This is a genomic window from Granulosicoccus antarcticus IMCC3135 (assembly GCF_002215215.1).
Taxonomy (GTDB): Bacteria; Pseudomonadota; Gammaproteobacteria; order Granulosicoccales; family Granulosicoccaceae; genus Granulosicoccus; species Granulosicoccus antarcticus.
Genome location: NZ_CP018632.1, coordinates 62,501 through 176,501 on the forward strand (window position 1 = coordinate 62,501; position 114,001 = coordinate 176,501).

The 114,001-nt window shown below is 53.5% G+C and carries 109 protein-coding genes and 2 rRNA genes (1 of these 111 only partly in view); 58 read left to right on the forward strand and 53 right to left on the reverse strand.

The window, feature by feature from the left end; genetic code table 11:
* From IMCC3135_RS00245 to IMCC3135_RS00265, 5 genes are all read left to right on the forward strand, one after another.
* Positions 1–1,340: ribosomal RNA gene (locus tag IMCC3135_RS00245) — 23S ribosomal RNA — on the forward strand (it extends 1,553 nt beyond the left edge of the window).
* Positions 1,341–1,503: 163 nt separating this feature from the next.
* Positions 1,504–1,619: ribosomal RNA gene (rrf, locus tag IMCC3135_RS00250) — 5S ribosomal RNA — on the forward strand.
* A gap of 363 nt (positions 1,620–1,982) precedes the next feature.
* Positions 1,983–2,876, forward strand: coding sequence for an alpha/beta hydrolase (locus IMCC3135_RS00255; RefSeq protein ID WP_088915742.1), 894 nt, complete (start codon positions 1,983–1,985; stop codon positions 2,874–2,876).
* 80 nt (positions 2,877–2,956) lie between these two features.
* The gene (locus IMCC3135_RS00260; RefSeq protein WP_088915743.1) at positions 2,957–4,210 is read left to right on the forward strand and encodes a metallophosphoesterase family protein; all 1,254 of its coding nucleotides are present in this window, start codon (positions 2,957–2,959) and stop codon (positions 4,208–4,210) included.
* Entirely contained in the window at positions 4,207–7,647 is a 3,441-nt protein-coding gene (locus IMCC3135_RS00265; protein WP_088915744.1) for an AAA family ATPase, read from the forward strand. The genes IMCC3135_RS00260 and IMCC3135_RS00265 overlap by 4 nt, the downstream gene beginning before the upstream one ends.
* 158 nt (positions 7,648–7,805) lie before the next feature.
* On the opposite strand, the gene IMCC3135_RS00270 is transcribed toward IMCC3135_RS00265, so the two are convergent.
* Positions 7,806–9,005, reverse strand: coding sequence for an MFS transporter (locus IMCC3135_RS00270; RefSeq protein ID WP_088915745.1), 1,200 nt, complete (start codon positions 9,003–9,005; stop codon positions 7,806–7,808).
* Positions 9,006–9,238: 233 nt separating this feature from the next.
* Between IMCC3135_RS00270 and IMCC3135_RS00275 the strand changes: the two genes are divergently transcribed.
* From IMCC3135_RS00275 to moaA, 6 genes are all read left to right on the forward strand, one after another.
* Positions 9,239–9,712, forward strand: coding sequence for a 4Fe-4S dicluster domain-containing protein (locus IMCC3135_RS00275; protein ID WP_088915746.1), 474 nt, complete (start codon positions 9,239–9,241; stop codon positions 9,710–9,712).
* 11 nt (positions 9,713–9,723) lie between these two features.
* Positions 9,724–11,580, forward strand: coding sequence for an aldehyde ferredoxin oxidoreductase family protein (locus IMCC3135_RS00280; RefSeq protein ID WP_088915747.1), 1,857 nt, complete (start codon positions 9,724–9,726; stop codon positions 11,578–11,580).
* A gap of 251 nt (positions 11,581–11,831) precedes the next feature.
* Positions 11,832–13,103 carry an NAD(P)/FAD-dependent oxidoreductase gene (locus IMCC3135_RS00285; protein ID WP_088915748.1) on the forward strand — a complete coding sequence of 424 codons (1,272 nt, stop codon included), beginning with the start codon at positions 11,832–11,834 and terminating at the stop codon, positions 13,101–13,103.
* Positions 13,104–13,171: 68 nt separating this feature from the next.
* Complete coding sequence (locus IMCC3135_RS00290; protein WP_088915749.1) at positions 13,172–13,426, forward strand: MoaD/ThiS family protein; 255 nt, start codon at positions 13,172–13,174, stop codon at positions 13,424–13,426.
* Positions 13,426–13,743, forward strand: a complete 318-nt coding sequence (locus tag IMCC3135_RS00295) for a hypothetical protein (RefSeq protein ID WP_088915750.1) — start codon at positions 13,426–13,428, stop codon at positions 13,741–13,743. The genes IMCC3135_RS00290 and IMCC3135_RS00295 overlap by 1 nt, the downstream gene beginning before the upstream one ends.
* A 34-nt stretch (positions 13,744–13,777) precedes the next feature.
* Entirely contained in the window at positions 13,778–14,800 is a 1,023-nt protein-coding gene (moaA, locus tag IMCC3135_RS00300; protein ID WP_088915751.1) for a GTP 3',8-cyclase MoaA, read from the forward strand.
* A gap of 171 nt (positions 14,801–14,971) precedes the next feature.
* Here the strand turns inward: moaA and IMCC3135_RS00305 are convergent, their stop codons facing one another.
* Positions 14,972–15,457, reverse strand: a complete 486-nt coding sequence (locus tag IMCC3135_RS00305; RefSeq protein ID WP_205737842.1) for a hypothetical protein — start codon at positions 15,455–15,457, stop codon at positions 14,972–14,974.
* Positions 15,450–15,986 carry a peroxiredoxin-like family protein gene (locus tag IMCC3135_RS00310; RefSeq protein ID WP_088915752.1) on the reverse strand — a complete coding sequence of 179 codons (537 nt, stop codon included), beginning with the start codon at positions 15,984–15,986 and terminating at the stop codon, positions 15,450–15,452. The genes IMCC3135_RS00305 and IMCC3135_RS00310 overlap by 8 nt, the downstream gene beginning before the upstream one ends.
* Positions 15,987–16,075: 89 nt before the next feature.
* Here IMCC3135_RS00310 and IMCC3135_RS00315 point away from each other — a divergent pair, with 89 nt between their 5' ends.
* Positions 16,076–16,825, forward strand: coding sequence for a helix-turn-helix transcriptional regulator (locus IMCC3135_RS00315; RefSeq protein ID WP_088915753.1), 750 nt, complete (start codon positions 16,076–16,078; stop codon positions 16,823–16,825).
* A 44-nt stretch (positions 16,826–16,869) separates the two neighbouring features.
* Here the strand turns inward: IMCC3135_RS00315 and IMCC3135_RS00320 are convergent, their stop codons facing one another.
* Positions 16,870–18,918 carry an NADH:flavin oxidoreductase gene (locus IMCC3135_RS00320; protein ID WP_088915754.1) on the reverse strand — a complete coding sequence of 683 codons (2,049 nt, stop codon included), beginning with the start codon at positions 18,916–18,918 and terminating at the stop codon, positions 16,870–16,872.
* Between the two features lie 120 nt (positions 18,919–19,038).
* Between IMCC3135_RS00320 and IMCC3135_RS00325 the strand changes: the two genes are divergently transcribed.
* The 3 genes from IMCC3135_RS00325 (at position 19,039) to IMCC3135_RS00335 (ending at position 21,854) form a co-directional block, all read left to right on the forward strand.
* Positions 19,039–19,686 carry a TetR/AcrR family transcriptional regulator gene (locus tag IMCC3135_RS00325; RefSeq protein WP_088915755.1) on the forward strand — a complete coding sequence of 216 codons (648 nt, stop codon included), beginning with the start codon at positions 19,039–19,041 and terminating at the stop codon, positions 19,684–19,686.
* Positions 19,687–19,743: 57 nt separating this feature from the next.
* Positions 19,744–20,607: a glutamate racemase gene (gene murI, locus IMCC3135_RS00330; protein WP_088915756.1), complete on the forward strand. Its 864-nt coding sequence runs from the start codon at positions 19,744–19,746 to the stop codon at positions 20,605–20,607.
* A 200-nt stretch (positions 20,608–20,807) separates the two neighbouring features.
* On the forward strand, positions 20,808–21,854 hold the full coding sequence (locus tag IMCC3135_RS00335; RefSeq protein ID WP_236994719.1) for an RNA-guided endonuclease InsQ/TnpB family protein: 1,047 nt from the start codon (positions 20,808–20,810) through the stop codon (positions 21,852–21,854).
* A 33-nt stretch (positions 21,855–21,887) separates the two neighbouring features.
* Here the strand turns inward: IMCC3135_RS00335 and IMCC3135_RS00340 are convergent, their stop codons facing one another.
* Complete coding sequence (locus IMCC3135_RS00340) at positions 21,888–23,297, reverse strand: AmpG family muropeptide MFS transporter (protein WP_088921611.1); 1,410 nt, start codon at positions 23,295–23,297, stop codon at positions 21,888–21,890.
* Between the two features lie 91 nt (positions 23,298–23,388).
* On the opposite strand from IMCC3135_RS00340, the gene IMCC3135_RS00345 reads away from it, so the two are divergent.
* Complete coding sequence (locus IMCC3135_RS00345) at positions 23,389–24,546, forward strand: beta-N-acetylglucosaminidase domain-containing protein (RefSeq protein WP_088915758.1); 1,158 nt, start codon at positions 23,389–23,391, stop codon at positions 24,544–24,546.
* On the opposite strand, the gene IMCC3135_RS00350 is transcribed toward IMCC3135_RS00345, so the two are convergent.
* A complete protein-coding gene (locus IMCC3135_RS00350) occupies positions 24,530–25,303 on the reverse strand; it encodes a C40 family peptidase (protein WP_169727385.1) in 774 nt (257 codons plus the stop codon). The genes IMCC3135_RS00345 and IMCC3135_RS00350 overlap by 17 nt on opposite strands.
* Positions 25,304–25,462: 159 nt before the next feature.
* Here IMCC3135_RS00350 and IMCC3135_RS00355 point away from each other — a divergent pair, with 159 nt between their 5' ends.
* Together IMCC3135_RS00355 and IMCC3135_RS00360 are read left to right on the forward strand one after the other, a co-directional pair.
* Positions 25,463–26,158, forward strand: coding sequence for an SOS response-associated peptidase (locus tag IMCC3135_RS00355; RefSeq protein ID WP_088915760.1), 696 nt, complete (start codon positions 25,463–25,465; stop codon positions 26,156–26,158).
* Between the two features lie 96 nt (positions 26,159–26,254).
* The gene (locus tag IMCC3135_RS00360; protein WP_088915761.1) at positions 26,255–26,836 is read left to right on the forward strand and encodes a TetR/AcrR family transcriptional regulator; all 582 of its coding nucleotides are present in this window, start codon (positions 26,255–26,257) and stop codon (positions 26,834–26,836) included.
* 144 nt (positions 26,837–26,980) lie between these two features.
* Here IMCC3135_RS00360 and IMCC3135_RS00365 read toward each other — a convergent pair whose 3' ends face one another.
* Positions 26,981–29,053, reverse strand: a complete 2,073-nt coding sequence (locus IMCC3135_RS00365; RefSeq protein ID WP_088915762.1) for a DEAD/DEAH box helicase — start codon at positions 29,051–29,053, stop codon at positions 26,981–26,983.
* A 140-nt stretch (positions 29,054–29,193) separates the two neighbouring features.
* Here IMCC3135_RS00365 and IMCC3135_RS00370 point away from each other — a divergent pair, with 140 nt between their 5' ends.
* From IMCC3135_RS00370 to IMCC3135_RS00380, 3 genes are all read left to right on the forward strand, one after another.
* Positions 29,194–29,658, forward strand: a complete 465-nt coding sequence (locus tag IMCC3135_RS00370; RefSeq protein ID WP_088915763.1) for an EVE domain-containing protein — start codon at positions 29,194–29,196, stop codon at positions 29,656–29,658.
* Positions 29,659–29,762: 104 nt separating this feature from the next.
* Positions 29,763–30,503 (forward strand): RedB protein, encoded by a 741-nt coding sequence (locus IMCC3135_RS00375; RefSeq protein WP_157735653.1) that lies wholly within the window; start codon positions 29,763–29,765, stop codon positions 30,501–30,503.
* A gap of 3 nt (positions 30,504–30,506) precedes the next feature.
* Positions 30,507–32,330 (forward strand): methyl-accepting chemotaxis protein, encoded by a 1,824-nt coding sequence (locus IMCC3135_RS00380; RefSeq protein WP_088915765.1) that lies wholly within the window; start codon positions 30,507–30,509, stop codon positions 32,328–32,330.
* 27 nt (positions 32,331–32,357) lie between these two features.
* Here the strand turns inward: IMCC3135_RS00380 and IMCC3135_RS00385 are convergent, their stop codons facing one another.
* From IMCC3135_RS00385 to IMCC3135_RS00450, 14 genes are all read right to left on the reverse strand, one after another.
* Positions 32,358–32,837: a YHS domain-containing (seleno)protein gene (locus tag IMCC3135_RS00385; RefSeq protein ID WP_205737843.1), complete on the reverse strand. Its 480-nt coding sequence runs from the start codon at positions 32,835–32,837 to the stop codon at positions 32,358–32,360.
* Positions 32,838–33,099: 262 nt separating this feature from the next.
* Complete coding sequence (locus tag IMCC3135_RS00390) at positions 33,100–33,684, reverse strand: cytochrome P460 family protein (RefSeq protein ID WP_088915766.1); 585 nt, start codon at positions 33,682–33,684, stop codon at positions 33,100–33,102.
* Between the two features lie 113 nt (positions 33,685–33,797).
* Positions 33,798–34,691, reverse strand: a complete 894-nt coding sequence (locus tag IMCC3135_RS00395) for a vWA domain-containing protein (RefSeq protein ID WP_088915767.1) — start codon at positions 34,689–34,691, stop codon at positions 33,798–33,800.
* Complete coding sequence (locus IMCC3135_RS00400; protein WP_088915768.1) at positions 34,688–35,260, reverse strand: hypothetical protein; 573 nt, start codon at positions 35,258–35,260, stop codon at positions 34,688–34,690. Before IMCC3135_RS00400 ends, IMCC3135_RS00395 begins: the two co-directional genes overlap by 4 nt.
* Positions 35,257–36,264: a vWA domain-containing protein gene (locus tag IMCC3135_RS00405; protein WP_088915769.1), complete on the reverse strand. Its 1,008-nt coding sequence runs from the start codon at positions 36,262–36,264 to the stop codon at positions 35,257–35,259. Before IMCC3135_RS00405 ends, IMCC3135_RS00400 begins: the two co-directional genes overlap by 4 nt.
* Before the next feature lie 5 nt (positions 36,265–36,269).
* Entirely contained in the window at positions 36,270–37,265 is a 996-nt protein-coding gene (locus IMCC3135_RS00410; protein WP_157735654.1) for a hypothetical protein, read from the reverse strand.
* Complete coding sequence (locus IMCC3135_RS00415) at positions 37,262–38,140, reverse strand: DUF58 domain-containing protein (protein ID WP_088915771.1); 879 nt, start codon at positions 38,138–38,140, stop codon at positions 37,262–37,264. Before IMCC3135_RS00415 ends, IMCC3135_RS00410 begins: the two co-directional genes overlap by 4 nt.
* A gap of 2 nt (positions 38,141–38,142) precedes the next feature.
* Positions 38,143–39,162 (reverse strand): AAA family ATPase, encoded by a 1,020-nt coding sequence (locus tag IMCC3135_RS00420; RefSeq protein WP_088915772.1) that lies wholly within the window; start codon positions 39,160–39,162, stop codon positions 38,143–38,145.
* Between the two features lie 52 nt (positions 39,163–39,214).
* Positions 39,215–40,177 (reverse strand): YVTN family beta-propeller repeat protein, encoded by a 963-nt coding sequence (locus tag IMCC3135_RS00425; protein ID WP_169727386.1) that lies wholly within the window; start codon positions 40,175–40,177, stop codon positions 39,215–39,217.
* 42 nt (positions 40,178–40,219) lie between these two features.
* Positions 40,220–40,762 (reverse strand): SRPBCC family protein, encoded by a 543-nt coding sequence (locus IMCC3135_RS00430; protein WP_088915774.1) that lies wholly within the window; start codon positions 40,760–40,762, stop codon positions 40,220–40,222.
* 15 nt (positions 40,763–40,777) lie between these two features.
* The gene (locus tag IMCC3135_RS00435; protein WP_088915775.1) at positions 40,778–41,254 is read right to left on the reverse strand and encodes a hypothetical protein; all 477 of its coding nucleotides are present in this window, start codon (positions 41,252–41,254) and stop codon (positions 40,778–40,780) included.
* 39 nt (positions 41,255–41,293) lie between these two features.
* Positions 41,294–41,905 (reverse strand): hypothetical protein, encoded by a 612-nt coding sequence (locus IMCC3135_RS00440; protein WP_088915776.1) that lies wholly within the window; start codon positions 41,903–41,905, stop codon positions 41,294–41,296.
* Positions 41,902–42,660: a MotA/TolQ/ExbB proton channel family protein gene (locus IMCC3135_RS00445; protein ID WP_157735656.1), complete on the reverse strand. Its 759-nt coding sequence runs from the start codon at positions 42,658–42,660 to the stop codon at positions 41,902–41,904. Before IMCC3135_RS00445 ends, IMCC3135_RS00440 begins: the two co-directional genes overlap by 4 nt.
* The gene (locus IMCC3135_RS00450) at positions 42,657–43,214 is read right to left on the reverse strand and encodes a tetratricopeptide repeat protein (protein ID WP_088915778.1); all 558 of its coding nucleotides are present in this window, start codon (positions 43,212–43,214) and stop codon (positions 42,657–42,659) included. Before IMCC3135_RS00450 ends, IMCC3135_RS00445 begins: the two co-directional genes overlap by 4 nt.
* Positions 43,215–43,367: 153 nt before the next feature.
* On the opposite strand from IMCC3135_RS00450, the gene IMCC3135_RS00455 reads away from it, so the two are divergent.
* A complete protein-coding gene (locus IMCC3135_RS00455; protein WP_088915779.1) occupies positions 43,368–44,195 on the forward strand; it encodes a quinoprotein dehydrogenase-associated SoxYZ-like carrier in 828 nt (275 codons plus the stop codon).
* Here IMCC3135_RS00455 and IMCC3135_RS00460 read toward each other — a convergent pair.
* Both IMCC3135_RS00460 and IMCC3135_RS00465 read right to left on the reverse strand, forming a co-directional pair.
* Positions 44,192–44,563, reverse strand: coding sequence for a hypothetical protein (locus IMCC3135_RS00460; RefSeq protein ID WP_088915780.1), 372 nt, complete (start codon positions 44,561–44,563; stop codon positions 44,192–44,194). The two genes, IMCC3135_RS00455 and IMCC3135_RS00460, sit on opposite strands and share 4 nt — an antisense overlap.
* A 29-nt stretch (positions 44,564–44,592) precedes the next feature.
* On the reverse strand, positions 44,593–45,270 hold the full coding sequence (locus IMCC3135_RS00465; protein WP_157735658.1) for a hypothetical protein: 678 nt from the start codon (positions 45,268–45,270) through the stop codon (positions 44,593–44,595).
* Positions 45,271–45,617: 347 nt separating this feature from the next.
* Here IMCC3135_RS00465 and IMCC3135_RS00470 point away from each other — a divergent pair, with 347 nt between their 5' ends.
* The 15 genes from IMCC3135_RS00470 (at position 45,618) to IMCC3135_RS00540 (ending at position 59,942) form a co-directional block, all read left to right on the forward strand.
* Positions 45,618–46,619 carry a quinoprotein relay system zinc metallohydrolase 2 gene (locus IMCC3135_RS00470; RefSeq protein WP_088915782.1) on the forward strand — a complete coding sequence of 334 codons (1,002 nt, stop codon included), beginning with the start codon at positions 45,618–45,620 and terminating at the stop codon, positions 46,617–46,619.
* A gap of 471 nt (positions 46,620–47,090) precedes the next feature.
* Positions 47,091–48,899 carry a methanol/ethanol family PQQ-dependent dehydrogenase gene (locus IMCC3135_RS00475; RefSeq protein WP_088915783.1) on the forward strand — a complete coding sequence of 603 codons (1,809 nt, stop codon included), beginning with the start codon at positions 47,091–47,093 and terminating at the stop codon, positions 48,897–48,899.
* Positions 48,900–49,080: 181 nt separating this feature from the next.
* Positions 49,081–49,506 (forward strand): c-type cytochrome, encoded by a 426-nt coding sequence (locus IMCC3135_RS00480; RefSeq protein WP_088915784.1) that lies wholly within the window; start codon positions 49,081–49,083, stop codon positions 49,504–49,506.
* 51 nt (positions 49,507–49,557) lie between these two features.
* Complete coding sequence (locus tag IMCC3135_RS00485) at positions 49,558–50,394, forward strand: substrate-binding domain-containing protein (RefSeq protein WP_157735660.1); 837 nt, start codon at positions 49,558–49,560, stop codon at positions 50,392–50,394.
* 13 nt (positions 50,395–50,407) lie between these two features.
* On the forward strand, positions 50,408–50,944 hold the full coding sequence (locus tag IMCC3135_RS00490) for a rhodanese-like domain-containing protein (protein WP_157735661.1): 537 nt from the start codon (positions 50,408–50,410) through the stop codon (positions 50,942–50,944).
* A 114-nt stretch (positions 50,945–51,058) separates the two neighbouring features.
* Positions 51,059–51,487 carry a hypothetical protein gene (locus IMCC3135_RS00495; protein ID WP_088915787.1) on the forward strand — a complete coding sequence of 143 codons (429 nt, stop codon included), beginning with the start codon at positions 51,059–51,061 and terminating at the stop codon, positions 51,485–51,487.
* 12 nt (positions 51,488–51,499) lie between these two features.
* Positions 51,500–52,726: an ABC transporter substrate-binding protein gene (locus IMCC3135_RS00500; RefSeq protein ID WP_205737844.1), complete on the forward strand. Its 1,227-nt coding sequence runs from the start codon at positions 51,500–51,502 to the stop codon at positions 52,724–52,726.
* Positions 52,727–52,791: 65 nt separating this feature from the next.
* Positions 52,792–53,757 (forward strand): YVTN family beta-propeller repeat protein, encoded by a 966-nt coding sequence (locus tag IMCC3135_RS00505; protein WP_236994720.1) that lies wholly within the window; start codon positions 52,792–52,794, stop codon positions 53,755–53,757.
* Entirely contained in the window at positions 53,754–54,407 is a 654-nt protein-coding gene (locus tag IMCC3135_RS00510) for a hypothetical protein (RefSeq protein WP_157735665.1), read from the forward strand. The genes IMCC3135_RS00505 and IMCC3135_RS00510 overlap by 4 nt, the downstream gene beginning before the upstream one ends.
* Positions 54,408–54,511: 104 nt before the next feature.
* Positions 54,512–55,417, forward strand: coding sequence for an alpha/beta fold hydrolase (locus IMCC3135_RS00515; RefSeq protein ID WP_157735666.1), 906 nt, complete (start codon positions 54,512–54,514; stop codon positions 55,415–55,417).
* Between the two features lie 5 nt (positions 55,418–55,422).
* Positions 55,423–56,676, forward strand: coding sequence for a sulfite dehydrogenase (soxC, locus tag IMCC3135_RS00520; protein ID WP_205737845.1), 1,254 nt, complete (start codon positions 55,423–55,425; stop codon positions 56,674–56,676).
* A 20-nt stretch (positions 56,677–56,696) separates the two neighbouring features.
* Positions 56,697–57,290 carry a c-type cytochrome gene (locus IMCC3135_RS00525; protein WP_157735667.1) on the forward strand — a complete coding sequence of 198 codons (594 nt, stop codon included), beginning with the start codon at positions 56,697–56,699 and terminating at the stop codon, positions 57,288–57,290.
* A 128-nt stretch (positions 57,291–57,418) separates the two neighbouring features.
* Positions 57,419–58,399, forward strand: a complete 981-nt coding sequence (locus tag IMCC3135_RS00530; RefSeq protein ID WP_088915793.1) for an ABC transporter substrate-binding protein — start codon at positions 57,419–57,421, stop codon at positions 58,397–58,399.
* Positions 58,400–58,450: 51 nt separating this feature from the next.
* On the forward strand, positions 58,451–59,215 hold the full coding sequence (locus IMCC3135_RS00535) for an ABC transporter permease (RefSeq protein WP_236994721.1): 765 nt from the start codon (positions 58,451–58,453) through the stop codon (positions 59,213–59,215).
* The gene (locus tag IMCC3135_RS00540) at positions 59,184–59,942 is read left to right on the forward strand and encodes an ABC transporter ATP-binding protein (protein ID WP_205737846.1); all 759 of its coding nucleotides are present in this window, start codon (positions 59,184–59,186) and stop codon (positions 59,940–59,942) included. The genes IMCC3135_RS00535 and IMCC3135_RS00540 overlap by 32 nt, the downstream gene beginning before the upstream one ends.
* A gap of 68 nt (positions 59,943–60,010) precedes the next feature.
* Here IMCC3135_RS00540 and IMCC3135_RS00545 read toward each other — a convergent pair whose 3' ends face one another.
* Together IMCC3135_RS00545 and IMCC3135_RS00550 are read right to left on the reverse strand one after the other, a co-directional pair.
* Positions 60,011–60,811 (reverse strand): ABC transporter permease, encoded by an 801-nt coding sequence (locus IMCC3135_RS00545; RefSeq protein WP_088915794.1) that lies wholly within the window; start codon positions 60,809–60,811, stop codon positions 60,011–60,013.
* On the reverse strand, positions 60,808–61,587 hold the full coding sequence (locus IMCC3135_RS00550) for an ATP-binding cassette domain-containing protein (RefSeq protein ID WP_205737847.1): 780 nt from the start codon (positions 61,585–61,587) through the stop codon (positions 60,808–60,810). The genes IMCC3135_RS00545 and IMCC3135_RS00550 overlap by 4 nt, the downstream gene beginning before the upstream one ends.
* A 148-nt stretch (positions 61,588–61,735) precedes the next feature.
* Here IMCC3135_RS00550 and IMCC3135_RS00555 point away from each other — a divergent pair, with 148 nt between their 5' ends.
* On the forward strand, positions 61,736–62,416 hold the full coding sequence (locus IMCC3135_RS00555; RefSeq protein WP_088915795.1) for a response regulator transcription factor: 681 nt from the start codon (positions 61,736–61,738) through the stop codon (positions 62,414–62,416).
* 24 nt (positions 62,417–62,440) lie between these two features.
* On the opposite strand, the gene IMCC3135_RS00560 is transcribed toward IMCC3135_RS00555, so the two are convergent.
* The gene (locus IMCC3135_RS00560; protein WP_088915796.1) at positions 62,441–63,805 is read right to left on the reverse strand and encodes an ATP-binding response regulator; all 1,365 of its coding nucleotides are present in this window, start codon (positions 63,803–63,805) and stop codon (positions 62,441–62,443) included.
* A gap of 11 nt (positions 63,806–63,816) precedes the next feature.
* Positions 63,817–65,001 (reverse strand): FIST N-terminal domain-containing protein, encoded by a 1,185-nt coding sequence (locus IMCC3135_RS00565; RefSeq protein WP_088915797.1) that lies wholly within the window; start codon positions 64,999–65,001, stop codon positions 63,817–63,819.
* Between the two features lie 135 nt (positions 65,002–65,136).
* Between IMCC3135_RS00565 and IMCC3135_RS00570 the strand changes: the two genes are divergently transcribed.
* On the forward strand, positions 65,137–65,493 hold the full coding sequence (locus IMCC3135_RS00570; protein WP_157735668.1) for a hypothetical protein: 357 nt from the start codon (positions 65,137–65,139) through the stop codon (positions 65,491–65,493).
* A gap of 39 nt (positions 65,494–65,532) precedes the next feature.
* Here the strand turns inward: IMCC3135_RS00570 and IMCC3135_RS00575 are convergent, their stop codons facing one another.
* Positions 65,533–66,717 (reverse strand): OmpA family protein, encoded by a 1,185-nt coding sequence (locus tag IMCC3135_RS00575; protein ID WP_157735669.1) that lies wholly within the window; start codon positions 66,715–66,717, stop codon positions 65,533–65,535.
* A gap of 151 nt (positions 66,718–66,868) precedes the next feature.
* On the opposite strand from IMCC3135_RS00575, the gene IMCC3135_RS00580 reads away from it, so the two are divergent.
* Both IMCC3135_RS00580 and IMCC3135_RS00585 read left to right on the forward strand, forming a co-directional pair.
* Complete coding sequence (locus IMCC3135_RS00580) at positions 66,869–67,870, forward strand: tryptophan--tRNA ligase (protein WP_088915799.1); 1,002 nt, start codon at positions 66,869–66,871, stop codon at positions 67,868–67,870.
* Positions 67,867–68,880 (forward strand): asparaginase, encoded by a 1,014-nt coding sequence (locus IMCC3135_RS00585; RefSeq protein WP_088915800.1) that lies wholly within the window; start codon positions 67,867–67,869, stop codon positions 68,878–68,880. The genes IMCC3135_RS00580 and IMCC3135_RS00585 overlap by 4 nt, the downstream gene beginning before the upstream one ends.
* Here the strand turns inward: IMCC3135_RS00585 and IMCC3135_RS00590 are convergent.
* The 5 genes from IMCC3135_RS00590 to pta form a co-directional block, all read right to left on the reverse strand.
* The gene (locus IMCC3135_RS00590; protein ID WP_088915801.1) at positions 68,870–70,357 is read right to left on the reverse strand and encodes a hypothetical protein; all 1,488 of its coding nucleotides are present in this window, start codon (positions 70,355–70,357) and stop codon (positions 68,870–68,872) included. The two genes, IMCC3135_RS00585 and IMCC3135_RS00590, sit on opposite strands and share 11 nt — an antisense overlap.
* A complete protein-coding gene (locus IMCC3135_RS00595) occupies positions 70,354–70,797 on the reverse strand; it encodes a hypothetical protein (RefSeq protein WP_088915802.1) in 444 nt (147 codons plus the stop codon). The genes IMCC3135_RS00590 and IMCC3135_RS00595 overlap by 4 nt, the downstream gene beginning before the upstream one ends.
* The gene (locus IMCC3135_RS00600) at positions 70,794–72,509 is read right to left on the reverse strand and encodes a carbamoyltransferase family protein (protein WP_088915803.1); all 1,716 of its coding nucleotides are present in this window, start codon (positions 72,507–72,509) and stop codon (positions 70,794–70,796) included. Before IMCC3135_RS00600 ends, IMCC3135_RS00595 begins: the two co-directional genes overlap by 4 nt.
* Before the next feature lie 9 nt (positions 72,510–72,518).
* Positions 72,519–73,619, reverse strand: a complete 1,101-nt coding sequence (locus IMCC3135_RS00605) for a GNAT family N-acetyltransferase (protein WP_088915804.1) — start codon at positions 73,617–73,619, stop codon at positions 72,519–72,521.
* Positions 73,620–73,690: 71 nt separating this feature from the next.
* Positions 73,691–74,689, reverse strand: a complete 999-nt coding sequence (pta, locus tag IMCC3135_RS00610; protein ID WP_157735670.1) for a phosphate acetyltransferase — start codon at positions 74,687–74,689, stop codon at positions 73,691–73,693.
* An 89-nt stretch (positions 74,690–74,778) separates the two neighbouring features.
* Here pta and IMCC3135_RS00615 point away from each other — a divergent pair, with 89 nt between their 5' ends.
* The gene (locus tag IMCC3135_RS00615; RefSeq protein WP_088915806.1) at positions 74,779–75,666 is read left to right on the forward strand and encodes a helix-turn-helix transcriptional regulator; all 888 of its coding nucleotides are present in this window, start codon (positions 74,779–74,781) and stop codon (positions 75,664–75,666) included.
* Between the two features lie 31 nt (positions 75,667–75,697).
* Here IMCC3135_RS00615 and IMCC3135_RS00620 read toward each other — a convergent pair whose 3' ends face one another.
* The 5 genes from IMCC3135_RS00620 to IMCC3135_RS00640 are packed head-to-tail and all read right to left on the reverse strand — an operon-like array spanning position 75,698 to position 78,644.
* Positions 75,698–77,059, reverse strand: coding sequence for a DUF3570 domain-containing protein (locus tag IMCC3135_RS00620; RefSeq protein ID WP_205737848.1), 1,362 nt, complete (start codon positions 77,057–77,059; stop codon positions 75,698–75,700).
* A complete protein-coding gene (locus tag IMCC3135_RS00625; RefSeq protein ID WP_088915808.1) occupies positions 77,016–77,258 on the reverse strand; it encodes a DUF4266 domain-containing protein in 243 nt (80 codons plus the stop codon). Before IMCC3135_RS00625 ends, IMCC3135_RS00620 begins: the two co-directional genes overlap by 44 nt.
* A 60-nt stretch (positions 77,259–77,318) precedes the next feature.
* Positions 77,319–77,777, reverse strand: coding sequence for a TlpA family protein disulfide reductase (locus IMCC3135_RS00630; RefSeq protein WP_088915809.1), 459 nt, complete (start codon positions 77,775–77,777; stop codon positions 77,319–77,321).
* 34 nt (positions 77,778–77,811) lie between these two features.
* Positions 77,812–78,357: a cytochrome b/b6 domain-containing protein gene (locus tag IMCC3135_RS00635; RefSeq protein ID WP_088915810.1), complete on the reverse strand. Its 546-nt coding sequence runs from the start codon at positions 78,355–78,357 to the stop codon at positions 77,812–77,814.
* A gap of 11 nt (positions 78,358–78,368) precedes the next feature.
* Positions 78,369–78,644 carry a PepSY domain-containing protein gene (locus tag IMCC3135_RS00640; RefSeq protein ID WP_088915811.1) on the reverse strand — a complete coding sequence of 92 codons (276 nt, stop codon included), beginning with the start codon at positions 78,642–78,644 and terminating at the stop codon, positions 78,369–78,371.
* A 154-nt stretch (positions 78,645–78,798) separates the two neighbouring features.
* On the opposite strand from IMCC3135_RS00640, the gene IMCC3135_RS00645 reads away from it, so the two are divergent.
* Both IMCC3135_RS00645 and IMCC3135_RS00650 read left to right on the forward strand, forming a co-directional pair.
* On the forward strand, positions 78,799–79,467 hold the full coding sequence (locus tag IMCC3135_RS00645) for a response regulator (protein WP_088915812.1): 669 nt from the start codon (positions 78,799–78,801) through the stop codon (positions 79,465–79,467).
* A complete protein-coding gene (locus IMCC3135_RS00650) occupies positions 79,464–80,969 on the forward strand; it encodes a sensor histidine kinase (RefSeq protein WP_088915813.1) in 1,506 nt (501 codons plus the stop codon). Before IMCC3135_RS00645 ends, IMCC3135_RS00650 begins: the two co-directional genes overlap by 4 nt.
* Here IMCC3135_RS00650 and IMCC3135_RS00655 read toward each other — a convergent pair.
* The 3 genes from IMCC3135_RS00655 to IMCC3135_RS00665 all read right to left on the reverse strand — a co-directional run bounded on the left by IMCC3135_RS00655 (position 80,966) and on the right by IMCC3135_RS00665 (position 84,104).
* Positions 80,966–81,799: an ABC transporter substrate-binding protein gene (locus IMCC3135_RS00655; RefSeq protein WP_088915814.1), complete on the reverse strand. Its 834-nt coding sequence runs from the start codon at positions 81,797–81,799 to the stop codon at positions 80,966–80,968. The genes IMCC3135_RS00650 and IMCC3135_RS00655 overlap by 4 nt on opposite strands.
* Positions 81,800–82,038: 239 nt before the next feature.
* The gene (locus tag IMCC3135_RS00660) at positions 82,039–82,590 is read right to left on the reverse strand and encodes an AEC family transporter (RefSeq protein WP_088915815.1); all 552 of its coding nucleotides are present in this window, start codon (positions 82,588–82,590) and stop codon (positions 82,039–82,041) included.
* A gap of 38 nt (positions 82,591–82,628) precedes the next feature.
* Positions 82,629–84,104 (reverse strand): NAD-dependent succinate-semialdehyde dehydrogenase, encoded by a 1,476-nt coding sequence (locus IMCC3135_RS00665; protein WP_088915816.1) that lies wholly within the window; start codon positions 84,102–84,104, stop codon positions 82,629–82,631.
* Positions 84,105–84,456: 352 nt separating this feature from the next.
* Here IMCC3135_RS00665 and IMCC3135_RS00670 point away from each other — a divergent pair, with 352 nt between their 5' ends.
* The 7 genes from IMCC3135_RS00670 (at position 84,457) to IMCC3135_RS00700 (ending at position 91,351) form a co-directional block, all read left to right on the forward strand.
* A complete protein-coding gene (locus tag IMCC3135_RS00670) occupies positions 84,457–85,812 on the forward strand; it encodes a glutamine synthetase family protein (protein ID WP_088915817.1) in 1,356 nt (451 codons plus the stop codon).
* The gene (locus IMCC3135_RS00675) at positions 85,812–87,122 is read left to right on the forward strand and encodes an NAD(P)/FAD-dependent oxidoreductase (RefSeq protein ID WP_088915818.1); all 1,311 of its coding nucleotides are present in this window, start codon (positions 85,812–85,814) and stop codon (positions 87,120–87,122) included. The genes IMCC3135_RS00670 and IMCC3135_RS00675 overlap by 1 nt, the downstream gene beginning before the upstream one ends.
* A gap of 100 nt (positions 87,123–87,222) precedes the next feature.
* Complete coding sequence (locus tag IMCC3135_RS00680; RefSeq protein ID WP_169727388.1) at positions 87,223–87,999, forward strand: IclR family transcriptional regulator; 777 nt, start codon at positions 87,223–87,225, stop codon at positions 87,997–87,999.
* Between the two features lie 46 nt (positions 88,000–88,045).
* Positions 88,046–89,095, forward strand: coding sequence for a histidinol-phosphate transaminase (hisC, locus tag IMCC3135_RS00685; protein ID WP_088915820.1), 1,050 nt, complete (start codon positions 88,046–88,048; stop codon positions 89,093–89,095).
* Positions 89,088–90,095, forward strand: coding sequence for a hypothetical protein (locus IMCC3135_RS00690; RefSeq protein WP_088915821.1), 1,008 nt, complete (start codon positions 89,088–89,090; stop codon positions 90,093–90,095). The genes hisC and IMCC3135_RS00690 overlap by 8 nt, the downstream gene beginning before the upstream one ends.
* A 12-nt stretch (positions 90,096–90,107) precedes the next feature.
* Complete coding sequence (locus IMCC3135_RS00695; RefSeq protein WP_088915822.1) at positions 90,108–90,773, forward strand: metallophosphatase domain-containing protein; 666 nt, start codon at positions 90,108–90,110, stop codon at positions 90,771–90,773.
* Positions 90,770–91,351, forward strand: a complete 582-nt coding sequence (locus IMCC3135_RS00700; RefSeq protein ID WP_088915823.1) for a hypothetical protein — start codon at positions 90,770–90,772, stop codon at positions 91,349–91,351. The genes IMCC3135_RS00695 and IMCC3135_RS00700 overlap by 4 nt, the downstream gene beginning before the upstream one ends.
* A gap of 122 nt (positions 91,352–91,473) precedes the next feature.
* Here the strand turns inward: IMCC3135_RS00700 and IMCC3135_RS00705 are convergent, their stop codons facing one another.
* Together IMCC3135_RS00705 and IMCC3135_RS00710 are read right to left on the reverse strand one after the other, a co-directional pair.
* Complete coding sequence (locus IMCC3135_RS00705; protein ID WP_088915824.1) at positions 91,474–92,136, reverse strand: thiol:disulfide interchange protein DsbA/DsbL; 663 nt, start codon at positions 92,134–92,136, stop codon at positions 91,474–91,476.
* Positions 92,137–92,365: 229 nt separating this feature from the next.
* A complete protein-coding gene (locus tag IMCC3135_RS00710) occupies positions 92,366–92,983 on the reverse strand; it encodes a c-type cytochrome (protein ID WP_088915825.1) in 618 nt (205 codons plus the stop codon).
* A 143-nt stretch (positions 92,984–93,126) separates the two neighbouring features.
* Here IMCC3135_RS00710 and yihA point away from each other — a divergent pair, with 143 nt between their 5' ends.
* The 6 genes from yihA (at position 93,127) to IMCC3135_RS00740 (ending at position 99,528) form a co-directional block, all read left to right on the forward strand.
* Positions 93,127–93,738 (forward strand): ribosome biogenesis GTP-binding protein YihA/YsxC, encoded by a 612-nt coding sequence (gene yihA / locus IMCC3135_RS00715; RefSeq protein WP_088915826.1) that lies wholly within the window; start codon positions 93,127–93,129, stop codon positions 93,736–93,738.
* Positions 93,739–94,177: 439 nt separating this feature from the next.
* The gene (locus IMCC3135_RS00720) at positions 94,178–95,542 is read left to right on the forward strand and encodes a substrate-binding protein (RefSeq protein ID WP_088915827.1); all 1,365 of its coding nucleotides are present in this window, start codon (positions 94,178–94,180) and stop codon (positions 95,540–95,542) included.
* A gap of 286 nt (positions 95,543–95,828) precedes the next feature.
* On the forward strand, positions 95,829–96,845 hold the full coding sequence (locus IMCC3135_RS00725; RefSeq protein ID WP_088915828.1) for a branched-chain amino acid ABC transporter permease: 1,017 nt from the start codon (positions 95,829–95,831) through the stop codon (positions 96,843–96,845).
* Between the two features lie 21 nt (positions 96,846–96,866).
* A complete protein-coding gene (locus tag IMCC3135_RS00730) occupies positions 96,867–98,015 on the forward strand; it encodes a branched-chain amino acid ABC transporter permease (protein WP_205737849.1) in 1,149 nt (382 codons plus the stop codon).
* An 11-nt stretch (positions 98,016–98,026) separates the two neighbouring features.
* Entirely contained in the window at positions 98,027–98,788 is a 762-nt protein-coding gene (locus IMCC3135_RS00735) for an ABC transporter ATP-binding protein (RefSeq protein ID WP_088915830.1), read from the forward strand.
* Positions 98,788–99,528, forward strand: a complete 741-nt coding sequence (locus IMCC3135_RS00740; RefSeq protein WP_088915831.1) for an ABC transporter ATP-binding protein — start codon at positions 98,788–98,790, stop codon at positions 99,526–99,528. Before IMCC3135_RS00735 ends, IMCC3135_RS00740 begins: the two co-directional genes overlap by 1 nt.
* A 186-nt stretch (positions 99,529–99,714) precedes the next feature.
* Here IMCC3135_RS00740 and IMCC3135_RS00745 read toward each other — a convergent pair whose 3' ends face one another.
* The 5 genes from IMCC3135_RS00745 to IMCC3135_RS00765 form a co-directional block, all read right to left on the reverse strand.
* Complete coding sequence (locus IMCC3135_RS00745) at positions 99,715–100,011, reverse strand: hypothetical protein (protein WP_157735671.1); 297 nt, start codon at positions 100,009–100,011, stop codon at positions 99,715–99,717.
* Between the two features lie 28 nt (positions 100,012–100,039).
* Positions 100,040–101,647, reverse strand: a complete 1,608-nt coding sequence (locus tag IMCC3135_RS00750; RefSeq protein WP_088915833.1) for a DUF4331 domain-containing protein — start codon at positions 101,645–101,647, stop codon at positions 100,040–100,042.
* A 338-nt stretch (positions 101,648–101,985) separates the two neighbouring features.
* Positions 101,986–103,419 (reverse strand): PilT/PilU family type 4a pilus ATPase, encoded by a 1,434-nt coding sequence (locus IMCC3135_RS00755; RefSeq protein WP_205737850.1) that lies wholly within the window; start codon positions 103,417–103,419, stop codon positions 101,986–101,988.
* Between the two features lie 111 nt (positions 103,420–103,530).
* The gene (locus tag IMCC3135_RS00760) at positions 103,531–106,686 is read right to left on the reverse strand and encodes a PilC/PilY family type IV pilus protein (protein WP_088915834.1); all 3,156 of its coding nucleotides are present in this window, start codon (positions 106,684–106,686) and stop codon (positions 103,531–103,533) included.
* 263 nt (positions 106,687–106,949) lie between these two features.
* Complete coding sequence (locus tag IMCC3135_RS00765; RefSeq protein WP_088915835.1) at positions 106,950–107,834, reverse strand: DMT family transporter; 885 nt, start codon at positions 107,832–107,834, stop codon at positions 106,950–106,952.
* Positions 107,835–107,910: 76 nt separating this feature from the next.
* Between IMCC3135_RS00765 and IMCC3135_RS00770 the strand changes: the two genes are divergently transcribed.
* A complete protein-coding gene (locus IMCC3135_RS00770) occupies positions 107,911–108,792 on the forward strand; it encodes an AEC family transporter (RefSeq protein ID WP_088915836.1) in 882 nt (293 codons plus the stop codon).
* 101 nt (positions 108,793–108,893) lie between these two features.
* On the opposite strand, the gene gnd is transcribed toward IMCC3135_RS00770, so the two are convergent.
* The 5 genes from gnd to IMCC3135_RS00795 all read right to left on the reverse strand — a co-directional run bounded on the left by gnd (position 108,894) and on the right by IMCC3135_RS00795 (position 113,879).
* Positions 108,894–110,342, reverse strand: a complete 1,449-nt coding sequence (gnd, locus tag IMCC3135_RS00775) for a decarboxylating NADP(+)-dependent phosphogluconate dehydrogenase (protein WP_088915837.1) — start codon at positions 110,340–110,342, stop codon at positions 108,894–108,896.
* A 75-nt stretch (positions 110,343–110,417) separates the two neighbouring features.
* The gene (locus IMCC3135_RS00780) at positions 110,418–111,359 is read right to left on the reverse strand and encodes a 2-hydroxyacid dehydrogenase (RefSeq protein ID WP_088915838.1); all 942 of its coding nucleotides are present in this window, start codon (positions 111,357–111,359) and stop codon (positions 110,418–110,420) included.
* 90 nt (positions 111,360–111,449) lie between these two features.
* On the reverse strand, positions 111,450–112,217 hold the full coding sequence (locus IMCC3135_RS00785) for an SDR family NAD(P)-dependent oxidoreductase (RefSeq protein ID WP_088915839.1): 768 nt from the start codon (positions 112,215–112,217) through the stop codon (positions 111,450–111,452).
* Positions 112,218–112,248: 31 nt separating this feature from the next.
* Positions 112,249–113,295: an L-idonate 5-dehydrogenase gene (locus IMCC3135_RS00790; protein ID WP_088915840.1), complete on the reverse strand. Its 1,047-nt coding sequence runs from the start codon at positions 113,293–113,295 to the stop codon at positions 112,249–112,251.
* Between the two features lie 41 nt (positions 113,296–113,336).
* Positions 113,337–113,879, reverse strand: coding sequence for a gluconokinase (locus tag IMCC3135_RS00795; RefSeq protein ID WP_088921619.1), 543 nt, complete (start codon positions 113,877–113,879; stop codon positions 113,337–113,339).
* Positions 113,880–114,001: the final 122 nt, after the last annotated feature.

Here is a 114,001-nt window from a genome sequence, read left to right on the forward strand (position 1 = left end):
CCAAGAAAATCCTCTAAGCTTCAGGTTATGAGTGTCCGTACCCCAAACCGACACAGGTGGGTAAGTTGAGAATACTAAGGCGCTTGAGAGAACTCGGGTGAAGGAACTAGGCAAAATAGCACCGTAACTTCGGGAGAAGGTGCGCCCTTGTGAGTGAGTGGATTTACTCTACGAAGCTTATGAGGGCCGCAGTGACCAGGTGGCTGCGACTGTTTACTAAAAACATAGCACTCTGCAAACACGCAAGTGGACGTATAGGGTGTGACGCCTGCCCGGTGCCGGAAGGTTAATTGATGGGGTTATCTTCGGAGAAGCTCTTGATCGAAGCCCCGGTAAACGGCGGCCGTAACTATAACGGTCCTAAGGTAGCGAAATTCCTTGTCGGGTAAGTTCCGACCTGCACGAATGGCGTAACGATGGCCACACTGTCTCCACCCGAGACTCAGTGAAATTGAATTCGCGGTTAAGATGCCGTGTACCCGCGGCTAGACGGAAAGACCCCGTGAACCTTTACTACAGCTTTGCACTGAACTTTGAACCTACTTGTGTAGGATAGGTGGGAGGCGTTGAAACGTGATCGCTAGATTGCGTGGAGCCGACCTTGAAATACCACCCTGGTATGTTTGGAGTTCTAACTTAGACCCGTTATCCGGGTTGAGGACAGTGTATGGTGGGTAGTTTGACTGGGGCGGTCTCCTCCCAAAGAGTAACGGAGGAGCGCGAAGGTACCCTAAACACGGTCGGAAATCGTGTGGTTTGTGCAAAGGCATAAGGGTGCTTGACTGCGAGACAGACACGTCGAGCAGGTGCGAAAGCAGGTCTTAGTGATCCGGTGGTTCTGCATGGAAGGGCCATCGCTCAACGGATAAAAGGTACTCCGGGGATAACAGGCTGATTCCTCCCAAGAGTCCATATCGACGGAGGAGTTTGGCACCTCGATGTCGGCTCATCACATCCTGGGGCTGTAGCAGGTCCCAAGGGTATGGCTGTTCGCCATTTAAAGTGGTACGCGAGCTGGGTTTAGAACGTCGTGAGACAGTTCGGTCCCTATCTGCCGTGGGCGTTTGAGAATTGAGGGAAGCTGCTCCTAGTACGAGAGGACCGGAGTGGACGATCCCCTGGTGTTCCGGTTGTCACGCCAGTGGCATTGCCGGGTAGCTACGATCGGACAGGATAACCGCTGAAAGCATCTAAGCGGGAAGCCCCTCCCAAGATGAGTTCTCACTGAATCCTTGAGATTCCTGAAGGGCCCTTGAAGACCACAAGGTTGATAGGCAGGGTGTGGAAGCGCAGTAATGTGTGAAGCTAACCTGTACTAATTGCCCGTGAGGCTTGACCATATAACACCCAAGCAGTTGCTCGTTAATAGCGAAGCTGTTCTTGGACTGTTGTGTGCGACATAAATAGCACGACAACGATTAAACCAAGTACAATCGACTCTCCAAATTTGTTGTTTAGCAGCTAATCCAGCAATGGATGGATGCTCGACGGCACACCAGTTCTCCCGGCGACCACAGCGTTTGGGTACCACCTGATCCCATCTCGAACTCAGAAGTGAAACCATTCCGCGCCAATGATAGTGTGGGGCTTCCCCATGTGAAAGTAGGTCATCGCCGGGTTTTATTTACGTCCATCAAGGCCGTCTCTCAGGAGACGGCCTTTTTGCATTCCGGATTTGAGAAACTTCCAGCGCTGACATCAGCGAGCAGCCGCTCTACACGTGTAGAGTCTGGATTGTCCGCTCTACACGTTGCTGGTAATACAATTACTGTCACTGATGATCGAAGAAATTGCTTCAGACAAGTCGAAATGAAGCGATAGTACTTCGTGCGTAAAATATTTCGACTCCCTCCAGATTAAAAGAGCTGGTATTTCGACACCCATCTTTCAATACAACGATATTTCAACGAAATACTTCGGTGTTTCTGGTTTTTCCGCACTGATTTCTCGTATGAAGCATTTTGGAAGAACATATTTGCTTGATGATGAAATCAATGAGCTTTGGCCAACAATCCATCCTTTGTCATGCGACTACTCAGCTGAGGTGGGTTCTACTGCTTGGTCTTTTGCTGACAACGGGTTGTTCAGCATTTAAACCGGTAAATCTGCTCAATACCCTGATTCCATCCTCCGGATATACGCTCCAGAGCGGAGTTACTTATGGCGCGGATAAACGTCAGAAGCTGGATATCTACTCTCCTACAGAACCTGCGATTCGCTCACGCATCATCGTTTTTGTTTATGGTGGAGCATGGCGAGAAGGAAATCGAGGTGAATACACGTTTGTCGCACAGGCGCTGGCGGATGCTGGTCATACCGTCATTATCCCGGACTATCGACTGTACCCATCAGTGGTATTTCCAGACTTCATCACAGATGTTGCGGATGCCATTGTGGCGGCAAAGCTAACGCTGGGAAAACAATCAGGCAAACCGGTCAGCGAAGTGGTTCTGATGGGACATTCTTCAGGTGCGCATACCGCTGCCATGTTGGCTAGCGATCCAGGCTGGCTGGAAGGCAGCGGTGTCACAGCAAGCGCTTTGATTGCTATTGCAGGTCCATATGATCTGCCATTGGACAATCCCGAGGTCAAACCCGTTTTTCGTAATGTGTCAGGACCTGACCAAGCAAGGCCAATCGCACTGGTAACCCCTGATCACCCGCCCACGCTACTTATTCATGGCGAACAGGACGAACGGGTGCTGCCTTTTCATACGCGCAACTATTCTGCTGCTCTGAAAGCGACAGGTGTAAGAGTGGATGTGCGTTGGCTTGAAGATACCGGGCATGTTGCCTCTATTTCCGGCATAGCAACGCCTCTGGATTCTGACAGTCAAAACCGACAACGCATTACTGAGTTTCTTGACAGTCTTTGAATGCAAACCAGCAAGAAATCAGGTGTGATTTGCCAGGTGTTGTGACTCCCAACTGGCAAAAAAATATGTAAAACTGGGTGATGATTAAACTCATCCATACCGCCGACGTCCACCTGGACTCCCCCCTGCAAACGCTAGCCTTGCGTGATCCGGATCTTCGCGAGAAGGTCCAGTGTGCCTCGCGCGATGCCTTCACGCGAATTGTCGAGCAGGCTATTGAACAGCGAGTAACCGCTGTATTGATTGCGGGAGATCTGTTCGATGGCGCTGCACGTAGCGCCAAGACCGCAGCTTTTCTACTCGCAGAGCTTGATAGGTTGAAGCAGGCGAACATTCGTGTGTTCTATATCAAGGGTAACCACGATGCCGAGAACCCTCTTACCGGAGAGACCAGTCTGCCAGACAATGTATATGTGTTTGATGGGGAGGGCGACAAGGTTCAGCTAGAGGGGTGTGATGTCTGGATACACGGTGTCAGCTTCAGTGAAAGAAAGGCTGAGAAAAGTTTGCTTGGAAAATTTTCCACACCTGTTGCCGATGCCATCAATATCGGGATGTTGCATACCTCGCTGAATGGTTCGGCCTCGCATGATGTGTATGCACCGTGCACCGTACAAGAACTGATCGACACTGGATTTGACTACTGGGCACTGGGTCATATTCATAAACGACAGGTGCACGGCGAAGCTCCGTGGATCGTGATGCCAGGTATTCCTCAGGGACGGGATATCGGAGAACCTGGTCCCCAGTCGGCCACGTTGATCACTATCGATGATGGGACTGTTACGACCAGCGAATTTCCTACATCAAGTATCGAATTCACCACTTTGCTGCTCGATGTTAGTGAGGTAATGGATGCAACTGCCTTGCAGAGCCTTGCAAAGGAAGCATTGCAGCAGCTCGTCGTGTCCTTGAAATCAGATGACGGTATCGTCCGGGTTCGATTGCAGGGACAGAGTGCGCTGCGTTGGCAATGGCTGCGCGATCAAGAGCAATGGTTAGAGTCCTTCAAACTGCTGTGCCGAGAAACCGATCGGTTGTGGATGGAGAAACTGATTTTCGAAATTGATGACATGCCAAAATCTGTGGCTGACAAGTCTGCGCTGGGCGAGCTTTCATCTCTGATGTCGACAATTCGGGGAGAACAGGCTTTCAACGAAGAGGCTGTCGCATTGATCAATGAGGTGTTATCTGCATTACCTGCCAGTGAGCGTGCCAAGTTATTGCCTAACGAGCATTCTCAGCAAGAGCTGGCTGAGAGTCTGAGTGGGCAGGGTGAGGAGCAACTGTTGGCAATCATGAAAGGTGTTGGTGATAAAGGTATTAGCGCATGATTCGCATAGAACAGTTGGATTTGGCCTTTTTCGGGCATTTCACCAATAAGCAATTTGACTTTGGCAAGGGTGACCCTGCGAAGCCGGATTTTCATATTGTTTATGGTGTCAATGAGGCAGGCAAGACGACCTTCATGGAAGCCTATTTACGCTTGTTATATGGGTTTTTGCCTCGCAATGAGCCCTATGCGTTTCGTCACGGGCGCTCCAACCTGCAGGTGTCGGGCTTGTTGCAGCTTGACGGTGAATTGCGCAAATTCCAGCGAAAAGCGACCACCAGAAACAACCTGGTGGATGAGCAAGGTAATGTTCTGCCCGAAGCCTCATTGCAGGCCCATCTTGGGGGCCTGGCGATGGAAGATTATCGCAAATTACTTTGCATTGATGATGACAGTATCGAGAAGGGTGGTGAAGAAATAGTCAACAGTCGTGGTGATATAGGCACCTTGCTGTTCTCGGCTGCAGCGGGTATCAGCGACTTGTGGCAAGTGCTGGAATCGGTGCGTACGAAAGCTGAAGGTATACACAAAGTCCGTTCAACAAGGACACGACTTGGCATATTGAAGAAAGAATATAACGAAGTTGTCAAGCAGATAAAGGCGGTTGATATACCTGCCGGCAAGCTGGGTCAGTTAACAAAAGCCTTGAAAAAGGCTGAAACCGTGGAAGCTAGAACGCAGGACGAGCAACGCTCATTGATGACCGAAGTACGCAAGATTGAACGGGTCTTGATAGCCTTGCCTATGTTGGAGAGGCTCGATATGTCCGAAGAGGCTGCGGGAACTCTGAGCAATTATCCAAAACATCTGGATATCACAACCATGCAGGTTGTCGAGCTGAACAATGAACAGCATCAGGCTAATACCGAGATAGAACGTTTGAAGCTGCGCCAGCAAAAGCTTGCAGAGGAGCTTGAACAACTACCGCAAGAGCCTGCATATGCAGGATTGGAAACTGTCATTGAAGGCTTGAGCGAATTGCACAGCCGTTACCGGCATGCTGAGCTGGAGCTGGACAACAAGCAAGAAGACTTGTCATCAATTACGGCACGGATGACATCCCTGGTCCGAGAACGGTTGCACCATGAGTGTGAGCCGGATGAGCTGGTGGTCGATACCGCCGTCATCAAGTCGTTGAGTGAGTCTCTGGTGCAGCGTGATGAGACGAACAAGCGCATCAGCGTCGAAGAGGCTGGCATCAAGCAATTGGATGTCAGTGTCAAAAGCGAAGAGTCAAAGCTTCAGGATCTTGAAGCAATAAGACCTGAAGGTGAAGGGCTTGGAGATATCCTGGAACAATACAATGCGCAGGCATTGCTGGCCGAGTACAAGGCGGCTACTCAGGGGCTGCGAGAGTCTGAGCAAAAGGTGGATGAAGCACTGGATGTGCTGTCTATCAAAGGCCAGCGATTCACGCAACTGCCCGCATGTTCGTTGATGGTCGAGGAAGCAGAGGCACAGCTTGAACGCTGGCAGACGCTTAACGCCACACTTAAAACTGCCAGAGAGCGCCAGAAGATTGAGCAGCAAGAGCTGAATACGCTGACACTGGAAAGTACTCAGCTTGAATCCTTTGATGGACTGGCAAGTGATCAGGATACCCAGGCCCTGAAAGAGGTGCGCGAGAATGCCTGGCTACAACACAAGGAATCACTGACGCTGGAAACTGCAGAGGCGTTCGAACCTGCATTGCGCGATGTTGATAAAGCAATGGAGGGGCGGCTGGCTCATGCTAGTGATCTGGCTCGACTGCGCGATGTGCATCGTCAGATTCCGCGTATACAAGAGCAGCTCAATAGCCTGGCAGAGTCAATTGCTGCAGAGGAGCAAGAATTGCAGACTATTGAACAGAGTCTGACCGGTGTCATGCAGCAGGCGGGAATCGAGGCCAGCCTGCCGCCCAAGGCCGTACTCAATTGGGTACGCAGTTATCATGAAGCAGAATCATGGGTTAATGCTGCCCAGAGACTGCGCAAGACAAATCAGCCTGTACTGGATAAGGCGCAGAAGCTAAAAGAAGCCTTGTCTGTTTACATCAAGCGTGAACAGGCAACATTGGAAGAGTTGTTGCCGGCTGCAGCTACCATGCTGGAAGTGTACAAACGTCACGATCTGTCCCTACAGACATCCCAGAAGGCATTGGCGGAGCTGCACAGCAAGAAGGCAATTGATCTGGCTCAGCTAGAAGCAACTCAAGCTACGTATACAAAAGCTTGCGATGACTGGGTGTCGCTGGTGAGTGCCAGTTTTACTGTCGCTCTGGAGGCTGACAAACTGGCATTTTCTCTGGAGGCGCTAAGCGAGTTGCGTGAAAGTAATGTAGAGCGTGAATCCTTGCAAAAGCAGTGCAAGCAAATGCAACGAGATAAAGAGCTGTTTACCGAAAAGCTTGAGCAGATTATTCGTGACAACAAACTTGAACAAGGTGCTACACCAGACAGTAACCTGAACAAGCTGCAAGAGCTGGCCGCTCAGGCAAAGAAGCAAGTTGACGAAAAAAACCAGCTTCAGAAAAAACTGGACAAGACATTTACTGATGCCATTGACGCAGAAAAACGACTCGAGGCTGTGACCTCGAAGAGTCAGGTTCTTGCATCCATGTTTGACCCGGGCATACCGACCAGTGATTTGAACGAACTGGCCGAAGCTGTGCAGAAGACGCAAGAAGCGCAACTACTGCGTAAAAAATTCGACGAAGATCTGGATACTTTGAGGCAGACACTGGGAGTTTCATCGGAAGAGAAAGCTCGTGCGATGCTGGCTGAGCTGGATATCCCATTGGTCCAGGAACAGCATGTAGCAAAAGAGAGCGAGTTGGCATTAGCGAGTGAACGCAGCAAGGACGCTACTGAAAAACGTACGCGATGTGAGGAGCAGCTTTCAGCCTTGACCGGTGATGGAGAAGTTGCTCACCTGGTGGAGCGACGAACAACGCTGGAATTGCAGATGACTGAGGCGAGTCTGGATTATCTGCAACTGAGTCTGGGTCATCGACTTGCAGAGCAGGCTATCAACCGCTATCGGGATAAACACCGCAGTGGAATGATGCAAGCGACGGAGACGGCCTTTGCCGAGTTGACTGATGGTAAATACAGTACGTTGCAAACACAAAACAATGGCAAGGAAGAAACCTTGTTGGCACTTGATAAGGATGGCACCGCCAAGCGTGCGGATGAAATGTCAAAAGGGACTCGTTTCCAGTTATATCTGGCGCTACGTGCCGCAGCCTATGATCAATTGGCCGAGCAGGGTACTTGTCTGCCCTTTGTTTGTGATGATATTTTTGAAACCTTTGATGAGGACCGTACTCGAGCGGCTTGTCGTGTCATGGAGCGCATCGGCCAACGCGGGCAGGCCATTTATCTGACTCATCATCGACACGTGGTTGAGTTGGCTCAGGAAGTTTGCGGGGATCGGGTGCAAGTGCACGAGTTGTAAAAACAACGCTCAGATTCGAAGAGTAAGGCTGTGAGCTGAAAGTTGCTTTGCCTTGCTTTGAATGAAGATATTTTCCAAGCTAGCCCAGAGCGGCTTAAGGGCGTGAAATAATTCCAGAGAATTGTTTCACGCCCCTTTTGCTTGGATGCTGGTGAGTTTCAACGGGTTTGTCCAGCCACTGTTCCTGGTGGTGCATCCTTGGATGTCAGGTAGATCAGTAATGCAATAGTGAGCAGCACCGCATAACTACCAAACAGCACCTGGTAGGTCAGTGATGAGCTGCTGTCCGGCTGTGCTGCCACCAGGCTGCCGGTCACGAACTGCATCAGGCCGGCACCAAAAATTGAGCAGAAGTTGATCAGAGTGACGCCTCGACCAACCAGATGTGGTGGCAGAAACGAGCGGCCATGAGCCATGACGACACCATAACTGGTGCCGCACAAACCAATAATGATGAACAGGATGGTGGCCGTGGTAATGCCCGGTACTGGCTGAAAAACGAACATCAGCAAGGCCAGCAGTACGAAGAAATTGCCGAAGAAAACGACCCATTTGCGTGTGTTGAACACCTTGTCCAATGGACCATAGGCGAGACTGCCGGCGACCATTGCCATTGCCATCCACAAGGTAACCTTGCCGATAAGCAGACTATCTGCAGTGTACAGATCTGTCAGGTATGGCCCAGCCCACAGACCACGAATGCCTGCAACGGGGGCATAGCAGAGTAAGGTCATGATCATGATCGCCCATAACACCGGTGACTTCATCAGCGTGATATAGCCTGACAGGCCGGCGCCACTGGGTGCATCTACCTTAGGGTCGCGGACCAGTATGAGTATGGCGGCTGCTACTAATAGCGACAATCCGCCAAGACCTGCCATGACCACTCGCCAACCATAGGCCTCTGCCGCGGCAGCCAGAGGGCTGGTGCCGACGACATTACCCAGATTGCCGAAAGCAACTAATGAGGAGGTCATGACCGCAAACTGTCGTGCATCAAATCGTTGTGCGAAGATGAACAGGGAGGCCATGAGAACGGGGGAGCAACCTGCTCCGATCAAGGCCATGGCAATAACGACAGCGGTGGGCGACTGAGCGGTTGCGAAAACAAAGGCTCCGCCTGCGGCTGCCACGCCAAAGATTAGCGCTGCGGTGCGCCGTGGGCCAAAGCGGTCAAGACCGACACCGACTGCGAATTGCATGATGGCGAAACTGATGAACCAGACACCCGAAGCGAGTGAAAGATCTGCCTTGTCTGCTCCCAGCTCGATTGTCAGCTGTGGCGTGAGTACCGCCAGGAACGAGCGATAGAACTGTGAGAGCACATAGGCGACTGCCAGAGCGATAAGTCCGGACATTGAATCACGCTGTTTTCAGGAAGCTGGACGGGGCCGTAGTGTATGACACTAAGGGATAAGGGGTAAGTAGTGATTTTGTGTCGTAATTTACGGATTGTTTGTATTTTAAGTAAATTACATACATCTCGTTGGTACCCTTAGGCCATGTAAGGACTTTATGCACTCAGCCATTATTAGCTGACGAGTCTGTGCTGATGGCACAAACCTTCATACATCTTAAGGAGTAGAGACGAATGCAGAAATCCCTGCACATTGATCCGGGCAAGTGTACCGGATGCCTGCAATGCGAGGCAGCGTGCTCGTTAGTCAACGAGGGGGAGATCAATCCCTCCAAATCGCGTATCAAAGTCTTCACTTTTCATGATGAAGGACGCTTCGTTCCGTATACCTGTACACAGTGTGATGAAGCCTGGTGTATGCAAGCCTGCCCCGTGGATGCCATCGTACTGAATCCGGTTAACGGATCCAAGGATGTACTGACCGATATCTGTGTTGGCTGTAAGGTCTGCACGATTGCCTGTCCGTTCGGCACCATCAACTACAACACATCGACTGGCAAGGTCGTGAAATGCGATCTGTGCGGTGGCGATCCTGAATGCGTCGCAGCCTGCCCCACACAAGCCATTACCTATGTGGACGCCAATGCAACAGGGCTCGACAAGATGCGTGCCTGGGCTGCAAAGACTGATACGTCAACAGGCGCCTGAGGAGAGATGAGATGAGTTGGACGAGAAAAATACTTCGCATTAATCTGAGTAACGGCAATATCGCTGAAGAGCCTCTCAATATGGAGTGGGCCAATGACTATCTGGGACAGCGAGGCCTGGCGACACGTTATCTGGTAGATGAAATCGATCCCCATTGTGATGCACTGGGACCAGACAATAAGCTGATCATGACCACAGGCCCGCTGACGGGCACGACAGCCTCTACGGGCGGACGATATTCGGTGGTCTGCAAGAGCCCGCTGACGGGCACGGTAGCCTGCTCCAACTCGGGTGGCTTTTTTGGAGCCGAGCTGAAATTTGCAGGCTGGGACATGATTATCTTTGAAGGCAAGGCTGCCAGCCCCGTTTATCTGCATATCGAAAACGAAGCAGTGAAGCTGATGCCTGCTGACGATCTATGGGGACAATCTGTCTGGGCTGCAGATCATCTGCTGCGTCAGAAGCACCTGGACCCACAAATTCGCATTGCCTGCGTCGGTCGCTCAGCCGAACAAGGTTGTCTGTATTCCGCCATTGTCAACGATTTGCACCGTGCCGCGGGTCGTTCAGGCGTCGGTACAGTCATGGCATCCAAGAATCTCAAGGCTGTCGTGGTTCGTGGTACCAACGGTATTTCCAATATCAGTGATCCCAAGCGGTTCATGCAAACGGTCAGAGACGGCAAGAAGGTACTGGCAGAAAACGCGGTCACCGGCCAGGGTTTGCCTGCCTACGGTACGCAAGTGCTCATGAACGTGATCAATGAAGTGGGTGCCCTGCCGACACGCAATATGCGTGAGATTCAGTTCGAAGGTGCCTCCAATGTCGGCGGTGAAGCAATGCATGAGCCTCGCAAATCCGATGGCAAAGCTAATCTGACAACCAACGGTGCCTGCTACGCCTGCACGATTGCCTGTGGACGAATCTCGACAGTGGATCGTACGCACTTCTCGGTCAAGGACAAACCTGAATACTGGATCAATTCTGGTGGGCTTGAATACGAAGCCGCCTGGGCATTGGGACCCGATACCGGTATCGATGATATCGACGCGCTGACCTACGTCAATTTCCTGTGCAACGAAGATGGCATGGATCCGATCTCATTTGGTTCTACCGTCGCGGCTGCCATGGAGATGTTTGAAGATGGGAACATTACCACCGAGCATACCGGCGGTATGGAGCTGAAGTTCGGATCCGCAGAGGCGCTCTGTTGGGCCGCCGAAGTGACTGCCAAGGGTGAAGGATTCGGTGTGGATCTGGGATTGGGTTCCAAACGGTTGTGTGAGAAATACGGCCGGCCGGAGCTATCCATGACCGTCAAGGGGCAGGAATTTCCTGCTTATGACCCTCGTGGCATTCAGGGTATGGGTCTTGCCTACGCCACCTCAAACAGGGGTGCTTGCCACCTGCGTGGATACACGGTTGCCTCAGAGATCCTGGGTATTCCGGAGAAAACCGATCCGCTGGAATCAGAGGGTAAAGCCGGTCTGGTCAAGGCCTTTCAGGATGCCACTGCAGCTGTGGACTCGGCGGGACTGTGTGTATTCACAACCTTCGCATGGACCATGGATGACATTGCTCCGCAAGTGGATGCTGCCTGTGAAGGCGATTGGTCTACCGAACGGATGATGGAAGTGGGTGAACGTATCTGGAATATGGAAAGAGATTTCAACCAGAAGGCGGGTATTACCGGTGCTGACGATACGCTGCCAACTCGACTGCTCAAGGAAGGCGGAGGCACAGGTCCAGCCAAAGGTCGAGTCAGCGAGCTGGACAAGATGCTGCCTGAGTATTATCAGTTACGTGGCTACAGTGCAGATGGCTCCATGACTGAGGAAACTCGTCAGAAATGGTCGCTACCCGCATAGTTGACGGAAGCTCTGCCGGAACATTTGTTATATGTTCCGGATGATGAACCGGGCAATCCGCCGTAGGTAGCGGATTGTCACCGGATTTTCGGGCGCAGCTAGGAGGCTGTCCGAGAATAGCGATCGTAGCGAGGGCGTGAGATTTCGAGTCAGATTTTCGCGTCCGCAGTAGATCAGTCTATTCTCGGACAGCTTCCTGGACTGCGCCCGACTTGTCTCAGGCTTTAAATTGTCAGTACAGGAAAACCAATATGCATTACGTGATTATCGGCGCAGGACCCGCAGGTGTGAATGCCGCAGAGCACCTTCGCCAGTATGACCCGCAGGGACAGATCACAATGCTGGTGGCAGAGCAGGTACCACCGTATTCGCGCATGGCATTGCCCTATTATCTGGCAGACAATATAGCGCCTGAAGGTACTTATTTGCGCAAGGGCTCCAATCATTTTGAATCCCTGAACATCACCCTCAAACAAGGCCGTGCCAGCTCTCTGGATACACAGAACAAGACCTTGACGCTGCAAGACGGCGAGACCTTGGGTTATGACAAATTGCTGATCGCCAGTGGTGCCACCGCCACACGTCCACCTATTCCCGGTATTGATCTGGAGCGGGTCTACAACTGCTGGACCTTGCAAGATGCGCACAAGATTGTGGCAACGACCAAACGTGGTTCCAAGGTCATACTGATGGGCGCAGGCTTCATTGGCTGCATCATTCTGGAAGCTTTGGACGAGCGAGGAGTGGATCTGACGGTTATCGAAATGGAAAACCGGATGGTGTCACGCATGACCAATGAAACGATGGGCACCATGATCAAGGACTGGTGTGTGGCCAAGGGTATCAACGTGCTGACCTCTACCCAGGTCACAGAAATTTCGGAAAATGAAGGAAGTGCGGCACTAAATGTCACGACAAAATCAGGTGAAAGCCTGCAGGCGGATGTGGTCATTTGTGCAACGGGAGTGCGTTCGAATACCGCCTTTCTTCTTGATAGTGGTATCGAGGTTGATATGGGCATCATCGTTGATGATTTTCTGCAAACCAGTGCACCGGATGTTTATGCAGCAGGCGATGTTGCCAGAGGCCGGGATCTGTCGACCGGCGAGTACCAAGTGCAGGCAATTCAGCCGACAGCGGTTGAACATGGCAAGTTGGCTGCCCACAATATGGTATATGGCCACAAGACTCCGCATCCGGGTAATGTGAACATGAACGTACTGGATACTGTGGGTCTGATTTCTACCTCATTCGGACTATGGATGGGAGTTGAAGGGGGCGAGCAGGCAGAAATGTCAGATGTGGACAACTTCAAGTATCTGAATCTGCAATTCAAGGATGATGTTCTGGTAGGTGCCAGTAGTCTTGGTATGACTCAGCATGTGGGTGTCATGCGCGGACTGATTCAAACAGGCTGCCGCTTGGGACCATGGAAAGAAAAGTTGATGAGAGAACCTAATCGGCTCACGGAAGCCTATCTGGCGTGTGCCCAGAGTCAGAATGTCTCAATGAGTGCGTCCTGATAGTCAGAAATCATCCTGGAAGGTGCGTCATGGTCTCCAGCAGAATGCGACAATAATCAAATAGACTGATGAAGATTACTTTCAAGCTTTACGCAACCCTGCAGGATCTCTTGCCTGCCGGGGCTGTAAAGAATGCTATCGAAATCGAGGTTCCCGAAGAGGTATCCCTCAACGATCTTATCGATCGTTTTCAGGTGCCTCGTGAACTTGCACACCTGGTACTGGTCAATGGCATTTTCCATTGTAAGGAAGATAGAGACAAGTCCGGTATGCTGAAAAATAATGATGTGCTGGCTATCTGGCCGCCTGTAGCGGGAGGCTGATGAATATGCAGGCAGATTCAAGCGATGCGTCCGTTATTGCCTACAGTCGGGAAATGGGTCTGACACACGCCGATTTCTGGCGGCTTCTACCAAGGGCCATGGGCAAGCAGCCCTATACGCTCAACGGCGATACGGTGCAGACTACCGTGGACACCGGCACTCTGGAAATTACTCTGGGACCGCCGGAAGAGCGACGCATTGCTCTGTTGAGGTTGCCATATTCGGTGGTCTCTTTCAGGTTTGTCGGGGTAGACGAAGTTCAACAACTGGCTTTCAAGGCACACTTCGACCTGCATTTTCAGCGTGGTGGTGGCTAGTGAGTCTGACAACAGAATACGGTAGGTTCGCAAAGTGAGTACGACACAAACAGGCGATAAATACGGCCGACCTCTGCGAGATCTTCGCGTGTCTGTGACGGACAGGTGTAACTTTCGCTGTGTCTATTGCATGCCCAAAGAGATTTTCAACAAGGACTACCGCTTCTTACCGCGTTCCGAGCTACTGACATTCGAGGAAATCGAACAAGTCGTTCGCGCTTCGGCAGAGCTAGGGGTCAGCAAGATCAGGCTGACCGGCGGCGAACCTCTGGTGCGTCGTGATCTGGAGCGTCTGATATCACAGATACGCGCAGTGCCTGGCATTACCGATATCAGTATGACAACCAATGCCTCTCTGTTAACGCGTGCCCGTGCTCAAAGTTTGCGAGATGCCGGCTTGCAACGACTGAACGTCAGTCTGGATGCCATGGACGATGCGACCTTCATGAAGGTCAACGATGTCGATGTCACTGTACAGGCCGTGCTTGATGGAATCGAGAATGCGGCTCAGGTCAACTTCGAATCCATCAAGATCAATATGGTCGTCAAGAAAGGTCTGAATGACCATTCCATCCTGCCCATGGCGCATTTTTTCCATGGCAGTGGCCAGATTCTGCGCTTTATCGAATTCATGGATGTCGGCAACAGTAATGCCTGGGACCTGTCGCATGTGACTAGCAGCAGCGAGATTGCCGAGATCATCAATGCAGAGCTACCGATCCAGCCTGCAGAGGCAAACTATCGCGGTGAAGTGGCCAAACGCTGGGAATATAGAGATGGTGGGGGTGAGATTGGCATCATTTCATCCGTCTCAGAGCCCTTCTGCGGAGATTGCAGTAGAGCCCGCCTGAGTGCTACCGGCAGCCTGTATACCTGTCTGTTTGCCTCCGGAGGCCACGACCTGCGCCCAGCCTTGCGTGAAGGCACTCCGACGGCTGTACGCGAACAACTCCATAAACTCTGGTCTGTACGTGCCGATCGCTACTCCGAAACCCGCACTCAGACCTCAGTTATCCACATGCGCCCCAAAGTCGAGATGTCCTTCATCGGTGGATAACTTAGGGGATAACTTGGGTCAGACCTCCATAAGTGTTTGAATATAATAAATAAAATGAAAAATAAGGCTGTTGATACATCCTTATTCCCCACTTTTTACAGGCCTGAACCCCTGTTTAACGGCGTTCAGGCCTTATCCTCAAGCTGTGGATAACCAAGAATCAAGTAGTGTTTAAACGCTTCGATCCTGCAGCAGACGTCGCAATATCAGTCCAACGATCACGGTCATGCCGACATGGCCGACAAATGATGATTGTGTATAAGCACCAAATTCCATCATGAATGCTCGTCCGATAAACGGTGCCAGAATGCCCTGGGCGATAAACCACAACAGTACGCCGGTAATGACACCTGCCACCAGGTAGGTCTGTTTGCTGACTCTGTGAATCAGATAGACACTCAGTGCAAAGCCGATCGAACCGATCAGTGCATGAATGACAAAAGCGGCGCCATACGGCAGATCGATACCCAGAGTGATCTTGGTAATGGCCATTACCAGTTTTGAGGGTTGGAGGGACAAGCCGAACAGGATGGGGGAAATCAGCCAGGCGTATAGCTCAAACAGGCTTTCTGCGATGACTCCGGCAATGATGACGGCCTTGATTTCCCGCATGCTCGGAATTGCCAGCAAAGAGAGGGGTTCTGCCGACTCAGACATCGCCGGTGTACTCGCCTCGTGCCGGGTAGTTGTTCGCAATCGCAAAATCGATGGCACCCAGTAATTCGGAGAAGTGTGGTCGAACAAATGGCATGGTCTGTACAGAGCCGTAATACAAAGTCTGGTCAGGATTGACGACAAACAGACCGGGTTCGGAGAACAGCGCTGGCTCTTCGATTCCGATGGATGTCTTGCCGCGAGAGGTGGAGATGTACAGATCCCATTCGCGTGCCTTGCTCAACGAGAGACCGTAGCCAATACGCAATTTGTCGGCTTTGATGTTGGTGCCCATCAAGGCTGCTCGTTCCTCGGTATCAGAGCTGACAGCAACTACACCGACGCCGCGTTCGGCAAATGCATCAACGTTCTTTTGCAGTTCAGTCAGATACTTGGCACAGATCGGGCAATGCAAACCTCGGTAGAAGCAGACGATAGTGCCCCGCTCTGAAGACTCTGCGGAGAGGTCAAACTTTCCGTGAGCTACTGTGTCAAAAGCGAGATCAGGGGTTTTCTGGCGTGGCAATAGCATGTGTCGATTCCGTTGATTGATAACTTGATGTAAAAGATAACAGGCGATAATATCAATTAATCTTCAATTAACCGACTAAAACAACTGCCATGATTGATAGTTCTCGAATTGATCGTTTATCAGCACTGGTTTCGAGATTTGAGATTGATGTTGTTCCCGAGTCGCACGGTATGGCCAATCTGGTCATTTGCCAACGTGCACAGTCAACACTTCCAGGACGCATTCTGTTCGCGCCAGTGGGTGTTCTGTCTGATAATGATTACAACCCTGACAATGCGGTGTTTCTGGCAAAGGCTAATTGGGGCGGTTCGGAAAACCCGCTGTTGATTGCCTTGCCTGATCGTATCGTTGTCGATATAGATGACAACTCGGAACTGCAGAGCTTGTCGAGTCTACTGATAGCCGAGAGCGGGCAGCAACGCTGTGGAGCGGGCTCGGTTATCAACCGTCTGGGTGAGGTTTTGCTGGTGCTCTTGCTCAGAGTGCAACTCTCAGTGGGTACGACCGATTCGGGGCTACTGGGCGGTCTGGCCGATATTCGTCTGAGCCCGGCTATCGTGGCGATGCACGAACGCCCGGGTGAGCCTTGGCGCATCGAACGACTGGCAGAGATATCCGGTTTATCCACCAGTCGCTTTGCTGATCGATTTACAAAAACGGTGGGTCAGACACCAATGTCCTATCTGCGTTGTTGGCGCATGGTTCTGGCCCATCGGGATGTCCAGCACGGGGATCGCATACAAGCGGTCGCCGCACGTTATGGGTACGCCTCGAGTGAAGCCCTGTCACGGGCGTTTCGTAGGCATTTTGGTGCCAACCCCACGGCCTTGCGGCCGTAAGGTTGGTGTGGGTGCTCGCCTTGCAATAATCTGAGCGTCTACTATCAAATATCCTTCACCAATCGCAACGCATCATAAATAGCCGCATGCGTATTGCGCGATGACACCGCATCCCCAATACGAAACAATTGAAATCGACCTTCTGGGTTCCTCACGACAGTCTGCGGCTTGCCTGCTATAAGCGCATCCTGATCAACCGCTCCACCATTCGACGACGACTCTTTCAAATCAAAATACAAGTCTGCCAACGGCTGCGTTCCATAGTTGATCACAACCTGATCGTACAGCGCGGTTGTCGTATGCGAGCTGTAATCCGTGCCAATAGTCGCCTTGAGACGATTACCCTCTCTTTCGACATTCAATAGCCGTCTGGCGACCGTGAAGGCTACATCCTTGTCCTGCAGCGAACGCATATAAGGGGTCAAATTCATCGCCATGACGTTCGGTGCAAAGGTTCTATCAGGCGTCATGATCTCCACGCTTGCACCCGCTTCGGCGGCTATTTCGGCAGCTTGTAGACCGGAATGATCACCGTTCTCGTCATAGATCAGTATCGATTCTTCAGGTTTTACCGTATCGCCTGCAATCAGATCCCAGCTGGTTACAACGTGTTCGAGCTCCACCTTTGTTTCGAATAACTCAGTGCTGGGAAGTCCCCCTGTTGCCACAATGACAACGTCCGGTTCGAGCGCCATGACATCATCAGCCTCTGCAAAAACGTTGAACCGGAACTCTACATTGCGTGCTGCACACTGCTCCATACGCCAGTTGATGATCGACATCATCTCGGCCCGACGTGGACTGCGAGCGGTAAGCCTGATCTGTCCACCGGGCTCCGCCGCGGCTTCAAACACAGTCACCCTATGACCTCGTTCGGCAGCCACTCGGGCGGCCTCCATGCCTGCAGGTCCAGTACCAATGACTACAACCCGCTTTTTGTCAGTCGCCACAGGAATATCGTGAGGCATACTTAGCTCACGACCTGTGGCAGCATTGTGAATGCACAGGGCTTCGCCGCCCTGGTAGATGCGATCAAGACAATAGGTGGCACCCACACAAGGACGAATATCGTGCTCGCGTCTATCGACGATTTTCTGCACGATATGCGGATCTGCCATATGTGCTCGAGTCATGCCCACCATGTCCAGTAAGCCTTCGGCAATGGCATGGCGTGCGGTGGCGACATCCGGAATTCTGGCAGCATGAAATGTCGGTAATCCGGTGGCTTTCTTGACGCTGGCGGCAAAGTCCAGATGTGGCGCACTCTGCATACCCTGGATGGGTATAACATCCGTCATGGCAGGGTCGGTGTGGATCCTTCCGCGAATGACGTTGAGAAAATCGACCATGCCTGAGTCAGCCAATCGCTTGGAGATCTCGAGTCCTTCAACGGCAGTAATGCCGCCTTTTTCAACCTCATCTGCGGTATAGCGGGTACCAATGATAAAATCGTCACCGACCCGTTTACGCATGGCAGCCAGTACTTCCAGTGGAAAGCGCATGCGGTTCTCGAGTGAGCTGGCGTCGTATTCACCCTCCAGATCATTGGACAGCGGAGACCAGAACTGATCCAGAAGGTGGCCATAGATCTGTAGTTCGATACCATCCATACCCCCCGCTTGCATGCGTTCTGCAGCATCTGCAAAGTCGCCGATGATACGTTCCATATCCCACTCTTCAATCAGTTTGGGAAAATGATGATGAGCGGGTTCGCGGTGCCTGGATGATGAGACGGAAGGAAGCCAGTCCCCCTTGTTCCAGGTGGTGCGTCGACCCAGGTGGGTTAATTGAATCATGACGGCACAGCCGTGCTCATGACAGGCATCGGTCAGATTCTTGATCCAGGGAACTACTTCATCCCTGTAAGCCAGCACGTTATTGAATACCGGAGGTGAGTCTTTACTGACCGCTGCTGAGCCCGCTGTCATTGCAAGTGCGACCCCGGCTTTTGCACGCTCTTCGTGATAGGCCCGGTAGCGATCCTTGGGCATGCCATCTTCCGGATAGGCGGGTTCATGACTGGTGGTCATGATGCGATTTTTCAGCGTGAGATGTTTCAGCTGAAAGGGTTGCAATAAAGGATCTTTGGACATCTCGAACGACCTCAGCAAGCAATAAAATCGCGTATCAATTACACGCTTGACACTAGTGTCTGCAAATACGACACTAGTGTCAAGAATCTTTAAAATATTTCATTCAGAGACCATTCCACGATGCCAGCAGCACGTTCGCATAAATCGCCAGGATCCCGTCAGCTCTGGCTGGATGAGGCCATCAGCTTGCTCAAGAGCAATGGGGTCGAAGCGGTCAAGGTCATGCCGCTGGCACAGTCGCTCGGCCTGTCACGCACGGGTTTCTATAGCCATTTCCTCAGTCGCGAGGCACTGCTGGATGACATCATCAGTTACTGGGAGAGCAAAAACACACCGGCTTTAGTGCTCCAGGCCAACGCCTATGCACAAACGATCAGTGAAGCGGTTCTGAATCTGTTTGACTGCTGGTTTGACGAAGCTGTGTTTGATGCACAGCTGGATATGGCCATCAGAAACTGGGCCAGGAACGAAGCCACTCTGGAGAGTCGCCTGAAATCGGCAGACAATGAACGAATTCAGGCCGTTGCCAGTGTCTTTGTGAAGTTCGGATTCAATCAGTCACAGGCCGATGTCCGGGCCATGACCATGATCTATACCCAGATCGGATATATTGCGATGAATGTGCAGGAGCCTCTGTTACAAAGGCTGGAACGCGCCCCGGGCTACGTGGAAGTGATGAGCGGGATGCTGCCCAACGAGGAAGAAATGGCACGCTTTATTGCCCGTCATACACTAATCTCATCAACACTTTGCCAAGTACGTTCCTGACACGTAACATTCCACACTCATTGACACCGTTAGATTGCGGGTGGAACCCACAAGCTCATGACAATACTCGTGTTCGACTCCGGAATTGGTGGCTTGTCGGTGCTGCGCGAAGCACGAATGATCATGCACGATCATCGTTTCGTGTATGTCGGTGACGATGCAGGCTTCCCCTATGGCGACTGGGATGGTGCTGCACTAAGCGCGCGAATGATCGGTCTGTTCGAAACGCTGATCGAACAATACAACCCTTGCCTGGCTATTGTGGCTTGTAATACGGCCTCCACATTAATCATGCCTTCTTTGCGCTCACGATTTGATATTCCGTTTGTGGGCATCGTGCCTGCCATCAAGCCTGCTGCCGAGCGAACGGCCTCCGGGCTGATTACTGTGCTGGCAACGCCCGGTACCGTGCAGCGACCTTACACGCTTGAACTGATCAGGCAGTTTGCCAGTCATCGGCAGGTCAATCTGGTTGGGGCAACGCAGCTGGCGAGATTGTCCGAGCAGCATATGCAGGGCAGAGCTATTGATATGGGCGTACTGCAAGCTGAAATTGCCCCCTGTTTTGTCGAAAGCGATGGCAGGCGCACCGATATCATCACACTGGGCTGCACGCACTATCCCTTTCTGGTCAATGAAATGCGCAAGCTTGCCCCGTGGCCAGTGGATTGGCTGGACCCGGCAGAAGCGGTGGCCCGGCATGCCTGTCATGTGCTGAGCGAGTTACCACAGACAGCACTCGGCCAGGCCGTCGCCCAGAGCCAGGCCCAGAGCGATATCGCCATCATGACCTCAAACTCACCACCCGCATCGATTGTGCGTCTACTGGGTAGTTTTGGCTTGCAACGACACTCGCAACAATTTTCAAGCCTGGAAAGCACCCATAGCACCCATAGCACCCATAGCACTTGGAGCGCTTAGAGCGCTTAGAGCGCCGTGTGGTGCGCAGGCGGCGAACATTTCTCCAAGGCTCATTGGCTATCGATGGTTACGGTTTCATCCCTTCAATTCCAAGGATACCCCGTCGTTCAGGGCGGGGAGGAATTGGAATGCTGTATATATAGCCAGTTATTGTTGACTCATCTGGGTAAATGGGGGCGGAACGGTTATACAATCGAGCTGTGAAATCAACATGCATCAAGGTTCTCAAAGTCAGGGTAAAAAATCGCCACGCGCCGCTTTTGCGCAGCATGGCGACAGAAGTCAATCAGGTATGGAACTACTGCAACGACCTGTCTGATCGTATGATTCGGGAGCGTGGTCGGTGGATGTCCGGATTTGACTTCTCTGCTTACACGGCTGGTGCCTCGAAGCAGTTCGAGCACATTGGCAGCAGTACGATTCAGGAAACGGCCGAACACTACGCCAGCAAACGCTTCTCGGCAAAGCGTCGCAAGCTGAGGTGGCGCAAGAGTTTTGGCGATAAACGCTCGTTGGGATGGGTGCCCTTCAAGGCTCGGGCAGCTCACTGGAAGCACGGGCAGGTCTTCTTTGCAGGTTCTCACTTCAAGGTATGGGACAGCTTCGGTCTTGCCAATTACAGGTTCAGGGCAGGTTGTTTCACTGAGGATGCTCGCGGTCGATGGTATTTTTGCATCTGTGTCTCGGTTGATCGCACGTGTCCCAAGGGGCAAGACAGTATGGGTATCGATCTTGGTCTGAAAACCGTTGCCACCTGCAGCGATGGCACCGTGCTGGAGGGACGTTGGTATCGCCACCTGGAGGGCAAGCTTGCCAAGGCCCAACGGGCAAGACGCAAGCGGCGCGCCCGGGCGATTCACGCAAAAATCAGGAATCGCAGAGCAGATGCCCTGCATAAATTCAGCCGCAATCTGGTCAATCGATGCGGCGAGATCTACGTGGGAGATGTCAGCAGCTCGAAGCTGACAAAAACCACGATGGCCAAGTCTGTGCTTGACGCAAGCTGGGCCAGCTTCAAGACAATGCTCGACTACAAGAGCCAGCAGGCCGGTATTGTCTACCGAGAAATCAATGAAGCCTATACCACGCGAGCGTGCTCCGAATGCGGCAGTCTGTGCGGGCCGCAGGGAATAAGAGCTCTTTCGGTAAGAGACTGGCAATGTGTTGAATGTGGTGTTCAGCATGATCGTGACGTTAACGCGGCTCGAAATATTCTCCGTCTCGGCGCAGGACATTGCGCTCCTTAGTGGGAATCCTCTTTCTTCAGGGAGAGGAGGATGTCAATAACGCTGCGCAATCACTGGCGAGACATTGTTCTGCTCGTGTCTTCGCTGCTCGATAAAACCAAACTTGTCACGCACGAACCAGAGCAGTACCAGGGAGGGGATGACCATGAGCGCGGTGATGATGAAGAACATGCCCCAATCCCCGCCAAGCTTGTCCACCATCAACCCGGATGAGGCCGCCAACAAGGTTCTGCCAGTGGTACCCAGGGAGGCTAGCAACGCATATTGGGTCGCGGTATAGGTTCGATCGACCAGCAAGGAAATAAAGGTGACGAATATGACGGTGGCAACCGAGGCGGTTACATCATCGACCAGAACGGCCGCTGCAAACAACAATGTGGAAGGCTCGCTGCTCCAGGCCATGAAGGAGAACATCAGGTTGGTGGCAGCCATGGCAATACCTGCAACGAACAAGGCTCTGACGATGCCCTGTTTGACGGCAAACCAGCCACCGATGAGCGTAAATATTACGGTGACAACCCAGCCCAGCCCCTTCGAGTAGATGGCGATGTCTGATTTGGAGAATCCGACTTCCTTATAGAAGATGATCGACATCTTGCCAACAAAGGCCTCACCAATCTTGAACAGGAAGATGAAGCCCAGAATGGCCAGTGCCACCTTGACGCCATTGAGGCGGAAGAAACTGGTGAACGGTGCCACGATGGTGCTGCTGAGCCAGGCAAGAATGCCACGCCCCTCACCACCCATGAGTGAGCCGATAGCGGCCTGATCGCGATCCTGGGCTGCCTGTCGTTCGCGCCAGGAAGCCTCGGGGATCAGTAGTAGCAAGGCATTCATGGCAACAATGAGTAAGGCCAGAAACTGAAAGGTCAGCTGCCAGTAGTTGTCGAGGCCGCGTTGTTGCAGGCTGTCGGCAATCATCAAGGCCAGAAATCCCCCCAGCTTGTAACCGGTCCACCAGCCGACCACGGCAACCGCAGCACCAGCTGCCATGGAGCCGGTTTCAAAGCGGCCAATCTGTTCGATACGCAAGGCATCGATAGTGATGTCCTGGGATGCCGAGCTGATGGCGATAACCAGTCCGATGGCGATGACGACAGCCAGATTGTCCACCGGGTTGACGAAGCCCCAGAGCAGAATGCAAAGTACGATCATGGCCTGCAGACAGACGATCCATGCCTTACGCTGACCGATGCGTTCGGTGAGCCAGGGGATGCGAATGCGATCTATCAAAGGAGCCCACAGAAAGTTGATGCTGTAGACACCGAATATCAGCGAAGCAAAACCGATCGTGCTGCGACTCAAACCCTCTTCCTTGAGCCACAGAGACAAAGCGCTGCCGATAAGCACCCAGGGTAGGCCACTCATGGAGCCGAGCAGCAGAATTCTGAGCATGCGCCTGTCGGCATACACGCCCAGTGAGTTCTGTTCCTTCATTGCCATGTCATTCATCTGATCGTGCCGGTGCAATTGCGTGACTGACTATAGCGCCTGATGTAGGTGTCGGCTACTCTGATACCACCACCAGATCAACATGGCATTCGGAATGAGACAGGTAGTACACGGGTACGCTGAAGGGTATTACGGGCGATTACTCAGCTGGCAGGAGCGACACCTGTTGCTGGAGACCATGGCCGGGCTGGGGCAGGACACTTATTACTACGCACCGAAGGAAGACGCTTTGCACCGTCTGCACTGGCGCACACCTTATGATGCGACCTGGCGTGAGCAATTCAGGCGCTTTTGCGAGACTGCAAAGCGGCTGGGGATTTCCGTAGTCGCAGGTGTTGCGCCGGGTCTGGACTTTGACTATAACCACCTCTCTGGTGGGGCTGATCTGCAAGTCTTGCTGAACAAGTTCCGGCAGCTGCGTGAAGACGGGGCCGATCAGTTATCGCTTCTGATGGACGACATTGATGAGGATTTCCACACCCGCAACGCCGGTATCAGCTCCGAAGGTCTGGCACATGCACGTCTGAGCAATACACTGGCTGAGGCTCTGGGGGACAAGTTGTGGATAACTCCGCGTATCTATGCCAATGAGCTGGCAGGATCTGCGACTGATTATCTGCCCGACTTCCTGTCTACTCTGGAGGCAGAGCATATTGTGTTGTACTGCGGTTCGGATATCGTTGCCAGGCAGGCGAATGCCGATGATATTCGGCAACTAGTGCCTGGTTGCGATCATGAGTTGGTGCTCTGGGACAATCTGTATGCCAATGATTATTGTCCACAGCGACTGTTTGTCGGGCCCTGGCTGGGGCGATCAGATACCGCTTCATGCTTATTGAATCCGACCGGCATGCTGCATACCGATTGTCTGTTGATGGATGTCATGGCCAGTAGTCGTCTGCCCGGCGCTGATCCTGTGCAAGCCTGGCAAGCGGCATTGTTGCGTCATGGGGTGCCCGCTGAGTTTGAGGCCATCGCCCGATTTGTCTATCACCCGGTGTTCAATGGCGAGACTTTCACGCCACCAGAGCCTGCCACGGCCGAGACTCATGCGGCCATCGAAGAATGCCTGTGGCGCTGGAAGACACCCTTGTCACGAGAGTGGTACCCGTTCTTGTTCGGGTTGAAGCTGGATCTACTGATGGAGAAGGGTTCGATGTCCGAGCTTCGCATTCGCAAGACGCAATCTGTGCCTCTGGCAATGCGTCTGGGAATCGGGGCTGTCAAAAAATCCGTTTGACCGAACTTACTGGACCTGCACGGGAGATGACATCGTCGAGCGGTTCGATAAGACAGTTCAAGGTATGGGCTGTGGCATGCAGAATCTGGTCAGTTGAGATCAGTATGCCGGTGTGGCCGGGCCAGAAAACCAGGTCCATGGCTCGATAATCATCGGCCTCCACATCGGTTTGCAGCCAGACCTCCTGGTCACCGCTGTCGCGCGGCAAGGTAATGCCTTGCGAACGAGCCAGAGCTTGGACCAGGCCAGAGCAATCAATACCTGCCGGTGAGCGTCCGCCCCAGAGATAGGGGCTACCCAGAAACAGCGAGCTTGCCAGTTCCAGTGGGTTAGCGGGATGGCTCTCGGACAGGGGTAGGCAGTGAGCTGTCCAGACGTAATGTCCGCAGGCAGTCTTGCTGAAAGAATGGGTTGTGGTGTCGCTCAGCGCCAGTTCCGAGCCGAAGGGGATGCGATGGCTCAGTGGGCTTTTCAGATCGGCCTGTTGGAACAACAAGGTGCTGCGTTGGGAGACCCAGTGTGAATTGACAGGTGATGCCGATGAGTCCGGCTTTGTCAGATGTCGTGCTTCAACAAAACCTTTATAGCCATCGCGCTGTTGCCGTATCTCAAGCCAGTCACCCTGTTTTGCCAGCACCTCGATCACTTCGCCATACAGTGCTTCGCTGGTGCATCTGGCGTCGGCCGCCGGTTGTGCGAAAACGGTGACGATGGGAGCATTCACGTGCACTGCTAAATCGACTGTGGGTGTTTGCAAGGGTGTGTCCGGGATTTGTTGTGATATGGCGTGTCGGGGGGCGTGAGACAATTCATTGGTTCACGGGGCCTCAGATTTGCTTTGTCATTGTAGACCTCGAGAGATCGTGGAAAAATGAGCTATTTATTTCACGTGCCCCATTGATCACAGGAGAGTCGTATGTGCGGCAGAGTCAATGTATCCGATAACGACGGGGTTCGTCTGTTGCTGGAGTCACTGGGCATGAAGACCTGGCCAACACGAGATCCTCGCTTCAATATTGCTCCAACCCAGACACTGGATGTCGTCATGCTGGATGCGCAGCTGTCACTGCAGCCCATGAGCTGGGGTGTGTCGATGCTGTTGCCTGGCAAGAATGGCATGGTAACTCGTCGCGTTCAGAACGCCCGTGATGACAAATTGTGGTCGTCGCGGTTGTGGAAACCTCTGATGGAAAGTCAGCGAGTGCTGGTTCCCATCAATGGATTCTACGAATGGAAGCGGCAGGACAAGAAGCTGGTGTCAGCCTATTACATGACGCCGGCACAGGCTTCGGCCATGTTTCTGGCAGGCATCTACAAGCGATCCACAACCGAGGCTGACAAGCTGGAGGTCTCCGTGGTCACAATCTCGGCAAATGATGCCATGAGCATGGTGCATGATCGTATGCCCGTTTTGCTGCTATCTGCCAACGAGGCCATGGCCTGGCTGCAGGAGGGGGACAGGCAGTCGCTGGATGCATTGATAAAACCTGCCAGTAACGATGCACTGACTTTTACCGAAGTGAGCAATTATGTGAACAAAAGCACGAATGAAGGCGCCGAATGCATCCAGCCGGTCAGTTCCGAGCCAGAATTTCAGTTAACTCCGAAGTGACTCGCAAGTTGATACGGCATGCGTTTGCCAGGTTTGTAACGATCGGTTTATACTGCCGATAAGTGCTGACAGGCTAGACAAGGTGAAGAGTGAACCATGCCCTGGGAAAAATCATTTGATGAAGAAGTGGCGGTCTCCAAAGCCATGGATGTGTTCTGGCAGAAGGGCTTTGAACCGGCTTCCATCGCCGATCTGATTGCTGAAACAGGGATTACTCGCGGCAGTCTCTACAATGCCTTTGGTGGCAAAGAGCAGTTGTTTATCCGGGCGCTGCAGAAGTATGACCAGGAATATCGCTGTGCAATGCTGACAGAGCTGGAAGCCCTCGATGATCCGATGCTAACGCTGCGCAAATTCTTCGATGGCATCGTTGCCGATACATTGGCAGATCCATTGAAAAAGGGGTGTTTTCTGATTAATACATCGTCCGATCTTGCCATTCATGGCGAGGCGGTCAATCAGATTGTGCGCGATGGCTTGCGTGAGCTTGAATCGTTCTTTTCACGCAATATCAAGCAGGCTCAAGCTCGCAAGGAGCTGCCTCTGAGTCTCGATCCGGAGGCCAGCGCCAAAGGCTTGTTATCGATGGTGGTTGCGATTCGTGTATTGGGGCGCGGGATGCTGGATGCCGCAGCACTCAATACCCTGGCTGCTCAGGCTATGCGCCTGCTGCACTAGCTGCCCTGTACTTCACTAGCCGCGCTGTACTTTTAAAATAACCGGCTCTCTGAGTATCAAGCCACAGGGATATCAGAAATTCTTTGATCGTGCGCTGAACCGACCCCCGTTATCGGGTCAGTTCAGCGCATTCAGAAAGTAAGCCTATTTGCCAGACTTACCTTTGCTCTTCCGGTCACGATGACGCTCTTTCTTGCGTACTTCGCCTTTCGCATCTGTCTTGGGTGCTGAGTTGCTGCCGCCACTACCAGATTTTTCTTTGCTGCCAGACTCCGAAGCTGCTTTCTTGGGAGCTTTGTGACCACCGTCTAAAGACTTGGGCTTGCGACTGGCACTGGGTGCACTGCTGCCTGCGGATGAGTCAGAGACCTTGGACATATTGAGCTGACGCTCGCAGACCCAGATGCGCTTGAGATCCTTCAGCAGGAACTTGGGCATACCCGATGGCAGTTCAACCGTGCTGTAGCTGTCGTGAATCTTGATGCGACCAATGAAAGCGGCATCTAGTCCGGCTTCGTTGGCAATAGCACCCATCAGATTCTCGGGCTTGACCCCGTGGGTTTCGCCGACTTCAACGCGGAAGTTCTCCATTTCCATGGCAGCTTCATCAGCTGCACGGCGACGGGAGGCACGCGAATCATCAGTAACTTCCTGATGAACAACAGCTTTTTCAGCAGGTTCGGAAGCAGGCTTCGCAACAGGGCTGTCGGTATGCTTTGCAGCTGCCTGAGGTGCAGCCGCAGCTGCTTCTGGCTTGCTGTACGGATTTGAATCGCGTGAAGGTACCGGACGAGAGTCCTGTCTGACGCGTTCCGGCCGTTCGCTGGCTGCTGCTGGACGACGATCGTCTCGTTCCTTGCGTTGCTTCGCCTTGCGCTCACTATGGTCGTTCTTGTCAGTGAGTATCAGTGGCTGGTCGCCCAGGTACATCCGTGCCAGTGCCGCTGCGACGCGCTCGGCAGGAATGTCGTGATCACGTGAGAAATCTTCGATCAGGCGTTGCAGGTAGCTCAGCTCGCCAGTGGCAAGATTGTCGCTGATGCTTTGCTTGAAATCTGCGATGCGCTTGTTGTTGACCATCTCGATGGTCGGCAATTGCAGAGGTTCGATTTTCTGACGTGTAGCCCGTTCGATGGTGCCCAGCAGGCGACGTTCGCGCTGGGTGACAAACAGGATTGCATCACCAGTACGTCCGGCACGACCTGTTCGGCCAATGCGATGGACGTAGGATTCAGTGTCGGAAGGGATGTCATAGTTGACAACATGACTGATGCGATCGACGTCCAGTCCACGGGCAACCACATCAGTGGCCACCAGAATGTCCAGTTGGCCTTTCTTGAGCTTGTTGACCATCTGCTCGCGTTGTTTTTGCGGCATGTCGCCATTCATGGCAGAGGCTGCAAAGCCACGAGCGCTGAGTTTGTCGGCAATTTCTGTGGTGGCCGTTCGGGTTCTGACGAACACGATCATGCCGTCGAAGGTTTCGGCTTCCAGAATTCGAGTGAGTGCATCAAGCTTGTGCAGGCCGCTGACAACCCAGTAGCGCTGACGAATCGAGGCGGCTGTGGCTGCTGTGCTTTCTACGTTGATCTCAACCGGATCGGTCAAGTGTTTGGCCGCAATACGGCGAATGACGGAAGGCATGGTGGCTGAGAACAGCGCCATCTGACGGGTGGGTGGCGTTTGCTCCAGAATCCATTCGACATCGTCGATGAATCCCATACGAAGCATTTCGTCTGCTTCATCCAGAACCAGGGTCTTGAGATTGTCCAGTTTAAGAGTGCCACGGCGCATGTGGTCCATGATGCGTCCGGGGGTACCTACAACGACATTCACGCCGCGGTTGAGTTGACGGATCTGGCCGGTGTAGTCCTGGCCTCCATAGATAGGCAGCACCCGCAGATTTTTCATGTGGGTGGCATACTTGGCAAATGCCTCAGCTACCTGAATGGCAAGTTCGCGTGTGGGGGCGAGAACCAGTGCTTGAACGCCTTGGGCATTCATATCCATTCGAGCCAGAATTGGCAAGGCAAACGCGGCCGTCTTGCCGGTTCCTGTGGGCGCGTGCCCGAGCAGGTCCCGACCTTCCACCAGAGGTGGAATAGTACGAGACTGTATGGGGGTAGGTGTTTCGTAACCTACGGCTTGGACTGCGCGCAAGACGGCGTCAGGCAGTGCAAGGTCTGAAAAGTGCTGTACAGCATTGGTATCGGGCATTGCGGAAGCTTACCGGTTTATTGTCGCTAGCGGTGGTCACTGATGCGGGATTCTTGAAGTAGAGCCTGCCTGACAGGCACAATACCGTGTCCTGTAACTGCAGGAATCAAAATCAATCCCGACTTTCAGGAGAGTTTGACATGAATTACTGGCTATTCAAATCTGAGCCGGACGCATTCAGTATTGATGACCTGAAAGCAATGAAGGGCAAAAAAGATCATTGGGATGGCATTCGCAACTACCAGGCGAGAAACCTGATGCGTGATGATATGAAAAAAGGCGATCTGGGCTTCTTCTATCACTCCAGTTGCAAGGTCCCCGGAATTGTCGGGATCGTTGAAGTGGTGCGCGAAGCCTATCCGGATTTCACGGCGCTGGATCCGGAGTCAAAATACTACGACCCCAAGGCCAGCGAAGAGAACCCACGCTGGGTCATGGTGGATGTGAAGTTCAAGAAAAAACTCAAGAAGGTGCTGTCGTTGGAATACCTGCGAACGGTTGATGAGCTGAGTGAAATGCTGCTCTTGCGCAAGGGCAGTCGTTTGTCGATCCAGCCGGTTATGGAGTCGCAGTGGCTGACGATTCTGGAGTTATCGGCCGAATAGCCTTTCCTTTTTACAAATGTTACATTTACTGCGCTATATTTCCTCCAGATATCCCCACCACTGCCACTAGTAGTTAAACAGGTGAGAAATGGGGAAAGAGACGCATGATGTCTCAGTCTGACAAACGTCTAGGAGCCATGATCGGTCTCTGGCTGGGACTGGCAGGAACAGCCTTGTTCGTGATGGCCGACTACGGTTCCCAGCCCGGTCAGGCAGGTGTCGCTCCGACGCTATGGCCCTCAGAGGCATCCAGCGGCATTGTGCCCACAACGGGCAAGCCGACCGTTGTACTGTTTGCCCATCCATTGTGTCCTTGCACCCGGGCCACCCTCGTGGAGCTGGAAGGCATGACCAATCGTCTCTACGGACAGTTCGACCTGCATGTGCTCTTTTATCAACCGGCCGATGTATCCGCAATGCCTGATATTTGGGCGGCCTCAGATCTCAGACGCATAGCAAACAGTTTGCCCGGCACCCAATCGCATACTGATGTTGATGGCGAGCTGGCGAAATATTTTGGTGCTTACACCTCGGGTCAGGTGTTGTTGTATGGCACCGACGCAAAGCTTCGATTTGCAGGCGGTATCACACCGTCTCGCGGCCATGCCGGCTCGAACCGTGGAAGCGCCACGCTGATCAGTTCTATCCTCGGCGATACAGGCGTTGATCCTCTGGCACCGGTATTGAACCCCGTCTTTGGATGCGGCTTGCACGAAGAGCGGGACGATGATCGCAAGTTGCCGACGGGTCTCGTCAGCCAGCATTCTCAAGAATTACAGAACCCGTTGAATAATCAAAACCGGAAGTACAGGCAGACCCCGATGATATTGGCGAACCGAGTATAGGATGTGAAGAATCTGGCAGAGCTGGGCAGGGCTGACGTTTCCATATTGTCCACTGCCAATGATGACGAAAAGCGACTGGCGGATGAACAGTCCGCCAAGGCGGAGAGTATTTACCGACTCGAGCAACAAAAATTTCATTGCCGTATCGACAAATTCTTTATCTGTTTGTTTTGTGTCCAGTGGCCAGCAGCCGTTCTATTAGCGCTTTACATGACGCCGACTACCTGGGCGGGCAGTCAGAGTTCCGTTCATCTACACGTGTTCATAGCGGTCGGTCTCGGAGGTTTATTGACGCTGTTTCCTGCGTGGTTGGCTCGAAGCAGGCCCGGAAGTCCAGTTACTCGACATGTCATTGCTGCTTCTACCATGCTGTTCACTGCCATTTTCATTCATCTGTCCGGTGGTCGCGACGAGGGGCATTTTCACTTCTTCATGATGATGGCCTTTATCGCTCTGTATTTTGATTGGCGAGTTGTTCTGACCGGTATTGTTGTTGGCGCGCTGGATCATGTCCTGCGATCCGTCCTGTTTCCGATGTCCATATTCGGTGTGTTGCAAACTCCCTGGTTTCAGCTGCTTCGACACGTGGGTTGGGTGGGTTTTGAAGGCGCAGTGCTGTTTTATGCATGCAGGCTAATTGACATTGACAAGCGCCGCGCCGCTTCACAGCTTGCCATCAGCCAGTCAAGAGCTGCAGAGAACATACGATTGCTGGAGCAGAATGAACTGGTTAATGTTGAAAAAGCAGCTCAACAAGCGCAAGCAGCCGAATTGGCTGCAGAAAAACGCCGGGTACAGAAAGAGTTGTTGGCAACTGCCGAGGATAATGTCCGTGAGGAAAAACAGGCTGCTGAAAGCCTGCGACTTCAAGTACATTCCCTGCTGCAAAGCGTCAATCAGGCTGTCGCTGGAAATCTTGAGGCCACTATTGAAGTCAAGGGCGATGATTCTCTTGGGCAGATTGGTCAGGGACTGGAACGATTGCTCCAGTCATTGAGTCATGCCTTTGTCGAAATCGGAGCCAACACCAATACGTTGGCGGAAGCGGCTAACGAGCTGGCTCTGACCAGTCGTGAGCTCAATCATGATGCGACAGAAACATCGGTACGTGTCGAGCGGGTAGCCAGTAGTGCTGCGCTTATCAACAATTGCGTCCAGAGTACCGCCGTGTCGACTGAAGAGATGAACGTCGCCATTCGAGAGGTGGCACGCTGTGCATCTGACGCGGTCACGGTCGGACAAGATGCGGTGGCATTGGCTGAACAGGCAAATACGACAGTCGGCCAATTGAGCGAGTCCAGTACGGGTATTGGTAATGTGCTCAAGGTCATTACCTCGATTGCCGAGCAAACCAATCTGCTGGCATTGAATGCCACCATCGAAGCGGCGCGCGCGGGGGATTCGGGCAAGGGCTTTGCCGTGGTGGCAAATGAGGTCAAGGAGCTGGCCAAGGAGACAGCTCGGGCAACTGACGAGATCTCGTCACGCATCGCCGCGATTCAGGAAGATGCGGGTAATGCCAGCGATGTCATCTCCAGAATCGGCGAAATAATCCAACAGATCGATAGTTACCAGACAACAGTCGCCGCGGCTGTGGACGAGCAGACAGCGACTACGCGAGAGATTGCCAATAGCGTGCAGGCCAGTGCCACGGGTAGCTCGGAGATCACCAATCAGATAGCCGAATTTGTAGCCAGCGCAGCAAGCTCCAGAAGTAGTGCCGAACAGGTCGGCGCTTCGGTGGAGTCGCTTAACGCGATCGTGGTTCGTGTCAACGGTCTGGTAGCGGTCTATCAGAATGGCAAGAAGAGCTATTCAAAGGAATAGCCAGAGCTTGTTAGCTGTTATTGGTAATCATTGAGTTTTCAACAGTGATTCAAACAGCTCGTCACCGGTCTTTATGAAGCCTGGAATGTCCTGCTTCCATTCTTCGTTCAGTTTGGCGTTGTAATTGAGATAGAGCTTGTCGTCGTAAATAGTCCACTGGTCCGGCTCTATTTTTACCAGATTGCTCTGTGCGACCCCATAGGCGCAATAACCACCATATTGCGGCGCGTATTTTTCCGGTTCGCTCTTGAACAGATCCAGGTGTTCCTGAGAGGCAAATCTCCAGGTGGCTCCCTGCCATTCAGTCACGAACTGCTTTTTGCCTTCCAGGGGTTTTCCTTGCGTGAAATAGGCGACGGTATCGTAACCACGGATAGCTATTCCATTTGGCTGATAACTGAATAGTCCCTGTTTTTCAAGTGTGTTGATGCGCTCTGCCGCCCAGGTATTGCCCAGGGTAAATAACAGCAGCATTACGGTTGTTATCAGAAGTCTTGCCTTAGGCATGATTTTCGAGCCTTGATAAACGTCAGGCGCTTGGCCCAGTAAACAAAGGGACTACGTAAACGGCAAAAAGTTTTGTGGCCCTGTAACAGGACCGACAAGATTGCGAGTTGATTCATCGCTCCTCACAGACTCATCGGTCCGCTTGAACCAGTGCTTTCAAGTAGTTAGCCAGAATAGCCTTTACCCGGTGGAAGAAGACTTTTCCAGCGGGCTATCCGGGAATTGGTGGGTTTGCTGCGGACGGTATATTCTGGCCAGACTCCTAATGAGCGCGGCTGGCAAAATACTCGTCATAGCGATGTACCCAGTCTTTATCTGCCTGTGGAACGTGACAGGCACGACAGGCGGTGGCATCAGGGCCATTGGAGGTCACTCCATCAGCCTGGTAGGAGGCGTAGACCCAGTCGCCATTGCGCAGGCTTTCCGGAACCATGGCACCGGCCCCGACACTTTTGCCCATAAGGAACACAGATTTCAGATCAGCTTTGATCAATTTGCCATTGCTATCCATTTCAAGGTTGCCAGCGGCTGACATCTGCGGGTTCCATATTTCCATGACGGCAATCGTGCCTACTGGAAAGGCTTCACCTTCCTTGGTTTTGCTGCCAATCGGGCTGATGTAGATGTCGCGAATCTGTTTGGCATCGACCTTGTCGATATCTGCCAGAAAGACCGGCCATTCTCGATAGTTCGAAGGCACGGCAAGCTCGCCATCCTTCAGCCCCGGGGCCGCGACAGAATCGGCGTCGTGTTTGCTCGTCAAGTCCTTGGCACGTTCGGCGATGCCGCAGCCGCCAAGAAGAAAGCCTATTGCGATGACAGTGACTGCCAGTTTGGTGTGCTTCATGTCCGTAGTGCTCTGTGTGGAAGGGGACTGCTTGTAAATACTACGCAGCAGGAACTTCCCAAGATGCACTTTTGTGAAGTGTTTATACAATTAGATAGGTAATGTGCTGATTTTCAGTCCGAACGCCACCGTTTTGTCGGAACAAAGCGCAGGCAAAGCAACAAGAGGGCAATGGAGGCAGGAATCCAGCCAATGCTGGTCGGTGTGGACTGTCGAACAGCAAAAGAGGTGTCTGTCAGCGTCTGTACGAAGGTGTCCGTATCGGCGAGTCGGAGGTACTGCAAGCCACTGAGTTGGCTCAATTGCCTGAGATGAGGTTCACGCAGCGATGACAATTCCTGTCCTGGCATGCCTCTGCTTTCATCCGGGGGCAGCTGAGTGACCTCCCCGGCTTGCCAGAAACCCACTGACTGACCATTGTTGTCGACCTTGGGAATTCTCATCGGCTGGTCTCCCCCCACGCCAATGATGAAGCCGTTGACATCGTGACCTTCGGATTTGGGCATGCCTGTCTGGCCATGACGCAGAGGGGGAGCCTCATGACCGTCGGTGAACATGACAATGGCCACATCGTCTCCCAGAGTGCTGGCGGCGCGCAAACTTTGATGCACACCTTTGCCTACACTGCTGGCATTCCTGAAGCGCATGCTGCCATCGATGGCAGCAAGAGACACCAGCAGACCGTTGTAGTGTTCGCAGACATCCAGAGGCGTCAGCAAGGTAATGGTTTTGGTGGCAGTGAATACGGCATAGCCGACTTCGGAGCCGCAGGGCAGAGAACGAATCAGCTCCCGGGCAGCTGTTCGGGAGACTGCCAGACGATTGCCGAGCTGCTGATCGACGGTAGCATCCTCGACATTCATGCTTTGAGAAATATCAAATACCAGCAGATATCGGTTGACCGGCGTGGCTCTGTCCACGTTCGGCAGCAGCAGGGCCATCAGCAGAAGCCCACTGGCAATCAGTGGGAAGTAGTTGACGAGGCGATTATGCAGGAATGCTTTCACGGCAATTCACGATCCTCGAAACCCGGGAAGGCGACGCTGACACTTTTTATGGGTTTGCCTTTGTCATCTACTTCGTAGGCTTCCTTTTCTGGCGACAGTCGCAACGCAAGTTCCAGGTTATGCCGGGTCTCCCAGTGCTCGGGAGATTTACTCAGAAGATCCCGGTACCGTTGTTTTGCCAGCTCTATCAAGGATCGATATTGACCGCTGGTCACCTTGGTATTCAGAGCTTCGCGCAAATAGCCATTGGCCAGATTGAACTGGGCAGCAAGGGCAAGCTGTGGACGTTCGGTATTTCTAACCATGGCGCTCAGGTGTTTTTCGGCCAGTTCCAGCTCCCCGCCATGGAGCAGTGCTGTCGCGCGCGCGAACTGCAATTCCAGTGGCTGTTCATTGATGGCATCGACTGAAGGATCTGCAAACTGCTCGGCACTCAGGGCGTCGGGCGTCTGGCGCAGGGCCTGGTTGATGGAGCGGTTATCGTGTAACTGCTTCCATTGACTTGCGCTCAAGGCCGCCAGTGCGACTCCCAGTGTTGCGAATATTGCGCTCACATGTCGCCGTTTCATGTCCAATGCTCCATTCTTGTTGCCCCTATCGCCGAAATCAGAAGACAGCCGATGAGTGCAACGATAAAACATGACTGTCGGTAGTCGATCCTGGGAATGGACTCCAGGTAGGTCAGGGGCAGGTTTTGTTGGGCGTCTATCTGCGCGACGGCATTGGCCATCGATTCCGGATCATTGGCCTGGTAGACATGATAATCCACGCCCAGTCCCTTGAAGAACAGATGCAATCCGACCTCTTCGACCGTTGAGTCTGTTTGCAGACCCAGTCGTTCCAGATCAGGACTGTTGGGGCTGCTCTGGATGTAGACGAAGTAGAGACTGACGCGGTACTGCTTGAGCCCACGGCTGATTTTCGCCTGAACCGCTTCGTCAAGTTTCGCACCACCATCGGAGACCAGTACGATGGCCCGACTGCCGGTATACGGCCTGCCTTCAAAGGAATCGATGGCGGTCAGTAGCGCAAGACCCATATTGGTCTCGCTGGGACCGCGTCCGATAGCACTGGCTTGCAGTCCGGATTCAATCAGTTTGACGTCATCGGTAAATGGCGAGACGCGTGTGGCAACCACATTGAATAGTGTCAGGGCGTAGCGGTTGTCGGGGCGTTGTTTGAGAAGATCCAGCAGTGCGCCACGTACGACTTCGCTTTTCGATTCAGAGGGACGTGCTGCCTCCCAGGCTTCGGGCAATTTGCGCCGGATATTGGCATCCATGCTGGCGCTACGATCCAGCAGTATGGAAATCTCCGCACCTCGACCAATACGTTCGACCTGTTGGCTGGATTTACCAGGTCCTGCAAGGCCGAGGATCAATACGGCAATGGCCGCACTGGCCAGTGTACGCCAGGCTCGATCAAGCCAGCGAGCCTTGTTGTCGTGCGGCAGAAAAGCATTATGCGAGAACGTAAGGGTATCGGCGCGACCATTGAACCAGGGCAACAAGGCGAGCGGCAGCAATAGCAATAGTGGTGCATAGAGCAGATCAAAGGAATGGGCGGCGCTCATGCTTGCTACCTGCTGTTGCTTATTTCGCAATGGGCCAGGGCACTGGCAAGTTCCTCGATGGCGAAAGGTTCGTCACGTGGAGGAAGGGCGAAATGACGTGCGGCCGATGCTTCATAGAATGCTCTGATACGATCTTCCAGCGGCCGCAGCCAGCTGTGTGAATCGAACAAGGTGTCAAGGGAGGTTGTGTTGACGACCTGGCCTGCACTCTGGTTGAAGGCTCGGTGTAGTGTCTTCCAGGGCCGGTCAGGTTCGTCAAGCGTGGACTGCTTGCCTGACTTGAGCTGGTGCAGTGCCTGAGTGAACGGTAGTCTGACCTTGTCGCGCTGATGACGCCATAGATACCAACTTGCCCACGCTGCCAGGCTCAGTGCCAGCAGCCACAAGGCCAGGCGTAGGCGAGCAGCAGGGGTCGCCTCATCCAGAGCTGGCAGCGTCATATCAGCTTGCAGTGGGACGCCATTGACCATGGGAAGGGTATCGGCAAGGGCCTGATCTTCAATCAGAGCCGTGCCTATCGTGATGGGTCCCAACGTAAAGGGCCATGCCGCGACAAGCCTGTCAGCTTGCTGTCCACCAGGCGATGGTGCAAGGCTCAGTTCTGGCAGGGCTGCCTTGATGATGGTTGTCGGCGAGTTGACGATCTGATAGCGCACCGTGAGTATATGCCTGTCATCGGATACCGCTTTTATGACAGCGTCCTGGCGTTCCAGCCAGGTGCTGATACGCGTGGTATCGGAGAGTTCTGTCAGCTCTGTTTCGTGATAACCATCAGGTAGTGCAATGTTTTGCAATAGCACGTCGCCTACGACAAATCCGAAGCTGCGAGTAGGCACGATGCTCGAAGCAAGGTACGGGGCAGGCTGGGGTTCTGTGAGTGCAGTAGGGTCACCAGGCTCGGATTTCGATAATGCATCGCCTGCTGCCAGTGTTGGTCCTGCACTTGGCAGGAACATCATCAGGGGCAATAGTGCGGCTCGCAGACAGCGGCAAGAAGTCACAGTGCGGTCTCCAGGAAATAGCGTGTCAGGTGTTCTGCATCAAAGCCTGCTTCCATGTACAAAGGTGTGATGGCGTGTGCCGCAAACAGAGTGTTGATCGCCGTTCGTTTCTGACTCACGTTTTCTTGCCATTGTCTGATGGTTGATTTGCGCATGAGCAGGTTGTGCTGTTTGCCGGACTCACTGTCACGGGTACGCAGCCATCGGCCTGCCGCAGGTGGCTGAGTCTCGTTTTTGTCCCAGATGACGATAGGTATGACGGTGACGTGACTGAGCAGATCCAGCGTGTCTTCCAGGTATTCCAGCGGCCAGTGAAAGTCGGATAATAGAAAAACCATTGACGCGCCATGACTGACCTGGAAGGCGCTGGCATTGAGCGATTGTGGCTGCATGGGGGTAGCGTTGTTTTTGCTTTGGGCTGCCGAACTGTGCGAGCGCAAGATATCTGCCATGATCATGCCCACACCGCGGCCGGTTCTGGCAGTTAGTGTCAGATCCTCGCGCGGTTCATGATCGAAGGCAACCATTCCCAGCGCATCGCCATAACCGAATGCACTATGGCCAAGTGATTCCATGAAGTCTGCCGCGACATCCAGTTTGCTGACGGGTGAGCCGAAAGACATGGAGGCTGACACATCGACTATCGCTTGAATGACCGTGGCTGATTGTTGGCGTGTCGCCCGCACCAGCCAATCACGGTTCACGCTGCGTATGCTGGCCCGCAGGTCGAGTCTGCGCGGGTCAGGCTGGTCTATCAGGCGGACATAATTGGCAAATGCAAGCCCTGGCCCCCGAGCATTACTGCGATGCGCACCTGGTCGACTGCTGCCCGGCTTACCGGGTATGCGATAGACGAACTCTGATACAGGGCTCATGTTCAAGGGGAGGCGACGCCCTGCATGATTCCGGCAATCAGGGCCGGGGCGATGTCGGCACGTCGTAATTCGTAAACAGGAGTGAAAAATACACGGTGCGCCAGTGCTGATGGAAGTACCGCATGCAGATCTTCGGGAATCAGAAAATCTCTACCCGCCATCCAGGCTACCACTCGGGCAGCACGCAGCAATGCGCTCATGCCACGTGGACTGACTCCCGCAAGGATCAGCCGGTGCATATCAACACCATCTATGGAGACTCCATAGTCATGAGGCTTTTCCGTTGCCCGCCAGATTTGCAGAGCATAGGTTTCGATGGTGGGGCTGGCTTTGACATGCTGCTGAATGGCTGCACCGATCTGATTGAGCTGATCACCTCGACAAATACCTGCCTGGCAGAGATCCAGCAACTGATCTACATCGTGGTAGGCGGGGTCGAAAATCAGGGGTGAACGAATAGCGTCATCAACCGGTGTCGCCATGTTGAGTTCGAACATGAAGCGATCTCGCGCCGCCGATGCGAGTTCGAAGGTCTCCTCCTTCTCCACCTTGTTTCGATCAGCGAATACCGTCATATGAGGGAATCTGTATTCCTTGTTGAAGGCAGAAACAGAGCGCTCTGCCATGGCTCTGAGCAACAAGGATTGCACTTGAGGTCTGGCACGATTGATTTCGTTAAAGAAGAACGTGGTCAGAGACTCGCCGTGATGCAGCAATGGACCGGGGTCGATACGCGGCTGTCCTTCCGAGTCCACATACGTGTGGTAGACCAGATCATTGGGCATCAGGTCAATGGTACCTTCCACACGCTCGAAATCACCGCCAACCACTCTGGCGAAGGCACGCAGCACGGTTGTCTTGCCAACGCCGACATCACCTTCCAGCAGTACATGTCCACGAGCCAGCAATGCAACCGTAATCAGACTGATCAGAGATTCCTGTCCGATAACGGCTTTGGCCACACTTGCATTGACGGATTGAGCGGCCTGACGCCAGTCCTCGTGCTGTTCATCTGATATCAACGTTTTCTCCCTGTGAATACGACAACTGTTCTGATCAGTCTGTCGCTCCGCATTAATGTGCTATTGAATTTCCATAGGCGCGAGGGCCGTCTTCTACATCTATGGTTTCGATGACTGAGTTGGTTTGTGCATCAATCAGAGAAACACTATTGCTGAACCAGTTGGCCACATACAGGTAGCGATCATCTGACAAGGCTGAAATGCCTTCGGGGTATTCCCCCACTTCAATAAGCTGGATCACTTCCAGCGTGTCGGTATCGATGACTGAAATCGATTCATCGTATTGATTGGTGACGAAGGCACGTGTATTACCAAGGCCGAGCGCCACGGCGTAGGGGCGATCACCGACCGCTACTTCTGCCAGTTCGGTAAAGCTGTCAACATCGATGACGGTGACAGAATTGCTCTGTACATTGGCGGTGTAGAGTCGTTTGCCGGTCTGATCCAGCGTCACTCCAAAGGGGCGGTGGCCAGTGGTAACAGTGCGGCTCAGTGTCATGGAGCTTGTGTCGATCTCCATGAGGTTATCGCTGTCTCGATTGGTGACGTAAAGCCTGTCCTCGTTAGAGGACAGTGTCAGTCCCGAGGGTGATGTGCCGACATCCAGTTTTCTGTTCAGTTTGTCAGTCTGTCTGTCATAGCTTGATACGGAGTGTGTGTACCAGTCGGCAACATAGACAGAGGAGCTGGAGCAGACGATGGCCAGTGGGCCTTCACCTGCTGCGAAAGTCCTGCTTACTTCAAGTGTGTCGATGTTGATGACCGACAGAGTCGCATCTCCGGGGTTGCTGACGTAGGCCTCGTCGCCTTGCGGGCAGACACTGATTCCAGCTGGCTCCTTGCCCACGGCGATGGTCTTGATGACACGATGATCAAGGGTGTCAATGACGGAGACTGAGTTGGAACCCTGATTGGTCACGAAAGCCTGCGAGGCCTCAGCCAGGCAGGCGGATGAAAAGACCCACAGACTCAACAGCATGAGTAAACGCGGTGTTTTGTCCGAGGGTGTGTTCATGATGCTGAACATTGCAGCTTGTATTGCGATTGACGATTCGCGTTATTGGCTTTCGGCGAGTGTCTTCAGATGTTCCAGACCTGCTTTGTAGAGACCTGTGACAGCCGCAATGGCTGCATCATCATTGAGCTCTGCCGGTGGATCATTGTTCGGGTAGCCACGATAGAACGCACCCTTCCAGGTGACGATGCTGCCAGTACCTGAATCCTTGACAGAAATTGTGGAGGAATAGTTGTTGACCGGCAATATCGCTACGTCGTGGGTCTTGACTGGAATCTTGTAGGTGTAGGACATTTTCTCATCGCTGTGTTTCTTCAGCTCTTCATAAACCTTGACATCGGGTGCCAGAATGAGTGTTCGTTTTGCCTTGGGTTCGTTGCCCCCCTCGCTTTCGATACCGGTGACCATGGGCAGCCAGACATCGGCACTGCCAAAGTCTCCGATGATTTCCCACACCTCACTGGCTGGTACGTTGATCTGGATGGTTTCTGTGACCTTCTTGCGGGTAGGCCCGTGTGCTGACAGGAATGTTGATGTCGACAGGAGACAGACAGCGAGGCACAGCTTGACTAGTAGTTTGGGCATGGGATGCTCTGTTGCTTAGTTTTTTCCGGGAACAAGCCCTTGGGGGGCGTCCACGAATACAATTTGCTGATCAGTGATACGGGTTTGTTCCAGACTGCCCAGATCTGTGTTGTTACCGAGGCTGTTTGAAACTTCGCCAATGACGGGTAATCCTTTTCTCAATTTCCGCGACGCCTTGTCAACCTTGTCATGCAATGCCGGCGTATAAGGCAGGCTGTAGGCGCGCGGTTCGTTCTGTGACATGCCGTGCTGCAGCTCGGTACCCCAAAGATAGATCCGATGGGGTTCTGCAACGTTGACGGCGTGCAGATAAAACTGAGGTGGCAAATCACGTTCTGTTGGCCAACCCTGTACAGCAGGCCAGGAATGGTAGATGACCCCGAAGAAGAAGATCATGACCACATTGGTCAGTGTCTTTACGATCCAGCTCCAGTAGGAATACAGATTGAACCCCAGCAGTAGCATTGCCAGGGCAATGTACGCAATGATCAATCCTGTGGTGTCCAGCTGAGGTATCGTGAATCTCCGGGTCTATTTGGGTACGAGACTTTTCGGTAGCTGGTTGATGTTGGAAATACTGCCATTACTGGCTACCGTAAATCGGACTGCGGTTTTTTCTTCTCCTTTGAAATCAAGTAAGGTCTGACCATAGTATGCAACGGTATAGACCGGATTGACCTTGGCCACTTTGACCCATACCGGTACAGGCAAGGATGATTCACTCTGATAATAGTGCACGTTGACGATGTACTCGCCAGGCATCACACCACGGATTGCGACGATTTCCTGATTCAATGGCGTCTGAACCTCAACGCCATTGATCTGCAGTGTGTCGTTGAGCATGCCGCGATCATCCCTGTCCAGATGGACCAGGTTGCTGCTCTTGTTGCGGAACCACATCGTGCTGCCGCTGGGATCGAGTATCCAGGTGTCGATATCGTCCGCACTGCCATCAGGCCAGCTGACGGTCACAACGTACTGTGCATCGATATCGATCTTGCCGGTTTTTTCTGCTGGATTGATGAAAAGTATGGCAAGAAAGAACAGCAGGATGAAGCCAAGTAATATGTTGAACAACAGATCGGTAAACGGATCAGCACCCGCAGCGGAGCTTCGGTAGCGTCGTCGTGAGGTGTTTCTCACGGAGCTGCTTGCCCTGTCGAGGCAGGCAATGATGATGTCTCGCCAGCTGGTGTTTGGTTCTGTGCAGAACGAAGATTGGCGTGTCGATGATTCTTCACCCGTAGGAGCAAACCTGCCAGGTGTTCGGTTTCCCGGCCCAGAATCAGATACTGAAAGTTCAGGATGCTGGCGCCCAGCAAGCCCGTCAATGTCGTGAGCAAGGCGGTTCCCATGCCGCCACTCATCGCGATAAGCAGATTTTTCAGATCATCGCCGCCTTCGATATTGATATCGGTCAGGGATGCGAATATCAGTATGAATCCGATGATAGTGCCGAGCAGGCCGAGCCGCACGGCAAGGTCGACGAAGAACCAGCCAAGGTCGACCGAACTGCGGATCCGGTCCGCATGGATGTCGACAATGTTGTCATCGGGGCTTTGCTGGTTCTGCCCTGAATAGAGCGTATCCAGATCGTCCAGATAGATTTGCAGAAAAGGCGGGCTATCGTCCGGTTGAGTGCTGTGTCCGTCAAGCCATGCCTGCAGTTGCGCAATATGGCTGGAGAAATGAGCAATATGCCAGCCGCAATGCGCGCTTGCTGCCAGTACCAGAGCCATGGTCAGCGGTGCCATATAGCTGCGATCCAGGTCCAGTATCAGCGCAAGATAGCGTTGATCCCAGGCGACATACAGACCGAATAGAATAATGCTGAGCAACAGCATCCAGATCTGCAGGAAATGGTGACGATGAATGAAGATGGGGTCACCAGAGTTCATAGAGGCTCGGCAGAGAGCTGGTCGAGTCTGTGCCATTTTGTCTTGGCCGCCGCCATCTGCAAGGGTGTCAGTGTCAGTTCGCTGGAAAGCTGACTCAGATAGTTTTCGGCCCAAGGGTTGCCAGCTATTTTTGCGTGTGTATACCAGCCAAAGGCTCTTTCCGCATCCTTGCGCACGCCCAGGCCTTGATTGTAGAGATGGGCCAGGTTCAGCTGGGCAGCTGCAAATCCCTGTTTGGCTGCGGCATGATACTGCAAGGCTGCGTTGCGATAATTGCGATCTACTCCCATGCCCAGATAATGCAGATTGCCCAGTGAGTTGCGTGCCTCGGGGTTGTTATTGGTAACTTCGCTTTGCAGCAGTTCGCCAGCACGAGAATATTGCCCCTTCGCCATGGCATCGATATAGCGGGAAGCGGGCAGGCGATCAATCAGATGAAAGGCGATCAGAATCGCGGGAAGCAGCCCCATCGAAATACCGAAGAACCATTGCCCTCGCGGGTGGGTTTGATCGGCATTGATTGCCCTGACAGACTGGCTGAGTAACTCAGACATCTGCCGTTGGCTGGCTTGTGATGAGCTCTTGATTCATGGTATAGAGCTTGAAGCGATATCGTGTCAATGCCGATATCTTCAGTTGAGTGTGAATAGTCGGCTTATTGTTGTCAATAGATACTCAAGGGTTAAAAAGTACCAGGGAGACGAGGAATGAAGAACACTCGGGAAGCGGTCAGAGCTTGTTTTCAAGCAATGTTTTTCGTGCTCAGCCTGCTGGTTTGTGTCGCCCAGGCACAGGCACAAGATGATCGTTGGCCGCAATTACGCAAGGCGTATTTTGGCGATACACTCGTGACGCTGGGCGATGACGTCATTACCATGGATGCCCCTGGCCGGGCGCATGATGCGGCGACAGTGCCTATTACGATAACGGTTGTGGATACAGAGCGTCAGGTACGCAAGCTTTATCTGTTTGTCGATCAGAATCCTTTGCCGTTGGCCGGAATTTTCAAATTCACTGAAGAGGCAGGACTGTGGCATGCGCTGGAGACGCGTATCCGTATCAACGAATATACCCATGTGCGAGCAGTGGGTGTATTGGCAAATGGGGAATTACACATGAGCGAGCGATTTGTGAAGGCCGCAGGTGGTTGCTCTGCCCCGGCAATGGCCGATATGGACAAGGCAATGGCGCGTGCTGGCAAGATGAAACTATTGCTCGACGAAGTAAACGCAAGCGATACTCTGCCCTTCTCGGAAGCGGTGATCAAGATCAGTCATCCGAACAATTCGGGTATGCAGTTTGATCAGATATCCAGGAATTACATTCCGGCCTTTTATGTGAACCACATCAAGGCCGACATCGACGGTGTGGAAGTGCTCGATGTGGAAACCAACTTCTCCATGAGTGAGAACCCGGTCATTCGCCTGGCCTTCAATGGCGAGATGAAAGCGACAACCTTGAACGTTGTCGCCATGGACTCCAAAGGTAATCAGTACGAGAAGTCAGCCTCGTTAACCACTCGCAATACCAATTAGAAACAACGCAGGGTAGATTCGGACTGGATTTCCAGCAAGGCATCTACACGCTCCTTGGCCCAGGTCGAGTCGCGGTAGAAAACACCGCGTTGGCCACGGTCTTGTTGCACTTGCATAACTGTCGAAATCTTTTCGTAGTCGGCAAAGCTCAGGCGCTCACGAATGAAGTCGATGCTACATGAGCATTGATGCAGCGATTCAAAACTGTTGCCATTGGCAGCCATGCAGCCCAGCACATAATCAGCAATGACAGGCGTCGGATATTCGTTGGATGTTGCAGTGCACTCTTCAGCATTTGCAACTTGCGCTGACGTCATCAATATCAACGATACGGCCAGAGAGCGGATGAGCCACGATACTTTGTACATGCGAAATAATCTCTTTGTGTGTGGGCCTGTCATTCCAGCGACAGAATGCGATTGAACTGCTGATCATCCGCTTGAGCGGTTACTGAGATCCGCAACACGCCGGCAGGGGCTGAGTCGCTGAACTTGAAACTGAAAAGGGCATGGCGGAAAATGGATGATGCTTCCAGATACGTATCATCGATGAAGGGTGAGAACGATACGTTGCTGGTCACTATCTCTTTTTGATCATACTGATCTTTACCGCTTTCTACGGCCAGCTCCTTGTTGGCCAGCGCGTCCCGGATACGATTTCTGAAGTACAGAGTGCCGCCGCCGGTTGCCGTTGCCATGCTTTGGGCAACATGTTCCAGCATGGCAATGACAACCGGGTTGCCGCGATAGCCTGAAAAAGGCGGTAATGGCAGGTTCCGGCTGTCTGTCAGGAAGTTGAGTTCGACATCGCGACGCCCTTCGGGAAGAGCCTTGATAATATTCAGGCTGGCGGTATCCACGATATTGTCTTCACCAGGGTTGATGGCTTTGTAGTGGTATTTGATGACATCGCCTTCGATGGTATTACTGAGATGACCTGTGTCGTAAATCAATGTCTGAACATCGGTGAGCTCTTCAAAGGCGTGGCTCGGCAGGGCGCACATTATCAACAGACAGCCCGCAGTGATGCGGCTGAACAGCTTGCGGTGCGGTTTGAGTGCCATTGATAGCTGCATGGTTAAGAAAAACTCTGGTAGAAAAATGGTGAGTTGTTTAGGGGGCGTCCGCATCTGAAATGCGCCAACTATTATGTGGACGACCCCTTAGGTAATTGTTTTACGATCCCTAAGTTAGTGTCCAACGCTTGTTAAAGTCAAGCAGGCTGATATGCATTTTTGCAGGCCTTGCATTCAAGCCTTGACGGCGCACTGAAGAGCACGTAGTCGGCTCTGACTGGGAGTGGTTTTAATCCTGAGAGGGGTTGTACTTGTAATAATAGTTGGTGTGTGTCGATCAGCGGGGTATCCCTGCCTGAGAGTGGGGGTAGGATGTCTGTTGACACAGACATCCATGGTCACCGCTCATGCTCTGCAGGATTCAAGAATCGTTCAATGTATCGTTCCCGCCTGTGCGCCATGTGTTGTTCTGGCTTGTGTTCAGTCTGCCAGGCATGAATGCGAACGCAGACACCGAAGTGGGGCCAGCGACTGACTCAGAAGTCGTCACGGAAGATGTTGACGGTTTCACTGTAAACGAGGTGGCAGCGGGTGTATACCTGCATCAAGGACGTCATGAGCAGATGTCAGTGTCCAACCGTGGTGATATCGTCAATAGCGGATTCATCATCGGTACGGATGCGGTTGCCGTGATTGACCCGGGCGGCAGCGTACAGAACGCCCGCTTGCTGAGCAAACTCATCAGAGCTCATACCTCGTTACCGGTGCGATATGTGGTGCTGACTCACATCCATCCCGATCATATGGCCGGGGTATCAGCTTTTCCTGCGACCAGTAAAGTGATTGCACACAGGCATTACCCGAGAGCTTTGGCACAGCGTGGTAATTTTTACTACGAACGATTCTCCACATTATTTGGTGGAAATATTGTGGAGGGCTTGCGTGTGCCGGACATTCTTGTCGACGAGAGCATGAGAATCGATCTGGGTGGGCGTCTGTTAAGCATCAGCGCTCATTCGACCGGGCATACGGACAACGACCTGAGTGTGTTTGATCACACGACGAAAACCTTGTTTGCCTCGGATCTGCTTTTTGCTCAGCGTACTCCGTCGTTGGATGGCAGTCTTGCCGGATGGCTGGATGTTTTGCGCAGCATTAAGAATGAAGACTACGCACTCGTGATTCCCGGGCATGGGCGCCCCGGCACTTGGCAAGAGGTTGCTACGCCTCAGATTCGGTATTTAAATGCATTGCAACATCGCGTGTCCAGTGACCTCGAACGTGGCCTCACTCTCTCGGAGGCTATTGAGGCTGGCATGCAGGAAACCAACGAGGAGGGATGGCAGCTTTTCGAAGAAATACATCCGACGAATATTACAAAGGCCTATACAGAACTGGAGTGGGATTAGCTCAAATCTGCTTGTTTTGGAGAGTTCAAATATTCGGATAGCTGGATATTTGTTGTTCGTATGGGCCTAATGTACAAGGCCATAAAGCCGATCATACGGGCTATTTGTATTGACCTCATTCGAAGTTCAGGTGTAATTTGTAGATATCTGATTAGTAACAAAAGCGAAAGACTTTTGCGCAGTCAGTGAATGTGGATCCGGGGAATATTTTTTCATTGTTTATACCTGCAATAAGCTCATGTCGACATGTCAGTGCGTTATGTCTCGTACGTGGCTATCTCCCGGAAATGCTCCTGCTGGACGATTCAAGTCTGGAAATGCCTGACTGACGTGTTTTTTCAATGGTCAGTTTTTCAAAGCTGCGCTGTTGAAAGCAAGGCACTGATGGGCATGCAAGGCGATGCATCGTTGAATGGGAACATCAAGTATTTTGAGTAATTCAAATATCTCAATCAAACTGTGGAGAGAGCAATGATAAAAAGCTTCGCCAGAACGACGGTGATAGCCACGCTGGCTACGGTACTTGCGGGAGTCGGTACCGCAAGCGCCAATGACGAGGTCAAGGAGTTGTCCGGCAATCCTGCTAACTGGGCTATGCAGACAGGCGATTACGCCAATACGCGCTACAGTAAACTGGATCAGATTACCGCTGAAAATGCGAAAGATCTGCAGCCTGTATGGACATTCTCGACCGGTGTCCTGCGTGGTCATGAAGGGGGGCCGCTGGTTATCGGCGACACCATGTACTTGCATACGCCGTTTCCTAATCGTGTTTATGCGATGGACTTGAACGAAGAGGGCCGCATCAAGTGGATGTACGAGCCCAAGCAGGATCCGGCGGTCATTCCGGTCATGTGCTGCGATACCGTCAACCGTGGACTTGCTTATGGCGACGGGAAGATATTCCTGCACCAGGCTGACACGACACTCGTGGCGCTGGATGTCGAGAATGGGGACGTCGTCTGGTCAGTCAAGAACGGTGACCCGGGCAAAGGTGAAAGTGGTACGGCAGCACCGATGGTCTATAACGACAAGGTATTCCTGGGTATATCCGGTGGTGAGTTTGGTGTTCACGGCAGCATCACGGCCTACAACATTGCAGATGGTTCACAGGCATGGCGTGGCTATTCCACGGGTCCTGATGACATGACTCTGATGGATCCTGAAAAGACCACACATCTGGGACAAGCTGTGGGCGTCGACTCAGGCACCGCAACTTGGGAAGGTGACCAGTGGAAGATCGGTGGTGGCACAACCTGGGGCTGGTTCTCCTTTGATCCGGAAGAAAATCTGATCTATTACGGCACCGGTAATCCAAGTACCTGGAACCCTGTACAGCGACCGGGCGACAATCGCTGGTCAATGACAATCTTTGCTCGCGACATCGACACTGGCATGACCAAGTGGGTCTACCAGATGACGCCACACGATGAGTGGGATTTTGATGGTGTCAACGAGATGATTCTGGTTGATCAGGAAATCGACGGTGAAGATCGCAAGACGCTGGTTCACTTTGATCGTAACGGTTTTGGCTACACCATGGATCGCGTTAGTGGTGAATTGCTGGTTGCCGAAAAGTTTGATCCGGCTGTCAACTGGGCAACACATGTCGATATGAAGACTGGTCGTCCTCAAGTGGTTGCCGAATACTCAACCGGTCAGAATGGTGAAGATGTCAATACAACAAACGTCTGCCCGGCAGCACTGGGATCAAAAGATCAACAACCAGCAGCCTACTCGCCGGACACCAATCTGTTCTATGTACCAACGAATCACGTGTGCATGGATTACGAGCCGTTTGAAGTGGAGTACACAGCAGGACAACCGTACGTTGGTGCAACGCTATCCATGTTCCCAGCTGGCAAGGTTACCGAAGATGGTACCGACAACCTGGGTAACTTCATTGCCTGGGATGCTGCCAAAGGTGAAATCAAATGGTCTATCCCTGAAGCTTTCTCAGTCTGGAGCGGTGCTCTGGCAACGGCCGGTAACGTTGTTTTTTACGGCACGCTGGAAGGTCATCTGAAGGCTATCAATGCTGAAACGGGTGAAGAGCTGTATCGCTTCAAAACACCGTCTTCCATCATTGGTAACGTAACGACCTGGGAGCACGATGGCAAACAGTACATCGGTGTGTTGTCAGGCCTGGGCGGATGGGCCGGCATCGGTTTTGCTGCCGGTCTTTCCGGTGATACAGACGGTCTGGGTGCAGTAGGTGCCTATAAGTCACTGTCCAGTTACACCGCTCTGGGTGGTGTGCTGACGGTTTTTGCTCTGTAATTACAGCCAATCTGGCCTGAAAGAGACACGTGCTCGTCGGTTTGATGTGACGAGTACGTGTTCTTACTGTCAGGCGTCTGTAATCCATTCTTCTTCAGTGATGATTGAGTGGCAGGTTCAGTTAGACGACTCGCTACTTTATTCGTATCAAGACATTACCGAACCGTTTTCATAATCTGCCATGAACAAAGTCCAAACACTCGCACTATGCCTTTTCGTTCTGTCGCCAACGTTTGCGAATGCTTCTGAGGGGGATGTGCCGCAGTACGTTGTAGAAGACGGGAAAGTCGACAAGGCAACCTACAACGGATATCGTCGTTTCCACGGTACGTGTCATGCCTGTCACGGTCAGGATGCCTTGGGTAGTAGCATTGCCCCGGCTCTGGTTGAATCGCTGAAAACCATGGACTACGAAACATTCAAGAAAACCGTGTACGAAGGTAGACAGACAACCGATGCCTCCGGAGCCGTAAACGCCATGCCATCGTTTGCCATTGACAAGAATATTACCAAGCATCTGGATGATATCTATCGATACCTCTCGGCTCGTGCCGCAGATGCTCTACCGCCAGGGCGTCCAGAAAAAATCCCCAAGAAGAAATCCTGATATTGATATGTCTGTTAATGGCTCATGTTTTCAGCTAACCGGATAGACGTGGTGAAGATTGCTCGAATCGTTGTCTTGCTGTCCGTGGTTGTTCTTGCCACGGCTGCCAGTCTGACGCAGGCAGCAAGTACCGGACGTCAGGCACTCACAACATCGCATTTGCGCGTTTGTGCCGATCCCAGCAACCTGCCTTTCTCCAACAAGGCGGGTGAGGGATTCGAGAACCGGATAGTGGAATTGATCGGCAAGGAGTTGGGGCGAGAAGTTCTATATACCTGGTTTCCCCAGACCACAGGCTTTATCAGAAATACATTGAAATTACGTCAGTGTGATCTTGTTTCAGGCATCACAACGACCAGCGAGACGGTTCAGAATACTAATCCGTACTATCACTCTGCGTATTCGATTGTTTATCGAAAATCACTGGGTGAGCCACTTGTCACGATCACGGACCCGCGGCTGAAATCGTTACGACTGGGAATCGTGGCAGGCACACCCCCTGGCGATATTCTTGCGGGTCAGGGCTTGATGGGAAACATCAAACCTTATCATCTCCTTGCAGATACTCGGCGTAATGCGCCCGCCAGGCAGGCAGTGTTGGATGTGGCTTCAGGAGAGACCGATGTTGCGTTTATCTGGGGGCCGATAGCTGGCTATTTTGCGAGTCAGTCAGAAGAGCCGCTGGTGGTCACGCCATTGTTGAACGAAGATCGCAGAGTTCGCATGAATTACCGCGTATCGATGGCCGTACGATACAACGAGACAGACTGGAAACACGAGATCAATGAAGTGCTGGCGAAGCTGCAACCGCAGATCGACGAGATACTCAAAGAGTACGGCGTGCCATTACTGAATGATCTTGGGGAGTTGCGAGATAGCAATCCATAACAAGCAGCTGTGGTTGACGTTATTGCTGTGTCTGGGTTGTTTCTCTGTCATGGCGGTGGAAGAGCCTGCCGAATACCGGATGGAACGGTACGATGACGAGGTGCCAGATACCTTGTCTGGAGCGGTACGTATTAGCGCCGTTGAAGCGTTGGAATTGCAGCAAGACAAGGGCGCGGTGATCGTGGACGTCATTCCCGAACATCGGCAGCCGGAAGAGTTGCCGGAAGACCAGTTATGGTTGCCGGTCCCGCATGAAGGCGTTGCTGGTGCGGTGTGGTTACCCGACGTGGGTTACGGCCTGTTGTCAGTAGTGACGGAGACCTATTTCAGGACTCATCTGGAAAAATTGACTGAAGGCGATTTGAAACATGCGCTGGTTTTCTATTGCCGGACAAACTGCTGGATGTCCTGGAACGCCGCCAAACGTGCTTTGGAATATGGTTATTCTTCGGTGTTCTGGTTGGCTGAGGGTATAGAAGACTGGAAGTTCGAAGGGTATGAGCTGGAAATGCTGGAGCCTGCAGAAGGAAAACGTCAGACAGATCGTTAAGCGACGATCACACTATTTGCAGGCGGTTTGGCTGATTTGTCAGGCCGCTCGCAGGCTGTCAGAAAAATCAGACAGATAACTGAAAATTCATAATTGCCTTTAAAGGGAGATGTAATGATGAAAAAGCGGATAGCTTCAACAGTCTTGTTGCTGGCAAGTGTTTTTGGTGCATCCACAGTTTATGCACAGGCGGGTTTGTTGACAGGCGGTGCAACCAAGCTTGAGCCGATTACGCTCTCTTCGGGTATGCCGCTGGCGGACGCGCCTTATGAGCTGGAATCTGGCGGATATTATTCGATAGATATTGTCTGTGACGGTTCAGCAGAGCTGGCTATCTCGGGTTCCCAGTTTTTCCGGAATGTCTGGATGGATGAAGTCGTGATCAACGATATCGAAATCAGACCTTTGGGTATCGACAGTCTTGAGTTTGACGATGAAGGTACAGCGACACTGAAGTTCATAGCTATTCGGCCCGGTACCTACGAGGTTCGTATTCCCGGTACAACCGGGGAGACTCAGAAAGCCACGTTCACTATCAAGTAGTGGAGGTGCGCTATGAAAGCATGCCAATCCGATAGCAATAAGATCGGGCAGATGCTGCGCAAGGCTTTGGGGGTTGTCTGTACCATTCTGGTATTGACACCCGCTGCCTGGGCGAAGCAAGAGCTGGAAGTTCCGTTGCTCTATGTCAGCCGCGAAGAGCCCGTTCAGATTCCTTTGTCTCTACTGGATATTCCACCCGATCAGAATGGTCTGCTGGGAGCACAGCTGGGGCTTAATGATAATCAGACGACCGGCAATTTCCTGGGACATGCGTATTCGATGGAAAGTGTCGTGGCAACTGAAAACGGCGATATTGTCGAACTGGTCCGGCCCTTTGTCGAAGCCGGTCGAGTGTTGATCGTTGCGGATCTGGATGCCGCGGACTTGATAACGTTAGCGGACACCTTCGCGGAGGCGCTGCTGTTCAATGTGCGCTCCACCGATAATCATCTACGTAACGAGAGTTGCCGAGCCGGCATCTTCCATGTTGCCCCCAGCCGAGCCATGTTGACAGATGCACTGGCGCAGTTCCTATCCTGGAAACGTTGGGACGAGCTGGTGCTGGTTACTGGCAGACATGAAAATGATCGCCTGTATGCTCAATCCTTGCAGCAGTCGATGAAGCGCTTCGGACTGAAGATTGTCGAAAACAAGAACTGGACCTCTGTACCTGGCGCGCGCCGCACTGACTCTGGTCATCACAGTGTGCAGCAGGAAATACCCGTGTTCAGTCGTTTCAAGGATCATGATCTTGTATTGGTGGCAGATGAGCAGGATGAATTTGGCGAGTATTTTTCCTATCGCATGACTGAGCCTCGGCCAGTGGCTGGCACGCAGGGTCTGGTGCCTACCAGCTGGGATCGTACCCAGGAGCAATGGGGAGCTACCCAGATCCAGCGTCGCTTCCATCAATTGGCTGGTCGGGACATGACAGAACGTGATTATGCAGCCTGGGCCGCTCTGCGTGCCATTGCCGAGGGCGTCACTAAAACCAGTTCTGCGCAGGTGCAACAGGTGCGTGAATATCTATTGTCTAAGGATTTCAAGCTGGCCGCCTTCAAGGGTGTGCCACTGACTTTCCGAGGCTGGAACGGACAGTTGCGTCAACCCATCTTGCTGGTGGCACCACGCATGCTGGTCAGTGTTTCACCGCAAGAGGGGTTTCTTCATCAGGTCAGTGAACTGGATACGCTGGGTATTGATGAACCGGAATCGGTTTGTACGCAATTCAACTCTTAGAGCTCGCGATAAATGACTTTTTCACGAACCCTTGAATTTAGCTGAGGAAACAAGCAATGCACAGAATGAGTCGAATAGCATTACTGTCGAGTCTGATGATGGGCCTGGCTTCGCCGGCAATGGCGTATACGATTTACGTCTCCAACGAAAAAGACAATACCGTCAGCGTTATCGATGGCGAGTCTCTGGAAGTGATTGACACGATCACTGTCGGTCAGCGACCTCGCGGGATTGTTCTGAGTCAGGATGGTAACGAGCTGTATATGTGTACCAGTGATGATGATCATGTAGAAGTACTGAATCTTGACACGGGTAAAGTCACACATACCTTGCCCTCGGGTCCTGATCCGGAACTGATGGCTTTGAGTCCCGATGGACGCCGCCTGTATATAGCCAACGAAGACGACAATCTGGTTACTGTGGTCGATGTCGATGAACGACGCAAAGTGGTTGAAATACCCGTCGGTATCGAGCCTGAAGGCATTGGCTTGAGCCCGGATGGAAAGTGGTTGGTCAACACCTCGGAGACCACCAATATGGCCCATTTCATCAATACCGAAACGCTCGAAATCGATGATAACGTACTGGTTGATTCCCGGCCGCGTGTCGCCCAGTTCAAGCCCGATGGAACAGAAGTGTGGGTATCTTCGGAGATTGGTGGCACGGTATCCATCATCAATGCCGAGACTCGGGAAATCGAGCATTCAATTTCATTTGAAGTTCGAGGTCTGCCGCCCGAGGCTATTCAGCCTGTGGGAATCAAGTTGTCTTCCGATGGCAGTAACAAGGCCTATATCGCTCTGGGACCTGCAGCCAGAATAGCGGTGGTGGATATGCAAAGCTATGAAGTGGAGAAATATCTGCTGGTCGGACCCCGAGTCTGGAACATGGCATTCTCACCGGATCAGGATCGTCTGTTTACAACCAATGGTGTTGGTGGTGATGTATCAGTTATCGATCTGAAGAAAATGAAAGTCTTGAAGTCCGTCAAGGTCGGGCGTTTACCGTGGGGTGTGGTGGTAAGGCCATGAAAACAGCGGCTGCCAGGCAGGCTTGTCGAAACTTGTCTGTGTGTGTCTTGCTGAGCGTTTCTACCTATGGCGGGCAGAGCCTGGCGCAAGATGGCGATGTCGAATGGCCTTGTATACAGAGACTGGTACCGGAAATATCGGCGGCTGTCATGTGGCCTCTTCCCATTGAAGAGTCGATGCATGGCTTGTGGAAGAGCGATACTGTCATTCGTCCGCTGGCAGAACGTCTGGGTGATATGCCCGCTTATACCGAGGCTGAAGAAGAGACGGTCAGGGCTTTTGCACAAGGCGTTCCAGATCCGCAGAAAGAGGAGCGGCTGAGCCTGCTGGCGGCGGGTATCCTGGATGTGACCAATGGGCTTCGTCAGCAATACATCCGTGGCATCAAGCGCTATACCCGTCAGCAGATTGCAATTGCAGGACAAATCGGCGAGACACTCAATGGCATCAGCTCACTGGAAGAGAGCTCTGAGGGCGAGCCGGAATCCGCACCTGATGCGCAACGCGAGGAATTGCTGGCGACATTGAAATGGCATGAGCGTGTGTACGACCAGCGTGAACACGCCATCCGCTCCTTGTGTGATCAACCAGTTGAGCTGGAGGAGACGCTTAGTGATGTACTCAGGGATCTGGCGCAATACCTGCCATGATCCCCAGCCAGCAGCCTCATTGCCTGACTGCTGGTAATGTCTGTTGGCGTGTAGGGCGTGTAGGGCGTGTATTGATCTGGAGCATTTGGTTTTGCGGCTGGACCATGAATCTGTCTTTGGCGCATGCGGCCAGTGATTCTCCTGCGGTTTTAGCGCCGCCGCATGAGATGCAGGGTGAGTTCGTCAATCTTGATGGATTTCGTCTGCGTGTTGATTGTCAGGGCCAGGGCGATGTCACGATCTTGTTCGAGCCTGGTCTGGGCGGCAGTGCCTTTGAATGGCGGCCATTACAGCAGATGCTGATGTCTCGTGCGACTGTCTGTGTTTACGATAGAGCAGGCTACGGCTGGAGCACGCGCTCACCAAAACCACGCACCGCAAGATACCTGGCTATGGAAGCGGATCAGATGCTGACGGCTATGAATATCAAGGGGCCATTGATTCTGGTTGCCCATTCTTTTGGTGGCTTTATTGCGCGTATGCTGGCATTGCAACGAAGTGAACAGCTAATCGGTCTGGTGCTGATAGACACTTCTCACGAGTTGCAACTGGAACGACTGGAAAAACTGAAGGGCAGTAGCATGATGCCCAAAGGAGCTAGCTTTGTTATCAGTCCGCCCGAGATTCCCGCAGCCCTACCTGTCGATGTGCAGGAAGACATTCGGCGTTTTTCCCGTACACGCAAGACCTATGCTGCTTTGCATGCAGAGATGGGTGGTTTCAGAGAGTCTGCCTATCAGGTACGCAGAAGTCGGGTTGAGGTGAGCTGTCCGGTGATAGTTATCCGGCGGGGCAAGGATTTACATGCCAGTGAATACAAGGGTGATCTGAAAACTGCTGTCTGGGAAGAGTTGCAACAGGATCTGGCCAGTCTCAGTCCACTGGGCAAAGTGGTTGTTGCCCAACAGAGCGGACATCATGTGCATGCGGACCAGCCTGAGCTGGTTGCTGATGTGCTGTTGTCACTGCTGGATGAACTGCCTGCCGGGGAGAGTGCCTCGCGGCATTGATGATCATGCAAAACAAGCGCTTATATCCGGCAAAGACTGCCCAGATGCGAACCGACCGACGATCGTTTCTACAGCTTGGTGGTTTGGGGTTGCTGGGAGCGGGGGTGGCCGGTGTGAGCGATGCCGCAGAGCCGCCAAGCTGGTCTGAAGCAGGCGGTGGTTTTTCAAATTACGGCCAGCCAGCTGACACTGAGCAACGAACCATTCGCTGGATATCCGCCAACCCGGCGGTCCCCGGTGAAGGCGTCAGCTGGACTCCTTTGCACGAGCTTGAAGGCACTATCACGCCGAACGGTCTGCATTTTGAACGACATCATAACGGCGTGCCTTCGATAGATCCTGATGAGTGGTCACTGTTGGTCAACGCCAGCGGTGAACGAAGTTTGCGCTACTCCCTGGCTGATTTGCATCGATATCCCTTGCAATCTCGCATACTGTTCATTGAATGTGGCGGCAACAGTAATACGCTGTGGAAGCCGCAGCCGGTACAAGCCGCTGCGGGTCATTTGCATGGGCTCGTCTCCGGCTGCGAATGGACTGGAGTGGCGTTGTCTGTTTTGTTGCAAGAGGCTGGCATCTCGACACAGGACAAGTGGTTGATCGCGGATGCGATGGATGCCTCTGGTGTGACGGTCAGTTTGCCGATAGCCAAATGTCTGGACGATGTGCTGGTCGCCCTCTATCAGAATGGCGAAGCCTTGCGGCCTGAAAATGGTTATCCGGCTCGCCTGGTGGTGCCGGGCTGGGAAGGTATCGTTAATGTGAAATGGCTGCGTTCACTGAGTTTGTCGGATGTGCCGTTGATGTCAAGATTCGATACGGTCAGCTATACCGACCTGCAAAAGGATGGAATCGCCGAACGCATGACCTTCGAAATGGGCGTGAAGTCCATCATCACCTCACCTTCGGTGGGTCAGCAACTGACAACGACGGGCGACTATGAAGTACGCGGGTTGGCCTGGAGTGGGGCAGGCCGTATTCAGACGGTGGAACTCAGCGCTGATGGCGGCAGAAACTGGGTACCCGCCCATTTGCAGGAACCGGTTCTGGATCGCGCTCTGACACGCTTCAGACTTCCCTGGCATTGGGACGGACGAGCTCAGGTATTGATGAGCCGGGCAACGGACACCGCCGGTGCCCGTCAGCCGAGTCGTGATGAATTGATCTCGGCCAAAGGAGGCAATGTCTATTATCACTACAACGGCATCTGTGCCTGGGCCGTCGATGTTGATGGGGACATCAGTCATGTTTATGCGTGATGTCTGGCTTGGGAAAAGAAATGGTTTCATGTTCAGTGGCCGCTGAAGAGCGTAGCGGCTCACGCTGCCTGACAACTTGCCTGCTGTTAGTGTCGTGCTGTTTGATGCTGACACCAGCACTTGTCGAGGATACGTCCGATACATGGATCAGCGATCGCTGGGAGGGACCGGCTCTTGGCCAGCCACTGAGTGATGCAGATAAGCTGGACTTGCCGGTACACGTGTTTGCCGATGGTAGCGGCTTGCCTGCTGGTGCAGGCACTGCGACAGAAGGCGCCATACTCTATGCTCGGCAATGTGCGGCTTGTCATGGTAGCCAGGGGCAAGGTGGCAAGGCTGTCGAATTGGTGGGTGATCGTTCATTGCTGGTCAGTGAGTTTCCCGATCGGGGTATTGCCACATTCTGGCCGAACGCGGCAACTCTATTCGAGTATGTCTATCGATCAATGCCACCTGAACAGCCGGCCTCGCTCAGTGCGAACGAGCTTTATGCCATTCTGGCATTCGTACTGGAGCTCAATGATTTGCTGGCACCGGGGGACTCGCTTGATGCCGCTCTGCTCAGTACTATCGAGATGCCGAATCGTCAGGGATTTCGTACTATTGCGCGTTAATGGCGTGAAATTATCAAGCATTCGACTCGGCCTGCGTCACAGTGTGTGGTACCAAAGTGCAACAGCTCAGAGTCTGTCGGTGTGTTCTAGTGTGTACACTGTTTTAAAGATAAACCGATGGGGAAAACATGAAATTGCGATTTACAAACCTGTTGGGTTTTGTATTGATGCTGAGTCTTGCTTCGGTGTCTGCGATAGCGGCAGATTCCACGGTGCGCGTGGGGGTTCTCAAGTACGGTACGGTTAACTGGGAGCTGAAAACCATGCAGCATCATGGTCTTGACAAGGCTAACGGTTTTGAACTGGAAATCGTGCCGTTTGCGGGCGGAGATGCCACACGAATTGCCTTGCTGGGAGGCGACGTTGATATCATTGTTTCTGATTGGCTGTGGGTCTCCCGGCAACGTGCAGAAGAGCGCGACATGACCTTCGTTCCCTACAGCTCTTCAGTGGGCGCCATCATGGTGCCGGGCGAGAGTCCAATGCAGAGCCTGGCAGATCTGAAAGGGCAGAAAATCGGTGTTGCCGGTGGTCCGCTGGACAAGAGCTGGCTATTACTACAAGGCATGGCCAAGCAGGAATACGGTTTTGATCTGGCGGCGGAAAATGAAATCGTTTTCGGAGCACCCCCTTTGCTGGCAGAAAAGGTGCGCGACGGTGAACTTGATGCTGTGCTCAACTACTGGCATTACTGTGCTCGACTGGAAGCTGATGGTTTTCGTCGATTGGTCAGTGCCGAGCAGGCCGCTAATGCGCTGGGTTCCAGCGGTCCGGTATCGGCCATTGGTTATGTGTTCACCGACAGCTGGGCAGAAAATAATCCGGCAGCAGCCTTTGTAAAGGCTTCGCGCGCCGCCAAACAGATCATGCTTGAATCCGATGACGAGTGGCAGCGACTGGCTGATAATGGCGACATCAAGGACGGACCGGCTGCACTGACGGTGCTGCGTGATAGATTTCGTGAAGGAATTCCAGCACGCGCTCAAGCTGATGAAGTGAAAGATGCCGGCATCATCTACGGTGTGTTGAGCGAATTGGGAGGCAAGAAGCTGGTTGGTAACTCGCCAGACATGAGCGAAGGCACCTATTGGAACGGTATGCCACAGTAGCTATATTGCAATGATGACCCCTGATAGCGTAATCACAATCGGTATAGACAGGTGAAGGGGGGGCGTCTTCAATCACTGGGGCAGCTTGTCCTGTCCCTGGGTCTGTTTCTACTGGTCTGGCAATTGGCTGCACAGGCTGTGGACGATCGGACCTTGCCAACCCCGATGGCTGTCTGGCAGTCGATGGTGGTCGAGTGGCGTGCCGGTGATCTGTTTTTTCATCTGGGTGCCACCTTGCTGCGGGTGCTGGCCGCCTTTCTGGTGGCGATGACTATCGGTTCTGCCATTGGCATCTGGCTTGGTATGCAACCATTGGCAGATCGTCTGGTAGACCCCTGGCTGATTCTGTTGCTCAATATTCCGGCGCTGGTCATTATCGTACTCAGCTATATCTGGTTCGGACTGAATGAGGCTGCAGCGATTGGTGCGGTCGCTCTCAACAAGATTCCCAACGTGGTGGTGACCTTGCGCGAAGGGGCTCGTTCGCTCAACCCTGAGTATGCCGAAGTGGCAGTGGTGTATCGTTTCGGTTTCTGGAAACGTCTGCGACATGTTGTTTTGCCGCAGTTACAGCCATTTTTTGCAGCGGCGACCCGTTCGGGTATTGCTCTTATCTGGAAGATCGTCCTGATTGTAGAATTGCTGGGACGCTCCAACGGTGTGGGATTTCAGATTCATCTGTACTTCCAGTTGTTTGATGTGGCTACCATCCTGGCCTACACCCTGGCGTTCGTTGGCGTCATGTTACTGGTGGAATATCTACTTCTCCAGCCTCTGGACAAACATGCCAATCGATGGCGTGGTGCCCGTGTCTGAATCGGCAATGGAAAGTGACCTGATGACGGAACAAGCTTTGCGTGTCTGTGTTCAGGGGCGACGTTTTGCACTGGCTGGTGGCGATACATTGCATGCTGTGGGTGCGCTGGATTTCTCTTTGCCTGCCAATTCATTCACCTGCATCGTAGGGCCATCTGGTTGCGGCAAGACCACCACCTTGCGAATGATTCTCGGATTGGATAAACAATATGATGGCAGCATTCATTTGCCGGGTAATGGTCCGATAGCTGCGGTCTTTCAGGAGCCTCGCTTGTTACCGTGGCGCACGGTTGAACAGAACATTCGCCTGGTCTTGCCAGAATCTCGTCAGAATGACTCTCTTGATGAGCTGCTGGTCAATCTGGGACTTGAGGATCTGCGTGGTTTCTACCCCAACCAATTATCATTGGGGTTGGCACGGCGGGTGGCTCTGGCCCGGGCGTTTGTGCTCAGACCACAGCTACTGGTGCTGGATGAGCCCTTTGTTTCGCTGGACGAGCCTACCGCGGTACGCTTGCGTACTCTGTTGCTGGATCTGTGGCAGCTACGTCCCACGACTATTCTGATGGTGACGCACAATGCGGAGGAGGCGGCATCACTGGCCGATCGTATCCTGGTGTTCAGTAAACGACCGGCGCAGATCCTCAGGAGCATCGATATTGATACGCCTCGCCAGCAACGGGATCGGCCGGTGATCGATTCTATTGTCAGTCGTCTGGGTGACTGAGGATTTCTGAAACAGACAAACTGATACTTGAGTTAGGGATAGTTTCACGATCCCTTAAAGGCCGGTCTTCAGGCTGATGCTGTGCGGGCTGCCCGGAAGCGTCGGGCAGGATTGTATGACCAGCTTGCGGCCATGAAAAAGGCCAGGGTACAGCCGGTTACCACCAATAGGGCGATGAAGTTGAACTGACCATAAAAGGCAAAGCGAATAGCTTCGACGGCATGACTGAACGGATTCCACTGGCAGATGCGGGCGAGCCAGTCGCTGGATTCACGCATTTTCCAGATGGGATACAGCGCTGATGAAAGAAAGAACATCGGAAAGATCACAAAATTCATGACTCCGGCAAAGTTCTCCAGTTGCTTGACCAGCGATGCGATAAGCAATCCGAGTGATCCCAGCAATATGCCCGTGAGGATCATGACCGGTAGTGCCAGCAAGACACCGTCGAAGGCAAATTCGATACCCGCTATCCAGGCTACCAGCAGGAATGTGGCAATCTGCATGAGTGAGACCATGACGCTGGCGAGAAGTTTGCACAGTAATAGATACCAGCGAGGCAAAGGTGCGGTCAATAGCACCCGCATACTTCCCATCTCCTGGTCATAGACCATAGACAGGGAGGACTGCATGCCGTTGAATAGCTGGATCATGCCGATCAGCCCTGGCACGATATAAACCTCGTAGCTGATATAGGTCTGGTAGGGCGGAATGATGGACAGACCCAAAGCCGCCCGGAAGCCTGCAGCGAAGACCACCAGCCACAGCAAGGGGCGCACGAGGGCGGCGATGAAGCGCTCTCGCTGCTGGAGAAAACGCATGAGCTCTCGGCGTACGATGCCGGCCATCGCCAGCCAGTAGAGTTTCATGATTGCATTACCCTTTGCATGAGTGCCGTCAAGTCAGCGACCTGCTCCTCGGCACACAGCTGCTGGGCCAGACCATCGCGTTGCAGCTGCCCGTTGTGCATCATCAGCACACGATCGCTGTCACTTATCTCATCGATCAGGTGAGTGGCCCAGAGCACCGCACAGCCCTGCAGATCGGGCAGGGCGTGGATGTAGTGGATAAGTTCGGTGCGGGTCGGTATGTCCAATCCCACCGTCGGTTCATCAAGCAGCAGAATGCTCGGATCGTGCAGTGTGGCTCGTGCAATCTCTACTCGCCGTCGATGTCCACCGTTGAGAGTGCGTACCTTGTGGTTGCGCCGATCCTGTAAATCCAGACGTTGCAGCGCTCTGTCGATACGGTGGCGTGCATCTGGACGAGTGATGCCATGCAAGGCGCAGAAGTACATGAGGTTCTGTTCCACACTCAGATCCAGATCCAGCGTCTGTGACTGGAACACGATGCCCAGAGGGGCCAGAGCATTGGCACCCTGCAGCAACGTTTTGCCATTGATGGCTATGGAGCCGCTGTCAGGGGCAAACAGTCCGCAGATCAGAGAAAACAAAGTGCTCTTGCCCGCGCCGTTGGCTCCCAGCAACATGACGTTTTCAGCCGCTTCGATGCGGATGGATACATCGTCCAGAGCTTGCTTGCTTCCATAGTTGAAGCTGACTTTGCTGATGTCCAGCGCCGGCAGTGTTGCCTGCGTGCTGGCATCGTCTGGAGGCTCGGTTGTTACCATCGGGCTGCTGTTCATGAATGACTCGAAAATAGCACGTTGAACGTTGGCTGGTTTGCCATTATGCAGCGATTGAACCGGGTAAATCTTCTGGGCCTAAAAACGAATAGTCATAATTACATGACACGCGTAGGATGAAGCGGATGGTATTCAAGCGACCCCTATCATGAGTGATCCTTCCCAAGTTCTGATTATCGATGATCACCCATTGTTCAGAGAAGCATTGGGCTCAGCGCTGGCATTGGCGTACCCGGAGGCCAGGTCCCGGGAGGTGAGCAATCTGGATGATGCGGTCAGTGTGCTCGAGGCAGATCGCGAGTTTGATATTGCCTTGCTCGATCTGAATATTCCGGGTGTCAATGGTTTTGAAGGCCTGCTCAGACTGCGGACTCTGCACCCCAGGTTACCGGTGCTGGTCGTATCAGGCCTTGAGAATGAGCAGATCATTGATGAGGCCATCACTTATGGCGCTGCCGGATTTCTACCCAAATCGCTGGGGCGTGAGGTGCTGGCAACGGCCATCGCCATCATCATGGAAGGCGGTATCTATGTGCCAGACAGGCTGGATACGGATCATGGCGCCGATGCTGCGAACGACAACGCCAGAATTATCGAGCGGCTCTTGAGTCTGACTCCGCAACAGCTGCGCGTACTGTTCATGTTACGTGAAGGTTTGTTGAACAAGCAGATTGCCTATGAGCTGGATGTTGGTGCCACAACGGTCAAGAAGCACGTGTCAGAAATCCTGCGCAAGTTAAGTGTTCACAGTCGTACCCAGGCTGTTATCGAAGTGTCAAAGCTGGATCAGGATGATCTGTTCGATGTGGAAAAACGCTTCCTTAACTGAGAGCTGGTGCGCGGTGAGGCCTGTCTAGTTCTCGCTCAGGTCTGCGGCTCGCGCTCTCAGATGCATCAGCAGGGCTCGTAGTTGTGCAGGTTTGACCGGCTTCTGCATGATTTCCAGTCGCCGTTGATCCGCCATGGCCCAGAGTCTGTCTGATGGGGCCGCAGTGACAACAACAGCCGGCAGACGTCGACCGGTACGCTGGCGCACGATGCGAATTATCGAGGTGCCGCGTTCATTGTTGTCCAGATGCTGATCGGCAATGATCAAGTCCGGTTCCCAGGACTTGTCATGGTTCAGGACATCCATGGTTTCCTGGGTGGAGCTGGCCACACGCAGGTCACATCCCCACTGGCTCAGTAGAGTGTTCATGGCCTTGAGCGCCACCAGATCATTTTCGATCAATAGTATTTTCGTATTGGCAAGCTGCGCACCGCTGAGCTTTTCGGGCATCCGGCCCCCTGCCAGAAACTGTGTTGGTTCCTTGAAGGGCAGGGTCAGCTTGAAACAGGAGCCTCTGTCGACACGGGAATTGACCGTCAACTCGATATCGAGCGCATTCACCATACGTTCAACGATGGCCAGGCCCAGACCCAGGCCTGCATAGGAACCATCCAGTTCATTCTGTCCCTGGGCGCAGCGATGGAACTCGACAAAGATCTCTTTGATGCGAGCGGGTTCGATGCCGATGCCGGTGTCGGCAATGCGCACATGTACCTTGCCTTCATGACGTCCGGCAACCAGCAGTGCGCCGCCTTCGCGTGTGTAGCGTAGTGCGTTGGTGACGATATTCTGAATGGTACGACGTAACATGGTGGGGTCGGACCAGACGTGCAGACCGCTGCGTTTGACTCGTAGTTTGAGATTGCGAACGCGGGCGACCGGCTCGAAGTCAGAGGCAATGGAATCGAACAGATTGTCGAGTGAGACGGTTTGCCAGTTAGGGTGCACATCGCCTGCATCGAGTCGCGACATGTACAGCAGATTACGCAACAGATCGTCCATGGTCTCCAGCGATTGTTCAACCTGTCTGGATAGCCGCACGCCTTCATCGCTGGCTTGTATGGTGCTGAGTGAGGACATCAGTAGCATGGCAGCATTGAGAGGTTGCAATACATCGTGACTGGCTGAGGCCAGAAAACGGGTCTTTGAGAAGTTGGCTTGCTCCGCAGCATCCTTGGCGGTGACCAGCTGCAGGTTGGTCTGTTCCAGATCGACCAGTGTGCTGGATAGCTCCATGGTTCTGCGCCGCACCTGTTCCTCAAGCACGATGGCGGCTTGAAACAGGGAATAGGCATTGCCTTGCTGATCCATGGAGCGTTCGACCCGTTCCATCAGAGCTTTGTTGATCTTGCGAAGCTTGCGTAGCTCCTCCTGTTCGGCACTGCCCATGATTAACGCGTCTATGGCTTGGGAGGGACGCCAATGGCGATCCCGGTAATGGTTTGATTGTCGTGTAGTGAGTTGAGCTGTTCGCCATAGGCATTGAAGCCGACGAAACGTTTTTCCCGGTAAAGAGACGATATCCGGTGTGTGGTCTGGCGGTTGCGTGCATCGAGTTTGCGAGCGATGCAGTCGAATCCGAACATCAAATCGATGGCCCCGATTTCCGTTTCAACCTCTTCGATGGCCTTGCGTGAAGAGGCAACCATGCCTTCGGAGCGCGCCACCGTCAGCACCAGGCCATTGTCGATGGCACAGAAGAAGGTCAGAGACTGATCATCATTCAATTGCTGGATGGCGCGACAGTAATAGCGGCCGCCAAAACGCACGATGACTGAATAGGAGGCAAAGCTGCCAGCGTTCAGTTCTTCGGTGCTCATGCCGATCGCATTGGCATAGGCGATGGCGGCAGGCTCAGCATTGAATTCACTGACACGACGCAGATCCGGATCAGCTTCGGTGACGACCAGTTTGTGTTCTGTCGGGACGAAATTGTTGTTGGTGAATATCTGACAGGGCAGGCGACAGTGAATCAGGGTCAGAACCGAGGCACTGCTCAAGACCTGGCCATTGCTTATCTGCGAGGTGCTCTGGAAGTGCAGGTCGTCTCCTGCCGAACCACCAATCAGGGGAATGCCTTCCAGGCCACGATCGATGGCAACTGTGACGGTTTCCTCAGAGTAGGAGAGCCCGTCAATCAGGTTCATGGCAAACAGGCCGCGCTTGTCATCCGGGTTGCCCAGTTCGAGAAGAAACTGATTGCGTGTATCGCTGGTGAGCCTGGCAATCGTCTCCATGCCCAAGGCTGCGACATTGTCCATGACCAGTGTCATGACTTCGAACCAGAGAGCTGGCAGCAAGATTACGACAAAACCATGCTCCTGCATGCCATCAGGCGTCACTTCGCCGCTGGTGGAGCAACCGCAGAAGGTCAGAGAAGGCGCCAGTACGGCCAGTTGGGAGACAATATCGGCGGCTTGATGCCGCGTGGGTGAGAACCAGATGATTGCCAGTGCGCTCTCTTCACTCGAGCTGTGTGTCGCAATGCTCTGGCACAGGCTGATGGTGTCAGCCGTGTCGCTCCATAGAACCTGCACGCCACTGGCATAGCGTTGGGTCTTGATGGTGTTGGCGGAGGCATCCACGATGAGGCGAGGAATTTTCTGAGAAAAATTGAAGGCTCAGTGTGTCATAAAGCTTGTGCTGCCGTGAAGCTTGATGATCGCTCTGGTAGTCTGAACTGTGCCTGATGACAGGCAGGCAGATAACAGAGAATGTGCATGAGTGAGTCTGAAGACAAGCCCCAGGGTCAGGCATTGCCTGAGCGCCCGGACGAATGGCTGAACGGTATCGCGGCGGAGGCCTGGCAGGCTTTCAATGCCATGGAGACCACCAAGCGACGGCATTTTTCCTTGTTGGAGGTCATGGATAATCGCAAGAAGAATTACAACATCGATCCCTATGAGCGGGAAAAGGCCATGTTGGCTTACCTGCTGCGTGATCATGATGAGCAGGTGCGACGCTTTACCGAGTCGAGCAGGGAGCTGAAGGCTCTGGATTCAGAAGCTCACAAGGCTCTGTTTATCTATATTGGTGAAATCAGCCAGGACTCGCTGACTCCACGCGTGACCCATTGAGCCGGGCTGGCAAAGCTTGAGCTTGCAAAACAATGACCTTCACTTAAGACGATGTAGCTCGACGCGGCGGTTGGCGCGTCTGCCAGCAGCCAGGGTATTGTCGTAGGCGGGTGCTGATTCGCCCATGCCCCGTGCCTTGAGTTGCGCAGGCTCCACGCCGAGTAGTTGAAGGTAGTAGCGCACAGCCTCTGCCCGTTCGCGGGAATCTCGCTGATTGATGTCAACCCGACCTGCGTTGTCGGTATGTGAACGGATTTCGAAAACGCTCTCCGGCATTTTCTGCAAGGCGCGGGCAACACGCTCCAGCACTTCGCGGCTGGCCACATCCAGATAGCTTTGACGACTGGCAAAGCGCACGCCTGTCAGCCGCACAGGGTCTTCATTGGCGCAGCCCAGTTCGTCAGCCCTGTCTTTCAAGACGGAAGCCGAAGGTACTGGAATAGCCAGGGCGGGTGTTGGACGCAGGGCCAGAACCTCACTGGTCGGGGGCAGGCACAAATCCCTTGAATCAGGCACACCATCATCATCGATATCCGGGGAGCAGCGTTCGTCGCTAGTTGAACCAGGCGAACAGGGCTCTGTGACCAGACTTTCGAAGGGGGATAGAGAAAAGCGCAGGCGCAGGGCCGGTAGCTGTCCGCCCGTTTGCCGGTAAGTGACGACTTGCCCGCGGGTTTGCCAGTCTCCGGATGGAGTTTGGGGCACTTGTTCCGATGTGCTCGGTTGCAGGCTGGCATCAGCATCGAGTTTGAGCAAGCTGACATTACCCGGCAATATCCAGGTGAGAGACCATTGCACCTCTTCGGCCTCTGTGAATCGGATGTCAAGCTGCTCGAGGGCCGTATTCAGTTCGAAAACACCAGGGTAGGGCTCGCTGAGTCCTTGTTCGTAGCGATGCTGGTAACGGGTCATGACACTGCCCGAGGATAGAGAAAGCTGATCGGGATTTTGCTCATGAATGCTGGCGAATGCCTGCCAGTCGGGGCCTGCGAAGCGAGTTTCCTGTGTTACGCGCTCGGCAGGTAACGTTGCCACAACGGGATTAGCGCTGGTCGCCAGCCACTGCTGGGCAACATAGTGCCGTCCGTCTGGATCGAGCACAATCAGCCGGTCACTGATGGATTCTGCCTGCAGAGCGGAGGAGGTGAGACTGGCCAGCAGCAAGAGGCCAAGGTTAAGTGATTTTCGAGCGTCAATCGGTCGAATCCTGAGTCTGTTCGCCATAAAATAGAGAGTTGGGCGCGATAATTTGCGGCGCTTGCGTGTGTGTGGGGCCTGTGGATGGAATAAGCCGCCGCTGAGAACGGTGGAGCTTGGTACACTGGCCTCAACGCAGAACCCGCGTTGGCGGGCGTAGAGAATAGACCAATTACGCATGTTGAAACAAACCTGGCTTACTGGCATTACCACTTCCGGAACACCCCACCTGGGTAACTATGTGGGTGCGATCCGACCAAGCGTTGACGCAAGTCACGATCCGGAGCGAAGCGGCTTTTATTTTCTGGCCGATTATCACGCCCTGATCAAGAATCAGGACCCGGCCATGCTGCGCCAGTCGCGGCAAGAGATATCCGCCGCATGGCTTGCACTGGGCTTGAATACGGAACGAGCGACCTTCTACCGGCAATCCGACATCCCCGAGATCATGGAAATGGCCTGGATGCTGACGTGCATGACCGCCAAAGGTTTGTTGAACCGGGCCCATGCCTACAAGGCATCGGTGCAGGACAATGTTGACAATGGCGCCGCTGATCCGGACAAGGGCATCACTATGGGTCTGTTCAATTACCCCGTGCTGATGAGCGCCGATATACTCATTTTCAAGGCCACGCATGTACCGGTTGGCCGTGATCAGACACAGCATCTGGAAATGGCACGCGACATTGCGCAGCGCTTCAATCATCATTATGGCGATCATCTGGTGCTGCCCCAAGCGGTAGTGGACGAACACGCCTCGGTGCTCGCAGGCCTCGATGGACGCAAGATGAGCAAGAGTTACGGCAACACCATTCCTCTGTTCGAGACAGCGAAGAAGCTGCGTAAATCGATCATGAAAATCAAGACCAATTCGCAGGAACCTGGTGAGCCCAAGGACCCGGAAGACAATACCGTGTTCGAAATCTACCGGGCATTTGCTACAGACGAACAAGTGCAAGTCATGCGCCAGGCCTATGCTGATGGCATCGGCTGGGGCGATGCCAAGCAGCAATTGTTTGAACTGGTCGATGGTGTGCTGGATGAGCCACGCAAGCGCTATGACGAATTGATGGCCAATCCGGCACAGATTGATGCGGTTCTGGCACTCGGTGCTGAGAAGGCGCGTGATCTGAGTCAGCCGATGCTGGCAGAGCTGCGTCGTGCCGTGGGTGTTGCGTGAATCCGGTCCTGGTCAATCGCTGGCGCGGCAATGCCATCGAAAGCCGGCATCGCGGCTCTGTTGCCGTGGTGGAAGCCACCGGGCGGGTCATTGCCGCGTTGGGTGATGTTCAGCGAGCGGTCTTCCCGCGTTCCGCCATCAAGTTTTTGCAGGCGATACCGTTTGTCGAAAGCGGCGCAGTAGACACCTACGATCTCGACGATCGACATATTGCACTGTCCTGTGCGTCGCACAATGGCGAGCCGATTCATGCCGGTCTGGCGCAGGACTGGCTAGAGCGTATCAAATGTGACCACGACGATCTGGAATGTGGAGCTGAGCTGCCCATGCATCAGGCGACCCAGTTCGAGCTGATGTCAGAAGGGCGTGGGCCGCAACGTATCCATCACAATTGTTCTGGCAAACATCTGGGTTTTTTGTCTACCTGCAAGCAACTGGGTGAACAGACTGACAACTACCGACTGTACAACCATGCTGCTCAACAACGCTGGTTCGAGGTGTTGGAAAGTGTCAGTAACACCCGTGTTGCCCAACTGCCCTGGGGATATGACGGCTGCGCCATCCCCACACTGGCAATTCCGTTGCAACGCATTGCGCTGGCCATGGCCAGATTTGGCGATGTATCAAGATTCGAAGGTCCCCGACGCGAAGCGGTCGAGCGCATTCATGCGGCGATTACCAGCAATCCTTACCTGGTTGCCGGCAAGGAGCGTCTGTGTACGGCGCTGATGGAGAGACTGGCACCTCATATCATGATCAAGGTGGGTGCTGATGGAGTTTATACGGCAGTGATACCAGAGCATGGGCTGGGTATTGCCCTGAAGATTGACGATGGCAATGATGCCGCGGCACGCGTTGCCATCGGTGCCGTGTTGCAGCGTCTGGGTCTGTTGTCCGGTGAAGACATCAAGGCTCTCAACGAATATCTGCGTCCTTCTGTGGCCAATTCGCGTGGCGAAACCGTTGGTCGCATCGAGCCTTCTTCTGACTGGGAGTCACTTACGGCGTAAGTGGCGTGTCCTCACAAGCAACCAGAGAATGATAATCCAGTTGTTCCTGGTTGCTGCCGTACTCCGATATCTGCTGTTTCAACAAGGCTAGCTGGCGCAGCCGGATCAATTTGTGGAGCTGAGTGCCAAGGCGCTCTTGCTCGAGGAGCTCAAGGTCCAGGTCGGCAAACTGTGTCTGGGCCTCCACCAGGCTTGAATAGTCCGGCATCTGACTGATTTGATCAGCGATCAGCAGTAGCGAGCCGTTACTGGCCAGCGTCTGATAGGCACCTGTATAGGGCCCCATCAATTCGGGCCAGTGCTGCATCAGTGCAAGCTGCAATTCAATTTGTTTGCGCCCTATCTGGTTCTCCAGCAGGTGGCGCTGTTCTATTGTTGCTTGCTGCTGCTGGTCATTCAGGGCCAGTTTCTGGCGAATGGCAGCAGGGGCTGCCCCAGCGGCAGTGTCCACTGCGGCAGTTCCCACTGGGGTATCAATCTCGTATTGGCTGGCCAGTTGCGCGAACATGCGTGAATATTCGTTGTCGGGCAGAATCGCAGGAGAGGGTAGCCAGCGCAGATACCAGGGTTGCCACTGATCCAGATAATCTTCGCTGGTCGAGCGTGACAGATCGGTGCTCACGGCTTGCTCGAGGGTGTACAGATGAGCTTCGCGCAGTGTGGTGATGCCATCCTTATTGGCATCCGGGTTGTGACTGGTTGCCTGGCCATTGCGATCCTCACCGGCAAGTGCTGCAAAGAAGTAGGTGGTGTAATCACGATAGTCATCGGTGTCGATGCTTGCACTACAGCCTTCTGCCAGGCGATAGGCGGACTCGGCGGTAAAGCCACAGCGAGGCGTGGAATTGAGTTCCAGGCCCTTTTGCGATTCCTTGTAGGCGAGTCGGTGAAAACCACCCGAGTAGCACTGTGTGAATACGAACCGAAAGGGTGCGGTCCGCGGTTCCAGCATCTCGTGCAGTTCTCTGGCCGTCAGTGTCGTGTCGTCCCATAAGTTCAGGGTGACCCGGTCCGGCGTGGTCATCGACTGACTACCGTGACCGTTGTAGACCAGCAAGAGGTCCTGATCGTCGGTACGCTCGATGATGTCGCGTAATTTTGGTTCCAGTTCATTTCGGCGAGTACTGCCCAGTACATTGGGCACCGAGTGTTCTCGGTAGCGTCGATTCTCGAGCACCCAGTCGTAGAACACGCGTGCCAGTGGCTCGGTTCTGGACTGACCCTGCTCAGGGACTACGACGTAATGAACATCTGCGCCGGGCTCATCGCCATCGGTGAAATAGGTGTCGACGGTAATGTTCTGTGTTTCCAGAATACTCTGGACCCACTTGACGTTCAATTCGATCTGTCCCTGTGAACCGTGAACGTTGTACCCACCGCCGATCAGGACAGCTTCAGTGCTGAGAGCGCTGCCTGAATACAGCAGGCTCAGGGCACTCGCTGTCAGCAGTTGTCGCGCGTTCTTCCAGTGTATCAACGCAATCTCCCGCGGCGTGTGAAGCCTGCCAGCACGTCAAGAAATCGATAGGCAATCGCCAGCAGCAAGCCGGTTAATACCAGCGTTGGCAACGCATTGGCTGCCTGTTGAAAAAGCATCAATGCAAGCAAGGCACCCGTTAGCGGGAGGGAAATGCCAGCCAGCCACCAGCTGATTCGCTTGCGTGACATCAGCAGATAATCCGCAACAGCGATCAGGCCTAATGGCAGTGTGATGGACAGGCTCTGCTGGTAGCCGTTCAGAAAGTGTTCGAGCATCACTCGCTTGGGCGTTTGTGACCAGGCATCCAGTTGCCAGCCATCACCTTGCAGATAAGCCAGCAATGAGCTTGAAAACACATAAGCGGGCCAGGCCAGGGCGCTGATAAGAACCCACAGGCCCAGCAGGTAGATCGTTCCAGCTTTGCGACGAGCTCTCATTTGCCGGTGTCAGGCTGCGCGCTGGCCTGTTTGGAAACGATGAAGGAGCCGATAGCCAGATAGTCCAGGCCTGTCGAGAAGAAGCAGCGGATGGCATCTCGAGGGGACTCGACTACGGGTTCGCCCTGAATGTTGAAGCTGGTGTTCAATACCACGGGTACCCCTGTTCTTTGCCCCAACTGGGTGATGAGCTCATGATACAGCGGGTTGGTGTCCCTGCGTACGGTCTGCAAACGTGCGCTGCCATCCACATGGGTGATAGCTGGCAATTGTGCCTGTTTGTCTTCGCGCACCTGGCAGACCTTGAGCATGAAGGGAGCCTCTACCTGAATATCGAAGAACTCGCCAGCGGCCTCAACCGTTGCCGAAGGGGCAAAGGGTCGATAGGCTTCGCGGAATTTGACTTCGCTGTTGATTTTGGCCTTCATGTCCGGATAGGCCGGGTTGGCGAGGATGCTGCGAGCCCCCAGTGCTCGAGGGCCGATTTCCATACGACCCTGGAACCAGCCGAGAATATGACCTTGCTCCAGCAGTTGGGCTGCCTCCAGAGCAACGTTACCGGCTCGATGGTAGGAGAGTTTGAATTGTTTCAGCAACGCCTCGATGTTCACGTCGTCGTATTGATTACCGACATAGGGATTGTCATGAACGGCGGTACGCGGCTGAGCAAGCGTTTGATGCAGTACGGTAAAGGCGGCGCCGATGGATGTGCCGTTGTCGCCCGCTGCCGGCATGATGTAGACATCATCAAAGCCTGCCTCGCGTAGCAGGCGTCCGTTCATGACGCTGTTCAGGGCGACACCGCCTGCGATCACCAGATAAGGGGCGTTGGTTCGTTGCTTGAGAATGCTGGCCATGGCAAGGGCGCACTCTTCCAGCACTTGCTGGAAGGCGGCGGCCACGTCGTGGTGATGTGTCTTGAATTCACCATCAAGGGGCCTGGGTTTGCCAAAGGTCTGATGGAATAGGTCCGAACAGCGGCGGTAGCCCCAGTACTGGTAGCTGAAGTAGTCAAGGTTGACCTGTAATTGGCCCTCGGCATTGACTGTCACGCATTTTCTGGCCTGCTTGATAAAGCTGGAAGCATCACCCAGAGGTGCCAGTCCCATGGTTTTGCCTTCATCGTAGTTGGGTTTGAAACCGCAGAACTCGGTAACGGCCTCATAGACCGAACCCAGAGAGTTGGGGAACAGGCTTTCGTTGAAGCAGGTAACGTCTGTACCACGACCTTCACCCAGCCAGGCACAAGCCCATTCACCGGAGCCGTCGATAGCCATGATGGCAGCGTGCTCATAGGGACTGACAAAAAAGCTGCCGGCGGCATGTGCCAGATGGTGCTGTATGTAGTGAACCTGAGGCGACTTGCCACTGGGCCAGTGGGCTTTCATGAAAGCCTTGAAGCGCTGTTGCTTGAAGATACCTGCAACCAGTTCATGCTTGATGAAGGGCAGGCTCTTGTGCGGCGCTTTCAGGGCGTAAAGAGTTTTTGGCAACCACTGGTGCGTCGGTTTGATCGAGAGCGCTATATGGTCAATGTCGGCATAATCGATGCCGGCGACCTCAAGACATCGCTGAATGGCCAGTTCAGGAAAGGCACGAGTGTGCTTGTCACGCGAAAAGCGTTCTTCTTCCAGCGCCACCACCAGTTCACCATCGCGCACAATACAGGCGCTGGTGTCGTGGAACCATGTGTTCAGTCCGAGAATAATCATACGATCAATTTATGCCGCACGCCGGACACGGGCGCGAGCTGTTTGTTTCAGGCGGTCCAGAGTGCGTAGAGCAAGACCACCAGGATTGTTGGCATAGCGTGTCAGATGCCATACGGATTCGGTATGTGGGTGCCAGCGCTCCGCCCAGGACGGTGAGGACACCAGGCTGAGTGTTGACAAGCCAAGTTTGCTGGCCTGTTCGGCCGTATCCTGCAATAACAGGGAGCCGGGCGAGTATTGACTGTGTTGTTCACTGTAGGCAATCTTCAACAGGCTCAGACACTGACCGGTTTGCAAGCCGAACTGCGCGGCTATGCACTCTTCATCAAGCCACAATAGAATGATCACCGGTTGCAGCCCCTCGAATCGTGGTGCCAGCAAACGGCGATAGAAATTTGTCAGTGCAGGGTCTGCAGCAATGGCCGTGGATTCTCCCTGCGCACCTTTCCAGCCGGAGGCCTCAAGGTGCAGAAATCGTGAGTAGGCTTCGGGCAGCTCGTCTGGCTGACGGACCCACTGCATGCGCAACTGTCCCGCCTCCTGAAGTTTATGACGCAAGCGTTTCAGATTGCGCCTCAGTTTACCGCTGGCTGGCGGCAAGCCTTCTTGCAAATCGAACCAGGCTGATTGGCGTGCCGGGCGTTGTTCCCAGTGCGCGTGTGTTTGGCTGACAGTTGTGTTGTCCAGATTCTGCTCGGCAAGCATGCCGAGTAGTGCAGAGCGCTCTGGCACATTGCAGATTTGCCAGTCCCACTGCGCGGTTCCTGCCAGAGACAGGGCGCTCTGGATGGCAGAATTACTCTCGATAGCGCTCATCCGGGGATGTATCAACACATCACCCAGAGTCAGGTGGTCATGCCTAGGGGCATGGAATCGATGCCGCTGGGCACGTGCCTGCAATGGCAGCATCAGCTTCAACTGGTCGCCTTGATGCACGCAGGCAAGCTCCACCGGACACTGCAGCAGGTTCTCATCCGCCGCCAGAATCCAGTCTGGATGGTGATAGAAACGCGGTTCTGCCTGCGATGAAAACAGTTTCAGCCAGCCACATTTGCTGATGCGCTCTTCATCCAGTCGTTCTATATGGGTATTGATCAGTGGCTCTGCCATGGAGCGGGGAATGCCTCGCAGTCGTCCTGCTGTCTAGTTGTTTCTGGTTATCGGCGGAGCGCTGGATGACTTCAATGAATACTGCGAACCTGGGCAGCACTGACGGCCATGATATTCACGATATCGTCGATGCTGCAGCCTCTACTCAGATCATTTACCGGTTTTGCAAGTCCTTGAAGAATGGGGCCGATAGCCTGTGCACCTCCAAAACGCTGGATGAGTTTATACCCGATATTGCCGGCATCAAGGGTTGGGAATATCAAGATATTGCAAGGATTTTCACTTGCCTGTTCTGGTGCCTTGCGATGCAGAATTTCAGGGACTACGGCTGCATCGAGCTGGACTTCGCCGACAATGCGCCACTCACTGCGCATCTGCCTTGCCAGAGCCGTTGCCTGAGTGACTTTGCTGACGGCTGCATTGCGGGCGCTGCCGTTGGTGGAAAAAGACAGCATGGCCACCTCCGGCGTAATGCCGGTCAATTGTATTGCCGTATCACCGGTGGCAACTGCGATGGCCGCCAGTTGCTCGGCATCAGGATTGATAACCAGCGCACAATCACCGATCAGCATTAAATCGGAGACCGGGTGCTCTTGCTTGAGCAACATGATAAAGCAGCTGGAGACCAGGGTTTCACCCGAACGGGTGCCCACATAGCGCTTGGCATTGCGCACCACATCAGCTGTGGAGGTCGTGGCTCCAGCGACGCAGGCGTCAGCATCGCCTTCACTGACCATCAGGCAGGCAAAGGTGAGCGGGTCTTCCAGTGCATGGTCGGCCTTTTCAGCGGTCATGCCGCGATCGCCACGTTTTCGCAAAAGAGCCGCAATATAGGCATCGCGACGGCTGTAGCTGGCAGGATCTACAATGGTAATGCCCTCAAGCGAGAGTTCCAGCCTGTTGGCGATAGCCTGCAACTGCTCTTTCTGACCGAGCAGAATCGGGTCTGCAAGGCGGCGCAGGTAAGCCTCTACGGCTGCCGTCAGGATTCGCTCATCTTTGCCTTCTGGCAAGACCACACGTCGGATGTTGCTGCGCGCGGCATCCAGCACACGATCAAAAGCGGACATAGTCTTCATGCTTCGTCTGGGGGTGAGTGATTCTACGGCAAACAGGCTTGTAGTACCTATTACGCGCTCGGACAGTTAAAATTCCGCTTATGAATTTATCAGATGATCCGTACCTCACCACGCGTGAGTTGGCCGAACTGCTGCGCATCAAAGAGCGCAAGGTTTATGATATGGCGACCCATGGCGATGTGCCCTGCGTGCGTGTCGTGGGAAAGTTGCTGTTTCCACGTAGCGAAATAATGCAGTGGATTGCTGCCTCACGCTCCGGCCCGCAGGCCAATGGGGCACCAATGGTTTTGCCGCCGACGGTGCTCGGCAGTCACGATCCATTGCTGGACTGGGCTTTGCGAGAATCAGGCAGTGCTCTGGCAGCTTTCATGGATGGTAGTGCTGACGGTCTCAGGCGCATGGCTGTGAACGAAGGCGTGGCTTGTGGCACACACTTGCATGAGGCAGATGGCTGGAATGTCAACACGGTCAGTGAGCAGTTCGAGCATCAGCCCGTGGTGCTGGTGGAATTTGCAAAGCGTGTTCGGGGGCTGATTGTTGCCGCCGGCAATCCATTGCAGTTGTCAGATGTGGCCTCACTGGCGGGCCATAGGGTTGCACGCCGACAAGATAATGCTGCCAGTCAGCAGCTGTTTGAACATTTGCTGGGGAAGGCTGAGATGACTAACGATGCCGTGCAGATGGTCGAAGATTGTGCCCGGACCGAGGACGAACTGGGCATGCAAGTATTTGATGGACGCGTTGATGCTGCCTTTGGTCTGGCTTCGGTAGCATCACGCCTGAGGTTGGAATTTGTGCCATTACTGGAAGAGCGCTTTGATCTGTTGGTCTGGCGACAGGCGTGGTTCGAACCTGCCTTCCAGCATTTACTGACGTTCATGCAGAGTGAGGCTTTCAGGAATAAAGCAGCCTCTCTGGGCGGTTATGATATCTCCAGCCTGGGTAAAGTGCACTTCAACGGGCGATAACCCGGGAGCTTGCCCGGGAATTGACTAAACGCTAGAAATCCCGGATGAAGCGCACGAAAAAGGCGTCAACATCTGGGAACAGTGTCTGATCTGCCAAAGCGCCGAACTTTTTGTCCGGTTCTTTGCCCGATTGCAGGTAATATTCAGCAGCCACACTCCAGCCTCGGGTACCGGAACGTCGTCCGTATTCCAGTCCCAGAGTCGTGGCGGTAAATTCACCCAGGCGGTAATCGGCTGAGGCAAAGCTGTGCGAATCACCACTGACGGGACGCTCGCTACCCACGAAAAAGGGTGTGTAGAAGTCAGCTGCGGATTGCTGATACAAGCGTATATGTGGTTGCCAGTAACTACCGTTGTTGCTGGCAATGCGGTAGCGAAAGTCCAGTGTGTGTGAATTGATGCCCCAGTCATCAGTCAGGAAACGGTAGGAGGAATCCAGAATATTGTCTCCCAAGGCAATTTTGTATTGTGCATACAGGCTGTGCTTGGTACGTGAATCCGGCCTGTTCTCGTAGGCCACGGTAGGCAGATCTGGTTGCACAGAGTTTTCGAACACCGGGTTACCGGTTATGGGGTCAACCACACTGATGAATTTGTAAGGATCATTCAGATAGCCATCGGATGAGCTCAAGGAATAGTTGATCTGGAAAAGACTGCGCTTGTTGATGATCTGCGTCAGTCCAAATACGGCATCGATCACTTGCTTGTCACTGCCAGAGCCTTGCCGGAGCGGGTCTGTATCTTCGGGCTGCATGGCCGCAAACGGGATGGGTTCACCTCCGACGGGGGAGCCTGAGTCTGCACTTAATGAGAGGCCACCCGAGAGAGTCGTGTTGCCTGCGTTGATGTCCTTCGCCAGTCCGCCGCTGATTCCCAGTGACAGGTAGTCATATTCCTTCGACAGGGCAGTACCCAGATTGAGCGTCAACTCTTCGGCTACCGGGCGTTCCCAGTTTGCATTGAAGGTAAGGCGCGTATCCTTGAATGTGTCATCCAGTGGCGTTTGTCCACTGGCAATGGTGTAGCTGCCATTGCCCGATGGTCGGGTGAATGTCTGCGGTAGCTCCGAGCTGACCGCGCCGGTTGCCGAGGCTCCCGTGAGCGTATCCAGTGTCAGCTTGAGTGTCAGATACTCATCGGTATCCAGATTTTTCTTCGCGCTGATCACCGGTTCGATAGCACTGACACGGCCCGATTCACTGTAATACATCAGCCCTGCGCTGGTTTCCCAATCCTGCAGATCGGGAAGCCAATCGGCGCTGACACCACCGCTTGCCAGCAGCGCACCCGTGGCTATGCCCAGCGTGGCTCGTATGGATGGATGTCTGGACTTGTTCGTTTGACTGGAATCAGTTACAGCCACAGCCACCGCCTCCAAAACTGCGACCACCACTGGAGGCCTCCTTGCTGAAGTAGATGTGGTCATCCAGTGCCGCGGCGATTGGCTGGCTGGTCAATGCCATTTCTGGTCTGGCCAGCGTGCCTCTTTCCCAGGGCTGCACGCCCAGAGAACTGCAGCCGCCCAGCGCGATCAGCAGGGGGCCGAGAACGAGTATTCGAGACAAGTGTTGCAAGCGAGGTGTTGTTTTCATACAGATGTTCAATTCAATCGATTTGTCGTGTTGGTGGATGTCGGGGGAATCAGTTGCAGGCTATCTACTGATGTTCTCCGTGATCCATTGACGCAGCTCGTCGGAATCCTTCTTCCGGAAGCCCACATGTTTACCAATCAGCTGTCCTTCACGGTCATACAGGTAGGAGGTCGGCATGCCGGGGACCTCGTATTGTGCCGCTAGCTCTCCACCATGATCGAACACAATGTCGAAGGGTGTTTCATAGTCGACGAGAAATGCCACTGCGTCGTCGCGTTTTTCATCAACATTGATGGCCACGATAGCCAGATCATCCTTGTGCTCACTGGCAATATCGGCCATGAAAGGGAAGGAGGCACGGCAAGGCGTGCACCAGGACGCCCAGAAATCCACATAGACGATCTTGCCCTTGTAGTTGGCAAGATCGAAATCTGCGGCTTCCAGCTGTTGCTGAGCGAAGAGTTGATGACTTCCGGCAAAGAGTATGAGGACGCCTAGCAGCTGTTTGACAATTTTCATTTAATGCTCCGGTATGCACCGCCGTGTGCCGTGTTCAAGTGATGTCGCCGGGTTCGGCGCCTCGCTTCTTGCCATTGATCATGGCTTTGATCAGGTTTTCCTTGTGCCGATAGCTCGCATGAAGCACACCAGTAACATGAATAAGAACCATCATTAACATGAGTGTGGCGGTGGCGTCATGGATATTCATGACCCATTGCACACCCCAGAATGCATCCAGTGTGTACATCCAGCCTGTGAGGGCCGTTACCAGCATGGCCAGAATGAGTGCCACAATCATGTAGCCGCCAGCCGGATTGTGGCCAATGTAACGGGGCTCCTTGCGCCCTCGCATGGCTTGCAGGAAAGCCGCGACGCTGGCTGGTGTTCTGACAAATTGCTGGAATCGCGCATAGTAAGAGCCTGCCAGGCCCCATATCAAACGAGTACCGATCAGTAGGGCCGCACTGTAGCCGGCCCATTCATGCAGATCCCGCCAGTCCTCGGCGCTCAGCCAGGCGATGGCAAAGCTGGCGACGAGGCTCCAGTGAAAAAATCGCACGAACGGGTCCCAGACGGATATTGTCTGGTTGTTCTTCACAGGCTTGCGAACTAGTCTTTTTGTGACTTGATCAGTTCGAAGGTCTGCGGGTTGAAGTAGGCTTCAACACGTTCGCCTTCTGAGTTGAGTGCGTAAGCTTCGTAGCAGCCCTCATCAACTTTGATGGTCTTGACTTTCCAGCCATCTGATTCAAGTTTGGACTGCAGGGCTCCAATCGGTTGTCTGTCTGCTTCGGCGACGTGGCACAGATCGCTGGCATAGAGGTTGCCGGCTGCAATGGTGGCCAGCAGGCCAAGTGCGGTGAGTATGATGGGCTGTTTAAGCATGGTAAGTCTGACTCAGTGTGGCTCGATATCGAGTCAGAACAGATTGAAGTACTTAGCTGTCAGCAACCTGAAGGCAGAAGAAAACTTTCTTCAGGTTGCTGACAGGTAAATGCTATATCAATGGCGGCTGAGTTTTTCAGGAAAAACGTAACGCATGCGCATACTGCTGGTAGAAGACAACGTTCAGCTGGGTGATGCAGTGCGTGAGCAGATGCTCAGTGACGGGCATGCGATCGATCACATGCTGAACCTGAAGGATGCAGGCGCCTGTCTGAGTACGACGGCCTACGATCTTGTTCTGCTGGACATGATGCTGCCTGACGGCAAGGGGCTGGTACTACTACAGAAGCTCAGGCAGAAAAAGGATATGACTCCTGTGATCATACTCACCGCCCTGGATCAGATCTCTGATCGCATTTCGGGGCTGAACGCGGGGGCGGATGATTATCTGGTCAAACCGTTCGATCTTGCCGAGTTGTCGGCACGTGTCGGCGCTGTTGCCAGGCGTTATGCCGGCAATCCGAATCCTGTCGTAACTGTGGGTGATCTGCGGATTGACCTTGCTGCCCGGGAGTTACGCTGTAATGATCGTGTCGTCGATCTGACTCCGCGGGAATGGAGTCTGATGGAGGCCCTGGTGCAAAGGCCCAATCGAACCGTGTCCAAGGCGAGTCTGGAAAACCGTTTATATGATCTGGGTGCTGAGGTTGAAAGTAATACGGTGGAGGTACATATCAGTCGCTTGCGCAAGAAAATTGGCCGCGACCGGATTCAGACTGTGCGTGGTATCGGCTATCGTCTCGCCAATGGAACTCAGCCTTGAGCAGTATTCAGCGCAAGCTGAGTGTCAGTCTTGCGATAGGCATCACGCTGCTCTGGTTGCTGGCATCGGTGGTGTCGAGCCTGATCATTCATCATGAGCTCGAAGAAGCTGCTGATAGTGCTTTGCGGGTTACGGCTCGACAGCTGCTTGCCATCGGAGCGGTAGCATCGGAGTTTTCAGTAGAATCCGAGGCCGTCACGGAGATGGATTCGAGGACGGTGTCCGGAACCAAATCGAAACCCGAGTCTGGGTCCGGGACTGAGTCGCTGCGCACATTGCAACTCAGGAGGGCTCAGCAGGCTGAGCTGAGTGCTGGCGAAGGACGACGAATGGAAGAGGTTAAAGGCCTGTTGGGGTACGTTATCCGAGACGCTGGCGGTGCGGCACTCGTCATCGGTGGCAAGTTGCCGCAAACGTTATTGGTACAGAAGATACCTTCCGGTTTTTCCTCGATTGAAGGCTACCGGGTGTACATCGAACAGTCAGTGGTATCTCAACGTTCCATTCTCATAGCCGAGCCGTTGGAGCATCGCAATGAGATCAATCAGGGCGCCATTATCGTGCTTTCATTATCGTTGTTGCTGCTTATACCCTTGAGTCTGCTACTGGTCTGGTGGGTGGTACGTGGCAGCATGCACGAGGTGGAATCCGTGCAACAGGACATCGAGAGTCGCGGCGGTAATGATCTGAGTGTTCTTGCTACGACCGATATGCCTCGAGAACTGGTGCCGATCGTGGAGTCCGTGAATCGTCTGCTTGGTCGCTTGAGCCGGACACTGGAATCGGAGCGCAATTTCACCACCAACAGTGCGCATGAGTTGCGAACGCCCATTGCCAGTGCTCTGGCTCAGACTCAGCGACAGATCGCATCACTGCCGGATGGGACAGAGCGAGAACGTGCCAGAAGAATAGAGCAGACGCTACAAGAACTGGCCAGAACCTCGGAGAAGTTGATGCAACTGGCCAGAGCGGAATCAGGCTCGATGATCAATGATGTACCGACTAATGCGTTTCCGATCATCGAGTATCTGCTGGACGAATACAAATCCTTGCGGGTGGAAGCATCCAGGCTACAGCTTTATTGCATCACTGAGGCTCAGTTCCATACCGTACTGGACCCGGATGGGGTCGCGATTTTGCTGCGTAATCTGATTGATAATGCGCTGAAGCATGGTGCGGCGAACAGCACGATAGAGGTCGTTGTGGACAGTGAGCCCAATGAAATACGGGTGATTAACAGCGGGCCTGTGATTCCGGCTGCAGAGTTGCAGGGCTTGAAAGAGCGCTTCAAGCGTTACTCGTCCGGCACTGACGGCAATGGTGCCGAGGTGGCAGATCATGTGGACATCGGCCCGACGGGTTCCGGTCTGGGCTTGGCTATTGCCGAGACGATAGCCGGACATGCAGGCATCACACTGACGTTGCAGTCTCCTGCAAGAGGGCGATCTGACGGGTTTGAAGCCATCCTGTCGGCAGGCTGGCTTCAAACCACTAGAGCTTAATTATAGTTGGAGTTCGGGAAGAACAGCTGCTCTCCATCGATCTTGAAATCAGCGATGGCGTTCTGACCTGCTTTACCTATCAGCCAATCGATGAAAATCTGACCTTCTTTGGCTTTAACGTTCGCATGCTTGGCCGGGTTGACCAGAATCACCCCGTACTGATTGAACAGTCGCTCGTCTCCTTCTACAGCGATCTGGTAGTCACCCTTGTTGCCAAAGGCAATCCAGGTCGCTCGATCTGTCAGAACGTAGGCTGACATACCCGTACCGGCATTCAATGTGGCACCCATGCCTGATCCAGTCTCGCGATACCAATCGCCAGAGGCGGCTTGCGCATCCACATTGGCCATGTCCCACAATCTCAGTTCTGCCTTGTGAGTACCGGAATCATCACCTCTTGAGGCAAAAGTGGATTGGGTGTCTGCGATTGTTGCCATGGCAGCGGCGATGTCGGATCCGCCTGCGATACCCGCAGGGTCAGCGGCCGGACCCACCAGTACGAAGTCGTTGTACATGACATCGAAACGTTCAACGCCCTGGCCTTCTTCGATGAATTTTTCTTCAGCAGGTTTGGCATGCACCAGCAGCACGTCACCATCGCCATTGGAGGCGTTCTTGATAGCCTGACCGGTGCCGACGGCAACCACACGAACATCAATGCCCGTTGATTCTGTGAATTGCGGCAGGATGACATCCAGCAAGCCTGAATTCTGGGTGGACGTTGTTGACTGAACAACGATGAACGGGTTCTCAGCATGGGCTGTACTCAAGCCTGAGACTGCCAAGGCGATGCCAAGCAGGACACTTTTGAGTGTTTTTTGCAGAAGCATGTTGTTTGTGTGATCCTTTTCGGTGTGTGAAGTAATTATCACATCAAAAACACATCAAACAACAGTAAATACTGTCTTCAAGATGATCTGACGAATATTTTTTGTATGTCAGATCACATTTATTTCGTTTTGGATGCCCAGCATCGAAGCCTGTGCATGTTCAGCGCAGGCTGAAATATTTCTAACTCGTTCTCAACGTATGGCTATCTGTGCAGCCAAAGCCGTCCAGACTGGCAGTGTCACCAGGCCGATTGTCGAAGTGCGGCGCCCAGAGACAGCAGTACAACAGGGATGGCGGCATCGGCAAGCCTGTCCAGAAAGCTGGACACCAATATGGGCGGTGAGGTGCCCATGAGACCGACTATCACACCCAGCAAGCTTGCCAGTAGAAACGGGTTGAGCGCGATCTCGCCCAGTTTTTGCCAGCGCGAATGCGACAGGCCATTGGTCATGGCCAGTACCGCGTAGAGATTAGCTATCGGTATCGCCAAGCCTACAATGATGGCCATGATACCGACAGCTTCAGCGGGCAGAGCGGTGACTGCCACGAAGCCCAGAGCGGTATTGAAACGCCAGGCATTCTGGGATACGCCAGCTTTGTCGGATCGAGTGTCATTGCCCAGCGTTCTGACACACAAGGCCAGCAGCAGCCCCGCCGTTACCAGTACACAGGCCAGTAGGCCGATCAGCAGAAAGGAGTCCAGCTCGATGGGACGCTGCGAGGCAGCCATGAACAACAGGGCCGGGTAGAACAGGTAGTAGCAAAGCCAGTCAATCCCCAGCGAGAGCACTCAGACAAGGTGTCTCGCTGGAGTCGATAGATCAGTTTTTAGCTGATACCACCGAGGCAGAGGTATTTCATTTCCAGATAATCATCGCAGCCGTGGTGTGAGCCTTCGTGACCCTGACCTGACTGCTTGACACCGCCAAACGGTGCAACTTCGGTGGAAATAAGGCCAGTGTTGACGCCAACCATGCCGTATTCCAAAGCCTCGGCGACCTTCCATACCCGGTTCAGATCGTTGGCATAGAAATAGGAGGCCAGACCGAAGATTGTATCGTTGGCCTGTTCGATGACATCGTCCACGTCGTCGAATTTGAATAAGGGAGCAACCGGCCCGAAGGTCTCTTCGGTAGCCACTTTCATGGACTTGTTCACGCCTGTGAGTACGGTGGGTTCGAAGAAAGTACGGCCAAGACTATGCCGCTTGCCGCCGGTCAGGACGGTGGCACCGTGAGAGACGGCATCTGCAATATGATCTTCGACCTTCGCCAGTGCCTTGTCATCAATCAAGGGCCCTGCTGATACACCCTCTTCAAAGCCTTCACCCACTTTGATTTTGCTGACGGCTACCGCCAGTTTTTCGGCAAACTGATCATAAACAGCTGCCTGCACATAAATGCGATTGGCGCAAACGCAGGTCTGGCCATTGTTGCGATACTTGGAAATCATGGCGCCCTCAACGGCGGCGTCGATATTGGCATCATCAAATACGATGAAAGGTGCATTACCGCCCAGCTCCATTGAGGTTCGCATGACCTGATCGGCAGCCTGTTTCATCAGAATGCGACCAACCGGGGTCGAGCCTGTGAAGGTCAGCTTGCGAACCTTGTGGTTTTCGCAGAATTCCTTGCCCATTTCAGAGGAGGAGGTTGACGGCAGAATGCTCAGCAAACCTTCCGGCAAGCCGGCTTCCTGCGCCAGCAAGGCAATAGCCAGTGCCGATAAGGGAGTTTCAGCGGCGGGTTTGGCAACAAACGCGCAACCGACGGCCAGTGCCGGTGCCATCTTGCGAGCGATCATTGCATTAGGGAAGTTCCACGGCGTGATGGAGGAGACGACACCGATAGGCTGCTTGAGAACGATGATCCGCTTGTCGGCTTGATGCCCGGGGATGGTCTCGCCGTAGATACGCTTGGCCTCTTCTGCAAACCATTCAACAAAGCTTGCGCCATAGAGAATTTCGCCGCGGGCTTCTGCGAGGGGCTTACCCATTTCAGCCGTTAGAATGGCAGCCAGATCATCGGCGTTTTCGATCATCAGATCGTGCCACAGACGCAAGACAGCGCCGCGTTCCTTACCGGTTTTCGCAGCCCATGCTTTTTGTGCCACATAAGCGATGTCGATAGCCTGGCTGGCTTCTTCGCGACCGAAGTCCGGCAATGTGGCCAATACCTCGCCGGTGGCAGGGTTGGTGACGGAAAATTCCTTCTTGCTGCTGGATTGTGCAACCCAGTTGCCAGCAAGAAAACCTGCGGAACACAGCAAGTCCTTACGTTTCAGGAGTTTCTGAAGGTTATTCATGAAAAAGACCTATACAACAGCATGGAGTGAGAAGAAATGAATCTGACTACGAAGCCTTACTTCGCCGATGACAGTTGTCCTTTCGTCTCGTGCGAGGTGCCAGTGCGCATCAGCGATTGAACAATCAGCCTACCAGAATGTGTCTGGAAGCGGCGTAGGAGCACATTATGCGAAAATTCTCTGGTCACGAGTAGAACCAGTTGTCGAGTTTGTCTGGTTATTGCCAAGGCCTCAATCAATTGCCGCAGACACCTGTTCGCACTGAATTTATTATTTCAATTGAGTTTTAGTGCCTCTAAATACTATAGATTGCGGTTTCCGACTCTGTCTCATTTGACCCCCAGTACCCGCCATGCGAAAGCAACAGCAACTGAATTGGTTGCAAGAACAAAACGACATCGAAAATGTCTTCGCCTGTATCTGTGATCTCAACGGCACCTTGCGTGGCAAGCGTGTTGATGTCGATCAGGCAGGCAAGATTCTCGATGGCAACATGCGTATGCCCTTGTCTCTGGCCGGCGTCGACATTTGGGGTGAGGACATCGAAAACAGCGAGCTGGTTTTCGAAACCGGTGATGCCGATGGCATCTGCCAGCCAACCGGGCGGGATATCGTACCGATCAACTGGACATCCAAGCCCACGGCTCTGATTCCCCTGTGGCTCTATGAAGAGAGCGGTGCGCCTTTTCCGGGTGATCCGAGGCATGCATTGAACGATATCGTGCAGCGTTTCAAGGCACGTGGCCTGACACCGGTGGTTGCAACCGAACTTGAATTTTATCTGGTGGACCCATCGGAACAAGAACCACAACCACCCTTGTCACCCGTCACCGGCAAGCGTCTGGATTCCGACGGCGCCTTGTCGCTTGATGAGCTGGAGCATTTCGATGCCTTCCTCAATGATGTTTATGCGGCTTGCCATGCCCAGGGTATTCCTGCTGATACGGCTATCTCTGAGAACGGCGCCGGGCAATTTGAAATCAATATGCGCCATGTTGCTGACGCGGTACGTGCGGCTGATGATGCGGTACTGTTCAAGCGCCTGGTGCGTGGCATTGCCAGGCAACATGGGTTTGCCGCAACCTTCATGGCCAAGCCTTATGGGCTGCGTGCCGGCAATGGCTTCCATGTGCATTTCTCGATGGAAGACGAGGAGGGCAAGAACGTCTTTGACAATGGTGGTGAGCAGGGCACCGACATCATGCTGAATGCGGTTGCCGGTCTGTTGCGCACCATGCAGGAAAACGCTCTGGCCTTTGCCCCGCACGAAAATTCCTTCCGACGCTTGCTGCCGGGCACTCATGCTCCATCCAGTGTGGGATGGGGTTATGAGAATCGTACCGTTGCGGTGCGTGTTCCCGGAGGTAACTTCAAGGCGCGTCGGATCGAACATCGGGTCGCCGGTGCGGATGCCAACCCCTACCTGGTGTTGACCAGCATATTGGGTGGTGCACTGTTGGGCATCGAAAATGGCTGGATGCCGACTGCCCCGATTACGGGCGATGCTTATTCGATTGCCAAAGACTTACCGCACCTGCCGCTGGATTGGGCCTCTGCTATCGAAGCGTTTGCAACCGGATCGCATATTCGTTCGATCTACCCACGACGTCTGCAGTCCATGCTGGTGGGCTGCAAGCGACAGGAGCAATTTCGCTTCAACCGTCATGTAACCGATTTTGAATATCACAGCTACCTGGAAACAGTCTGATGAGTGCTGCTATTCATTCCTATGCCGGTAATGGCGAACACACTGGAAGCTACTACGCGGCATCCGCCAATCCTGCGCCGCACAGGCCTGAGTTGGAAGGTGATGTAGAAGTTGATATCTGCGTGGTGGGTGCCGGTTACAGCGGCCTGTCGACTGCCTTGCACCTGGTAGAGAAAGGCTATCAGGTAGCGATTGTGGAAGGAGCTCGGGTTGGCTGGGGAGCATCGGGACGCAATGGTGGTCAGATCGTCAACGGTCTGAATGCCAGTCTGCAAACCATCCGCAAGCGCTACGGTCAGGATACCGCTACCTTTGTTGCCGGCATGATGCAAGAGGGCGGCAGCATCATTCGCGAGCGTATCGCCACCTACGACATCCAGTGCGACCTGAAGGAGACCAATATCTTTGTAGGCCTGACCAGTGCACATATGCGTGAGCTGGATGAGCGGCGCTTGCTGTGGAAAAGCTACGGTATTGATAATCAGCGCCTGCTGGACGCCAACGAATTACGCGAGCATGTCGATTCAGACCTCTACAAGGGCGGATTGATTGATTACAGTGGCGGTCATATGCATCCCTTGAACCTGGCTTTGGGTGAGGCGCAGGCGTTTGAATCGCTAGGCGGCACTCTCTACGAAATGTCCCCAGTGACAGAGGTGGATACAAACGCGGCTAAACCGCTGGTTAAAACAGCTAAAGGTCAGGTGCGTTGTAAGACTCTGGTCCTGTGTGGCAACGCCTATCTGGGCGGTGTTGTGCCTGCTTTGACATCGCGGGTCATGCCGGTTTCCACGCAGGTCATGGCAACCGAGCCATTGAGTGAAGAGCTGGCGCGCTCATTGATACCCGGTGATGGCTGTGTCGAGGATATCCGGTACATTCTTGATTATTACCGAATGTCAGCGGATCGCCGATTGCTGTTCGGTGGCGGTACTGTCTATGGTGGTGCAGACCCTGTTGATATCGAAGCCAAGCTGCGCGGTAACATGCTCAAGGTTTTCCCTCAGCTCAACAGTGTCAAGGTGGACTATGCTTGGAGTGGTAACTTTGCGCTCTCGTTCAGTCGCGTGCCGCAGATGGGGCGCCTGGGTGACAACACATACTATGCTCATGGCTACAGTGGTCATGGTGTAACCGGCTCACATACTTTCGGGCGTATTCTGTCAGAAGCCATTGATGGTGATCTTTCACGATTTGATGTGTTTGCAGGCCTGCCCTGGTACCCCTTTCCAGGAGGGCGGGCGCTGAGGGTACCGTATTCGGTCATGGGGTCCTGGTGGTACGGTGTGCGTGATCGACTGGGCGTCTGAGGCTCAATGAGGTAATAGCTGTAGTACCATCGGTGTTTGATTGACTGGCGATGCCTTGCCGGCATTGTCGGCTTTCATGACCACGACCATGATGATTGCCATGAGTGACGAGACACAAACTCGCAGTCCGAAGGGCTCAACTGTTACGCGTGTTCTGGATATCCTGGATGCGGTAGCGGATTCAGAGCATCCATTGAGCCCGACTGATATTGCCGCGCAGCTGTCCATACCCAAAGCCAGTGTGCATCGTCTGTGCGCGGCACTGGAGGAGCATGGTTACGTGACAACTCGTCTCAATGGGCGTGGTTTGCAGGCGGGGCATCGACTCAACCGACTGGCACTGAATGTATTGTCAGGTGCACCCTTGCAGGCGCAGCGCCAGGCGATTCTTTCGGCGTTGTCACGTGAGATTGGAGAGACTTGCAATATTGCGGTGCCCGACGGTGCTGAAATGATCTATTTTGATCGAGCCCAGACGCACTGGCCGGTGCAAGTCAATCTGAAGATTGGTACTCGGGTTCCCATGTATGCCACGGCGGGAGGCAAGATGTACCTCAGCACTCTTTCGGATGCACGGCGTGACAGAATAATCCTGAATACCCATATGGAACGTCTGACGCCTAATACTCTGTTGAGTCATGATGATCTGAAAGAGGATTTGATTGCCACTCGGGAGCGAGGTTATTCGCTGGATAACGAGGAATACATAGAAGGGGTGGTTGCCATGGCCATGCCGATTAAAAACCACCAGGGCAGACTCTATGCAACCTTGTCATTTCATGCGCCTTGTATGCGACTGCCTATTTCCGCAGTGTCTGATTTTTTGCCCCAGCTGCGTGCTGCTAGCGAGCAGCTGAGTGCCTTGCTCGACGAATGAGCGAAAGCGTTTCTCCTCGTATCCTATAACCCTACCCTTCATAAGCATGACCAATTTCTGGACCGAGACGGTAAAGCGTCTGACCCCATACGTGCCAGGTGAGCAGCGCAGTGGCGCCCATATCACCAAGCTCAATACCAACGAAAATCCTTATCCGCCAGCACCCGAGGTGCTGCAGGCAATCCGTGGCGTCGAGGGCGATCAGCTACGCCGCTATCCGGACCCTGAAAGTGTGGAGCTACGCACGACACTGGCTGAATACCATGGCCTGAGTATCGATGAAGTCTTTGTCGGCAACGGTTCGGATGAAATCCTGGCACTGGCATTTCTGGCCTACTTCACTAATGGCAAGCCTTTGCAGTTTCCGGATATCAGTTACAGCTTTTACCCGGTGTACTGTGATCTTTACGGTATTGAGCAAAAGCTGGTCGAGCTTGAGCCAGATTACAGTCTGTCGCTGGAACGATTTGAGGCCAATCTGGGCGGTATCATTTTCCCGAACCCGAATGCGCCCACAGCCAGTGCTGTGCCTGCGGATGCGGTCTCTCGACTGTTAGAGAAGCATACCGAGCAGGTGTTACTGGTAGATGAGGCTTATGCTGATTTTGGTGGCGAAAGCGTGGTTGGACTGATTCGGCAGTATCCGAATCTACTGGTCAGTCATACTTTCTCGAAAGGGCGTTCACTGGCGGGTATGCGTCTGGGGGTGGCCTTTGGTCATCCGTCCCTGATCGAGGGGCTGCAGCGGGTCAAGAACTCCTTCAACTCCTACCCGGTGGATGCGTTGGCGCAGGCCGCAGGTGTTGCATCAATCAAGGCTGAAGACTACTACCGCCAGACTCTGACAAGCATCATGCAGACGCGACAGCAGGCTGTGTCAGACTTGCAGAATCGTGGCTTTGAGGTATTGCCAAGTGCTGCCAACTTCGTGTTTGCCAAGGCCCCCGACGGTAATGCTGAGCAGGTATTCAGAAAGCTGAATGATGCCGGTGTGCTGGTTAGGTACTGGAACAAGCCGCGACTGGATCAGTGGTTGCGTATTTCCATCGGAACGGCAGCCGAGATGCAGGCACTTCTGAGCGCTCTTGATGCGTAAGCGCCTGACGCTACTGTTGTTATCAAGCTTGTTTGTAGTATTTGCAGGCCCTGGCCAGGCCGAGGATGCGAAAGAGGATGAGGTCGAGAAAGAGCCGGGCATGGTGATCAAGGCCGGTAATTATATCGATGGTGCACAGGGTCGGGCGACTGAGAGTTTTGAGGCTTTCATGACGCGGGTTGATGGCTTTTTCACCGATGCTTCCACCAACAGCGATGTATTGACGAATGACAGTTGGGCGCGTATCAAGCTTGATACGCAGGCCGCCGAGGGCGGCACGTTTGAAATGGATCCATCGGTCAAGATCCGTGTCTCATTGCCCAATACCGAACGTCGCTTCAAACTGCTGTTCAGTACGGAAGGTGATGATACCGACTCGGTCGGCGATAACATTGGTGGTGCACAGAGCACTGTGGTCAGAAACAACCAGAATGCTTCGGCTGCGATCCGCTTTATCCGTTCCGCACGCAAGAACGGCAATACCGATGTGGACTTGGGCGTGCGGCAGCGCGAGGGCGATATTCAATATTTTGGCCGTGTCAGTCTCGGCTACCGGACCAAGCTGAAAAGACGTTGGGATTTCAGTGCATCCAATAGTTATTGGCATTACAACAAATCGGGGTTTGAGAACCGCTTGACCTTCGATTTTCGGCGAGTTCTGTTCTATAACGAGGATTTTTTCTTTCGCTCATTTAGCGAATTGAGCTGGCGCAAGGGCAATAAAGGTGCAATTACAGGACAGACTCTGGGGCTCTATACCCAGTTTGGGGAAAGAAAGGCGCTGGCGCTCGAGGCGCTTGCCAGCTATCACACGGCCCTGAACGAGGATGTTCTGGAGCGTTATCGAGGCCATGAATTTCGTATTCGCTGGAGACACAGCATCTGGCGACCCTGGTTTTCCTATGAGGTCTGGCCTTCTGTATCATGGCTTGCAGAAAACGATTATGAGAGACTCTATTCTCTCTTGTTCAGATTGGAAATGACCATTGGCAAACAATGAGGTCGTGTACGCGTGAAGCTAGTTTGCATCAGTGATACTCATGGTGATCATGAAAAGCTGGATCTGCCGTCTGGAGATGTGTTGATTCATGCTGGAGACCTGACCGGCCATGGCTCTCAGGAAGAGACTCGTGCTTTCATGCACTGGTTCGGAAAACAGGCCTTTGCCCACAAATTGTGTATCGCGGGCAATCATGACGCCTTCATGGAAGCTGCACCGGCAATAGTTGCGGGGTTTGCAAAAGAGTGCGGGGTGCAGTTGCTGAATGATTCGGGTTGCCGGATTGAGGGTGTGAATTTCTGGGGTTCGCCCATCACGCCACGATTCATGCACTGGTCGTTCATGCGTGATCCGGGAGCCGCCATCGAGTCGCACTGGAATCTGATACCAAAGGATACGGATGTGCTGATAACGCACGGCCCACCCTTGGGTATCATGGATGAGGTGCAGCGAAGTGACGATGAGTTCGAAAGTACGGGTTGTCCCTCGCTGTTGAGGCGAGTTGACGAGCTAGAGCCATTGCTGCATATTTTTGGTCATATTCATGAGGGCCATGGGCGTGTGGACCATTCGAGCACGTCTTTTCTCAATGTCAGCACCATGAACAAGGGATACAGCATCGAGCACGCCCCGGTTTGTGTCGAGCTGAAACTCAACAAATCTGGAGAGAATGTATGAACAAACCGACAGTCCTTCTTACATGTAGTCTGTTTCTGGTCAGTGCGCAGGCTATGGCGCAGTCGTCTGAAGAGGCCGCAACGGCGTGTACCGAAGCTGCGCGTTTGATCGGGGAAGATGATCTGGTTGGTGCTCTGGATGAAGCCAAATGGTGCGTGGAAAGTCTGCAGCAGCTACGTCAGCAGGCAACCCTGACCATTTTTCCTGACGAGGTCGACGGATTCACCGGAGGTGAGGTCGATAATCAGAGCGCCATGGGCATGACCATCATGGAACGCAGTTACTCGAAGGATGGTAGCGATGTATCGGTTTCTCTGACGACGGGTGTGGCCGGTGGTGGTCTGGCGGCACTGGCTCAGCTGGGTATGGGGATGAGTAGCGGGGGTGGCAAGAAAATTCGGATTCAGAAGCGCACAGTGCTGGATATGAGTGATGGCGGGGGCGATAGCCAGTACATGGTGCAGCTCAAAAGCGGCGGTATGCTGACCATTTCCTCGTCTGGTCTGGCGGCCGAGCAACTGCTGCCGTTCGTCAAAGCATTCCCGATTGCCGAACTGGATGATGCGCTCGAAGAGTAATCTTTCCTGACGAATCGACTGTAGAAATAAAAAAGGCCGCATCAGATGCGGCCTTTTTGGTTACTACAAGCTGCTTGATCGAGCCCCCGCCTTGAAGGGGGGCTAATCAGCAGGGTTTGAAGCTATTCCAGACCCATCGTTTGTTTTTCGATGGCAATGGTTTCATTGATGACGTTGATGATGCCGTCATTGCCACCCGCCAGGCTTGCACCTGTCAGATATTTGCCGTTGATGACAACAGAAGGTACGCCACTCAGGCCTGCCGCTTTTGCCAGTTGCATGGAGCGATTCAGCTTGGTTTGTACACCAAAGGAATCCATGGTCTTCCGGAATTTATCTTTATCCATGCCTAGTGTCGCTGCCAGTTCGGCAATGACTTCAGGGTTTCTCATGTTCTTTCGTTCTTCGTGAATGGCATTGAACATGGCTTTGACGAATACTTCTTCATGCCCCATCAGCTGCGCTGCATAGAAAGCACGAGAATGTTGTTCCCATGAAGGGTTCAGAGGCGGTGCCTCTCGGATAAAGGCTACATTGTCCGGCTTGCTCTCTTCCCAGGCAGAAATGCTGGGTTCGAATGAATAGCAGTGAGGGCAGCCAAGCCAGAAGAATTCGATGACCTCAACCTGGTCAGGCGTAGAGGTGTTCTGTGGTGGGTTGATCAGGTCATAACCACCAGCAGCAGCAGCGGTACCGACAAGGCCGATAGCACCTGCACTACCGACTGAGGCAGCAAGAGTTGTTTTGATCGTAGCTGATAGAAAGCCGCGTCGAGAGAAAAGCATGTCCAGATCCTCGTGGAAAACAGATTCTTAGGGTAGGCAAATAGACCCGTACGGTAGCTGAACGTTCAGTTCGACTAACATAAATAGCTGACGATCTTGCAATGTCAGGAATGTGAGTCGTGTTCGACGGTCAGGACTCTGTCATGAAATCGTGACTTTGTCGAAATGCTGTCGAGCAGAATCGGCCCGTAAAGAGGGGCCGATTAACTAGCGGGACACAACGAATCGATCAGGGTGCTGCGTGCAGACCGGTGATATAGTTCGTGACGGCTGTGATTTCTGCATCGGTCATTCGCTTGGCAATGCCACGCATCATCGAATTAGGATCGTTAGCACGTTCGCCGGAGCGGAAATATTTCAGCTGATCGGCTGCATATTCGGCATTTTGGCCTGAAACGACTGGCCAGCTGGCGCCTGGGTTGCCTTCTCCTGCAGGACCATGACATGCGCTACAGGCTGCAACACCTGCTGCTGTGATGCCTCCACGATAGATATCGCGGCCCAGAGCAAGATCATCTTCTTCAGATGCAACGCCTTCATGCTTGGTCATGCTGGCATAGTAGGCAGCAAGATCTTCGATATCTTCATCAGTAAGATTGGTTGCCTGACCTGACATTAGTGCATTGACTCGATCTCCATCACGATACGCAGTTAATTGTTTGGAGATATATGAGGCATGCTGGCCTGCCAGGTTCGGATAGGCAGGCATAATCGCCTTACCGTCAGCACCGTGACAAGCTGAACAAACAGCTGATTTTTCTTTACCAGTCGCTGGATCGCCAGCGGCGGAAGCAGGACTTGCTAACCAGGCAAAGGCAAGTGCGGCTGCGAGGGCCCAAATTTTCATGAAAACTCCGACGATTACTTGAATTTGTTCGAGTGGTTAGACTGTACGTGGTCGAAACCCGCACGGGATCGACGAATTTTAGCAGACTGGCGGGGTACGCAAGTGACTAAGCCCGTCAATATCAATTGGATAGAACCCTTAAAATGAACTCGGTGTACTTTTCGGCACAATTTCACTCCAGTGCGAGCGACCCCTACTACTGTCCCGAGTCGACGGCCGAAGTGGCCTTTGCCGGTCGTTCGAATGCGGGCAAGAGCAGTGCCATTAACACAATCACACGTAACGGTAAGCTGGCCCGGACCAGTAAAACTCCGGGTCGAACGCAGCTGATCAACCATTTTTCGCTGGATGAAGGAAAATTTCTGGTTGATCTGCCGGGCTATGGCTACGCCAAGGTATCCAAAGACCGTCAGAAAGAATGGCAGTCGGCCATGACGCGATACCTGATATCGCGCTCGAGTCTACGCGGCCTGGTACTCGTCATGGACATTCGTCATCCTCTGACAGATAGCGACTGGACTCTGATAGAACTGCAGCAGCAAGGTCAGGCAAGTCTGCACATTATTCTCACTAAAGCGGACAAGATCTCCAAAAATCAGGCCAGCAGCTCCCTGATGGGCGTGCAGCAGGCACTTTCCGATGCAGGCGTCGATGCCACATTGCAGGATTTCTCGGCATTGAAGAAGCAAGGCGTTGGCGATGCTCACAAGGTGCTGGATAGCTGGTTGTACGAGAGTTCTTTAAGCGTCGAATGATTGAAATCGGCCAGATTGACACTTCTTTATTGTGTCTATCAGGCCGCATTTCAGGAAATTAGGTGCAGTCAGCTCAAGACGGTGTACGGCTGGCCGATGCATTGACACTGGAAAAGCGTTACTTTTCGTAACACTAGGCACCAAAATGGTTGCGATTCAAATGCTGCCAAAGCTTGTAGGTATATAAACTATTGTTTTTGTTAATGATAGAAAAAATCCTTACCAAACTGTCAGATTCCCTATACTGATTTCAGGCTCTTGTGTCGGCACATCATATGTGGCGATTCGGCACTAAAGATTTTGGACTGACAACGTTGTGTCAGGCAGATCTGGCTTTGCATCAGCTCACCACGGCTGATTACGGTTAGTTAGAGACAGATCCGCAAAGGACCGCTCTGATAACCATCGAAAAAGTACCACCTTGGAGAGAGACTTTTTTATGAGCAAGAAAAATACGACAGGAAGCTGGTCCCGCCGGTCAGTGCTGAAAGCCAGCGCAGCCTCGGCTGCCATAACCGGAGCGCCGTTGTTCTTCTCACGGCATGCTTACGGTGCAGAGTTTCTGAATAACCCCGGTGACAAGGGCAGTGTGACACTCGGTTTCAATGTCCCACAGTCCGGTGCCTATGCTGACGAAGGTGCCGACGAGCTGCGCGCCTACAAACTTGCCGTCAAACACCTCAATGGTGAAGGCGATGGCGGCATGATGAACACCATGCAGCCCAGTGCGTTGAAGGGCAACGGTATTCTGGGCAAGAAAGTCGAATACGTAACGGGTGATACGCAAACCAAATCCGATGCAGCGCGTGCTTCTGCCAAGCGCATGATCGAAAAGGATGGCGTGGTCATGGTAACCGGTGGCTCCTCTTCAGGTGTTGCGGTCGCGGTTCAGGGGCTTTGCCAGGATGCCGGCATTATTTTCATGGCAGGTCTGACTCACTCCAATGACACGACGGGCAAGGACAAGAAAGCCAATGGCTTTCGTCACTTCTTCAACGCCTATATGTCAGGCGCGGCTCTGGGGCCTGTTTTGGAGAAAACCTATGGCAATGACAGAACAACTTATCACCTGACAGCAGATTACACCTGGGGTTGGACGCAGGAAGAATCGATTGTGGCATCAACCGAGGCAATTGGCTGGACTACCGGTGCCAAGGTCATGACGCCTGTGGGCGCGGGTGACTTCAGTCAGTACATCACGCCAATTCTGAATTCTGGCGCTGACACGCTGATTCTCAATCACTACGGCAAGGATATGATCAACTCCCTGACGCAAGCTATTCAGTTCGGCTTGAAAGACCGGCAGGTCAATGGGAAGGACTTCCAGATTGTGGTACCGCTTTACTCACGTCTGATGGCTCAAGGGGCGGGTGAAAACGTCAAAGGTATCTACGGTTCAACCAACTGGCACTGGTCATTGTCGGATGCCGGCAGTCAGGCCTTCGTCAAGTCGTTTGGTCAGGAGTATGGATTCCCGCCTTCGCAGGCGGCCCACACCTGCTACGTTCAGACACTTCTGTATGCAGATGCCTGTGAACGTGCCGGAACCTTCGAGCCGTGCCAGGTAGTCGCTGCACTGGAAGGTCACAAATTCGACGGGCTGGGTAATGGTCCAACCGAATATCGTGCCGGTGATCATCAGTGCTTCAAAGATGTCCTGGTAGTGAAAGGCAAGGAAAACCCATCCTCGCAGTTTGATTTGCTGGAAGTTGTGGAAGTGACTCCACGTGCGCAGGTGGAATATCCAGTCGATCACCCGATGTTTGCGGGTGGTGACCTGGGCGTCTGTAATAACGGGGTCTGACGCACAGCCTTTCAACCACCGTCGTTGACTGTCTGGCGCCTGATCCAAGGCGCCGGCCAGTACGTTGGTGGGCAGCTGCGGAATGCAGCTGTGTATTGATTCTGATTCAGTTTGCTCGGTAAGCAGCCGTCACCGTGCCCGGAATCAAACTTTGTCTTGTCATGCTGGTGGCCTGTTGGCCGGTTAGCTGACTCCCTTTCTGATCAATAACCGGGCGCCTCATTGGATGAGGTACAGCCAGGTTGTGTTCGCTTTTGATCGGTTTTGAACCACACGGGACACGCTTTTGGACGCACTGATTCTTCAACTTCTCAACGGTCTGGACAAAGGCGGGGCCTACGCGCTGATTGCCCTGGGCCTGACCCTGGTGTTCGGTACGCTGGGCGTCGTCAACTTTGCCCATGGGGCCATTTTCATGCTGGGTGCATTCTGCGCGGTTACCGTGCGCAAGGTGCTAACCCTATCAACCAAGGTTCGAGACGAGAGTGTCACCTTGTTTGAAGCCTACAAGGAGGTGCCGATTCTGGAGGCCAAGTTTCCAGTCATTGGTGGCGTCATTGTTGATTATTCGGTGCCCCTGTCCATCATCATCGCCATACCGATCATGTTGTTCCTCGGTTTGGTCATGGAGAGAGGTCTGATACGACATTTCTACAAGCGTCCGCATGCTGATCAGATTCTGGTGACCTTCGGGCTGGCCATCATCTGCCAGGAAGTCGTCCGGCATTACTTCGGTGCCAACCCCATACCGCAGGCGGCACCGGCTATCGTTGCCGGCAGTGCCAATATTGGAGCGTTCTTTGGTCTGGGCGACAACATCGTCTACCCCTGGTGGCGTCTGATCTACCTGCTGTTTTCAGCCCTTGTCATTGGTGCCGTCTTTGCTTTTCTGCAGTTCACAACCTTTGGCATGGTGGTCCGCGCTGGCATGCAGGATCGTGAAATGGTGGGTCTGCTGGGTATCGACATACAGCGACGCTTTACCATCGTGTTCGGTATGGCAACGGTTGTGGCGGGGCTGGCAGGGGTTATGTACACGCCGATACTTCCGCCGGATTACCACATGGGGATGGATTTTCTGGTGCTCTCCTTCGTGGTCGTCGTCGTCGGTGGTATGGGTTCCCTGGGCGGGGCTGTGCTAGCCGGGTTCCTGCTTGGCATATTGCAATCGTTTGCCTCCATGAACGAGATCAAGAGCATCGTTCCGGGTATTGATCAGATCATCATCTATCTTGTTGCCGTTATCGTCCTGCTGGTTCGTCCGCGCGGGTTGATGGGTCGCAAGGGTGTGATGGAAGACTAGGAATCCAACCGGACAATAATCATGACTAAAATATCAGCAACATCCGACTGGGTTCTTTTCATTGTCTTTGCGGCAGTGATACTGAGCATGCCGGTCTGGCTCGCACCCTTCGGTGCAAACTATCCTGATCTGATGCAGAAGTTTGCCATCTTTGGCGTGTTCGCCATCGGCTTCAACATACTGTTCGGTCTGACAGGATATCTATCCTTTGGTCACGCCGCCTTCCTGGGAGTTGGTTCCTATACCGCCGTGTGGTCATTCAAGCTGTTGACGATGAATGTACTGCCGGCTGTGATATTGAGTGTTGTGGTAGCGGGCATATTTGCATTTCTGATTGGTTTCATCAGTCTGCGCCGCTCCGGCATCTACTTCTCGATACTGACGCTGGCCTTTGCCCAGATGTCCTATAACCTGGCTTATTCGGTGTTGACACCCATAACCAATGGGGAGACAGGCTTGCAATTAAGCCTGAGTGATGCACGTGTTCTCGATGCCATGGCAGGTGTCAGCACGGGCAGGTCATTACCTTCTACCAGTCTGTTTGGTTTGAAGATGAGCGGTTTGCCTGGATTCTATTTCTGCGCGGTTGCATTGATTATCGGCTTCTTCATTGCCATGCGTATTACACGCTCGCCTTTTGGTGCGATGCTGCGAGGCATCAAGTCCAATCAGACTCGGATGTCCTATACCGGGATCAATACCAGGCCCTATCTGATCTGGGCGTTCATCATCTCGGGAATGTATGCCGGACTTGCCGGAGCATTGCTTGCGGTCACCGACCCGCTGGCAGGAGCCGAACGCATGCAGTGGACTGCTTCTGGCGAGGTGGTTCTGATGACGATTCTCGGTGGTGCGGGTACTCTGCTTGGCCCGGTGCTGGGAGCTGCCCTGATCAAGTATTTCGAGAATATATTCTCAGCCTTCAACGAAGGAACCCTGAATCAGATATTCGATGGATTGCCTGATGCATTGCAGGGCATTGTGGTGGATGTTGTCAGCCTGTTTGTTGGTGATGGCTGGCATCTGACGCTGGGCTTGTTGTTCATGATCGTCGTCATCTTCCTGCCAGGCGGCATCATGGAGGGCATGCGTCGAATCGGAGGCCTGTTCAAACGCAAGTCCGTCAAACCCGACGCTGGCACTCCGGCGCCGGTTGCAGATAAATCCTAGGGGCAAATCTCATGGAAAATACAGTTTTGCACGTCGCTGACGTGCACAAGAGCTTTGCTGGTCTGCATGCCCTGAGCGATATTGACTTGAGTGTCAAAGAAGGCGAAACGCACGCCATCATCGGGCCCAATGGTGCAGGCAAATCCACTTTGTTGAATGTGTGTATCGGTCGGCTTCGGCCAGATTCGGGCCAGGTCATCTTTGATGGTGCCAACCTGACGGGCAAGCATCCGCATGAGATCAACCAGCTGGGTGTGGTACGGGTTTTTCAGACACCGGAGATATTCCCAGAGTTGAGTTTGCTTGAAAATGTCATGATTCCCATTCTGGCGAAGCGCGATGGTGCCTTTAAGCTAAGTTGGTTCAGGCGGTTTTCTGGTGAGAAAACGGTGCGCAGTAAAGCCGAAGATATGCTTGAAGATCTGGGCTTGGGGGCTTTGACCAAGGTTGATGCCAGCAGCCTGTCAAGGGGTGACAAACGCAGGCTCGAGCTTGCCATGGGGCTCGCACAGGAACCTCGGCTGTTATTGCTGGATGAGCCAACGGCGGGTATGGCCCGGCATGACACCAATGCCACGATCGACTTGCTGAAACGCATCAAGGCACAAGGCATGACAAAAGTCATTATCGAGCACGATATGCACGTCGTATTCAGTCTGGCTGATCGAATATCGGTGCTCGCGGGTGGAAAAATAATTTGCCAGGGTACCCCTGAGGAGGTCAAGGCCGACCCACGAGTCAAGGAAGCCTATCTGGGCGAGGAGCAAGTATAATGAGTAATGCAACTGTGAAGCCCGAATCAGATAAGGATGCCTATTTGAGGGTGGAAGGACTCAAGGCTTACTATGGCGACAGCTATATTGTCCAGGACGTATCCTTTTCCATCAATGAGGGTGAGATCGTGGCATTGCTGGGCCGCAATGGTGCTGGCAAAACCTCTACCTTGAGGGCAATCGCCCGCGCCGCCAGTCCTGAATTGCGCAGTGGCAGCATCTGGTTGAACGGCGTCGGACTGCATGAAATGCAAGACTATGAAGCTGCTCTGGCGGGCGTGCAACTGGTACCGGAGGATCGACGCATCATCCCGGGCCTGACGGTCGAAGAGAATCTGGACATTGCTTGTATAGCAGGTTCCAGTGGGTGGAGTTACGAGCGTATTTACGAATTGTTCCCGCGCCTCAAAGAGCGTCGCCGCCAGGAAGGCATTACCTTGTCAGGTGGAGAACAACAAATGCTAGCCATCGGCCGTGCACTGGCTCGCGATATCAAACTGTTATTGCTGGATGAGCCTTACGAAGGGCTTGCTCCAGTGGTTCGTCACGATATCGAGAATGCGCTGATTGAAGTCAAGAATACCGGCATCACAACCATCCTCGTCGAACAGAATGCCGTCGCCGCCCTACGCTTGTCCGACTCCGCCCTGATTCTTGATACCGGTGAAATCGTCTACAGCGGTACCGCTGCCGAAGTCCTCCAGAACGAAGAGCTCCGCCACGAATACCTCGCCATATAGGCCAGAGAGAGGGTCTGACCCTTGTAAGTTGTTGATATTGCTTGTTATGTGGGTATGATTTGGGCAAATATTGCTCCTAAATGGCTATTTTTATAGGTAATAAGAGGCATTTAAGGGCCGTTAACGAAAAAACCCGCGGGGACTGAGTCCGTCGCGGGTTTTTTGTTTTACGGCTATGTAGTCAGATCAAAGAGCGGATTTTTGCTTTTTGATGAACGTTGCAACCGTTTCGTTATCGTCCAGCTCCAGCGGGCTTGTGTTGGCATCGCCGAAGGCATTGAGCAGGTCAGCATTAACCTGATCCAGACCATCATCAGCTGGCTGTGAGTTGGCAGGTGAACTCACTAACGCATCCAGTGTCACCGTCGTTGTATTACCGCCGGTGCCGGGATCGGTGCCATTGTCGTCGTCATCTGAACTCGAGCTGCATCCCGCTAACGCGACGGTAGCTGCCATTACGAGTGTCATCACTGTTTTTTTCATGATTCCAGTCTCCTGTCAGATTGGCCGATTAGTTAGACGCCGTACTACCGGAAACCGGAGTACGCAGATAAGGGAAGCTGGTATCAAACTGAGCTGCATTTTGTGGAGCACCGTCGCGGAAAGCAACGGCACCTGCAGGAGCTGATGCTTCATTGGCTTCGGCTGAATCACCGCCACACACGTTCAGGTTGTCCGCATCATCAAGGTTGCCATCGCCGTTCAGATCGACGGCGATGTTATGGCAAAGTGCTCCCATGACAACTCGCAAAGCCAGGTCAGTTACATCATCACCAGGACGACGACCGTTAGGAAAGCCTGCCAGATCGCCTGCTGCCACGCCCAGGTTGGACTGAGCATCTGCGGCGGTGGCTGCAATTGCGGTGTTCAGACGCAACATTTCAGATGGCGTTACCGTTGCCAGTTGATTAACACCCTCAAAGCCTGTCAAAAATGCGGCAACCAGATCGGTACGAGGAAAGTTCTGTGGTGCAATGTCCGCGACTCCGAATTCCTGATTGCTGTTGAAGATGATGTTCAACAAGGCTGGCAAAGTAGGGTTGGTGACATAGTCGGCAAACTGTCCGTCGTCAGCTGGTTGGCTGGCGTTGAAACGGTTCTTGTCACCCAGACCGATGACCACTTCGTTAACCAATGGAGCGCCCAGGCGGGACACCTGTGTCCATGCACCGGCAACAATTTCTGCACGATCAAAGCTGGCTGATGGGTTCAATACGCGAATCTGTTGTTCGCTGGCAGCCGTCCAGCCACCGATGACACCATTACCTGCACCTGTCAGGCAGTCTTTGCTGACTTCCAGAGCAATGGTTGTGATGTTCTTGTCAGCCAACTGATTATTGCTGTCGTTGTCTTCGATACTGGTCGGATCGAAGTTCACCAGGTCGAACACCTGGCCCAGGTTTACCGAGAAAGACTCAGTACGCTGTCCGACAAATACACGTGCATCCTGTGCACCACTGGGGCAAGCACTCAGAGTGATGTCGTTATAGGCGCTGCCAGAATTGTGGAGTGCCGCAACATAATCGCTGTAGCCTTGCTGCCCGGAGAATGTCTTGTCACCGATAAAGTCCAATGGCTTGGCGAAGCTGGATTCGCTGGAGGCTGTGTCAGTCGCACTGCTGCGCTCGCCAGTTCGTGAATCGCCTGCAACCATTTCCAGGGAATAGGTTTCGCTGAAGTTGGCTGCTGCCTGGCTGGATGCACTCACACCGCCTGCGATTTGTAGTGGAATGGTGACCATCTTGTCGCCAATGGGAAGCTGTACACCGGTACCGCCAGCCAATGCCTGTTGAAAACGGAATTGGAAGCTGATGTCGCCGACTGCATCACCATCGTTGTCTACATTGATTTCATAGAGCGCATTCGGGTCCATGGAGAAGTAATTGGGACCACCGTAGGGATCCTGCAGAGGGACATAGTTGGCAACCAGCGTGACGTAACCTTCGCGGCCCGACTCATAGCTGTTGAATAGATAGAAGTCAGTCGCATCGACCTTCGGCTTTTGTGTAACGTAAGGTGCCTCGCGATGACTTGATGCCAGTACGGGGGTAGCAACGGCGCCGACAAGCAGTGGGATGGCAATAGCCAGATAGTGCTTGATGGGCATTTGGTTTTTCATGTGGCGATAATTCCGGTAGTGGCGAGGTGAAGAAAAGCTTCCTCCTGAACATTACGCGGGCTAGCCGCAGATAGATGCAGTTAGATGGGACTCATTTGCTGCCTTGAGGTTATTCGTATAGCAAGATGAGAGGTGACTCCCACTGTGTAAAAATTACCGGGAATAATGGGTGTTTGCTGTATTTCAAGCTGAGACGCAGAAGAGGGCAGCCGGCAGGGCAAGTTGCTTCTAATCGTTATATGCAAGGGTGGGGATAGCAGCGCGCATCATTTTAAATGATGGATCATGCTGAGGCGATCACAGGGCTGAATCACTCAAGAGGATTCAGCCCGGCTTATCTAACCAATACGCCCCATGCCAAACTGCGCCGGATCCTCTTCAGCATCATCGTCGGAAGGCTCGGGTTCGGGCTCCTCTTCAAGTGAAAGCTCGAACAGTTCCGCCGCTTTTTCCAGATTGGAATTGCTTCCAGAAGATTTACCTGCCGATCCCGAGGTGCCATCGTTAGCAGCCTTGTGGCTGGCAATCTTCTGTGCCATGGCTGCATGTACGTCCAGCGGTTCTGAAGCTTCAGACGATTGTGCGGATTCGGCAGTTGCTTCGTCAGCACCGCCCTCCTTCTCGGCAGCGGCCTTCGCTGCAGCTACCTGACTTGGCATCTGGCCTCTGAGCAGAAGTTCCTCAGCCTCGTCCTCATCGTTGCTTTTTCCCGAACGGCCACTTAATTTGAAACGCAGGCGCAGGTTGTTGGCTGAATCGGCATTCTTCAAAGCCTCATCCTCGGTAATGCGTCCCTCGCGAGCCAGATCGAACAAAGCACTGTCGAATGTTTTCATGCCCTGATTTTCTGACTTCAGCATGGCCTCCTTGATATCGGAGAGCTGATCTTTCATGATCATCTGCTTGATGGTATGGGAGCCCAGCAGAATCTCGATGGCAGCGCATCGCTTGCCATCGACGGTGGGCACCAGTCGTTGCGAAACGATCGCCCGGATATTGTTACCCAGATCATGCAGTAGCTGAGCCTTGCGCTCTTCGGGGAAGAAATTGATGATGCGATCCAGCGCCTGGTTGGCGTTGTTGGCGTGCAGTGTGGAAATGGCAAGATGGCCGGTTTCTGCAAAAGCCACGGCATGTTCCATGGTTTCCCGATCACGAATCTCACCGATCAGAATGACATCAGGTGCCTGACGCAGCGTATTTTTCAGGGCCGCATGAAAGCTGTTGGTGTCGACGCCCACCTCACGCTGATTGACGATGCACTTCTTGTGAGGGTGTACATACTCCACAGGATCTTCGATGGTGATGATATGCCCACCCTTGAAACTGTTTCGATGATCGATCAGTGCTGCCAGAGATGTGGACTTGCCCGAGCCGGTACCGCCAACAAACAGTACCAATCCATTTTTGGCTGTGATGACATCCTTCAGGATGTCAGGCAGACCCAGATCGTCGAAACGTGGAATTTCTGTCTGTATGTTTCGGGCAACGAGTGATACCTCGTTACGCTGCTTGAAGATGTTCAGGCGAAAGCGGCCAATTCCCTCTGGTGCTATGGCCAGATTCATCTCAAGCTCGCGTTCGAATTCCTCACGCTGATCCTGGTTCATGACCTGATTGGCGATTGCCTCTACCTCACCTCGGGCAAAAGGCACATCGCTCAGTGCGGTGAGCTCCCCGGCGAATTTGGCACTGGGAGGTGCACCGGTAGCAAGGTATAGATCTGACCCGTCGAAATCGACCAGTCTTTTGAGCAGTGCGTATATATCCATGAGGCAGGCGTTTCGGTATTAGTCCAGAGTGTCAGTTAGCGGCTGCGTCTGCATAAATTGAAGCTTGTGCAGACGGGCGCTCAATTCTTGTCGTGAGTGGACCGAAGGCAATTACTTTGCATGCCAGAAGACACGCGAGAGCTTCTGCTCAAGCAGGTTGACAGCTTCCTTGTCCACGATGATCTGGACGACGCTGGAGCCCTTGGGGAATACGATGACCGGAGTGCTTGGAATACCTGCACTTTCCAGATCGCTCCAGCGATAAAAAACAGTGTCGTCAGCATCACCGGATGAGCTTCCCAGGCCATCAATGGTCGCAGCATCTTTCAGACTCATCTGATAGAGACGGCCGGTGGTGTCGTAGCCGCAAATGCTGGTGTCCAGCGTTGTATCTGCCTCGAAGGTTGTCGCCATCAGCGTACCTTCAAAGGTGATCAGCTCTGAAAGTGACTTTTCATTGGGAGCCAGAGATATTTTCCAGCCCCGTGCCTCCAACAGATCCTCTTGGGCGTCATCGGCTGTGTCCTTGTCGGTGGAGCTGATATCGTCGCTGGTCGCATCGAACAGATTGCCGGGTGTCACTGTTGTAAAATCAGATGCCGGAACCCCTTTGTCCAGGTGTGTATCGCGGATCATGTAAAGATGATTCTGAATGCCGGCCAGTAGCGGGTTGGTGCGATTGCCGGACCCCAGGCTGATAGACAGGTAGTCACCTGCGGCATCGCTATTGAGGGCGATACTGGGAGCATAGAAGATCGGTTGATGCTCACCATCGTCAAGCGTTGCGAACAAGGTCACCGCAGGTGTGGTGTCGATGTCGTCAAAGTCGACTCGCCAGAGTTGTCCACCCAGATCGCCGACGTAGAGTCTGTCTGCCAGTCCATCGTAATCGCTATCGATAATGCTCAGATCAGAGGCAATCGAATACAGCATGGAAGCATGATCGCTGCTATCAACAGACCAGACCGGGTCACCGTATTCGTCGATCATGTAAATGGCATTGCCCAGGGATGCCACAGGTGTGTTTTTCGAATCCTGCGCGTCAGCGTCATAGCCCGCTGCGAAAGCGAGTACACGTCGTTCACTAGTGCCGTCCTTGACTTTGATCAGTGACATCCGTGACCAGGATTGCGCCAGTCTTGGAAAGTCTGTCGACTCGCCAGTGATCGACCAGGCTAATCGCGGCGCTTCCGGGGTGCTGACATTCAACGCATAGTAGGAATTACCGCCACGCCGCATGCCTAGTATCAGAAGCAGTTTTTCGCCATTGTTGACGATGCCATCGTTGTTGGTGTCGGTATGCCAACGAGTAATCTGGCCATCGAGTCCGTAGATATGATTGCCGCTATTGAGATTCTGTGACAAGGCCGGTATGTGCGATATCAGCTCTTTTGGCATGAAGGCAAACAGTTCTTCGCCACCACTGGTATCACCGCTACCCAGTACCGTGGGTGCTGATGTATCGAAGGCGTGTAGCAGGCCCTGGTTGGTCATCACATACGTCATGCTGCGCGTGCCATAGTCAACCTGCACGCTCTTGCTGTGCAGGGAGGAACCCATGGGAGCATCCTGCAGCCAGTCAAGGGAGGTGGTGCGCAGCGCCGAGCTTGTCGGCAGCCCCAGCAACGTAGTCGAGATTGCCGTGTTGCTGCTCTCCAGTCGGTTGGCGGCAACACCTGCAAGCGGTACACCGATCGAGGGAATATCGTCGCCGGTGTAGGTGTATATATTGCGCACCGTGTCAGCCAGTTTCTCTGAAGCGCCACCCTTGCTGACCGAGTTGCCATCAATATCATCGGACCAGAAGCTCTGGGCGGTTTCAGAGAATTGCTCGCCGAACTCGCTAACAGCTGTTGCCTTGTCGCCATTGATGTCGATCAAGCCAGTACTGTCCACAAAGTAGCCTTTCAGATTGCCCTTCCAGCTGCTACGAGTGCTGGGTGAAAACAGGTTGTAGAACACTCGGTTGTCATGCGAAAAACTGGCCTTGTCGACATCAATGGACAGCTCGGCAAAGTTCTCGGAGCCTCCCAGCACTTCGTCGATGATAGAGTCAAGAGCTGCGTTCAATTCTTCGGGCTTGTCAGCCTTGAAGAATTTGCCCTTGCCGGCTGTGGCCAGCAGAGTCAGATAATCCTGACCGGGGCCTTCGACATTGAAGCCCACTGTATAGGTCTTGACGGCACTATCGAGGATGCCGGGCATCTGATCAGAGGAGGCAAGCGCTCTTACGACTTCGGGTCCACAGTTGCCTTCGGTCTGCATGCCGTCGGGCATCTCGAAAATGCTCAGACTGAGATCTTCACAGCCATCCATGTCAGTGCCAATGGTACTACGCAGAGAGTCGCCATCATTAATCCACGTAGGCTCTCCGTCAGAGATGAGAACAATGGTATTGGCCTGGCAGGTCTGGGTAATGGGGGAGTTGTAGTTTGCACCCATCCAGTTACGCGTATGTTCGTATTCGCACTGTTGATAGCTGCCCCAGAGATTTGTCTGGCGTTCGGAGCCTGCGGTGGGTGTATCCGTTGAGCTTCTGAGCTCACAGTTGCTGAGTGTTTTGCTCTCGCAGTAGTTCGGTCCACCCGAGCCTGAAAAATCATTGCAATAATAGGTGGCGGATGTGTTCGTTGAATAAGCGTCGCTGGGTGAATAACTGGCAGCTATGGCGGCCTTTGAGTTACCACCGGTGTAGAGTCCGGTAACGCTGTTCCAAGTGGCCGGCTGATGCTCTGATCCGATGAGAGGTGAGCGATCGTTATGGGTGACAGCGTCGCCGCGAAAGTACTGTGCAGCCTCCACCAGTGCATCGACAGTTGCCGTGCCACCACCGGCAAAGCGTGCGTCAACCCGTTGACCGATAATATCCTTGACCGTGAAGAGGCCTGGCAGAATGTTGCCATCCACGCTGCTGGCATCGGCACTGAGTTCGCTGATTGGCCACTGGATTCCCGTCGTGGTATAGCTGTAGAGTGAGCCGATTCCAGCGTTGATGGTATCCACGTTGTTGTCCAGCACGTTGTGCATGGCATCTTTGAGAATATCAATTTTTTTCGGATTGGTATTCCATTTATAGCTGCCATAAATGTCGGCGGCCATACTGCCGGAATAATCCAGAACGAAGAGAATATTGGGCTTCTGCTGTCCGGCTATTCTGGCTCTGTAGACATCAATGTCATCCGCCTGGGCTGGGGCTGGCAGGCAGAAAACCAGAGAGGCTGTCAGGCAGATGTTTCTGATGCTGGTCGAGGTAGCCGTCATGCTCATACTTCCACAGTCTCCAAAGTGGGCTCGCCTCGCTACCGCACGATGGAGCTCGTGCCGGAAAAGCGGGGCTTATCGTGCCTAGGGCTGGGGACAGAAATGTGATTTTATTTTGTCCTCAGCCCTTAGGCGGCAGATATCGAGCTTCCCTTTAGAGCTGAATGATCAGCTTGTCCGGAGGGTGTCACCGAGGAGGCGAGACTGTGATCCGGTTGGCGTTCGGGTCATTCTCAAGTATTGAAGATCAAGCTGAGAAGTCGTAGCTGTCAGCGAGGCGTACGAATGCCACTAGGGGCATTCTCTCGGGCGTTACGTACCGCAATAATGGTCACGCCAAGCAGTGTCAGGCCGCCACCGATGGCAATTTTCAGGGTCAGTGTCTCGCCTGTAAACAGGATGCCGAATACGATGGCGAAAAGTGTAGAAAGCGTGATGAAGGGGGCGACGCTATTGACGCTGTATCGTTTCAGCAGGTAGTAGAGCAGGCCGTGTCCGACGACGGTGGCGCCAATGGCCGAGTAGGTCACTGTCCAGTAGTCGATCAGCGGGATGCTGGCTATATGCTGCCATTGTGGTCGTTCGAGAACCAGGGTGATGATGCCCATGGAGGTAGTGGCGCACAACGCAATCCAGGCCTGCAGATTGAATACGGCAACGTCTTTGAGCTGGCGTATGAGTATGGTGGATACCGCCATGGCTAGAGAGGCAACGGCTGTGAGTATCATGGCGGTCAGATGCTCTGGGCCGACAGGGGCGAAGCCGATTACCACAACGCCTGCAAACGAGATCAGGATGGCCACTACTCGTATCAGGCGAATACGCTCGCCGAGAAAAATGACAGCCAGCAAGGTTGCGAATGGCACTGTCAGCTGCGAGGTGATGGCCACTGATGACAGTGAGCCTGCCAGAAAGATGCCGTAGAACATGAAACTGAAATGGCCGACGCCCATGCAGATGCCAATAGTCAGGATCCTGCGCATTTGTCCGGGTACCCAGCGCAGAAAGACCGCCAGCAAGACCAGTACGATGGCGAAGCGCAGCGTTATGAACAACATGGGACCAAAAACGACAGTGCCGGCTTTGCCAGCAACGAAATTGAATCCCCACAACGCATTGACCAGGATCAGGAACAGGAGATGAATACGAGTCACAAGGTCGGTTCTTTCCGGTTAGCCTGACAGCTTCAGTATACTCGCCGATCCCGAGACTTGAACACAGCCACTCATCATGAATAGCATGATTCTTCAGATTGCCAATATCCTTGCACCGGGAATGGTTCTGGCAATTATCGGACTGGTCTGGCATTTCAAGGGCCCGCGCTTTCCCGTGGACTTTGTCACCACGCTGGTTCTCAATATCTGCATGCCAGCTTTGCTGTTCCACACCTTGGCGACCTCAGTGGTCCCCATCCGTTCTCTTGGGCAGATGGCGTTGGCGACTTTGCTGGTACATATCGTTTTCACCGCACTGGCGCTGGTCGTACTGAAACTGGCAAACAAGGACTGGCGGTTGTGCATTGCACAGGTGGTTGGTAATACCGGCAATCTGGGGCTGCCGGTCTGTTTTCTGGCTTTTGGTGAGGAAGGGCTGGCCTATGCCATGGCTTTTTTTGCGGTTCAATGCGTGCTGTTGTTCAGCCTTGGAGATGCGATCTACGCCGGGAGTGTCAGCGTGTCCCGAGTCTTGCGTTCGCCGGTACTGCACTCGATCTGGATGGGAGTGCTGGTGCGTTTCATGGATTGGCAATTGCCTGATATGGTTATGCAATCCACAGAGCTTCTAGGTCAGATTGTCATTCCCCTGATGCTGATTACGCTGGGCATCAGTCTGGCCGGAATGCGCGCCTCACAACTGCCTGCCACCTTGTTGTGGGCGGGTATCCGGACAGCGATGGCGATAACCGTCGGCTTCGGTATTGCCGCCTTGATGGGGCTGGAAGGTGTGGCACGCGGTGTATTGATTATCCAGACCATGGTGCCGGTAGCCGTATTCAACTATCTGCTGGCTGTCAAACACGGGCATGATGCCAGTGAGTTGTCAGGGTTGATTCTGGTCACCCATGTCAGCGCAATCTTTTATCTGCCGTTGCTGCTGGGTGTCTTGCTCTGAGGCGTTGCCTGATACGTCAGGGGCGTGAAATACGGCCCGGCTTTAGTGCTGACAATGCCGGAGCCCGTACAGGGCTCCGGCCAGAGATCGCAAACGACTGATCAGGCGTCGTAGGTACTGCTTGAAACATTAGAGCCACTGCCAATCCAGTCAGTGTGATGCCAGCTCTCATCGCCATCGACACGCTGATAGGTATGTGCACCAAAATAGTCTCGTTGCGCCTGTAGCAGGTTGGCGGGCAGACGCGCGTTGCGGTAACCGTCATAGAACGACAGAGCAGCGCTCATCGCCGGTACCGGTATGCCACGGGTGACCGCTTCACCGATGATGCGACGCCAGCTATCCTGAGACTCGTGGATGCGATCCCGGAAGTAGTCATCTACCAGCAAGTTGGATAGCTCAGGTGCCTTGTCGTAGGCCGCCTTGATGTCGTCCAGAAAGGCAGAACGGATGATGCAGCCGCCGCGCCACATCTGGGCGATAGAGCCGTATTGCAGATCCCAGTTGTATTCTTCGGCTGCAGCACGCATCAGCATATAGCCCTGCGTATAGGAGATGATCTTGGCAGCAAACAGTGCCTGGCCCAGAGCATCGACCCACTCTGCAGGAGCGCCGGCGGGTACCGCTGAAGGTCCCTTGAGTATGCCGGACGCTACAACACGCTCATCCTTGATGGCAGACAGGGCACGGGCAAAAACGGCTTCACCGATCAGTGTCAGTGGTATGCCAAGTTCCAGCGCATTGATGCCGGTCCACTTGCCAGTACCCTTCTGGCCGGCTTTATCCATGATGGTGTCTACCACGTAGGTATCACCGTCCTTGAAGCCGAGAATGTCAGCGGTGATTTCGATCAGGTAGCTGTCCAGAGCGCCCTTGTTCCACTCGGTGAAGGTGGCTTGCATGGCATCGTTGTCCATTTCCAACGCTTTTTGCATGAAGTCATAGGCTTCACAAATCAGCTGCATATCGCCATATTCGATACCGTTGTGGACCATCTTGACGAAATGCCCTGCGCCGCCATCGCCAACCCAATCGCAGCAAGGATCACCCGACTCAGTCTTGGCTGCAATGGCTTGAAATATCGGCTTGATATGGGGCCAGGCGGCCTTGTGGCCACCGGGCATCATGGAAGGTCCATGACGTGCACCTTCTTCACCGCCTGAAACGCCACTGCCGACAAACAGCAGATCCTTGGTGGCCAGGTGGGCGGCTCTTCGTTCGGAATCTTCGAAGTTGGAATTACCACCATCGATGATGATGTCACCCTTGTCCAGCAGGGGGATGAGCTCGTCGATGACGGCATCGACAGCGGCACCGGCCTTGACCATCAGCATGACCTTACGAGGGCTGGCCAAGGCGGCAACGACATCCTCCAGGGTCTTGGCACCAATGATATTCGTGCCTTTGGCAGAGCCGTTGAGAAAATCTTCTGTCTTTGCGTACGTTCTGTTGTAGGCAACGACCTTGAAGTCATGGTCGTTCATGTTCAAAATAAGATTCTGACCCATGACGGCCAGGCCAATAACGGCAATATCTGCTGATGCACTCATTTAACTGCTCCTGCCGGAAGGTGACCTTCGCGGATTACCGTTGGTCGGCGTTGGGTGGTGGAAAGGTCAGGCCGTTTAACTGACAGGTGTCAGCAATGGCTTGTCGTTGAAATGGGCAGCCAGGTTATCCAGAACCAGTTTGCCCATCGCTTCACGTGTCTCCCAGGTACCGCTGGCATTATGGGGTTGCAAGACCACATTTTCGAGAGAGAACAGGGCTTCCGGGATACTTGGCTCTTCTGCGAATACATCAAGACCAGCACCGGCGATCTTGTTTTCCTGGAGATATTTCACCAGCACCGGCTCATCCACCAGCGTACCGCGAGAGACATTGACAAGGTAGCCTTGTGGACCGAGCGCATCCAGAACGGCGGCATTCACAGCACCGATGGTGCCCGGAGTGGCGGCAGCGGTCACGAACAGATAGTCGACATTGGCGGCCATTTCTTCGAGTGATGCGACAAAGGTATGTGGAGAATCGCTACGGGCACTGCGATTACAATAGCTGATCTGCATGCCAAAACCTTCCAGGCGCCGAGCCAGTGCCAGGCCGATGCTACCCATACCGAAGATACCTGCACGTTTGCCCATGACACGGCGTGTCAGTGGCATGGCGCCTTCTTTGGGCCAGCGTCCCGCACGTGCGTATTGATCACCTGTAACCAGTTGTCGCGAGACCGCCAGTGCCAGCGCCATAGCCATATCGGCCACATCGTCACTGAGTACATCGGGGGTATTGCCTACCGAGATTCCGTGCTCCCGGCAATAGGCCAGATCCACAGCATCAACGCCGACGCCAAATACGGACACGATTTTGGCTTTAGGCAATTTTTCCAGAACGGCAGCGCTGACTCCACGACCACCGTCAGTCACGATACCGACGCAATCGCCAGCAATCGTGTCGAGCAGAGCGTCCTGCTCAGCTGCTTCCCAGTAACGATGGACTGTATAGGAGGATTCCAGAGTGCTCATTACGCTTGGCAGTAGCGGACCCATCAATAGCAAGGTGTAACTCATGTGGCATGTCTCGGATTGTTGTCCCGGGAGTGTGCCCGGGTCTGACGAATTGGAATGATGATATGTGTTTAGCGACGAATGATTCTATTGTCAGACGACTGCTGACATGCCGCCGTCGACATACAGGATATGACCGTTGACGAAATTGGAAGCTGGTGCTGCAAGAAATATGGCGGCACCAATCAGTTCCTTGACATCGCCCCAGCGTCCAGCCGGTGTGCGCTTGCAAAGCCAGCCGCTGAATTCAGCATCATCGACCAGAGCGGCAGTCAGCTCGGTGGCAAAGTAGCCGGGCCCCAGACCGTTGACCTGGACGTTGTGAGGTGCCCACTCGGCGCACATGTTCTTGGTGAGCATCTTGACGCCGCCTTTGGAGGCTGCATACGGTGCAATAGTGGGTCTGCCCAGCTCGCTCTGGATGGAACAGGTGTTGATGATCTTGCCCTGCTTGCGTTCAACCATATTTTTTGCAACGGCGCGTGACACACGAAATACGGATGCCAGGTTGGTGTTCATCACTTCTTCCCAGGTTGCATCATCACACTCAAGCAACGGGGTACGACGTTGTATTCCGGCATTGTTGACCAGTATGTCGATAGGTCCGGTGTTGGCTTCAATCTCTGCAACTGCTGTATTGATGGAATCGCTGTCAGTGACATCGAAGGGTTTGCCGATAGCCTTCAGGCCAGCGCTTTCAAATTCTGCGACGGTGCTGGCAACGGTTGCCGGGTTCATGCCGTTAATGATGACCGTGGCGCCTGCTTCTGCCATGCCGCGAGCCAGGTGTTTGCCGATACCTCGGCTGGAGCCTGTCAGTAATGCCAGCTTGCCACTGAGGTCAAATAATGTAGTGCTCATAAATATCGAGAGTCCTTGGTTCGGGAATGGTTCAAGCGTCGAAACGCAATTGGATCTTCATGTGCTTGCTGCGATCTGTGGCGGCCGTAAATGCAGCATCGGCATCAGAGAATGCGTAGACGCCTGTCAGCAGAGAAGAGACATCCAGACGCTGATTGACCAGTAAGTCCACCGCCAGATCGAACTCTTCATGGAAACGGAAAGTGCCTTTCATGGACAATTCCTTGGAGAGCATCTTGTTGACCAGGATGGGGGTATCACCAGGAGGCATCATACCCGTCTGCACAATGGTGCCGCGTGGACGTACCGCGTTCAGGCAGGTTCGCAGAGCGAGTGGGTTGCCTGAGCACTCGATGGCTGCATCAAAGTGACCGCGTCCTGATTCGTATTTTTCCAATCGAGCCGCATCCGTGCGAATGTTGATCACTTCATCAGCACCCAGCTTGAGGGCCATGTCCAGCACCGTGTCCTCGACATCAGTGGCGGTGATGTGGCGAACCCCTGCCAGACGTGCCGCCATGATGGCCAGGCAACCAATCGGGCCGCAGCCAGTAATCAGTAATGATTTGTGCAAAAGGTTGTCTGCGCGATTTACGGCATGCAGGCAGATAGCCAGCGGCTCGGCGAAGGCTGCGATAGCGGTGTCGAATCCATCTGGCAGACCGACGCATTGACGTTGTGGTACCACCAGCTCTTCACGAAAGCCGCCCTGGATGTGTGGCATGACTGCGGCGCTGCCAAAGAACACCATTTCCTGGCACAGATTGGTCTGGCCTGCCAGGCAGTAGTCGCATTTGAGGCAGGGCAGGTTCGGGTTGATGGCGACTGGTTGGCCCACTTTCAGCCCGGTGACGGCGGAGCCGATTTCGCTCACGGTACCGGCGATTTCATGGCCCAGTATCAGAGGTTCCTGCACGGCGAATGCGCCCACACGGCCTTCATGATAGTAGTGGATGTCGGAGCCGCAGATGCCACCGGTGGCATAACGGACACGAACTTCATGTTCCTGGAGAGTGCTGGCTGTCTGAATATCGATCAGACGAAGGTCTTTGGCGGCGTGAATGGCGCAAGCTTGCATAGCGGCGTACTTCCTGAGTTACGGGTTGAATGAAGGGGGAATCAGGCCGGAGCAGGCCAGAAACCGTGCTTGCGCAGTGCGAGCACCGCGTTGTGAGAGATGGTTGGAATATCGTCTTCAATGCTGACAGTCACCACATTGTCTTCCTTGCGAGGATCTTCCAGAGCGGCGAACTGGCTTAGCAGCAGGGAGTCGGGCATGAAATGTCCTTCACGTCGGCTCATGCGTGATCCGATCATTTCCTGTGAGCCCTCAAGAAATACAAAGACCACATTGCCCGCTGTGCTCAGCGTCTGGCGATAGGTTTGCTTCAGTGCCGAGCAGGCAATGACGCAGATGCCATGAGTCTGTGCCTGGCTGGCTGCATACCGTGCTACATCCTCCAGCCAAGGTTGACGATCTTCATCGCTCAGAGGGGTGCCGGCAGCCATCTTGTCTATATTGGAGGCAGGGTGCAGCTCGTCGCCATCCTTGAAGTGGCCTTTCAGATCGGTTGCCAGTTGGCTGGCAACTGAAGACTTGCCGCAGCCGCTGACTCCCATTACGATGATGATCAGAGGTGCGTTGGCAGGTTTTGCTGTCATGAATTCTAGTGGTCTCATTTTCTTGACGAAACACGCGCTTTTGAATACTCGTCATCGACGGCCGCCGGGGCGAAACCGGTTGTCGGGTTTGCCTGCGCTCTGACGATGCATGGCAGGGTGAC

Bases quoted from the DNA above. Each gene is read 5' to 3' on its own strand.
- IMCC3135_RS00255 (WP_088915742.1), top strand. From the start codon at position 1,983: ATGATGAAATCAATGAGCTTTGGCCAACAATCCATCCTTTGTCATGCG.
- IMCC3135_RS00260 (WP_088915743.1), top strand. From the start codon at position 2,957: ATGATTAAACTCATCCATACCGCCGACGTCCACCTGGACTCCCCCCTG.
- IMCC3135_RS00265 (WP_088915744.1), top strand. From the start codon at position 4,207: ATGATTCGCATAGAACAGTTGGATTTGGCCTTTTTCGGGCATTTCACC.
- IMCC3135_RS00270 (WP_088915745.1), bottom strand. From the start codon at position 9,005: ATGTCCGGACTTATCGCTCTGGCAGTCGCCTATGTGCTCTCACAGTTC.
- IMCC3135_RS00275 (WP_088915746.1), top strand. From the start codon at position 9,239: ATGCAGAAATCCCTGCACATTGATCCGGGCAAGTGTACCGGATGCCTG.
- IMCC3135_RS00280 (WP_088915747.1), top strand. From the start codon at position 9,724: ATGAGTTGGACGAGAAAAATACTTCGCATTAATCTGAGTAACGGCAAT.
- IMCC3135_RS00285 (WP_088915748.1), top strand. From the start codon at position 11,832: ATGCATTACGTGATTATCGGCGCAGGACCCGCAGGTGTGAATGCCGCA.
- IMCC3135_RS00290 (WP_088915749.1), top strand. From the start codon at position 13,172: ATGAAGATTACTTTCAAGCTTTACGCAACCCTGCAGGATCTCTTGCCT.
- IMCC3135_RS00295 (WP_088915750.1), top strand. From the start codon at position 13,426: ATGAATATGCAGGCAGATTCAAGCGATGCGTCCGTTATTGCCTACAGT.
- IMCC3135_RS00305 (WP_205737842.1), bottom strand. From the start codon at position 15,457: ATGTCTGAGTCGGCAGAACCCCTCTCTTTGCTGGCAATTCCGAGCATG.
- IMCC3135_RS00310 (WP_088915752.1), bottom strand. From the start codon at position 15,986: ATGCTATTGCCACGCCAGAAAACCCCTGATCTCGCTTTTGACACAGTA.
- IMCC3135_RS00315 (WP_088915753.1), top strand. From the start codon at position 16,076: ATGATTGATAGTTCTCGAATTGATCGTTTATCAGCACTGGTTTCGAGA.
- IMCC3135_RS00320 (WP_088915754.1), bottom strand. From the start codon at position 18,918: ATGTCCAAAGATCCTTTATTGCAACCCTTTCAGCTGAAACATCTCACG.
- IMCC3135_RS00325 (WP_088915755.1), top strand. From the start codon at position 19,039: ATGCCAGCAGCACGTTCGCATAAATCGCCAGGATCCCGTCAGCTCTGG.
- murI (WP_088915756.1), top strand. From the start codon at position 19,744: ATGACAATACTCGTGTTCGACTCCGGAATTGGTGGCTTGTCGGTGCTG.
- IMCC3135_RS00340 (WP_088921611.1), bottom strand. From the start codon at position 23,297: ATGGCAATGAAGGAACAGAACTCACTGGGCGTGTATGCCGACAGGCGC.
- IMCC3135_RS00345 (WP_088915758.1), top strand. From the start codon at position 23,389: ATGGCATTCGGAATGAGACAGGTAGTACACGGGTACGCTGAAGGGTAT.
- IMCC3135_RS00355 (WP_088915760.1), top strand. From the start codon at position 25,463: ATGTGCGGCAGAGTCAATGTATCCGATAACGACGGGGTTCGTCTGTTG.
- IMCC3135_RS00360 (WP_088915761.1), top strand. From the start codon at position 26,255: ATGCCCTGGGAAAAATCATTTGATGAAGAAGTGGCGGTCTCCAAAGCC.
- IMCC3135_RS00365 (WP_088915762.1), bottom strand. From the start codon at position 29,053: ATGCCCGATACCAATGCTGTACAGCACTTTTCAGACCTTGCACTGCCT.
- IMCC3135_RS00370 (WP_088915763.1), top strand. From the start codon at position 29,194: ATGAATTACTGGCTATTCAAATCTGAGCCGGACGCATTCAGTATTGAT.
- IMCC3135_RS00375 (WP_157735653.1), top strand. From the start codon at position 29,763: ATGATGTCTCAGTCTGACAAACGTCTAGGAGCCATGATCGGTCTCTGG.
- IMCC3135_RS00385 (WP_205737843.1), bottom strand. From the start codon at position 32,837: ATGCCTAAGGCAAGACTTCTGATAACAACCGTAATGCTGCTGTTATTT.
- IMCC3135_RS00390 (WP_088915766.1), bottom strand. From the start codon at position 33,684: ATGAAGCACACCAAACTGGCAGTCACTGTCATCGCAATAGGCTTTCTT.
- IMCC3135_RS00400 (WP_088915768.1), bottom strand. From the start codon at position 35,260: ATGAAACGGCGACATGTGAGCGCAATATTCGCAACACTGGGAGTCGCA.
- IMCC3135_RS00405 (WP_088915769.1), bottom strand. From the start codon at position 36,264: ATGAGCGCCGCCCATTCCTTTGATCTGCTCTATGCACCACTATTGCTA.
- IMCC3135_RS00415 (WP_088915771.1), bottom strand. From the start codon at position 38,140: ATGAGCCCTGTATCAGAGTTCGTCTATCGCATACCCGGTAAGCCGGGC.
- IMCC3135_RS00425 (WP_169727386.1), bottom strand. From the start codon at position 40,177: ATGAACACACCCTCGGACAAAACACCGCGTTTACTCATGCTGTTGAGT.
- IMCC3135_RS00430 (WP_088915774.1), bottom strand. From the start codon at position 40,762: ATGCCCAAACTACTAGTCAAGCTGTGCCTCGCTGTCTGTCTCCTGTCG.
- IMCC3135_RS00445 (WP_157735656.1), bottom strand. From the start codon at position 42,660: ATGAACTCTGGTGACCCCATCTTCATTCATCGTCACCATTTCCTGCAG.
- IMCC3135_RS00450 (WP_088915778.1), bottom strand. From the start codon at position 43,214: ATGTCTGAGTTACTCAGCCAGTCTGTCAGGGCAATCAATGCCGATCAA.
- IMCC3135_RS00455 (WP_088915779.1), top strand. From the start codon at position 43,368: ATGAAGAACACTCGGGAAGCGGTCAGAGCTTGTTTTCAAGCAATGTTT.
- IMCC3135_RS00460 (WP_088915780.1), bottom strand. From the start codon at position 44,563: ATGTACAAAGTATCGTGGCTCATCCGCTCTCTGGCCGTATCGTTGATA.
- IMCC3135_RS00465 (WP_157735658.1), bottom strand. From the start codon at position 45,270: ATGCAGCTATCAATGGCACTCAAACCGCACCGCAAGCTGTTCAGCCGC.
- IMCC3135_RS00470 (WP_088915782.1), top strand. From the start codon at position 45,618: ATGCTCTGCAGGATTCAAGAATCGTTCAATGTATCGTTCCCGCCTGTG.
- IMCC3135_RS00475 (WP_088915783.1), top strand. From the start codon at position 47,091: ATGATAAAAAGCTTCGCCAGAACGACGGTGATAGCCACGCTGGCTACG.
- IMCC3135_RS00480 (WP_088915784.1), top strand. From the start codon at position 49,081: ATGAACAAAGTCCAAACACTCGCACTATGCCTTTTCGTTCTGTCGCCA.
- IMCC3135_RS00495 (WP_088915787.1), top strand. From the start codon at position 51,059: ATGATGAAAAAGCGGATAGCTTCAACAGTCTTGTTGCTGGCAAGTGTT.
- IMCC3135_RS00500 (WP_205737844.1), top strand. From the start codon at position 51,500: ATGAAAGCATGCCAATCCGATAGCAATAAGATCGGGCAGATGCTGCGC.
- IMCC3135_RS00505 (WP_236994720.1), top strand. From the start codon at position 52,792: ATGAGTCGAATAGCATTACTGTCGAGTCTGATGATGGGCCTGGCTTCG.
- IMCC3135_RS00510 (WP_157735665.1), top strand. From the start codon at position 53,754: ATGAAAACAGCGGCTGCCAGGCAGGCTTGTCGAAACTTGTCTGTGTGT.
- IMCC3135_RS00515 (WP_157735666.1), top strand. From the start codon at position 54,512: ATGAATCTGTCTTTGGCGCATGCGGCCAGTGATTCTCCTGCGGTTTTA.
- soxC (WP_205737845.1), top strand. From the start codon at position 55,423: ATGCAAAACAAGCGCTTATATCCGGCAAAGACTGCCCAGATGCGAACC.
- IMCC3135_RS00525 (WP_157735667.1), top strand. From the start codon at position 56,697: ATGGTTTCATGTTCAGTGGCCGCTGAAGAGCGTAGCGGCTCACGCTGC.
- IMCC3135_RS00530 (WP_088915793.1), top strand. From the start codon at position 57,419: ATGAAATTGCGATTTACAAACCTGTTGGGTTTTGTATTGATGCTGAGT.
- IMCC3135_RS00540 (WP_205737846.1), top strand. From the start codon at position 59,184: ATGCCAATCGATGGCGTGGTGCCCGTGTCTGAATCGGCAATGGAAAGT.
- IMCC3135_RS00545 (WP_088915794.1), bottom strand. From the start codon at position 60,811: ATGAAACTCTACTGGCTGGCGATGGCCGGCATCGTACGCCGAGAGCTC.
- IMCC3135_RS00550 (WP_205737847.1), bottom strand. From the start codon at position 61,587: ATGAACAGCAGCCCGATGGTAACAACCGAGCCTCCAGACGATGCCAGC.
- IMCC3135_RS00555 (WP_088915795.1), top strand. From the start codon at position 61,736: ATGAGTGATCCTTCCCAAGTTCTGATTATCGATGATCACCCATTGTTC.
- IMCC3135_RS00560 (WP_088915796.1), bottom strand. From the start codon at position 63,805: ATGGGCAGTGCCGAACAGGAGGAGCTACGCAAGCTTCGCAAGATCAAC.
- IMCC3135_RS00570 (WP_157735668.1), top strand. From the start codon at position 65,137: ATGAGTGAGTCTGAAGACAAGCCCCAGGGTCAGGCATTGCCTGAGCGC.
- IMCC3135_RS00575 (WP_157735669.1), bottom strand. From the start codon at position 66,717: ATGGCGAACAGACTCAGGATTCGACCGATTGACGCTCGAAAATCACTT.
- IMCC3135_RS00580 (WP_088915799.1), top strand. From the start codon at position 66,869: ATGTTGAAACAAACCTGGCTTACTGGCATTACCACTTCCGGAACACCC.
- IMCC3135_RS00595 (WP_088915802.1), bottom strand. From the start codon at position 70,797: ATGAGAGCTCGTCGCAAAGCTGGAACGATCTACCTGCTGGGCCTGTGG.
- IMCC3135_RS00600 (WP_088915803.1), bottom strand. From the start codon at position 72,509: ATGATTATTCTCGGACTGAACACATGGTTCCACGACACCAGCGCCTGT.
- IMCC3135_RS00605 (WP_088915804.1), bottom strand. From the start codon at position 73,619: ATGGCAGAGCCACTGATCAATACCCATATAGAACGACTGGATGAAGAG.
- pta (WP_157735670.1), bottom strand. From the start codon at position 74,689: ATGTCCGCTTTTGATCGTGTGCTGGATGCCGCGCGCAGCAACATCCGA.
- IMCC3135_RS00615 (WP_088915806.1), top strand. From the start codon at position 74,779: ATGAATTTATCAGATGATCCGTACCTCACCACGCGTGAGTTGGCCGAA.
- IMCC3135_RS00625 (WP_088915808.1), bottom strand. From the start codon at position 77,258: ATGAAAACAACACCTCGCTTGCAACACTTGTCTCGAATACTCGTTCTC.
- IMCC3135_RS00630 (WP_088915809.1), bottom strand. From the start codon at position 77,777: ATGAAAATTGTCAAACAGCTGCTAGGCGTCCTCATACTCTTTGCCGGA.
- IMCC3135_RS00640 (WP_088915811.1), bottom strand. From the start codon at position 78,644: ATGCTTAAACAGCCCATCATACTCACCGCACTTGGCCTGCTGGCCACC.
- IMCC3135_RS00645 (WP_088915812.1), top strand. From the start codon at position 78,799: ATGCGCATACTGCTGGTAGAAGACAACGTTCAGCTGGGTGATGCAGTG.
- IMCC3135_RS00655 (WP_088915814.1), bottom strand. From the start codon at position 81,799: ATGCTTCTGCAAAAAACACTCAAAAGTGTCCTGCTTGGCATCGCCTTG.
- IMCC3135_RS00665 (WP_088915816.1), bottom strand. From the start codon at position 84,104: ATGAATAACCTTCAGAAACTCCTGAAACGTAAGGACTTGCTGTGTTCC.
- IMCC3135_RS00670 (WP_088915817.1), top strand. From the start codon at position 84,457: ATGCGAAAGCAACAGCAACTGAATTGGTTGCAAGAACAAAACGACATC.
- IMCC3135_RS00675 (WP_088915818.1), top strand. From the start codon at position 85,812: ATGAGTGCTGCTATTCATTCCTATGCCGGTAATGGCGAACACACTGGA.
- IMCC3135_RS00680 (WP_169727388.1), top strand. From the start codon at position 87,223: ATGAGTGACGAGACACAAACTCGCAGTCCGAAGGGCTCAACTGTTACG.
- hisC (WP_088915820.1), top strand. From the start codon at position 88,046: ATGACCAATTTCTGGACCGAGACGGTAAAGCGTCTGACCCCATACGTG.
- IMCC3135_RS00690 (WP_088915821.1), top strand. From the start codon at position 89,088: ATGCGTAAGCGCCTGACGCTACTGTTGTTATCAAGCTTGTTTGTAGTA.
- IMCC3135_RS00700 (WP_088915823.1), top strand. From the start codon at position 90,770: ATGAACAAACCGACAGTCCTTCTTACATGTAGTCTGTTTCTGGTCAGT.
- IMCC3135_RS00705 (WP_088915824.1), bottom strand. From the start codon at position 92,136: ATGCTTTTCTCTCGACGCGGCTTTCTATCAGCTACGATCAAAACAACT.
- IMCC3135_RS00710 (WP_088915825.1), bottom strand. From the start codon at position 92,983: ATGAAAATTTGGGCCCTCGCAGCCGCACTTGCCTTTGCCTGGTTAGCA.
- yihA (WP_088915826.1), top strand. From the start codon at position 93,127: ATGAACTCGGTGTACTTTTCGGCACAATTTCACTCCAGTGCGAGCGAC.
- IMCC3135_RS00720 (WP_088915827.1), top strand. From the start codon at position 94,178: ATGAGCAAGAAAAATACGACAGGAAGCTGGTCCCGCCGGTCAGTGCTG.
- IMCC3135_RS00730 (WP_205737849.1), top strand. From the start codon at position 96,867: ATGACTAAAATATCAGCAACATCCGACTGGGTTCTTTTCATTGTCTTT.
- IMCC3135_RS00735 (WP_088915830.1), top strand. From the start codon at position 98,027: ATGGAAAATACAGTTTTGCACGTCGCTGACGTGCACAAGAGCTTTGCT.
- IMCC3135_RS00740 (WP_088915831.1), top strand. From the start codon at position 98,788: ATGAGTAATGCAACTGTGAAGCCCGAATCAGATAAGGATGCCTATTTG.
- IMCC3135_RS00745 (WP_157735671.1), bottom strand. From the start codon at position 100,011: ATGAAAAAAACAGTGATGACACTCGTAATGGCAGCTACCGTCGCGTTA.
- IMCC3135_RS00750 (WP_088915833.1), bottom strand. From the start codon at position 101,647: ATGAAAAACCAAATGCCCATCAAGCACTATCTGGCTATTGCCATCCCA.
- IMCC3135_RS00755 (WP_205737850.1), bottom strand. From the start codon at position 103,419: ATGGATATATACGCACTGCTCAAAAGACTGGTCGATTTCGACGGGTCA.
- IMCC3135_RS00760 (WP_088915834.1), bottom strand. From the start codon at position 106,686: ATGAGCATGACGGCTACCTCGACCAGCATCAGAAACATCTGCCTGACA.
- IMCC3135_RS00770 (WP_088915836.1), top strand. From the start codon at position 107,911: ATGAATAGCATGATTCTTCAGATTGCCAATATCCTTGCACCGGGAATG.
- gnd (WP_088915837.1), bottom strand. From the start codon at position 110,342: ATGAGTGCATCAGCAGATATTGCCGTTATTGGCCTGGCCGTCATGGGT.
- IMCC3135_RS00780 (WP_088915838.1), bottom strand. From the start codon at position 111,359: ATGAGTTACACCTTGCTATTGATGGGTCCGCTACTGCCAAGCGTAATG.
- IMCC3135_RS00785 (WP_088915839.1), bottom strand. From the start codon at position 112,217: ATGAGCACTACATTATTTGACCTCAGTGGCAAGCTGGCATTACTGACA.
- IMCC3135_RS00790 (WP_088915840.1), bottom strand. From the start codon at position 113,295: ATGCAAGCTTGCGCCATTCACGCCGCCAAAGACCTTCGTCTGATCGAT.
- IMCC3135_RS00795 (WP_088921619.1), bottom strand. From the start codon at position 113,879: ATGACAGCAAAACCTGCCAACGCACCTCTGATCATCATCGTAATGGGA.